This window comes from Pseudomonas sp. 51_B (assembly GCF_017491595.1).
In the GTDB taxonomy this organism is placed as follows: Bacteria; Pseudomonadota; Gammaproteobacteria; order Pseudomonadales; family Pseudomonadaceae; genus Aquipseudomonas; species Aquipseudomonas promysalinigenes.
The window spans coordinates 510,641-620,130 of record NZ_JAFGYW010000001.1; the positions used below are offsets into that span (position 1 = coordinate 510,641).

The following is a 109,490-nucleotide window of genomic DNA, read 5'->3' on the forward strand; positions in this document are numbered from 1 at the left end:
ATGTGCTGCTCGATGGCCGCATAAATCTGACTGAGAGGGATGGGTTCATCATCCATGGCCTGACCTCCGAAGATACTTCTGCAATTCAAAGTTCAACTCTTGCTCCATTACTGCAACCAAGCGCTCATGAGCGCGGCCGGTCCAGCTGTCGAAGTGTGGCCGTACTTCCTCCAAGGAGATTTTTGCCTTTGCCAGCGGGAAGCGACTGTCGTTCTCGGAGATCCAACCAGAACGACTACCACCGCCCCCTGATATCTCGCTTTCTGGATAGTCGTCTAAGTCGAAATGCTTGCTTGCGGTACGAATCCAGATATCCGGCTTACCGCCGTACACCGTCTTGAAGAACGCGCCCTGATACTTGCGCCCGGCCACTGACACGCCTGTTCGAGTCTGCCGTGGCCGGCCAGCTCGACTGGCTTCGATGGGGTTGATGCCGAACCAAAGCCTGCCCTGGCCGTTGCCAGATACTGGGAATGCCCTGAGCCGCTGCCTCACCGCCGCGATAGCAATGCGCTCCTGCCTGCCTACATCGCGGGCGATGTGCATTCGAAGCCAGCGCAGCGTCTTGTTGATAGCCCGCCGCTGGGCCGCTTGGGCGGCTTTGGGGAACAGCCTGGTAAACTCCTCGAAGCCGTTGACACCCTCTGGATCCAGTCGCAGCGAGATCATTCCATTGCTGGCAGACTGCTTGTGATAGGAACTGACACTCATACCGTCTTCCTCAAGATCAGCGCTACAAGCCCATCGCCCCCAGGCTCTATGCCGGCGATGGTGTAAGTGCCGCCGCCATCCTCTGGCGGGAGCTCGATCACGACCCGCTGCCTCACCTCGACACCAGCGTTATCGCCAACCCGGATGACCAGATGTGGCTCCCGCAGCGCGGTTCTGATCTGGCCGAGCTTGGGCTGCAACCAGGGTGCCGAGAACATCCCGAGAACGGGGCGGCCGTCGATCTGCGCCGAATCGCCCAGGACGTCGAAGACAACTTCATCCACTTGGCCGAGCAGGTCTCGGAACGCCATGATCAGAGCGTCAGGCGGATGACAGCACGTGGACGGGTGCAGATGTGCAGCGGGTTGGACTGCGCCTCGCCGTCGACACCTTTACCGAATCGCATTTCCTCGATCTTGCTGTAGTACGGAAGCCCCTCGGTATTGACGGTCTCGATGTAGTCCGCCGGGGCATAGATGGAGAGGAAGAGGTCCGACACGCCCTCGGGAACCAGGCGCGCCTCGTCGTCGGGGACATATGCCTTGCCGCCCACCTTGCCGCGATATCGCTCCCAGCTGATGCCGCCGAATTCGAACGACTCACGCCCATCACCCCGCAGCGCGGCAGCCTGCTGGCTGCCTTTGTAGGTTTCGACAACCGACGAGTGGGCGATCAGCTTCTTCCAGAACGTCTTGCCGCAGAAGGCACGCGAGCCGGTAGTGGTGACGTTGCCGAGCGCCTCCTCTTGAAGATCCAGCGCATCCACGCACTGAACCTGGATGTTGGCGTTCTGATCGTTGAGGCTCATCGACTGCTTCTGCTGGACAACACCAAAGGTCTTGTAGATGTCCAGCAGCACCGTAGTGCCATTCGAGTCGAGCACCTGGCCGTTGATCGCACCCATGCGGTGGAACTCATGGGTAGCATCCAGTTGGCTCCGGGCTTTAGCCAGCCGCTTGTTGACCACACTCTGCACTGCTTGCAGCTCGGTCACACTGCCGAAGGCGCGGATACCCTGGATCTCGTCCGCCTTGATCGAGAAACGCTGCGGCAGGTGGATGGTGTTGAATGGGATCAGGCTACGCTTGCTGCCGCCAACCACCAGGCCGGAGGTGCCACGCTCACCTGCAGGCACGAGGGCAAGCGTATCGCCGTCCTTCTCGAGCTGCACGGTCAGAGTTTGAACGCCCTCCTCACGGAACAGCCCGAGGGCGGCCAGTCGGCCTGGCACGTATTCCTGCTCGTTGATAGCAGCGGTCAGCGCAGCAACACTGAACGCATCGTCTTGGAAAATGGCAATCTCAGCCATGGGGTACTCCAGAAAGTAAGAACCCCGCTCGGGGGCGGGGTTGAGAGAAGAAAAAGTGTCAGGTCAACGCAGGATGATGAAATTCGCCGCCAGAGACTTTTCCGCATCGCCGTCGAGGCCAGTCAGGAGCGCCTCGGCGACTTCAGCCAGCCGCACCACAGCGCGACCACGTCGCAAGACATCCGACTCTCCAAGTGGGGCGAAGAGGATGCAGACGGCATTCTCGCTGCCGTCTTCAGCAGCAGGATTGTAGGGAGCGAACTCACCACTCGCAGTGACTAGGCCAAGCAACTGGCCAGCAACTAAGGCCGGACCAGCAACAATGTTGATGGCTTCACGGGAGATCTTCCCCGCACCTTCAGAAAGCAGGAACTCACCGGCGTGGACCGGTTCTTGTTGGATGGTACTCATGGTCGTGCTCCTTTAGTGGCGGCCTGCCGGCGGGCAGCCCAAACGCTGGATGGGTTGGGTAGCTGAGCCTTGATCGCTTCCTGCTCGTCGTCGGCAGGCGGCAGGGCGTTGTTGATCTCAAAGCCACTGCCGGAGCTGACCAGCTTGTCGAATAGCCGAGCTCTCACCGCATCAGGGTCAAGGCCAGCCGTGACATATTCCTTTGTAAGCTCGGGCAATCGCGCCGCGACACATAGATCGTGTACGTCCTTGGCTGTCGTAAGTGCCGCCTGCACCGTTACTGCGTCAGTCAGCTTGGTCGAAGCGATCAGCGTTTCAGCCAAGTTACCGATGCCGGCCTTGGCGCAGCTCTGTGTGATCATCAGTGCAAGCGCCGTGGAGTCGGCGACATCAGGCTTGGGCGGCGCAGGCGGCTTTGCCGGGTCATCTGCCGGTGGTTTGCTGGCCAACTGGTCGAGCAACGCCTGCGGGGTTTTCTGGTAACGGGCCATGGCCGCGCCATTGCCCAGACAGGCGCGCACCTGCACGCCACTGCCGATTTCATCTACCAACCCGAGCGCAAGGGCCTCTTGGGCCGTCAGCCAACTTTCATCGTTGACCAAGCGGCGCAGCTCGGCTTCATCAATGTCAGGCGACTTGGCCTTGTAAGCAGCGATGATCACCTCGAAAGCCTGGTCGAGCACATCGGCCACCCGGCGAAGCTCCTCGGCATCACCTTCGATCCAGGTGTATGGGTTGTGAATCATCAGGATCGCATTCGACGCCATCACCACCCGGTGAGCACCGCATACCGCAACGCTACCTGCGCTCGCCGCCAAGGCATCGATCCGAGCGGTGCAGCGCTCGCCCAAGCGGCTCAGCGCGTTATGGATGGCCACACCCTCGAACAGGTCGCCGCCGTTGGTGTTGAAGGCCACTTCCACTGGCGAGACACCGTCATCGATCGCTTTTAGGTCGCGGATGAACTGGTTGGCGGTGATGCCCCAGCCACCAATCTCGCCGTAGATGTAGATCTCGATCGGGGCGGATTCGGCGTCAGCAGCACCTTCGGCCTGGGTCGCTGCAGTGATGCGATACCAGTGCTGTTGGTTCTCTGGCTGGGGCACAGGGGCCTTGTTGAAGATACGGATGGGTTGCAGGGGTTTCATGCTTTCTCCTTCTCGTCGGGATCGTCATCGACCGCCGACAAAGTGCTGTACTTGATACCCAGGGCCTGCGCCCGGGCGAGATCGGCGGCGTTCTCTTCGTCCACCACCTCCGCATCGGTCCCGTTGCGCAAGCAAGTCTCGCTACGCGTGGTGAAACCGGCAGCGATTTCCATCTGCCGGGACTGGACGTCTTGAACGGGGTGGATGTAGGCCCAGCCTTGCGGCACCCAGCGAGTGCGCTGGTATTCGCGGCGTCGCTGCGAGTAGTCCGGTAGGTCAAGCCCCCCAGCCAATACGGCCATGTCCAACCAGGCTTGGCGCACAGGGCGGCACAACTGGTGGACATAGACCTGGAACTGGAGCTGCTCCAGCCGGCGCCGGAACTCGGTCAGCACCACACGGATCGCGCGGTCGTTCACGCCCTGCATGTCGCCGGTCATCAACTCGTAAGGCAAGCCGGTGCCGGCTGCTGCAGCCATCAGCTGCTGCCGCATGAAGTCGCGGTAGTTGTTGCCCGCGTCCGGTGGATCCGAGAACTCGATCTCTTCGCCTGCCCCCAGCTCCTGCACGGTGCCGGGCTCTAGCCCCACCATTGGGGTAAACCCATCCCGGTCAAGGTCGAGGGGCGCCCCGGTGAGCGGATCGAGCTGTGGCCGGCCCTCCGGCGCTGGCTTGCGAACGAAACCTGCGAACAGGTTGGCCACCTCTTGCCGGAACAGCACCGCATCGTCGAAGTTGTCCAGGCTGCGCAAGCGCTTCAGGACCGGCGCCAGGCGCGGCACACCGCGCAATTGCCCCGGCTCCAACGGCTCGAAGATGTGCAGCATCTGCTCGGCTGGAACTCGCACCAATTGGTTGTACCCAACATTCAGCGAGGACTTGTCGCTGGGGTGGACGCGATAGCACCAGTACGCCACCCGCCGGCCCATGCCGTTGAACTCGATCCCGGCGCGGATGACGTTGCCGAAGCGGGTCACCTCGAACTTGTCGTGTGGAACGAACTCCGGTGCCAGGCACTGCAGTTGGAGCGGCACCGCCAAGCCATCCTCCAGCCGACGCGGGCGCAGGCGGATGAAACATTCGCCTGACTGCTCCACCGTGCGCGCCACCAGGGCCTGCAGGCCGTAGAAGTCGGTGAGCTGATCAGCGTCAGCCTCATCGACCCAGTCTTCCCACAGAACCTGCATTGCCTTGCGCACCTCTTTGTCCGCGAGCTGCGGATGCGGTGTGATACCGGTGCCGATCAGGTTGCTGACCCGCTTGTCGATGACGTTGGCGGCGTACGGGTCATTGCGAACCGCGCTGCGGGAGCGGGAGCGCAGGTTGCGCAAGGCCGGCATGATCAGGCTGTTCACGCCGGTGTCCGGCGCATCCCACCCCGATGAGCGCCTTCCCTCGGCGGCGCCCTCGTAGCTGGCCTTGATTCGCTCGGGCACCAAGATGCCCGAACGGCCGAGGGACATGTAACGTCCGCTCACAGTCCTTTGCCCCCATGGTAGAGGCGGGTCACGCGCGAGCGCGGCCCGGCGGCCTTCACCAGTTCGGACTGGATCAGCTCGCGCGCCTTGATCAACTCGTCGACCGTTCGATATTCGACGGTGCGATCCGAGTATCGAACGATCTTTTCACCACGCGCGATCGCGCGCTCGACGGTGGCGAGGTCTGCTTTTGTGTAAGCCATGTCAGCGTCTCTTTAGGTAGCCGCTGCTGGAGCTGCGGCGTTGCACGGATTGGGGCGCGGCACGCGGGAGCGCCTGTGGCAGGGGCGGATCGGAGCGCCTGACCGGCACCGGAGCAGCGGGTGGCGGCGAATCGTCTTCATCCTGGGCATCAGGCACCGGCGCGTTGGCCTGGGGCCGGGCTGGCTGCTGATCGCCCTGGTCGAACAGGCTGGCCTGCGCGAGCGCCTGCCTCAGCTTGTCCCAGTCGTGTTCGCCGTAACGGTGCAGGCCAAGAAAATTGGCCATGGCCAGGTTGTAAACCATGAGGTCCAGCGCCTCGTTACGCGAGGCCTTGCTCTTGACCCATTCGATCCGCTTGTAGCCCTTCACATAGCGGGCGATCTTGCGTTCAGCCACGCACTGCTGGAAGAACTCGTCCGGCAGGTCCTTGGCGAAGTGCAGCGCACCGGGGCCAATCTCGAAGCTGTAGCGGTTGTAGATCCAGTCCTTGGCCGTATCGGTACCGACAATCCACAGCTCGGCGCCGTTGCGCTCGGTCTGACCTTTCCAGGTTACGTCCACCTGCGATGGGCGCTGGGCGATCACAGGCCGTCCTGGCTTACTCGCCCCCTTGAGCGCGAACACGTTGCGCCAACGGCGCACGCGGGTGAACTGGTAGACCTCGTGGGTGTGATGGCCGCCGGAGTCGATGCCAGTAGCCAGAATCGCCAGGCTCACGCCGCAAGGGTGGCGATAGCGAATCTTGAGGCGGTCATCGAGCAGCGCCCAAGTACGCTCGTCGGCCGGGTCGCCGGGAATCACCTGGTGATCGACCACCCAGCACTCCATGCCGGCGCCCCAGGCCATGACCATCAGCTCCAGGCGGTTGGCCTGGACGTCGACGGAGGCAGTCAGCGCAAGCGCCCCCGCCGGTAATGTGCCGAGCACGTAATCTTCTTGTAGCGCACGGGCCTGCAGCGCTTCGGCCTTGGTCTGCTCAATCGCACTGTCCCACACCTCGGCCAGGCGGGTGTTGTAGAACACCTGCATGGGCTCCAAGTCGCCACGGTCCTGGGCGCGCTTGGCTTCCTCAAACTCGCGGGCCAGCATTGTCCACGAGTGCCAGCCCAACGGGGCATACAGCGCGTTGAGGTGGAAGCTCACGGTCTCGCCGTCCCCTTTCGCATGCGCGCGCCACTCGCCCTTGGCCAGCATCTCGCTCTTGTGGTGCTCCTCGATCAGCACATCACAATCCGACCCAGCGCACTGGTAGTGCACAGTGCTGAAGTCCGCCGAGTACAGCAGGCGGTCCCAGTTCAGCACCTGCATGTGTCCACACGTCGGGCACGGCACGTAAAAGTGGCGCTGATCGCCCATCATGAAGAGGTCGTCGATTCGCGACGCCCCCTTGATCAGCGGTGAGCTGGAGAAATAGAACTTGGCATTGCGACCGAAGGTACTGCCCCTGGCCTCGGCCAGCTTAATGGGGTCGCCCTCCTGGTCGACGTCGACCTCCCAGCGATCAACCTCATCCCCGTAGATGTACCGCGCCGACAGCTCGGACAGGTTGGCTGCCGAGCCTGCCGTGGTGGCGAACAACGTGCCGCCCTCGAACTCCTTGGTGTCCATGGTGTTGCGGGCATCCCTGGAGCGGTTGGCCGCCACACGCGCCTTGAGTTCGGGCGTGGCTTCGATCGTCTTGCCGATCCGCGACGACACCCGCTTGGCCAAGGCAAGACTGGGCAGCAGCGTCAGGATGTTGGACGGCGCCATGTGGATAAGCGCGCCGATCCAGTTCAGAGCAATCTGCGTTTTCATCAGCTGCGAGGCGACCTTGGTCACCACCCGCTTGCACGGGTGGGCAGGCGACAGGCAGCGCATAGGTTCGCGGGCGTACGGTGTGCGCGCGGTGCGGTATTTGCCAGGCTCTGCGGCACCGGTATCACGCGGAATGCGCATGTACTCGTCCGACCACTCGTCTACCCACAGATCGGGGTCAGGCTTCAGCCCTCTGCAATACGCTTCGCGGTACACCTCGGCACCGTCTGCGTATCCGGTGGGCATAGGCTCAGCTCTGTGAAATGGCTTTCGAAAGGTCGGCGCTGTTCATCTTGCCGACCTCAGTGAAGACGCGGCGGAAGGCGTCCACTAGATGCTTCTCGATGTCCCAGGGATCGGTCATTGCGACCAGCTCAGCTGCCAGCTGCGGCGCAAGGCCGAAGAACTGGTCGCGAAGCATCCGCCCCGCAGAGTACGCGGCATCTTCAACAGCCTGCCGCTCGACCAGATTGCCCTGGACTTTGTTGAACTCAGCTTCGGCCAGCTGGGCGAGGTAGTACTCGCGGTGCGCCTTCGCCTTCTGGAAGTTGTGAGCTCCGCCGGGTGCCGGATCAGGCTGAAGCACCGCTGCAGGGCCGAGGCCGGGCTGGAGCTGGCTTCGGACATCGCGCTCGACTCGGTTTTCCTCATGCCGGGCAGCGACAGCCGCCTTGCTCGGATCGGCGGACTGCGCCAACAGCAGCTCAGTGGCTTCGACGTCGACCTTACCGTCGTCGGCCAGCACCAAGCGGTCCTGTTTCGCCAGTTTGGAAACGTAGGATTTCGACCATCCATGACGGGCAGCGAACTCCGATTTCGTCAGGTACGCCATGTGGAAACGTCCAGTTCACCCAATGAATTCAGGGGGTTAACCAGTTCACCGCAGTTCACTAAGCTGGTGAACCTCCCGCTAACAAAGAACCGCGGGTTCCCGGTCCCGTACTCCGTCGGTTTCACCAGGGTCCCCTGCCCCGCCGGGGCTACCGGTCGGGTCACTGCCCCGGCTCCTCGGCCTGCGACGGCGGCTGCTCGAGGCCCAGCCGCTTGGCGGCCCAGCGCTCGTACAGGTTGATCGCCACATCGGCACCGGCCATGGCGGTCAGGCATCCGACCGCTGCCGCCGCCCACACCGAAACGCCGAGGGCATAAAGCAGCATGTTGGTCGAAAGCCCGCAGGTGACGCAGGCACCAGACCGCAATGCCAACCGGCGAATAAGCCCCCAACCGCGAGCCCCCGCCTTGTCAGCCCGCCACATCTCTCCTGAAACACCTCCGACTAGCGAAAGCACAATCACCATCCAAAGTGGCATTTCCACTAATGCTTGTTGCTCATTGGTCATACGAGACTCCACTATCCTGCTTAACGATTATTGTGAGGGTGAGGTGATGGATATCTTTATGACTGTGCTGAGCGCCCTGGGCACTATCGGTGGGCTGTTTGCAGTCTTGGTCAGCTGCGTAGCGCTTAAGCCTGAACAACGTGCTGAACTGAGGAAGATCCTGAAGCAGATTTGGCAGCACTCTACGAAAATAACCCCGGTGTTGATGGCGGCGTTTGTCACGGCCGTGAACTGTTGGGAAATCTACCGTTTCAGTGTTCCTGAAACCGCACCGACTCGGGGCGAATTGCTGATCCTCTTAATGAATATATGGAACGCTGCTTCGTACTTCTTCTTTGGGATGGTGCTCTTTATATTCTGGCTAAAGGACATCATCAAGAAAGACTTTCCAATGCACGCCCAAACTTGATTCACCAGAAAAGCAAAGCCCCAACCAGAGTCGGGGCTTTGAAGAGTGCCTAAGCGCACTTTTGATATCGTGGGGACTTTTTACAGGTCGCCGGAAAAACCGAAAAGGGGCTGTTTTCGTTTCGTCGCCATGTGGTGGCTATGTAGCATCGATGTTGCACACAAGTCGCATAGTGACCCGACGAACGGTCTGCTGCCGAACGCGGCCGGCGCGGGCGGCCAGCTGGGCAAATACTCGCAGGTGCAGGGCCTTGATCCAGTTTCGGTAGGTCCGATCCGCACCTTCAGCAAGCCCGACCAAGCGTATCTGCTCCCTGATCGTGATCTGATGGAAGTAACGAAGCTCGGCAAGCTTGGCTAGCGTTGCTGCCCGCTCATCCCCACGACCCAGCTCAGCAACTGCAGCATCGACCTCGGCAGCAGCGTGATCCAGGCCGGCGCCCGCCATCAGAATCCGTGCACCTGAAGAGCCTGTGCGGGGGGCAGCCCCTTTCCACTCCATAATCGTTCCCATCTGGCTGCCGAGGCTGGCTTCCAAACCCAACTGGCGGCGCTGCTCGCCCCAATGCTGCATCAGCTCGCCTACCAGGCGCAGGCGTTCGGTTACATTGATCGATGTCGCCACGTCCTTCTGATGCTGAGCCAGCTGCACCAGACGCTGAAGGCGTATTTCCACATCCATAGTCATCGCCAGTCCTCCGAAATCAGCACCCAACACACTTTTGGCCAACCCAACACAAACCCAACACACTCGAAACCCAGTAAATTCAATAGATTGGAAGCATCTGTGTTTAGTGTGTTGGGTGTGTTGAGTTTTTCAGAGTTCGCATAGAGATTTATCCACCCTTCGATTCCATCAGTTGGAGTAGATCGCATGCGCGCGCGCGTGCGCGGACCCAACACACCCAACACACATTGCCGCCAAATCACGGATTCCGGGGCCTGAATCTGTGTTGGCTTGCGAAAATTAACCCAACACCAACCCAACACACTCAACACACTTACCGGCGTAGTCATGCTGCAACCCTCTTGACGTGGTCCCAGGCTTCCACCGTCCAACCCGCGAGCTTCGCTCGCTCGCGCCACTCGCGAACGTTCTTGCCCAGCTCGGCCGCATTCATGGATGGGGGCAGGGAAGGATCGCCGTCGCTGGGCATGAAGAACGCTGCGAAGCGCCGGGTACCGTGCCCCGTCGATAGATCGGACCAGGGAATGGCCCTCGTCTTCTCCACCTTCGCGCTGAGCATTAGGGAAAATTTGGTCTGGCTCATGGCGTGCTCTTTGTTATGAGCACACCACTCAATGAACATGGCATATACATCCGAGGTCAGGCAGCAGCCCCATAGCCCGTACCCGAGTTCTCCATTGCGCCAAAGGCAGAAGAAGGTCTGCCAGGCCGTGCGACTCAGCTCAACCAGCCGCTGTCGTGCCTCAGTCTTCGGTGGACGCGTTCGCTGGTTGAAGTCCTCGAGGTCAACGTCCAACAACCACCCGTACAAGGCAGCTACCCCACCGCTCGCCAGCTCTCTTGCAATCGCCTTCTGCCGCTCCGGGGGCAGCGTCTCCAGAGGCCACATCACCAGCATGCGCCGGTCGTCTTCGCTGAGAGGCCACGGCATGATCTCGTTGCTCAGGAACGCCGAGTTCATGTGGTTGGCCTCCTCCCAACCGTTGATGAACTTGGACTCCATCCGCACGGTTTTGCCGGTAATCATGTGCTTGATCTTGCCGACCTGGTTGTAGCGCTGGTCGCGACTTACAACTTCTTCGAACACTGCCCACAATTTGCCGCTTTGCCAGGCGTTGAAGTTGCCTTCCAACTGGGCCTGACCAACGGTCGCACCATAGCGACCGTACAGCTCACCCATGATGTCTGCGAACAGCAAGCTCTTGCCCGAACCCTCCATGGTCGAGTGAAACAGGATCGCGGTGTCCATCTTCGCGCCCATATGCTGGAGCGGGAAAGCAAGCCACTTGACTAGCCAATTCAGCGCCTCAGCGTCATTGTTGCAAAGAAACGCAATCAGCCAGCGTAGATTCTCGCACGCGGCATCGTCGCGAACCGGCATAAGCGGCAAGCCCTCGAAAGTGTTGATGTATATCGCCGGATCTTTGGTCATGGTCGGGTCGAAGACGATATGGTCGACGTCTACCACCCGCCGATCCGGGCTGTTCAGCCAGAGTTGATAGGCATCGCCCAAGGCCATCTTTACGCTGCCCTCAGGTAGACGCCGCTTTTTCTCGCGATCCCAGGCCTCTTTCGTCCCATCGATATAGATATACCGGTCGAGCGGCTCGAGTTTCAGCGCTCCACCCTTCTTACTGGACATCTTTCGGGCCTGTTCAAGCTCTGTCACTTGCTCGGAGGCAATCAGCTTCTTGTCGGTTCGCTCCACCCATTCCTTGGCCAGCGGCTTCCCAACCAGGGCCTCGAATCCGGCACGCTTCATCGCCCGCCCCTTATCCAAGTCCCACACGCTGGTGGTCCCTTCGACCAAGGCAAATCGGCGTATCGCACCGTCGATATCTAGGGTGCTACCCCCTGCCCCCCATTGGGCCGAGGAGCCAGCCGGGCTTGGCGCTTCATCATCCGATGGTGCGCGGGGAAGGTGATCGACCTCGCTGACAACGAGCGCAGCCGGATCGGCCCGCCCGACAACAGATGGGGTGCAGGGAAGTTCGCCCAGTGGTGGCGGCACCGGCGGACGGGACTTCGCATCTATGCCGAGGATCTGCGCCGCAGCCTTCGTCGCAGCCCTTTGATCGCCGTCATGCATCAGGATGCAGAACACGTCGAACGCGTCGTTCTTGTGTCCGTTCGCCAGCGGGTCCGAGGTGTGATGCGAGAAGAGCTTGCCATCAGTAATGGTTACGCCAGGTGCACCGGAGCTGCTGTGCGGGCTTAACCACTTGCCATCAATTCGCTTGTAACCGTGCGCCTCGATCATCGTGGCAATGTCGTGAATGCGATTGAACTCAGGAATAACCTCGGGGAGCCGTTCACCGGTTCGTGCTGCAGATGATGAAGGCTTGGCAGGTGGACGAACTGCCGGAGCAGGCATTGCCGCCTTCGGCTTCCACGGGCAAACGGCCTCGCCCTTTGGCTTAAACGCATCCCAGTCCTGCCAGATGGCTAACAAGTCGGCGGGCAACTCGGGCAAGCCTTCTGCCGCTGGGGGAGTTCGCCATGTGTAGGGTTTTTGAGTGCCAGGGTGAATGGATGGTGGCAAGACGTCCTGTACCAGGCCGCCCCGCAGTTCGAAGACCGTCACCTTTTTGAAGGGATCAGCCGCCATACGGAAGGCCGCCTCGCGTTGAGTATCTCCAGCGGACTTGGCAGCGATCACTTGCGCCATGATCCCTTTGTAGATGGCACCATCAGGGTCGTTTTTATTGGGCCACACCAGAGCGCGGCGACTCAGCTCCACGCCGTCGGGAACGCGGAACATCACGCGGAATCGCTCAGGATTGCCAATAGAGGTCGGATACGCATCAGCGAGTGCATCGACGTCAATTCCAAGGGTTTGCTGGAGAACCAGCCGAGTCAGCTCAACATCGTCAACGTCAAGCGAGCAGACACGACTTGGCCCGAGCACAACACCGAGATTGTGACTCGGGTTCTCAGTCCAGAACGCTTCGGCTTTCGAAGCATCAGTGAAGTAGCCTCCAGGCCTGTTCCAAGCGGCGCCCTTCGGACCCTTCTCACCGGGCTCAATCGGAACAAGGGCGAGATCGAAGGTTTCAATGTAACGCCGCGCCCAATCAGCTGTTGCACGAGTTGGGCGCTCGCTCATCTGCGTCGCTCCCGCAGGCCTTGGCAATCGACGCAGGTTTCACATCCCGCGACAGACTGCTGACGGGCCAGCGGGATGGCCTCATCGCAGTCTTCACAGAACTGGGCACTGGGCTTTTCAGGGAGCCGGGCAAGGCGTTGCAGCGACAACTGCAGGAAATACTCCGCGTGGTCATTGGCGAAATCAACGGCGTCAGCCATGGGCTTCGTCCTCCATGGCCTGGCGAGCACCCGCCATTATCGCCAGTACCTGGCGGATTACATCCATCCCGCGGTGCTCAAGATCCAGCACCTCGTCCTCTGTCCAGATATTGTCAGCAGCGCCATCGTGCAGACTGCCAACGAACTCACTGGATTCTTCAAGCAGCTTTGCCACGGCCTGTAGAGCTTCATTGGTCGCCGGAACAGGCTCCGGGCAATACCAAACGACACCGGCCGGGCGGACGAGAGCATCAAGCAGCCGCGTATCTTTGGTCCAGCGCACGATCTCCTCGATCTCGTCGGGCGTTGGCCAGCGGCGCTCTTCTGTGGGGTGGAGTTTCTTCTGCAGGGTATCCACGTCCATGACCATGTCAAAGGCCAACTTCGTAATACCACCGTGATAATCGCGACCGGCGCGGTAGAGCGCCTGCCGCAAGGCGAGAACCGGACCTGCGTCCGGCAGTAGATCAATGCGACTCATAACCGTAAATCCTCGATTTACGGTGTAGCCACGGGATAAGGTAAGACCTATCCTACAGCCACGACCGTACTGTGCTGTGCGTCGTCGTAGCTGGACCAGGGAGGTGAGAGTCCCTGGGCCAGCACCTATGCCTTCACTTGCCTCAAATAAGCCCAATCGATGTCCGGACGCAGTGCTTCGCAACGAATCACCCCAACCGTTTCTCGATCTAGGCAAACAGCCAATCCCGCACTAGCGCGACGATTGCCATAGGCCACTTGCTTCAACTGGCCAGCAGACGTCCCGCATCGTCGTGCGAAAGCTTCGAGCCCTTCCTTGTCCATCGTCTTTAAGTACTCGCTAAGCGTCATAGACACCTCCATTGCAGGCGAGATTAGCAATTGCTAATTAGCAAGGCAATAGCAAGTCGTAATTTACTGTTTGCTAACGGAAAGCAATCATCACGCTATGGATATCAACGAAAGGCGTATCGCCTCCCTCCGTACGATCATGGGTGCACTGAGCCAGAAGGAATTTGCTGAAGCTCACGACCTAGATGCCTCGTACCTGTCCCAACTACTCAACGGCCATCGCAAGCTGGGGGAAAAGGCTGCGCTTAATCTGGAGCTCAAGATTGGGCTTCCTGCAGGGACGCTGACATCTCCTTTCTCAAAGGAGCCATCCACTGAAGCCCCAGCCAACGTGGTTCGCCTGCCCACTAGAGCGGCAAAAGACAAGAACTTCGTGCTGATCCCGCATCTCGATATCGCGGCATCGATGGGACATGGCAAGGCAGCCCCGGAAATGCACATTGAAGTCATCCGCGACATGACGGTACACCTCGACTGGCTCAGGATGCAGGGCCTCACCTTCTCGAATGTCGACAATCTGGCCATCATCACTGGAGATGGTGACAGCATGTCTGGAACGTTCGCGGACGGAGATGCTCTACTTGTTGATCGCGGGATCACCGAGGTGAGAACAGACGCCATCTACGTCTTCACCCTCGACGGCGACCTCTACATCAAGCGCCTGCAACGCTTGACCGGTGGCCAACTGCGGATGATCTCCGACAACCCAGTCTACCCCCCCATAACTATCGACGAGTCGATGATCGAGCGCATGCATATCCAAGCCCGCGTCCTGCTGGCCTGGAACGCCAAGAAGCTCTAACAAGCCCGGGTTGCTTCCTACCGGCCATCTGCCGGGAAGCAACCACGCCTAGATAGTTTAGCATTTGCTATTGCTCAATTAATTAGCCTTTGCTAATTTCAGTCCTGTGCCCACTCTCACATCAAGGACACGGAAGAATGAAATCAGCACAGCACAACGGATCGGTAGCGGTCCTCATTCACCCAACCGCCTGCAGCAGCCTTGCGAAAATACAGGCATTCCAGCGCAGCACTGGCTTGCGACTAGTGGTTAGCCTGGATGGCAAAGCCCACGCCGTACCTGCCACCGGGGGTGCAGCATGAGTGAGTTCCAGATCTCCCTCCGCCAGATCATGTTGCTCCAGCGCACCTTGGATAACGGCGGCACAGCGACCTGCAAGCTGCAGCGCCCCGAGGTCACGGTCGACGCACAGATAGAGATCGAAAACGACAACACCCACCACTGCATCAAGGTGACCGTTGGGCCGCTCTGCAGCAGCCTGAGCCTTCCACGCGCCCTCTCCACTAAGTGTCAGTCCTTGAGGGACTTTGTACAGGATCTGGCCAATGGCCGAGCTGACACCGGTGCCCAGTCAGAAGAAGCGCTGGCACTCATGGAGGCGCAGGTCAGCATTGAAGAGGTGCTGCAGACCGGTCAAACCGCCTACGTCATCGCCACCGTAAACCGGCAACTACCCCTCGGCGCCGTGGTGACTGATGACCAGGGCGATGTCTGCGTCGCTGTAACCGGTGCCAGCAAAGAGCACCTCGCTGCCGCGGTGCGCGCAAAGCTCCAGCCCGGCCCCGACGATCTTGGGAAGTGAGCATGAGCACCCTGGAACAATTGCGCAGCGAGTTTTCCACCCCCTGCCCGACGTTGTCCGCTGTGAGGGAGCGCTACTTCTCTCACATTGGCTCGGATCGGCGGTTCAAAGAACTGATTGTTAAGGGGCGGATTGATCTTCGCGTGAGCAAGCTCGACTGCTCCAAGAAAGCCTCATACGTGGTGTATCTGCACAACTTGGCTGATTACCTCGACCGGCAGGCAGAACGCTCTACCCGATCCGCTTGAACCAGGCGGCCCCGGCCAGCAGGGGCACCCAGCCTGCCACCGACTCTCACCTTGCCCGGTGGTGGGCCATCTCGGAGCACAGCACATGCAACCGCATCAACAAGTACTTGCCATGGCCATCGTGTGGCTGATCAGCCTCATCGCCCTGACCATCATCATCCCAAGAATGCGCCACCGCACCTTCACCCGTGGCGTGGACACAGGCAGACAGCAACAGCGGGCGGACCTCAAGCTGCAGATCAAAGGCCTGCAGGATGATCTGGACGAGGCCAGGATCCAGTCCGAGGCTGGCCAGCGTAAGCACCACTTGGCTGTCGCCAACCTCAAATCCAGTATCGCCGTGCTGGAAGCCCGCATCATGTCGTACACCGGCTTGCCAGTGACCAAGGCGGACTACGAGAGGCTGGTCAGCGCCTCGTCGACGATGCGCCTTGCCCAACGCACTTTCAAAGCCCTAAAAACCGAAGCGGAGGCAGCCCGAGCAGGCGCCCTGGCAGACTTTATTGACGAGCTGGCCAAGCGGATCCACGCCCAACTGCGCAGCACCCCTGGCAGCGCCGCTATCGCAGGAGCTGCAGCATGACAACCCACGCCCATCGCAGCTGCGTAGTCCACGGCCCATCCGGCTGCGGCAAAACCACCAAGGCCCATGTCATTGCTAGGGCCCTCGGCCTGGACTTGAGCGTGGCTCAACGGGAGGCAGTATGAGCCAGCACGAGCATTCAACACCTGACGCCAAGCTCAATGCAGCCGCGTGGCTCGGCCAGGCCGGGCTGTACCGTACACGGTTGGAAGCCGTGCAGAACGGCGAGCAACTCGTGGGACCAGTGTCAGCCGACGAGCTGTTCGAACTCGCGCGCAAGCACGTACTTGAGGCCTGCATCCATGCGTAACCCAACACACACTTGGCAACTGATCAGCCTTGCGCTCGCAGAGGCGCTAATCGCCGCCCTGGTCAAGCTGTATCGCAGCAGCGCCGCTCAGCCCACTGCTACAGGCCCGTTATCGACTGTAAACAGTGCCACGAACCTTGAGCTCCTAGCGCTGAGCCCGAACGCTCGCAAAGTCCATAAGAGGTATTCGCTGTGATCGACACATCGACCTACACGCCTTCCACTCGCACGCCCAAGGGTATGCAGCCAATGCTTCGGCCAGCCATGTCGTACATTTGCGACATCTGCGGTACGGCTCGCGTGAAGGGCAATCACGGCCACTGCTCCAAAACTCGTCAAGCAGCTGGCTTCATCATCATGCGAGGGCGCAAGCCGTGAACACGGCATTCATACTGATGGCACAATACAACGGGCTAGCCATCATTCCAATCGATCAGGTGTGCGCCGACTACTTCACCCACCTCACTCCAGACATGTTTCAGCGGAAGGTTCTTGCGGGACAGATCAAGCTTCCTATCACTAGGCTCGAGACAAGCCAGAAGAGCGCACGAGGCATTCATATTGCCGATCTGGCGCAATACTTGGATCAACAGCGGGAGGCTGCCCTTAAGGAATGTGCGCAATTGAACAGGACGCTTCGGGCCGGCTAATCGGGAGATTGCACCTCGCCTGGCAAGGTCCCGTTGACGTCGACAATCAACCCGGACCTGCCTTTGGCGAGGGCAGCTAACGACCCTTAGCGGCCCTTTACCTACATTCTAAATTCTGCCTGCTAGTGTCGGACGCAGATTCTATCTAGTGCGCCATTCTTCGTTGCCGGAATAGAGCACCTGTAGCTCAAATCGAAGGTTATTTTGACTTGGCTTGAGTCTCGGCATCCTCATCCTCAGTACCTAGGTCATTACGAGGTGGTATCGTCAGCTTCTCAAGCTCCATCAATCTCATTTCAGATCCGATATCCTTCGCTAGGTGCGATTTCAGAAGTTCGATCTTTAGCCGTGTTCGCAGGTAGAATTTCTCTTTAGGATCAATGCCCAAGTCTTCTGCTGTAGAGAACACGGTGTTTTTCGCCAATACGAGCAATTTGGCTAAAGTCAGGCGTTCTTCTTGGATGCTAAAAATCTTTCTCAGGAAAGCCGAGCCGATGAGCCAAGAGTAATAGATCGCCGCCCCTAATGCGAGTGCAAGCGGAATTCGAAGCATTAATGCTGCAATCATGTCTTCTCGCGCAGCATAATGAGCAAATACTAGGTTGCTTGCGCCATTATGAATTAGGTATGCACATAGGCCAATGGTAAGGCAAGGTAAGATCATGAGTGCGAGATAGATTCTTGCTTGAGCCTTGCCTTCCTTCACGTAATCAGTGAATTCATCCGAAATCACGTTCCTGTCATTCACTAGGCTTGATAGTTCTTGTTTTAGCAAAGCAATTTCGTCGTTAAGAATTTTGCGCTCCCGATCTAATTGTTGCGCATTGCTATGCTTTGCCTCAATTTCAGCGTTGAGCTTGGTCAGATCGGTTTCGGAGTCTTTGAGAGATGCTTTGATCTGACCGAGTGTAGCCATTTCCGTATTGACATTGGCTGAAAGTTCAGCCGACTCAGCGGTCAGGGTTTCGATAGACTCAGCTAAAGAGGTAGAGTCGGATATGAGTCCATCATGGCTGGCCTGAAGGTTGCTCACCTCCAGTCGAGCCTGCTTGATGAACTCTTCAACATTGTTGTTTGCGTTGATATAATTCTGAATGCCAGTTTTTGTCTTCTGAACATTAATAAAATCAAAGCCCCAAATGCTAATTTTTCTGAGCGCTGGCTTTGAAAACTTACTGCTAGTCTTGATTGAAAACTTTACACAGAACTCGTTGATGACTGCTACAGATCCGCCTTTGGTTTCTGACGGCACTGAGACAGTCCGAGTGGTGCCCTCTGAGGTGTAGATAACCAATTCAATCCCTTTTAGATTGACGCCCGTAAAATGGATGCGGCGCAAAAATACGGGGTTGGTAGTGGTGAAAAAGCGCTCCCGTTTATCTAGAGAAACGTCGCTTACTACAGTGGCATCTTCTTTTAATAACTGTTCATAGAGGGTGGTTGTGGTAAAGCGTTTGTTGATATTTGCGACATTGAATGACAGGCTACTAAGGTTGCCAGCTAGCTCATCAAAATTTACCAGATTTACTGTCACTGTTCGCCTCTCCCCTTCGCGAGCCATCAGTCTGATATTATCTGTCGACTCTACGATTTTCCATACATAAATTTTGGTTGAGGTCGGGGGCGTGTGGTTTGTGTCGTTGTAGCGGATGGTGGCGTGAATCGACATAGGTTTCGTAAAGGGTTGAATGGCTATAAAAGGCCGAAAGCAGCCCTTCGCGACTGACCGCAATCGACCCACAGCCGATGCCTACCACCAGTAAACGCTTATAGAGGTAGCTTCGCTACCCACCAGCCTACTCAGCCCGGGCGCCGAGTTTAACCGGTGCCTGAATGATCTGATCCAGCCACTTCCAGCTTTTATACCCATCCCCTCGGCCACGCAAATGGGTATAACGGCGCAGCGAGTTCCAATCCCGGTGACCAGATACGCTTGAGACCCTCGGTATGTCCCAGTCCATTTCAAACAACCGACTCACCCCTTCGTGACGCAAGTCATGGAAGTGAAGATCTTCTATTCCTTTCATCTTGCACGCCTTCGACCAGGCTGTGCCGATTGAGTCCGTGTTGTACGGGAATATCTCGCGACACTCTCGGGGCATGCTCTGCACGATGATCCACGCCTCATCCGGCAAGTAACACCAAACATCGTTGCCAATCTTCTGGCCGGGGTTTTTCATGTCCCGCACCTTCACTGCCTGACGGTGCTCATCCAAATCTTCCCATCGTATGCGTGTAATCTCGTCCATCCGGCGGGTCGAAAAAACCGCGAACGCTACTACCTTGGGCATGTGGATGGCGCTCGGACGCCGCTGCAGTATCTCGAAGAAGTGCACCATCACCTTATCGATCTCATCGAGCGTAGGACGCCGATCGCGCTCTCGACTCCTCAGGTTGTAGCCGAACTTCTTCAGCACGAGCCGCGCATCTGGCATTGCTTGCGCGTCAATCTCATACCCCCACGCCGCCCTGGCCAGGGACAGCACTGACCCCAGGTGCGCCAGGTCATTGCCGGCCGTCTGCGGTTTAATACCTCCACCTTCAGGGCTCATGCGCCAGAGCGCGTAATCCACCAGCACCTGCTGGGTGAGGTCGGAATCTACCTTCTCGCCGAAATAACTGTTCTTGATGGCATTCAGCGTCCGCCGCTTCGTCTCACCCAGCGGCCGGGCTTTTTCGGCTTCGACTAAGTAGCGCTCGATCATCTCCTTGACCGTGTGCCCTACCCGGCTGGCCCGCTCGATTGCACCAGGTTCAGCCAACTCGGTTTCCCGTCGCTTAGCCCAGGCGACCGCCGCCTGTTTGCGGGCGAACGTCTGGCTCTCTTGGTAGACTGTCACCTTATCGCGGTTGATGCGGATCTGGGCTGTATAGCTAATGGAGCCGTCGGCCTTCTTACGGGGTCTGATCGTTGCCATGAGAATTGGTACACGTCCTGATTCGATTGGTACATTGTACCAAGCGCTTGGTAAAAAAGCCCCAAAACCCCCGAAAATCGGTACGAAACACGTTGAACGAAATCACTGCAAAATCAAGCGCCAAGCCAGGAACGACGCGCTCTGAGCCGTCACGCCGCTTCAGCGTTGCCCCCATGATGGATCGGGTCGATTAATCGGGAAGGCCCCGTGTTTACGGGGCCAATATGACGCTTGAAGATTTGCTAAAGCAAAAATTCAGCAAGTTGGGCAGGATGACCTGTTGAGTGGTCATTGTTTAGGCAGGAAATTAGTGACACTCGGGTTTGGCATTGCCGGTGTTTCTCAAAGGCGACGATCATGATCCCGGATGCTGTGCGTCACAACACCCCACACCTCGAAGTGATCCCCCGCCATGATGTACCGGGACGGGTACTTGGGATTTTCAGGTGCCAGGATCACCATTCCATCCCGGACCACCATTCGCTTGCAGCAGGCCTCACCGTTCACAGCGGCGATGACGATGTGCCCATGTCTTGCATCGATCCCTTTGTCCACGATTAGCAGGTCGCCGGAGAAGATGCCGGCTCCCTGCATGCTGTCGCCCTCAACCCTGACCAGGTAAACGCTAGGCGTGCGTAGCTGGAGCAGATCGTCGATCGACCCATGAATACTGTCATTTTGGGCTGGGATGGTGAGTGGCATGTCGGTGGGCCTTATACTGTATATGTATACAGTATAGTATATGCATGGACAATGGACAGCAAAGAGCAGCCGACGACAGAGGGGCTGTGAAGCATTGGCAGAGAAACCGCGGTTGACCTAACTGCAGCCTTTAGTAGTATGTTCAGTTGCTTTGCTCTGATCGCGATGAATCGAGTACGGATTCCTGCGCCCAAAACGTCTTGACATTTCTCACGGAATCCTTAAAGGAAATGCTTGAACTAAACGAAAACGAGAATCCTCCGAAGTCATACAATATCGGGACAATGACAGCGTCTCGAATACACATTAATACTTCAAGCGAAGTAATCACGATCACGCAAGACAAGCTGCGCATTGCCTTAATGGAAAACTCTGATATTTTCAGATCGAGAGATTCATGGATTGCTCCGCTAGGCATTGCTCTGACGCTGCTAATTACGCTCCTGACCACAGACTTCAAGGATTTCTTATTAGAAAAGTCTGTATGGAAAGCAGTATTTTATATAGCTCTCTTCGTGAGCCTTGGATGGCTTCTGAAAGAGTACAAATACCGGCCAGCAGCAAATTCTGTAGACAGCCTTATAAACAAACTTAAGGATGTGGATATCAAATGATTTTTACCAAAAAAACGTTCACCAACGAAAGTATTGATTTAGATTTTAATAAATTTCGCGAATGCAAATTCATAGACTGCAAAGTAACCTATCGAGGATTTGGCACTTTTGAGCTTAGCAACTGTGAATTCGACAGAGTCTCATGGAACTTTGAAGATGCTGCAGCTCACACTCTTAGCTTCCTAAAAAGCATGTATCACGGGTCCGGCGAAGGTGGAAAGAAGCTCGTGGAAGATACTTTCACAAACATCCGGGCGAACGTGTACTAACTTACCAATCATTTTTTGAACAATCCGTTGTACTCAGACACGCATTGCCTGCCTGCTATTCGGGCTCGGTCATAAGCTTTCGCCAGTTCTCCCGCTCGAGCATCAGCCCGTGCGAGCAGGTCGGAGAGCACCATGGCGGCGCGGGTGGCTGCCTGGCCTCGGGCGATAGCGGCGGAATCCGTGCCGGGGCAACCGACGGTGGCGGCGAGCTTTCCAGCTTCGTCGCGCAGCCGCTGGCCAGCAGCATCGGCCCCAGCAGCACCAGCATCAGCAGTCGTTCGTTCTTCTTGGGCATGAGCTCTCGCCTCCTCTTGCGCCTGGGCGCGTCGCTGTTCTTCCTGTCGGGCCCCGCGCTCTCCGATGATCTCGGCCAGCCGGTCACCGCTGTCGCGTTTTGCCGTTGCTGTTGCAGCCTCTGCTCGCTCTACTGATCGGCCGTGCTGGTAGACGCCCCAGTACGAAACCAGCAGCGCCAGCAGAACTGCCACCCTGATGGCCCAAGACGTCATGCCAGCGCCCTCCGCACCCCTTCATCGATGATCGCCGGAGCATATGGGTTACCGCCGTTCTCGTGGATGATGATGCCGAGCACCATGCCGCGCAGGGTGGCTGGGTCCTTGATGTTGATCGGGTCAGTGGTGCGCACGCCCAGGCGCTTGGCCACAGCCGAGGCGTAGGCCTGGGTATCGTTCTCGTTGCTGGGCGCCCAGCGGTTGATGGTCTCCAGCACCGTGTCGATGCCCTTCCCGCCCACGCCGAGCATGCCGTCCTTCCCCCGGTAGTTGATCAGCAGCTTGCCCAGAGCGCGGATGCCGTTCTCAGGCGTGTCGAATATGGCGAAGCGGCCGCCTGGCTCCTTGCCGATCTGGCCTTGCCAGTCGTTGCGTGGGTTGAAATCGATGTTGCCGGGGTTCCGGTTGCGGATGCCTCGGGGTGTGGTCATGGTTTTTCTCCAGGCAAAAAAATGCCCGCTACTGGGCGGGCTTTGGGGAGGATCTGCAGCAGCTGCTGCTCTGTAATTGGCATTGCTGGTTTTCTCCGAAAAAAGATCTCAACGAGAGATGATAAAGGCTCAACATTCCTCAAGAGGGGGGGTCGGCCTGACGGCCGCAAGCGTGTAGAATTTTCGCAACGAGTCAACTCAGAAAGGACAGGTACGTCTGTGATAGAAACAATTGATGGCATTGAAGCAGCACTTAGCTCTAAGTTTAGAGTCAACATGAAATCTCTATTCCCTGAAATGGGACCACTAAATTCGAGGCATCCATTTCATGCGGATGACTCGTCAGACCCGCGAATAGTGCAGTGGCATAAGGCTCACCCCGAGAAATTTCCAATTGCATGCTTTTATTCTGGAGACATAATAGTTTCCGGAATGGGGAGTCTGTGGAGAGATAACAAGCTTATTATCGAGCCAATGCTTATGCCGGCTTATTGGAGGAGCAGGATTTACGAAAATTCGCTCTCAAACCCAGTTGAAGAATCTACGCTTCCTGTCCGAGAAATAGAAGACCCATGCATTTGTGCAATAGGTTGGGGATTTGAGATTTACGGACACTTTTTAATAGAGATGCTACCAAGACTTCTTGCCGCTATAAACCTTCTCAAGCAGGAAGGAGTAACGCCTAAGGTTCTTCTGCGATCAGACTCACCGAAATGGATGAGAAATATAATAGAAAGCTATCTTCTCGGCGAAGGCTCAACAATATCCTTTGATCCAAGGAAAGAGAGAATAAGGCTCAAGAACGGAGCATATCCAACTTATCCATACTATGCCCATGGATTCCACCCAGAGGTCAAAGGACTTATTGAATCCATTGATGGGCTGCCAAATCACGAAGCTGTGAAGACTGGAAATTACTTTGTATCAAGAGCATCCATGCCATTTTCCAAAACTCGGAGAACGTGCAACAACGAGGAATACCTTGTAGAAATCGCAAAAAGCGAGTTTGGATTTTCGATAATAACTCCAGAATCTATGACCTGGGCGGAACAAGTGAAGATTTTCAGGTCTGGGAAAAGCGTTGTTGGGCTATCTGGGTCAGCTCTTCATACCTCATTGTTTTCCAATGAAGACATACTTATAGGTGTGGTTGGGCTGGTTAACCCAGTACAAACACACATAGCAGCTTTAAGGCAGCACCGAATGGCCTACCAAATAACTGGTTTCAATATCGCTCACCATTATGAAGTTCCTGTTGATCCATTCAGGAAAATGCTTGAGAAAGTCGCGAATCGGTAGAGCTGAATGTCAGGGCATGGGAAGCATACTAAATCCCATGCCCTGATATGATCAGCACTGAATCCATAGCGAGTTATATTTCACAAAACGAACTATCTGAAATGCTCCTGACAACACCAAATTACTACCTGATAGAGTGCGTATGTTATTGGTAGCATCGCTACCATTCACGATAGTGATCGTATTACCATCAACGCATCTAAACATGAGCTCATCACCTTCAAAGCCTCCAGTGATTGAAGTCATGCTGTCGACAGAAGATCCAGCCTCCGCCCATACAACAATGAGACTTGATCTTACAGCATCCTGCTCTAGGTTTAAGTTATCCGAAACAAGACGCACTGTAACTGCTCTACCACGCCCTGTTTTGTTAGACCTTCCATTACTGCCGGTAAGATAGTAGTTGGTAGCCTCGCCAGCGTATAGAGACCCAGCAATACCCTTTGCGGTATTCCCAGTACCCTCAAGGATAGTGTTGTTTGGTTTCTGTACCAAGTTTGTAACTTTACCATCCGAAGATGAGCAATGGTTATCAGAGAACAAAATGTAGTCGTTAGCCAAACCCGCAACATCCCCTCCAAACGCATATTTGCGAGTAGTTGTTTTTTGGCATGGATTGAAGGCCTTATTACCGGTCATAGTTGTATCCCTGGTAGACACCAACCTAATAGCCGGACCCCCGGAACGGAATATTTTGTTATTTGTCAAGACCGAGTTAGGTCCGCTGTCTTGGATGGCTCCGAAGTTTCGATGATCCTCCCCAGACGGAGTTATCCCCTGATTGGTGTCCATACAAGTGTTGCTATCTACAACGGCATCCGAGACCACGCCATTGTCATAAACGATCAAAATTGCGGCTCCGATGCACTTAGAAATCATATTTCCAAGCGCCATTGTTCCCTTGGCCCGAATATTTATAGCGCTGGATCTGCATCCATGTATCGAGTTATACGACAGTATTGTGTAAATACCTGATGGGTGGGTTGTGAAACTTCCAGAGAATGTGTCAATTGCTGCGTTGCCAGTTACGAGCGCATTGACTGACACACCATGTGGATAAATTGAGTTGAATCCAAAGCCGGTGGTGTACGCGGAACGAACTCTCGTGTAATGACCGCCGCGCACAATGAGACCTATGTTTGCAGCCCGCTCATGCACGCCGTACCCAAACCCTCCAGTTACATCATCGTTTGCCGAAGCGAGGTCTTCAGCTCGGCACGTGTCGACCAGCCCATTCACGCATCCAGTCAGTCGAACAGCAGCCTGCTTTCCTTCTCGAACGCTTACGCGAATTTTCTGGGGATTTAGGCAGAACATGAAATCCACAGCGTCTGCTTGGTCGCTGTACAGGTCTGCGTTTGCTGCTGGGTTCATTCGGATCTGGAATCTCTCCAGAACCGGGCTATCCATCCAGTTTACTTTCCTCAGTCTTGCCCCTTGTCCTGTGGTATAGGTGAAAATTACGGGGGCGTGAAGTAGGATCGTAGTTCCGGACTGGGACTGAACCCTGACGATTTCGCCAGCCCTTCCGCCTGTTTCGCCTGGATAAACAGGATCCATAGACTCGATTATCGCCCACTCACCTGGAGAGAAAGTTGTCACTGACGATTGCAGAGTAATAACGTTGTCCCCGACTACCGGGGCAGCGGAAAGAAGAACTGTCTCGCCAAGAGATCCGTAGGCCTGAATCATTGGGCCTTCGCCGATCTTTCTTAGCACCGCATCAGCCCCGGGTCCGTGCAGCTTCCCTCCCTTAAACTGAAGGCTGGTCACCCAAAACTCACCCTCTGGGATGTAAACGCTCCGGAATAGATCCAGGCATTTCTGGATGGCTGCAGTATCATCGGATCCGTCACCTTTTGCGCCAGCCCAGCGAATATTCACTGATCCGCAGTACTTGCGCTTCCAGCGTCGGCCAAGTGGATCAACAACAACGGTTATTGCGTTTGCTACTGACGTTGTGTCAAGCGGGTCAACTGCGAACTGCCCAAACTGGTTGGAGTCTCGAATCCAGCACGACGTGGCTGGACCACTGTACAAAGCCAATGCAGCAACATTGGAAATGCTTTTCAGGTGAATTAAGGCTTCGGCTACCGTACCGTTATCCCATCCAACCTGGCTCGCGCCTGCAGAAGGGTCGGCAATCTCATCCTTGTAATCATTGAGCGCCTGAAGACTATCGTTGTCTGACCACCCTGCTTCGGTATAGATGTACTCGGCTTCCTCAACAGAGTTGAAGTACCGATCACCAGCCTGGAGCGGGCTGCCGTCATCTCGCAGATTTGGCGCTTCCGGCGATGGGAGCAGAAAACTGGAAGTGCGAGACCTGGCTTCTGCTGCATCATCAGCGGCCCCGGCCGCAGTATTGGCGACGGCCTGTAGCGCATCGGTCCGTGCGATGTCATCCGGCACCCAGTCGCCATCTATCTTTCCCTGAGCGTCGGCCAGTGGGATCAATCCGGGGCCAGGTGTGACGGATGCCGTACCACCGGTTACCACGGCCTCGGCATTCTGTGCGCTGGCTGCTGCGCTGGCTGCGCTGGCCGCCGCGGAAGCACGGTCAGCTGCAACTTGTTCTGCGGCCGCGGTTGCCTCAGCCGCGCTCTCAGCCGAAACCTGCTCGGAAAGGCCTGCCGCCAACTGACTTTGGGCGGCTGCCTGTTCGCTGACGCTCGCAGCACCCTGGCTTTCAAGGGCAGAAGCCGCCGAAGCCGCCGCTGCGTCTTTAGCCTCCTGGGCAATCGCGGTGGCCCCCTCCACCTCGGAGCGGGCCTGCTCTACTGCCACTGCGCTTGAGGATACCTGCGAAGCTTTGGCTGTAACGGTTTCGGTTTGGGCCGACACTTGGCCAGCGTCGATCTTCACCTGAGCGGCAAGGTCCTTGACCTCGATCAGGTCTTGGCTGGTTGAATCTCGTGCTTCCTGAATCTGCCCCAGCAGCTGTACGGCCGCATCGATTTCTGGCCCGGTGTGGGCGCTGTTGTAAGCCATTGGATTTTTCTCCGGGCACAAAAAAACCGGCTCTCGCCGGTCTTTAGGAATTTGTATGGATCAGGAAATCGTCAGTATCAGGTTTCGCTCAGCGCCCGATAGCGCATCTACCGCAACCCCTTCAACCTGATGCGGGAAGTCGATGTTGGCGGAATAGGCCTGCATGGCAGGAGCGAGGGTGCGCTCAACCCGCGCGGCTGGATCGGCTCCCACCATGGACACCGACCAGCCTCGCGTCGTTTTGGGTGTTACGCCGATCGCCAAGAGCAGCACGTTCTGCAGTTGGGTGGTGACGTCGATCGGGCTCGCAGGCGAAACATGCGCCTCCAGCTTCACGGTCGACCAACCCTGCGCCCTGAACGCCAACACAGAAACGTAAACCGAGTTCGAGCCGGCCCGCGCGTATGCCGGGGGAGCAAGTCCCTCCACATAGCGCGCAGTGCAGACATAGTCCTGGGTCGCCTGGGCCCAGTGTTGCCAGCCAGCGGCCGACATCGTCGTCCGGATGGTTTCGTTAAGCGGGGACATGATGGTGACGACCAAGTCGCCTGGCTGTACAGCGGCTGGAAACTTTGCCTCGACCGTAGCGGCACCGCTTGCAAGAAGACTGGTCGAGCCGACGAACTCCCAGGCAGACCAGGGCCCGGGTAGTGACCCGCCCATCAATGCGGCCTCGATCATGCGCGAGCTCCCACAGAGCCGACCCAGCCATCGCCAACCCAAATGAGGATCACCGTGGTCCAGGCATTGCCAAGGACGGGAACCTGGTTGTTGTTCCACAGGATGCCCGGCGGCCAGGTGATATTCGATTTGCCGGTGATGTGGAGCACCACCGATATCGCCCTGCTTGCGGCAGGCGGGTTCGCAAATGTGAGGTTCCGCTGCTGGCTTGCGTTGACTTTGAACACCTGGCTGAGGCTCAGATCGAGAACTGCGGTTGTCGTAGCGACGTCAAGGTCGTAGCGCCTCAGACTGCCGGAGTACTCGACACCTGTGCCGTCGGGTTTGGCTACCAGCGGTAAGCCACCCTTGCCAGAAAGAGCAGGAAGCCCGGCGGCTCCCTGCGCTGCAGATGCCGCGGCCTGTGCTGTGTCGCGGTAGCCCTTAGCAGCGTCAGCCTGGGTCTTCGCGGCTGATGCCTGCTGGGTCGCAGCTTGGGCGCTTTGCGCTGCCGAGGTGGCGCGCTGTGCCGCGAGCTCAACTTGGGCCGCGCCGTTGCTGCTGGCCCGCTCGGCACTAGCTGCAGCCGACTCAGCCTGATCACCAATGTAGTCGATCGCCTGGTTCATCTGGTCCGCAAACTGCGGCAGCGCGGACATGAAATTGTCGGCAAGCGTGGCAAAGGTACCAGCCGAGTTTTGCCGGCTGGGCGCCTCCGGTAGAGGGGTGATAGTTGGTGTCGCCATCAGATGAGTCCTTCGATAGAAATGGAGCAATCCGACGCTGTCGGGCCGCTAATAACCAGGTTGAATTCCTTGTAGTAGCCGTAGAGCACTGTCGACTGGTAGCTGGCTTCGCCGATCCAAACCAGTGGCCTTGCCCTGTGCTTGCTGAGCAGTCTCTGCACTTGCGAAACCATGCTGGTCGGGACCATCACGTCGAAGTCGGCACGCTTGGAGTAGTCGCGCTCGACGATGACGGTGTTTCCAAAGTCGTCCCTTTCCTTTCGGCTGTAGTCAGTTATTCCCACTGACGTACCGTAAAGCGACTCACCAAGAACCGCCGCCTTGCCCAAGATGAGCGCCCCGATTCGGGCGATACCAGCAGGCTTGGCCACGTTGATCTCGATTGATCCGTAACTGCCGACCGGCACATCCAACAGCACGAAATCTTCATTCACCTCAACCGGTGCAAAGAAGTACTCATACCAGTCGTTGATCCCGTCCGTGGAGACTGGAGAAACGTTCGATTCGTAGACAATGCCCTGGTATGGGTCGACAACCCGAACGAATATCGAAGCGGCGTCCAGCCCGAAAAAGGCCAGTGAATCGACAGCCCGGCCCGGGGCAATGGTCAACGAGATACTTTCAGGGTTGGTAGTCACCGTCCCGATCTTGTCGTCGAACATCCGCCATCGATTGGTCGGCCCAAGATCCAACCAGCTAGGTGGATCGGTCGCGCTGCCGGTAGGGTTCTTGTTGCTATTCGCCACCAGAGCCTCGTAGTTTCGATGCTCAAGCATCACGACGTCCCCGACCACGTAAGACTTGGTGGACACCCATAGGGGGTTGTCGGCCTCAGGCACGTTGGTCAGCATCGACGCCACCTGGAAAGCCTGCCCAACCTGAACCACCAGCGGCTCAGCATTGGGCTCCACCAAAAACGCCTCCATCACCGCCATGTTCGGGGTGATTTCGACAGGTTCAATGATCCTCACGGGTACAGCTCCTGTTCCAGTTTTTGCGGTAGAAGATCAGTGTTTTTGGCGACTTTCAGGGTGTGCTTGGCAATAGCGAACAGGGCCGACTTTAGTTCGGCACGCAGCTCCCTGACTTCTGCCGCGGCAACCTCACTTTGGCCGCCGGTGAGCATCGCTGCGGTTTGATTGGCGTTGTAGATTCGGCTCGGCCCGGTTACTTCCAACTCAGGGCCACGCTCACCGACCAGCCTCAGCCCGCCGCTGAACATGCCCCCGCTTGCAAAGCCCGGTACCTGAACGTTTTCGCCGTTGATCCTGCCTTGCCGAGCAATGCTAGCCATCAGCTCGTCATAGGTGACCAGCCCGCCAGTCAACGCCCCGGCCCAATCGGCCAACCCCTTGTCTTCTGCATCCCTACCAAGCACGGTCCGATACACAGCGCGCACGATCGCCGCGTTGTTGTCGTAGGTGTTATGCCTTGCAGCGCCATCATCAGCGATCGCCAAGGCTGCAGTGACAGCCTGGCTAAGACCATTCACCGCTGCAGCGACCGAGATCACAGAGTTATCCACGCCGTTAAGCGCGTCGACCTGCGCTTGAGCCAGGCTTAGCTCGGCGTCGTACTGGGCAATCTGCAGGTCATAGGCTTTCTTGGCCTGCTCTACGCGGGTCTGCAAGCTATTGACCGTCTTCTCTGCGGCGCTCAACTGCTTACCGTTGACCGCTTCTAGTTGGCTGACAATGTTGGCCGTCCGACCCTGATCACGGTTGTAGGCCTCCAAAGACGAGTAGGCGTCCGTGCTGTTCTGACTCACGACATCCAGCGCATCGTCCAACCCTGACAGTCCACTCAGGGACTTGCCGGCCTTCACCGTCGCCAAGGCACTGCTCAACGTAGCCAGCGCCTGCGCCCGGAGAGTCTTCACTGCATCGTCAGAATCACCGCGCAGCGCCTTCAATGCCCTGCTCAGACTGGTTCCCACGGCAGCCAAATCGCTGACGCTTTTCTGAGCCGTCTGCGACATGTCATTGAGTGATGCAATCTGAGCGTTATAGGCGTCCGCCAACGCTGTTTTCTGGGCATTGACAGCCCGCTGCACAGCGCCAAGCGCACTATTGACGCTACCCTGAAGGTTGCTGGCCAGCTCGGCGGCAGCCTGCTGCGCGGCCTGACTGGCCTGCAGGGCTTTCGCTTCGAGGATGTCGTACGCCTGCGCTGCAGCCCCCGACGCTCCAATCAACGTCAGATACATCTGCTGACCCGCTTCTGTGGTCAGATCCAGCGCCTCGATGACCTTCCGATATCCCTCGCGAGTTTCGGGCAGCACCACGTTCATATCCTTGAACTGCTGCTGAACTGAAGCCAGCGTTTTATCCGCCCGCTCCGACTCACTGAAGAAAGCGTTGAAGTAGGTGTTCAGGTTATTGGTGTAGGTCTCTAGGCCGCCGGCTGCTGCGACCATGGCATTGGCCAGCTCCATTGAATGGGGAGACAGGCTCAGCATGGCCACATCAATCAAGCCCAGTGACTTGTTGAAGCTCTCAAAGACAGCGACTCGCTCAGCCAGCTCGGCAAATTTGTACCCGCCGACTCCCTGGTCGATGTAGCTGACCATCTGATCAGCGAAACCACCAAACATCTCAGTGATGGCCGCCTGGATCTCTTCCTCCGTCTTGCCTTTGGTTGAGATCTGCTGCTTGGCGATATTGAGGCCGGCAAAGGCGCCATCACCGACCGACACACCGATACGATCAAACAGGTCTACGACTGCACCTTCCGTGGCGTCGTACGTCTCCTGCATCGCAGCCTGTACTTCCGGGTCAAGCGCGGAGTATCTGGTGCGCTTCTTGTTCTTGCCGAACAACCCGCCCTTTTTCTTCTGATACTCGTACTGCTGACCGTCGAACTCACCGCCCGTGACGCCCAGCGAGAGCCCAACGTCCTTGGTCTGCCAGCTTCCCCCAAACAGTGAGCCACCCACAAAGCTCCCCAGAGCGGACCCGATCACACCGCCAATCACGGTACCGAGAGGGCCAGCGAGCGACCCGATGGCGGCGCCGGCATAGTAGCCCCCTACACCGCCAGCCGCTCCGGTTGCAGCACCCTTGACCCCTGATTGGCCATAGCCGTAAAGAGCACCGCCGATACCCGCCAGCGCCCCACCCAAGGCGGTAGCGCCACCTGCGCCGGTGGCATAGCCCGCGCTTGAGCCGGCTGCCGCACCGCCCGACCCTACGCCGCCTGACACCAGCGACTGACCTAGGCCAAAACCAACGTTACTGGCGCCGCTAGCGGCCACGCTACCGCCGAACAAACTGCTCACAGCGTTACTGATGTACCCGTAACCACCACTGATCGCACCTTGCATACCGCCAAGGAAACCTTGACCAGCGCTCCAACCAGCAGCTATGGCACCGCCAAAACCTGAAGTGATCGCGCTGTAGGCGCTGCTCCCCATGTTCCAGAGGCTTGAAAGACTCAAGCCGCCGCCAGCGGCAGACCCACCAAACAACCCACCGTTTTGCGCAGACAACCCACCCACGCCAAGCGCGGCGCCAATCTGCATAACGATGGGCCGCGTGATCGCCATGTGCGCCAGTTCGGCCAGCAGTTGCTTGAATCCTTCCTTCAGGCTGGATGCGAACCCCTCAAAACCATCGCCGATGCTTTTCCAGGCATCTGCAAAGGCACCATCCACGCGATCCACAGCTCCTTCGGTGAACTTTCCCCAGGCCGTGGCTGCATTCTTGTTCTGCTCGTACTCAAGCCCCAAGAGACGTAGAGCCTCCTGATATTCGGACGTCTTGTCCGGGGCCAACTCCATGGCTTTGTTCAGGGCCTCCTGACCCTCCGTGTACTCGCGCAGCAGCTTCTTCTCAGGGTACAAGCGATCCATGATGCTGCCAGCATCGGCCGCCTGCTTGGCCACCTTTACCGCAGCCTGCTGAGCCTTGATGGCAGCAAGGAGCTGGTCATACTCTTGGCTACCTGCAGCGATATTCTTTCCAGTCAACGCAACCTGCATTGCCTTCTGGACGTTGAAGGCCTCAAGTGCTGCAGTGCCCTGCAGCGTGGCGCGAGCTTGAGCGAGAAGCAGCTCGGTCTCTTCTGCGAGATCAAACGCAGACTTGGCCACCGCGAGCCGATCCTCAGCATCAGCTTGGCTGCGAATTGCTGCCTCAACCTCTTTGCGGGCACCGGCACCGGATTTAAGTAGAGCCTCCTCGACTTTCTGCTGCAGGGTGAACTCGCGGGAGCGGTCCGCCCCCGCCAGGTAGGCATTAGCCAGACCCCCGGCCGACTTGATGACGATGTCGTACTGAGCTTTCAGGTCAGTGAGCGCCTTGGCTTGACTTTCAGTCAGCGTGACAGCCTTCTGTGACTCGCTATTGGCGTCGCTCTTGGCCTTCTTGGCAGCCTCGTCAGCGGCCTTCTGGGTATCAATTGCCTTGGCGGTGGCAAGGATCGCTTGCCCTTCTTTGCTCTGAGCGTCGATCTTGTTTTCGGTCAGATAGCGGTCAGCAGCCTCAAAGGCCGTCTTGTCTTTCAGTGTGCCGAGCTGTTTTTCCAGTGTCTTCTGGTACTCGCTCGCAGCCTGGGCCGCCTCGGTGCTGATGCCGGCGGCGGCCTGGGTGGTGACTGCTGTTTTATTGATTTCAGAATTCAGCAGGGCGACGCGATCACCAGCCAGCTTGGTCTGCTGATCCAGGGTGGACACGGCTGCCGCGCCTTGAGTCAGGCTGCGAAGTCCCTGCTCCGGAATCTTGAAGCGCTTGCCCCAGTCATCAAGCGTGTAGCTCAGATCCTGTCCAGCCTTGCGAGCCTCCTCGGCCTCTTTTGCGATCCGGGCGCCTACAGTACTGCCGAGCACCTTGCGTGTGGTTTTCAGGAAATCAGCGAACGCCTCATCGGCACTGCTGGCGGCCGCCTCCTGAGTTTCAATGGCCGAAACGATCCTGCTGCGCTGCTGGGCGCGAGTAAGACCTTCGAACTCTTTGCGCACATCTTCGGCAGACCGCTTCAAGTCCGCCAGATCAGCACCGGCACTCTTGGCGTTACTGCCCATGGTCATAAAGGCGACGCCTACGCCAATGGCCAGGGCCGCGATTCCGGCAGGCCCGCCGAGCAGCCCGACGAGGCCGCCGGCGGCACGCGCCAACAGCCCTTTTGCAGCTGCGGCTTCTGCCTGCGCCACGGCATTTGCCTGGGTAGCGGCAGTATCGCGAGCCATTGCTGCTGCTGCAGCTGTCGACGCCGCCGCTTCAGCAGTCGCAGCACTCGTTGCGGCCTTGCGTGCCGCAGCCAGCTCAAGCTCAGTAGCAGCCAGGGAGGCCTTTAGTTGAGTCTCCTCAGCCGTCCCGGCGGCCAGCGCGGCTTGATAGCCAAGCGTCTCCCGCACTGTGGTCAGTCCAGCGACCCGTGCCGCAGCCTCAGCAGCCAGGGCCTTGGTGGAGTTGGCCGCGGCGACGGCCTCACGCAGCTTGCCTGCACTGTTCGCTGCGGAGGCGGCGGTTTCTTCCGCTTTGGCAATGGCCGAGGCTTTGGTCGCTGCCGTGTTTTCAACAAACGCGACGGTGGCTGCGCCGGCAGATGCAACAGCATCGATTGCATACTTAGCGAACGCTGCCGCCAGCTTACCGCCCAGGGCAGCAGCCAGAACATCCACGTTCTCTGCAAGGAAGCCGATGGTCTCACCCAGCTTCTGAGCGCCACCGTTATCACGCAGGTTGGCAAGGCTTGCGGTGACGCTCTCGATACCCGGAAGCAGACCGACAGCAATCTGCTGGCCAACGCCGGTGAAGGTGGATTGCAGTTCACGAACAGCCTGACCAGCATCCACCAACCGCTCAATGTTGAACTTCGAGATCACCAGCCCAAGCTTCTCAGCCTGGTCACCGGCATCTTTGAACCCCTTGCCGCCATCGCGCAGCAGAGGAATCAGGGCAGTGGCCTCATCAGCCATCTGCTCCATGTAGGTGGTCATCTGCTGCTGGTTCAGACCAGCCTTTTGCAAGGAGTCGTAGTACAGCTGCAGAGCTTGCGGGCCGGAGAGGTTCTTGAACTGATCAGCGGTGATCCCAACCTGCGGCGCGATTTCCTTGAAGAAATCGGCCATCTCGCCGCCGCCGCGTTGGATGAACTCACCCACCCGGTCGTTCACATCCTTGAGGATGTCGCCCAGTTTGTCCTGCTCGACACCCACGGACTTGGCGCCGAAGGCCATCCGCTGGAACTCTTCGACCGAAGCGTTGGCCACCGACGAGAGATTTTTGACTTCCTGGGCGTGGGTGATGGTGCTCTGGGTCAAGGCAACCAGGCCAGCCACCGAACCGGCCGCAGCGATATTGAAGCCCCCGAACGTCGAGACGACCGAGGCAATGACACCCTGCATGCCACGCGCACTGGTACCAGCCCGATCAAAGGCCTCGTCCACTCGAGCCAGGCTGTTATCCATATTCTTCGAGGTGGCAGCAACGGCGGTTTCGCCGCGAGCCATCTCTTGGCGAAGTTGTGCTGTGGTGGCCTCGATGCGGACCAGCATGCCCTGAACGTCAGTATCTGCCATGTTTCCCCCAGGCGATAAAAACCCGCCTGGGCGGGTCAATGGTTAATCGCCGGCCGAGACGCGGCAGCCCCCCGAAGGCCACGCCGAAGGTCCTTGGCCACGGCCGCCTTGGAGGGCTGCGTCTCCGGCTGGCCGAACGGATTGGTCTTTTTCAGGAAGTCAGCTTTTGCTTCCCAAGCCAGGATGATCTCGACTACCGGGGTTTCCCAGGCGTCACGCGGCGACCAGCCCAGCCAGCCAGTGGCTATTCCAAAGAGCTCGTCGACGTAGCTGCCGTTGCCGGATCGCTCGACTCGTTTCCCTGCGACTCTTCGAGCTCTTCGTCAGTCTTGCCGCCTGGGTTCAGCAGCGCCCTCACAAACGGCAGCACCTGGCTGCCGACCTTGTTCACGCCGCCTTCGAATACGGTTTCCTCAACGGCTTCGAGCTCTTTGCGCTTGTTGGTGTCGATACCGGCGCCCGCGGCGATGATGAATGCGGTCGCGGAAATGTTGGCGGCGCCCAGAGCCTGCATAGCCGGAAGAATGCCGCCGAAGCGGTTCTCCAGTGCGCGGACGGCTCGCAGGGTGGCCTTGAGGGTGAAGCTGTCGCTGCCGGCATCGACGATGACGGTGCCGTGATTGGTCTTGGACATTGCGGGATCCTTAGATTAGGTGCTGTGCATATGAGGCGCGGCCAGGCGGCGGCGCCTCAGGCTGCAATCACGGAGTCGGTTCGACTTCGATGATCTCGGAGTTGATGCCGAAGCTGACGGCGCGCTTCAGAACGTCTTCTGCGCCACCGACCTGCTTGCGGGACGACATCACCTTGGCAGCGAAGTAGTCCACGTAGCCGCTTTCGTACTCGACCTTGAATGGGTAGTCGAAGCGGCTGCGGTCCTTCTGGGCCGCCTGCAGCGCGACCTGGCCGGCATCGTCGTCGAGAAGGCCGATCGAAAGGTCGACCGAGCCGGCATCGGCCAGGCCTTTCAGGTGACGGGTACGCGAGTCACCCAGAGCGGCGAATGTGACATCACCGACCTCGTCGCCGTAGTCACCAATGTTTTCGACTTCACCGATTTCGGTATAGGTCAGGCCCACCAGCAGGGTTTTGGCCGCGGCCGAGTCCTTGGGTAGGTCGGCGGACAGGCGCGGGCCGATGTAGATTCGGGTGCCGGCTGCGGTAGTAACAGGCATGGGTAGTCCTCCTAGGACAGGTGAATGCCGCAACGCGGCGGGTTCAGGGGTAGATCAGTGTTGGGTGATAATGCGCAGCGTCACGGCGCCCTGGTAGGTGACGCCGTCAGGCTCGCGAATTGTCTGCTTGCGCTTCACCTGCATGGACACGACGTGCCCGGTGGTCAGCGGCAGTGGCTGGTTGTGCAGCAAGGCGTCGATAGTCGACATGATCTCGTGCACCTCTCTTTGGCCTTGGTACTGGCTCCATACCGATAAGTAGAGGAAGCGCTCTTCTTTTCGACTTGCCAGGAAGTCGGCCTCGTCAGCGATCGCGCTGTCGATAGTGACGTATGGGAACGGCGTGTTATCTGGCACACCGTCGTGCACAGGGCACGACAACCCTGAGGAAAGTCTGTCGAACAAAGCAATCTGCAGGGCAAAGGATGGATCCGACATGTCAACCTACCTTGGCTGCCTTCTGCAGCGTTCTACCGACGGCGGCCCGGATGTCTGCCAAGACAAACTCACGGTTTACATCCATGGCGGGCCTGAGCCAGGGATGCGCCGGCATTGCCGGAATGTCCGGGTGCTTTCCGTACCAGTTGCGGCCATCGGTCTTGTTGGCCTCCCGCTTATTTCGATTACCTGAACGCTTGCCATCGAAGTAGCCCTTAGTGCCGTATTCGAGGAATCGAAGATAGAAGAACCTGCGGTTGGCCTTCTTGCCACGCAAGCCGATCTGGGCATCCAGGCCGCTCTTGGCCACATAGGCGGTCAATGCGCTCGCACCGTCACCGGTGTCCTTTGGGATGAATTCGCGCATGCTGTCCAGGATCTTGTCGGCGCCATCCTGCATAGCCGCCCGTACTTCGTTGTCGACAGTCTGGTGGATGGTGCGGAGCACCTTGCGCAGCTTGAAGTCACCGGAGATCCGAGAGCGGCGTGCCACGTCAGGCCTGCTCGTCGGCGCCGGTGCGTTTGCCGGTACCCGCAGGCTTGTCAGAGGCCAACACCTCTTCTGCCTGACGATTATCGATCAGCACACGACCTTCTTCGGCTTTTACGTCGAAGGTGTCGCCAATGGTCTTGCGACCCATAGGGCCAGAGATGTTTGCCAACGCTCGTACTTTCATGGGTGTCTCCTCATGGGTTGATGACGCTAGAGCACAGCAGGCGGAGCATGTCTCGCTCATTACTGGGGAGCACGGCCTCGATCAGGTAGGTCTCGCCCGTTGCCTTGTGTGCCAGGCGCATGCCGGCTTTAAAGTCCCGAGCAAACCGGGCACGGATCTCTGCGGAGATGACAGCCTGAATCTGATTTGCGACTGGATCAACGCGACCAGTTGGAAGCTGAATTTCCGTCCATACATCCCGAATGGGCATCCAGGACTTGGCCTTCCCGCCGCCCTGGTCACACACGAGAGTCTCGTGTTGGAGCGCGCATCGATGCCGCAGTGGTCCTGCTCTCATCAGAATCGCTTCCTGTACCAGAGCAACCTTTCGACGGCGAGCGGCATGGCCGTGGCGATCGTGCCCACAGCAACGGCCTCGCGGTTGGCGTACCAGTGACCGACCAGCAGCAGGACGGCCTGCTCGACATCGCCGGTCAACCCCATTTCCTCGGGTTCAACCGGGTCGGTCTCTACCAGCTTGCGGTCGCAGTGCTGCTCGACATGGGCCTTTGCCGCAGCGACGTAGCCGCCGATCAAGGCGTCTTCCTCGTCGCCGTCGACCCGCAGGTGCATTTTCACGGTGGCCAGGTCGAGCATTTACTTGGCCTCGGCTGCGGCTTTTTCTGCGGCGGCCTTTTCAGCAGCCGCTTTCTCGGCCGCTTCCTTTTCGGCGGCTTCCTTTTCAGCAGCCGCTTTTTCAGCTGCGGCTTTCTCAGCAGCCGCTTTCTCGGCAGCAGCCTTATCGTCCTTGGGCGCAGCCGGCTTAGTTTCCTTCGGCTTGGCCACCCGGGGTTTGCCGCTGGCATCAACCTCCACAGCCAGGCCCTTGCCGATCAAGGTGTAGGCGTACTCGTCATCTGCCTCATCGAAGGTTTCGCCAGCTTTGATCTTGTTCGAGGTGGCGCCCAACAGAGCGCCATTGCCCACGAACCCCCAAAGAATTTTGATTTTCATGCTGCCTCCAGAAACGACGAGGCCGGCGATGTGCCGGCCTTCAGTGGGGTTGCGTCACGCTGCGACGGGGAATCGCCCCTTGACCAGGGCCTCCTTGCGGCGCACACCCAGGCCCAGGCGCTCTTCGACCAGCAACGCACGTTCGTTTTTGATGAACTGGTCATTGATCAAGCCCATCTTGAACAGAAACGACATGCGGTCGAACAGCGTGGTAGAGCGGGCAAAGTTGGCGGTCAAGAACTCGCCACCGGTGTCTGCGTCGCCTTCGTCCATGCTGTCGGAGGTGATTACGGGGCGCCCCCAAAGGATCGGGGTGACCAGACCCTGCAGGTTGGCAAAGAGATAGCGGTTCTCGCCATCCTTCTGCAGCTCGATGTTCATCCAGTCCAGCTCAGTCATGACGACGCCATCGGCGGACATTTGCGACTGCTTACGCACCTGATAGATGGAGCGTCGGACCAGGTCAATGGCGGTGTCACCAGCCTTGCTCAGCCCGGTGTTGTAATTGGTGGCCTGGGTCATCAGGCCGTTCAGGTTCTCGCCGGTACCGTCGCCCTTGAGGATTTGCGCCTCCTCCTCCAGCTTCAGGTCGTAGCGGAGCAGCTGCTGCAGGTAGGCGAACAGCTGCGGAACGTCGTCCAGCGCTTCGTCGGTCACCGGCATCCAGACCGCGATCTTCTTTACGCGGTCGGTTTCAGTGGTGAAGGTGACATTGCTGGTCGGCTTCAGGCCGCCCTCAGCAACTGGCGCCGCACCGCGGGTGTGCAGGTTCTCGCGGAAGTAGGTGTAGTTCTGGCCGGACACCGGCACAGCAGTCAGAAGGTCACGGATACGCAGCTCTTGACGGATACCTGGCTGGATCACTGGATCGTACTGCGGAGCGACGATGCCAGCGCTGGTGACCTTCATTTCCTTCATGCTAGCCATGTCGGACTTGGTCACATCGAGTTCAGCCAGGCCGCCGCCGCGCTTCAACGATTTGTAGCTTTCGTCGCCCTTGATCAGATCAATGAAGCTTTTACCCTCGCCGGGTTGGCCGCGCAGTTTGACCCCCTTCTGCTCCAGGTCCACGACCTGGTCGATGACCTTTTGCAGCTCGCCTTTCTGGTCCTCGATCTGCTTTTTCAGATCGCCGGTGATCTGGTTACCTTTCTCCACCTCAGCCATGGCTGCGTCGTATTTTTTCTGCAGGTCGCCGAAACCGGTCTTCAGCTGCAGCTCGATGGATTCTTTGATGTCTTTAACTTCGCTCATGGCGATACTCCGAAATGGTGGGTGAACAGGGTGGAAAGTTCTTTCAGCTCATCCACGATCGCCGTGGCCTCACTCCCGCCATCACGGCGTAGTGCGGTGTAGCCGAGCGAAGCGACAGCCGCCGCTTCCTTTTGCGAGAGACCCACACGTTCGCGCAGGGCCTTCTCGAAAAGCCTGATGTCCGACTTGACGCTGAGGACTTGCGCCTCGGGGTTCATGCCGAACGGTACGAATGAGGCCTCCCAGAGCTCGGCCTCCTTAATGACTCGGACCCGGCGTCCGTCACGCTCACCGGAGTCCGCCTGAATGGTGTTGAACCCAATCGACATGCTGTCGAGGATGTCCGCCTTCATCAGCTCATAGGCGTCTCGGGCATAGCTGACGTTGAGGTTGACCTGGCCCTTCAGGTACAAACCATGGTCGTCCTGGCGGTAATCGGCGGCGCCTACCAGGCGGGTCAGGTCGTGATACAAGGCCAGCTTCAGCTTTCCGCCACGCGTTGCTTTCACTCGGGTGAAAGCGCCAGGCAGGATCACGTCGTCGCCCAGGTCTACGTTGTTGAATACCGCCGCATAGCCTTCGAAATTCCCGGCTTCGTCAACGGCCTTGAGTTCGAACGGGCATTCAAGGTTGGCCATTCTTTTCCATCTCCCACCGGGTGACCCGGTTGTATTCGTCGCCTTCCAGGGGGGGCAGGTTTTCCTTCACGCGGACTTCGTTGATGGTCATCCAGCCAGAACCACCAGAGCCGCCGAGTGCACTGCCGTAATAGGTGGCACGGCCGGCACTATCCGCGCGCAGCAGCCCCTCGACGGCGAACTCGCAGAAGCGCGAAGCCGCTCGGTAGATCTTGTCGTTGAATTCGTCCTCGACCGCATCAATGAAGGGCTTGAGGCCGAAAGTGATGTAACCGGTGAGCTGCTGCTCGAGGTTTGAACCCATGATCGAGGTCTTGCCGGCTCGGTTGGCCAACCAGAGCGGCACACCGTAAATACCCGCCAGGGCTTCTTCCTGAAACTGCTGCGACTCGATGAACTGAGCATCCTTCTGACTGATGCCAGCCGGGACGATCTTGGGGTTGCCCTGCAGAATGGCCATCTTGCCGATGTCGTCAGCGTCGGCCTTGCGCACGTCGGGAAACTTCTCCATCACCTGGGCCTGCTGGGCCTTGGTGAGGAACTGCTCGTAAATCACATAGCCGCCGGTGAAACCGCCCTTGCGCATGAAGCGGGCCGACCATTGTTGGCCAGCTTTCGCAAGGCCCATGGTTTCCGCTTGGTGCTCAATCGGCGAGAGCCCGACGACCCCGTCGAGACTGAACAGCTTGAAATGCAGCATGTTCTCCGGCGATACCAGGTAAGGATCACCCTCACTGGGCGTGACGACATAAATCAGGTCGTCTTCGGTATCGATCTTGACCGTCCGCCAATCCAGAGGCACCAGGCCAATAGGATCGCCGTGAATGTTGCGCTCGATCAGGGCGAACGCGTTGCCCCGCAGTGCCATGTTCACAACTACGAACTTCAGGAAGTTCAGCATGGTCATGTAGGGGTTCGGCTTTCGCAGAAGCTTGAGCATGCGGTCGTTTCCAGTCACCAGCGACCGGCCACCGGCCTTATCCTCGTAGAGCTTTAGCGGGAGGCCGCTCAACGACTCGGAAAGAATCTTGACGCAAGACCAGACCATGCTGATTGACAAGGCGGTCTTTGCGGACACCCTTACGCCCGCCTTGGTGCGCTTGCCTCCGACCTCAAGGTCAACCTCGACATAGTCGCCCGTGGCTGGATCGGTGTAGCCGAAGAAACCCCAGGTTGAGGGGTTGTACCATTTGAATGCCATGGTCAGCCTACTAAGCCAAAGAACCCGTTTTCCAGGTAGTCACCCATGCCGCCCTGAGCCTCTGGATTCAGGGCGATGAGCGTCACGGCATTGAACAGGGCCATCAGCGGGTCGATTTTTGCCGAGCCGCTGGCCTGCTTGGTAATGAGGATTGCGTTGCCACGGGGCTCGACCCGAGCGTTGCCACAGCACCAGGCCATCATGGGCTGGCCGCCATGCCACAGGCCGCCTTCTGCCAGCTTTCGCTCAGCTGTCTTGATGGCGCCTCCCAGCGTGTAACCCTGCTTGACGCCGCCGATCTTCTCCCGGGGGATGCCTCGTGCTTCCAGGGCATCGAGGATGGCGCCTATGCCAACCGGGTCGAGGCCGACCTGATCAAGAAGGCCGGCCTCCTCCACATGAGCAACCAGCTCAGCAATCTGGTCGACGTCATCACCGATGCGCTCCACCAGGGTCAGGTGACCGTCGTTGGCAAAGTCGCGGATGCGCGGCGCCTCGGCCTTGCGCCGCTCCAGCACCGATGGGTGAGCCCAAGCATGCGTCCAGGTCAGCCACCGGCGGCTGTCACGCTCGCGGCCCACCGCGGCAAAGCCGAGCAGGTCATCAAGCCCGCCACCGTCGATCCCGATGTCGATTACTTCGCACCGCTCGATCAAGTCCTCCAGGTTCCGGCAATCATCCGAGGCCTGGCGCTCCCAGTAGTCAGCGCCTGCCCACCGATCCGACAATAGAGCCAGGCCAATCTCGACGTTTAGGTGCTTGGCCAAGAAGCCGCGGAATGACTCTTCCCCGTCCATCTGGGCTTGGGCATAGCCCCGCTCAATGAACGGCTCATCTACAGACAACCCCAAGTTGGGGTTGGTGATGTATGCATTGGAGAAGTCCCGATGCGCCCCGGCGTCGAGCATCGCTTTCGGGAACTCGTACAGCACCGGCAGGAACGACTTGTCGACGATCTCGCCGTCGCGCACCTTGCGGGCATACAACAGCTTTTGCCGGAACACGCCGGCAGGCGGCGCATCGGACTGGGTCGTTGCCCAGATGATGAATCCCTCAGGCCGAGAGGCTAGGCCACCGGTTGCTTCCCGAAGCATCGCCTCCGCGTTGGCGCGCTTGCCGAAGACCCACAGCTCATCGACGAACACGCCGATGGCCTTCTTGCCTGACACCGTCTCGCTGTCAGCGGCCACCACCTTGAGCGTGGCGTTCGTCTGCCGGTGGGTCACAGTGCGCAGGTGATCCTGCACCTTAAGCAAGGCGTCTAGCTCCTCATCCGCCCGCACCATGTCGCGGATCGGGATGTAGGAGTTGTCAGCGATCTCCTTGGTCGGAGCCAGGATGATGAACTCACCCGAAGGCCGCCAGTTCAAAATCAACGCGGTCAGCATGATGCCGGCGGCGATCGTGGACTTGCCGTTCTTCTTGCTGATCAGCAGCATGAACTCGCTGACCAGGCGCCGGCCCTCATCTGGATCATAGGCTCCAAAGATGGCGGCCACGAACTGGTTGACCCAATCGCGCACTGTCTCCGACATCAGCGGGCTACCGGTGGCATCCACCATGCGGAGCGCACCAAACACATCGAGGGCTTCCTCAGCCTCGGTCGGAAACAGCGGCTTGAAGGGAATCAGACTTTTGCGCGCAACGATGCGCTGCTCCCAGTCGGGGCATGCAGTTGTCCATTCCTTCATTTCACCGACCTCAGCGGCCCGCGCCGGGCGCCAAACTTGCCAGTCGATGCCTGTTCAGCTTTTGCCTGGGCCTGATCCTTCTTACCGCTCTCCCCTTTGCGAGGATGCACGAACGGCATCAGTGCCTTGGCTGCATCAACACGCAGCTTCGGCTCCGACCCCAGGTCGTTCATCACCGAAAGCAGGAAGTCCTTCGGGTCGCGGTGCAGCAACGCCTGCATGAGGTCGAAGCCGGCAGGCTCCGGCTCGGTGTGCTCGTCCGTCGCGGCGGCGGGTTCGGTCGCCGACTCAGCCTGCGTCGATGGCTCCGGCGCAGGCTTGGCTTTAACATGCGCTTTAACATCTGCTTTAACATCTGCCGGCATCAGGCCCAGGGCGCGGAGCTTGGCCAACTCGGCCGCCACGTCTTTGTCCTTCACCAGCCGAGACCCCGCCGCAGACGCGGTCTTCTCGGAATAACCCGCAGCTACAGCTGCGTCTCGATTGGACGCACCTTCCCTCAGCGCTGCGATGAAAGCGCGCTTGCGGGATGTTAAAGCCATTTAACAAAAATCCTGTGGGGGAAAAAAATCTGTACGTGGGATCGGATGCGGTCTAGCTAGATGGGAATCGCTATATTTTGACCTCCCCCCACCTTAGAGGCACGTCACTGGCGTGCCTCGAAGGTGCCGCAGCTGTCTCGTGCCATTTCGATGAAGGTCAGCTCACAGGCCAGCAGCCTCCTCGGCCTGCTTGACCGAGTCGTGACAGGGCTTGCAGAGCGGCTGCCAGTTGGCCTGATTCCAGAAGAGATCCTTGTCGCCTCGGTGCGCCACGATGTGGTCGACGACGCTGGCCGCTGCCGTTCGCCCTAGCCGGGCGCAGTAGGCGCACAGCGGGTTGTCACGCAGGTATTGCTCTCGCGCCTTCTGCCATCGGTAGTCGTAACCGCGTTGTGAGCTGGTCATGCCGCTCCGCCAGCTGCCAGGTGTGACCACCTTGACCCGCGACCCTGCGCTTTCCTTTATGCGAGAGCCGAGCGTCTTGAGCCTGGCCATCACTGCGTCACTCGGTTAAGTGCCTCGTCAGCCTTGTCCGCCGCCTGGGTCGCGGTGGTTGCTGCCTTCGACGCCTTGGTCGCGGCGCTCTCGGTCTTGCTGGTCAGCTCGTCCAATCGCTTATCACGTTCGGCCATGGCGGCGTCGTAGGCTTGGCGGATCTCATCCACCTGGTGGGCCTGAGTGCTGGCCATCGCCCAATAGGCAGACTGCCAACCCAACACCGCGCCGCCTGCAATCAGCAGCATGGCGATGACCCAGACCTCAGCGCGACGCCACCAGCGACGAGCAATGAATTCAATTGCGCATTTGTCCATTAGGCTGTGCCTCCAAGCTGGGAACGAAGCCGGGAGATCTCGGCGCTTTGGGTGGTCACCTTCTCTGTGAGCTGGCCCACCTGACTGGTGAGGGCTTCGATCTTTCCCTCCATCCGCCCTACTGCTGCTGCAAGTTCGTTGCGCTCCTTGGCGAACTGATCAGCGCGAGCCTCGGCCAGCTTGCGGGCCTCGCGCTCGGAGTCGAGCAGCTCATTCAGCCGGCGCACGGTGCCGATGTCTGCGTTGTCCATGGCGCGATCAGCAGCGTCCTTGGACAGAAAGCGGCGCACCCAGAGCAGCGCGCCAGTCACGACGATGCCGCTACCGCCCAGCCAGGTGGCTGTGCCTGGGCCGAGGTCGGTCGGGTCCATCCATTTCTCCAGAAACGAAAAAGCCCCGGCAAATGCCGAGGCTCTAAGGTGGCTGCTGGTGATGGCGAGTTTGCTCTCGCGCACCTACCGCAAAGTAACATGAAAGATACGGGTGAGGACCGGGGATGTCAAGCGGCCTCACGCCGAACATCCAAAGCCCCGTCAACCCAGGCAACTCCCGCCTTCCACAACTGCCGCGTCTTCTCCTCGCCGAAGCCAAGCTTTTTGCCCACGTCCCTGAGCGCAGTGTCGCGGGAGGAGTAGTACTTGATGATGACCTGACCACACTCGGGGTAGCGCTTGTTCAATCGTCCCACCAAGCGATCAATGAACAACGCATCATCGTCCGTGATCATCGGGTCGAGGATGGTGTTCTCTCGCGATGCACAGCATGAAACCCCTGACCCCAGCACCACCCAACGGCCCCAGTGCTCCAGCAGGTACTCAGCCGTCTTCTCGAAATTGCTCATGTCCTTCCCCCTCAATCACCGGTGTAGTTGGTGCCGCCGGCGCCGCGCCGGTTGCTTCCCTGATATGTCGCCTCAGGCCCGGATGCCTGAGGGTTCTTCAACTGCTCGATCTGCCGGAGCGCTGCCCGAAGCCTCATGCCGAGCTGGGTCACCAGTTCATCCAGGGCCAGGGCCTCGCCTGTTGCTGCCACTACCCAGCCCGAGGCGTTGCAGTGGTCGCATGGCAGTTCGTGAAACACGCCCTGAGTGACCGCTCTCCCACGGCACAAAGGGCACTTGTCCAGCTCAATCACGGCCTTCTTAAAGGCTGGGCCGTGCTTCTTCATCAGCCGACCACCTTGAAGCCTTGGGCACGCAACGACTTTTCGGCCACCTCGTGCGCCCACTGCCCATCAGGGTCACCGATGATCAGCTCGAAAGGGTTTTTGACACACAGCGACTTGCGAGAGGCTTCCCAACCCTTCTGGAACGACTCCCAATCAGCCTGGGCCATTGTGTCGATGTAGTTATTGCCCTTTGGCGGCTCGCGGCGATGATCTCGGGCGTTGGTGCGCTCGAATTCGGCGCGGATTGTGTCGATATTCGTCATTTCGAATCCTCGCTAATTACAAATTCGGCAAGGTGGCTGGAAGCCTTGTGTTCCGATGGCTCGCCCGAATTCTGTGAAATTTCGGATAAGGTCTTGGTAAGGCCGTGAATGACACCGAAGCCGATGCCGTCTAACCAGGCGTGCCACTTCTCCAGGGCTGCCCGGCGCTGCTGCATGGCCTGGGTGTGAATGTAGGTGCTGGCGATCTTGCCCAGCGTGTGGTTCAGCAACATCTCGCCGATGTGGCCGTCGATGCCAAGGTCGGTCCAGGTGGTGCGGGATACCTTGCGCAGGTCGTGACTGGTCCACTCGCCCTGCCCCAGCCGGGTAAACACCATGCTCGCCTGGGTTTCACTCAGCGGCAGCCCGCGCCGGTTCGGGAACAGGTAGACGCCCTCATAGCCATGGGCCTGCTGAACCGCTCGGTAGCGGACCAGCAGCGCCTTCACTTGGTCGGTCAGCGGCAGGCGGTGCTCGGTGCGGGTCTTGGTGTTGGCGGCCGGGATGAACCACTCGGCGGCGGCCAGGCTGATCTCGCTCCAGCGCGCCATCCGGGTCTCACCGATCCGGGTACCGTGGGCCAGCATCATCAGGGCCAGCATGGCGTCGCCCGGCTCGTCGTCGAAGGCCTTGGCCAGCTGCTGCATCAGCTCCGGCAACTGCACATCGCGCAGGCGGGCTGCCTTGGGCAGGATCCTGGCCTTGGTGAAGTCGTTGAAGCGCATCCCGGCCATTGGGTTGCGTTCGATCAGGCCCAACTGCAGCGCCTGGCGGAAAGCGGTCAGCAGCAGCGCGAACATCTGCCGCAGATAGGACAGAGACACTTCGGCCTGGCATGGCCACATCAGGTACTTGTCCAGCGCATCAGGATTCACGCAAGCCACGGCCAAGTCATCCAGGCGGGGCTTCAGGTGCTGGGCAATCGCGGATCGGGCGCCGGCCTTGCGCTTCGCCGACAGCGAGCGGTCACGCGCCATCCGGTCGCCGTACCAATCCAGCAGCTGCCCGACGGTGACCATGCCGGACACCACCGGCGCTGTGGCCGGGTCGCGCAGCAGGCGCTGACGCAGCGCTGGCAGCTCAGCAATCACCGCCGCCACGCTCAGCTCTGGCCATCGGGCGACCGGCACCCATTTCTTGCCGCGCACCAGGTGCCACGTGCCGCGCTCGCGGTTACTCCAGAAGCGCAGGTACAGGCCTGGGTGACGCGGGTCGCGTAGGTCGCGCACCGACTTGTCGGCGGCCTGCCGGCGCACTTCGGCCTCGCTCAGCTTCACTTCTCGGGTCGCGCTCATGCTGCCACCGTGGCAGGCAACAGCAGATAGGCGCGGATGGCCTCAACGGCATCAATGCTGCCCCGGCAGACAATAGCCAAGTAGTTCTGCGCCGTGAGCATCTGCAAGTACGCATCCTGGCTGGGCGATACCTCGGCATCGAATGGTGGCTTGGCCTTGAACTCGATGTACAAGCCGAAGTACCCACCACGCGCCATGGGCAGCACCAAGTCCGGCACTCCAGCCTTGACGCCCTGCGCCTTGAGTTTTCCGGCCACGGCCTTGACCCGGTGCCCACCGTTCGGGACGTGGTAGATCAGTTTGTAGGCCTGCGGGTAGCGCAGCTGCAGTTCTTTCATCAGCGCGGCCTGCTCCTGCCCTTCCCGGTCGACGGGCTTGGCGCGGGCCGACTTGGCCTTGAACGGGCGAAGGGCGGGAGCATTCATGCGACGAGCACCCCCTCGTTGATCAGCAGCGCCTGAGTGCGCATCACTCCCTCTGCGTGGTAATGGCGGGCGGTGTCGCGGTCCACAACCCGGCTGCGCCCGTCACAAGCGTCGTGGCAGGCGCTGCAGGACCAGGCGCCTTGCATGTCGTGCGGCTTCTTGCCCACGCCGCAGGTGCCGGCCAAGCGGTAGTGCGCAAGGACGGTGGTCTCGGGGTTTCCGTTGCACACGCCCGGAATGCGCACCTGGCACTCCCGGCCGCGCGCCGCCTTGGTCAGCTTGGTTTGACGCATGGTCAGAAGTCCTCCTTGCCGCGGTGAGATTCCCACTCGAAGGGCACCACCACCCCGCCGCCCTCGCGCAGGCGGTCGTAACACCGCTCGCCCATGGCATGGCGCAGCTGGTCTCGGTCGAGGTTGGAAATCACTACCGTGGGGCGCATCTGCTCATAGCGCCCATTGATGATCGAAAACAGGGTGGTCAGCTCGAATTCACTCGGCTGCTCTTTGCTGACGCCAACCTCGTCGAGCACCAGTAGCGACGGCTCGATCAGGCTGGACAGGATGTCGGCCTCGGACTGTTCGCTGTGGCGGTCGTAAGTGGCTCGGATGGACTGCAGGATCGCGCCCACCGTGCGATACACGGCCGTCGCCGACGTGTTGCGCATCAGCTCGTTGGCCATGCCGGCGCCCAGGTGGGTCTTACCGGTACCGACCTTCCCCAGCAACATCAGGCAACGCCCGGTGCGCTCGATTTCCTCGAATGCGGCCACGTAGCGAGTGCAGTAGGCCAAGGCCTTGCGCTGGCCCTCGTGCTCGACCCGGTAGTTGGCCAGCGTGCGGTCGGCGAAGCGCTTCGGGATCAGCGCCGAGCCCAGCTTGCGGGTCATGGCCTCACGCTTTAGGCGGGTCTCCTCCGCCAGCTGCTTGGCCTCGCGCTCAGCAATGGCGCTCTTCTCGCACTCAGGACATCGCCCAACGATCTCGCGGCCCATGAGCATGGTCACCCGCTGCTCGAAGGCGCCGTGGTGCTCGCAATCCGCTGGCTGGATACGGAAGCCAGCGGCGTTTTTCACCTCGGACATGGTGATCACCGATTCAGATCGCATAGGTGCCGTCCTCACGCTCGGCCAGGCCGGCGGTGTAGTCGCGCTCGTTGAAGCCGTGGTGACGGCTGTTAGGTTTTGCCTGGGCCGGCAGATGGGCGCTAATGCGCTTGGTGACCCACTCCACTTCGAAGCCGCGCCAACCGTTCTCGACGGCTACTTCCAGTGCCTGGGCGGGCTGGATGCCGAAAGCCTTGCACTGCTCCAGCTTGACGTTCAGGCCGGCCCAGATTCGGGCGGTCACGGGGGCCTTGGCGGCCTTGCGAACCGTCAAGTAGTCAGCGATCAGCGACTCGTCCAGGCCGTGAGGGTTGTCGGCCAGCATGGCGGCCTTCCCGAACGGTGCTTTGCGGTCAGCTTTGGCCGCACCTGGCTGCTCGTCGCTGGGGGGGCATGTATTTTCTTCCGAAGGAAGAAATACATAGGGGGTTAGATTCTTAGAATAAAGAAGGGACTCGGCGGTTTTGGTCTGTTTCGCCTCTTCGCCGATTCGGATCACTTCAGCCGAGTCGGCTGTTTTGGTCTGTTTCGGATCAACGTAGATCCAGTCCTTCGGGTCATTCACGCCGATGTCACCCCGCGCACCGCCCTCACGGAACAGCACGCGACGACGCAGCAGGCTGGAGACCGCCTTGGAGACCGTGTCGGGATGAGCGTTGATGGCTTTGGCGATGTCGGTCGCAGGGATGCGTTGAGCACCTGCCCCGAAGTTGATGGTGGCCTTGGCCACATACAGCACAATCTTCATCTCCCTGGCCGGGAGATCGATAGCCAGCAGGCCATCCATGAGCTGGTTGTCCATCCGGGTAAACCCCCTGGACTTGTCAAGTGGGACGATGTTTGTCATGCTCTGGTCTCGTTTGAAGCTGTAGAGAAAGCCGCCCTGCCAGGCGGTTTTTTTTCGCCTGCGATTCCGGTACTGGATGGATTCGCAGGTGTTTCGGCCATCTACTGGCGAAACGCCACAAGACGGATAATCCTCATCACGAAGCGGCCTTATCCTCAGAGGGATATAGGTCTGGTCTCAGCTGATGGCGTGTTACTTGCCCCCCAACAGCCTTCTCGAAGGGAATGACCAGATCGGCTGGAACCTTCTGGTTGCGGTGAACGCATTGCCAGATGCGCGGCTGGCTCGTATTGCAACGCCTGGCTAGCTCTGCCTGGCCCCCGGCCAAGCGCACCACCTCGTCAATTGGTCTTTCTGTGTTCGGCATGTCTGTGTGCCTCAATGGATCGTGCACCCGATGATAACTCAAGTTATAGATAAGGCAAACACATGTTATTTGATGGCTAATAACGTGTGTTTTACCCTTGCAGGCATGAACAAACCTTCCGAAATGCTTAAAGACCGCATCCTCGAGCGCCGCACGGCGCTAGGACTCAGTCAGGCTCAGTTGGCCGAGAAATCTGGGGTAAGCCAAGTCACGATTCAGCACCTCGAGAGCGGGCGGAATTCGACTTCCAAGAAGCTGCTCGACATTGCGCGGGCGCTTGGGGTTACAGCCGAATGGCTGGCGTCCGGTGAAGGGCCTCGCCGCGAGGCCAGCAATGTTCAGCCGGTTAGCCAACAGCCCGAGTCGTTCCGCTATCCGGTGATCAGCTGGGTGGCTGCAGGGGCATGGGCGGAGGCAGTAGAGCCATTCCCGCCTGGATACTCCGATCGATATGAGATGTCAGATTACGACTCCAAGGGGGTCGCATTCTGGCTGGAAGTGAAGGGTGACTCGATGACCTCTCCAGTTGGGACGAGCATTCCCGAGGGAATGCTAATCCTTGTGGATACAGAAGCCGAAGCGATCCCCGGCAAACTGGTAGTGGCCAAACTAGCCGACAGCAATGAGGCGACTTTCAAGAAACTGGTTGAGGATGGAGGACGACGCTTCCTGAAGCCACTCAACCCAGCCTACCCCACGGAGATGTGCCTAGAAGGCTGCCGAATTGTGGGCGTAGTGGTGAGAGCCACGATCAAGCTATAACGCCCCCGCTCGCCAGGCCCGGTGCATGCCGGGCTTTTTTTCGCCTGCTGAAAAGAGCCGGCGGTAAAGAATCTTCTCCAGGGTATTGAAAAATCCTACCGCGCACGATAACTGTATGCATATACAGTACAAGGAGTTTCATACCATGTTTCAGCTTGCCTTCTCGCACTCCCTTTCCCTGTCCTATGAGCGGCTTGGCCACCGCATTCAACAAGCGATTTCATCTCCACACGTTCAGAAAAGGCAGTGCGTCGAGGTTCGACCAAACCATGACGAATCCCCTGCCGACTGGCGCCGGCTGATCGCCGACTTGGAGGAGACCTCAGGCATCAAAGTAGAGGCTCTGGAATCAGGTCTGATCAGGATTGGATGGCGAGAATTCACCGAATCATGAACACCTGCCCGCTGATCGCGGGCTTTTTTTTGGTCGGATTTATAACTTGGGTTATTGACACTACGAAAACCTGAGTTATGATTTGATCCATAACACAGGTTATAGGCAGCCACGGCAGCCACCGCTCTTTACACAACTCGACACCCGTCACCCTCAGCGGCACATGAGGGCAGCAGCTGCCTCATGCAGTGAGCTGGGTTCAGGTAACCAAGTGGCGCGCATGCCAATGCGGGGAAGCGCGTAGCCCAGAGAGCGATGGGCGCCTGGATCACTTCGATTTCACTGGCTGGCCTTGGCGACAGGGCCAGACGGGAAATCAACCGCCCTGGAGGGCAACACGATGAGCTGCACCTGCATCAGCGACGCCGTGAAGCTGGTTACGGACCAGCTTGCTGAGGAGGCGCCAGGGTCCGGGCCTTTCTACATGCGCGCAGAAGGTCACAACCTTTCACTGAACATCGAGACAGGAAATGCCGAGCGGCGATTCTGCGTCGAAGTGACCGGCCATTACATGGCGCCTAAGAAAACCAGCGGCATGAAGCGCGTGAACAAGACAGTGTCTGTGGTCGCGAACTACTGCCCGCTCTGTGGCAAGAAGTGCGCGACAGACGAAGAAGAGACAACCAGCGCCACGTCAGCCTGACGTTAACTGCCCGATCCACCTGGCTCCCCATCACCAGGCTGCATTGGCGTGTGATCTAAAAGCGCAGGTCTGCGCACAACTGGAAGTGGTCAGCCCGTCTGGCGTATGCCGGGGTAGCACCAGCGGCGGCCAGGTAAAGCTGAGCCGAAAGAATGACCCCGGCGCCGAGCCGGACAGATCACACACCAATGCAGCCCACCGAGGACATTTCATGGAAACGATCACTTGTGGCTCATGGACAGGCCAGCTCGGCAAGGCGCTGGCTCCCCGCGAGCTTGAAGCACTGCTGTGGGTGGCCCAAGGCCTCACCACCAAAGAAATCGCCCGCCAGATGGCGGTCAGCCCTGGCACCGTGGCCAATCGCATCGAGGCCGCGCTGTTCAAGCTGGAAGCCGGCCGCCGCATCGAGGCCGTCACGAAGGCCATGCGCCAACAGATCATCAGCCCCCTCTGCATCCTGCTCGCCAGCCTCATCGCCATGCATGCGGTGATCGACGACAGCGACCCCATGCGCCGCGATCGCCGCGCACCGGAGCGCCGCACCGCCCAAGTTCGAATCATTCGCAAGGCCGAGGCCTTCGAATACCACGCCTGACCCACCCGAGGATCACCCCATGCAGACAGCAATGCACCCTGCTTTCGAGCAGAAGCTTGCCGTGCTCGCGGCCCTGCTCGAGCGCAGCAAGTCAGCCAGGACTGAGGCGCAGGCCAAGGTCGGACAGCCCGCACCGCGCTATCAAGCCTCGGGCAAGGGCAACACCTGGGATGTGGTGGAGATCGCCACAGGCGCCGTCCAGGGCTTCGCCTTCAGCTACCGGGCCGCGCTGCGGTTTGTGGATGCGATGGAAGCCGGGGCGGCAAGCAAGACAGGCACTCGGCAATGAGCAAGCGTAAGCCCCACAACATGCGGGCACGCCTGGAGCGGACGTGCCGGGCCTTGGTCTCAGCCAACCACGCCGCCGTGGTGAACATCGACCCGAGCGGCCAGCAGGTGCTGATCAACTGGAAGAACCTCAGGCAGATCCGCGTGCGTCAGGTCGTCGACGCGGTTTGCGATATCCCGCACCGGTGGACCATCTATCTCAGCGTGCTTTGTCGAACTGAGTTCGGCGAGCGGTACAACAAGTCGATCGAGGTTGCGCCGCAAGGCAACTATCGCGCCGAGCACCTGACCGACGTCATCGAAGTGACTTACACCGACCTGCGGGCTACGGCCAATCCTAATCACCTAGTGGCGGCCGGCTGGATCGCCATCCCTACCGACACAACGCTCGACGAGGCAGAGGCCGCCAAGATCTTTGCCGCTGTCGGCGCCTGGAATCAGCAGAAAGCAGCATGAAACGCATCACCGCACGCGTCCGGCACGGCCGGCGCCAGGAGCACATCAACCTGCCGCCCAGCGGCTTGGGAGGTAACAGCGATGGCCGAGGAAAAGACCGGTGTCGCGAAGCACTCTGCGGACTACCGGGCGCGGCAGAAGGCCCAGGCGAAGAAGCTGGGGATAGAGAAGGTTTTCTTCAAGATGCCGGAAGGGATCAAGGCCGCCATGGTTGCCGAGATCAAGCACCACGGTTACGACCAGGTGCAGGAGCTCTGGCAGGACTTGGCCTTATCGTGGATAGCGCAGGCACCCGAGGAGCGGGCACGTCGACTTAAGCGACCTGACGCGCCAGCTTTTTACATCTCGCCGAAACTAGCGCGTCAGTTTGAAGAAGCCAGCAGAGCCGAGCTTAGGCGCGACCCTGGTGATGAAATAGCCGCGCCTTAATTCACGCTATCGGCTCGTTGGCTTAGGCGGTGGTGCAGATGGCGCAGTCGGACGACCAGAGCCAGCTCTAGGTGATGGCGGAGGCGGATTCTTTCCGTCGTGAGCGATCCCGCGGCGACCGATCGGCATCGGCTGAGGTGCTTTGGCACTCATATTTACCCCTCAAGTTGTTGATCGAACTCAACCCATTGTACCTTGGAAGCATCGATTACTACGAACTCCGCTCCGTTTGGCTTTGCCTCGCCTGTATCGTTGAGCCATGCAGGGTTCTGAATAACAAATTGACCTTGAGTAGGCTCAGACGGCCATTCGGCTGGCCAGCCGTAAAGGCGACGCTCATCATTGAGATGCAGCACAACAAACCGTTGGCGCCTAGCGAAGGTACTGTACCACTCGTTAGGGTATGAGGTCTTAACCGTGATGCCCATCTTTCGCAGCCATTCGTGCAGCTTGTCGCTTGTCGAAAGCCAACAGGAAAGGAGACCCAAGGCGACAGAGACAGCAAAGGACCAAACTGCTTCGGACTTTGCATCCCATTTACCAATGACAAAACCTTTAGACCCGATCCAAACGCACAAGGAGCCAAAGGTGAGTACAAAACCATGGATGACAAAAGTAAAAATCAACGCCTGGACGATTTGCCCGAACGTATCTGGCCTTTTAAATGCCGTAAGGCAATAAAAAATCCAAGCTGCCAGAAAGCCGGGGATCAAGTACTGCAATAACGGAATGACTTCCTTAACTAAATCGTCCATTTAACTCTGCGCCTTTTTGACATTCCATCGTAATACCCCATCCAGCCCCAAATTGCCACCATCCCGCATCCGGCCAAGGAGAGCGGCGCATGCATGGAGTACCGCAATGCAAGTCGAAACCTCGACCGTCACCAAGCTGCTGATCACCGGCGCCGAAGGCCTGGACCCGATCAGCGTCTACCTCGAAGACTTCGAGCCCTGCAAAGGCAAGATCACCGTCAGCTGCTACGACAAGACTTGGCACGCCTACTGGGGCGGCATGTGGGATGGCCTGACCATCGGCCAGTTCTTCTGCAAGCTGCACGACGCCTACATCATCGGCCACTTCGACCGGTCGCTGAGCTCTCGCCGGTTCAGCGCTGAAGCGCTGGCCGACAAAGCGCGAAAGGTGATCGTGCAAATGCGGCGTGATCGGGATTTGGACGCAGAAGACGCCCGGAGCCTGCTCGACGAGGCTGAGGATGTTCGCCACAGCAGCTCGCTCGATGAGTGCGGAGGCGCCCACCGCGAGTTCATGCACAGAGTGTTCGGTGACGACTGGTGGAACCTTCCTGCCGATGCCATGGAGCCGAACCCGGATTGGGTCTACCTCTGCCGCATCATCGAGACGGTGCAGCAGGCCCTGACCAAGCAGTACCCGATCGCAGCCTGACCCTCCGGCGCTTCCCGCCAGCGCCTTAACACTTTCCGCCGAGGGCGGGTGGCAAGGCTGTGAAGAACCAGTAGATCCCAGTTCCTAAGACCAAGGTCCACCGGCTTTCGGGGTTGAGAAACATCCCGACCACGCCAAGTGCGATCAGTGCAACGCCAGCCCACCGTCTGCGCTTCGGGTTAAACCATAGCTGGAACGCTCGAAGCCTTTCGCGCAACCCCATTACCACTCTCCTTGTTTAGTAAGCGGCGAAGCATATCACTCCGCGCTGCCCGCCAGCGCCTTCCCCTATTCAACGATAACGCCTCCCCGGCGAGGGCGGCGCCTGCACGCATGGAGCCACAATGGCCGAACACAACATCGTCAGCATGAGCGGCGGGAAGGACAGCACAGCCACGCTGCTGGTGGCCCGCGAGCTGGAAGTGCCTAACCTCAGCGCCGTGTTCGCAGACACCGGCCACGAGCACCCGGCCACCTATGACTACGTGCACTACCTGGCAGAAGCCACCGGCGTGCCGATCCGTTGGGTCAGGGCGGACTTTTCCAGGCAGATCGCTGGCAAGCGCAAGTTCATCGAAACGAAGTGGCGCGAGAAAGGAGTGCCGGAAGCAGTTGTAGTCGGCGCGCTGGAGGTACTGCACCCGACTGGCAACCCATTCCTGGACATGTGTCTATGGAAGGGCCGGTTCCCCAGCACGAAGGCTCGCTTCTGCACTGATGAGCTCAAGCGAAACCCAATCATCGAGCAGGTCTTCATGCCACTCATGGATGGCAACAACATGATCTTGTCTTGGCAAGGCGTGCGTGCCGAAGAATCCCTGGACCGCCGCTACCTGCCGGAATGCGACGAGGTTGGCGGCGGCCTGTTCAACTACCGTCCAATCCTTAAATGGCCGGTTGCTGCTGTCTTCGAAGCCCACCGCGCCACGGACATCAAGCCAAACCCGCTGTACCTCCAAGGCTGCAACCGCGTCGGCTGCATGCCCTGCATTATGTGCGCGAAGGACGAACTGCGTGAGATCGCAGCAAGATGGCCCGAGGAAGTCGACAGGGTCCGCGAGTGGGAACGACTGGTAAGCCACGCCAGCAAGCGCGGTGCCACAACCTTTTTCCCTGCGGTCAACGATCCGACGGTGAGTTCAGACGACCAAATTAGCGCCACCACCCACGGTATCGACCGCATGGTCGACTGGGCCAATACAGCACGCGGCGGTCGCCAGTTCGACATGGTCGACCTGATAGCCCGCAACGATAGCAAACAGAAATGCTCTTCGGCCTACGGGCTATGCGAATAAAGTCCGCTAGTCGAGCAGGTCATCTAGCAAAGAGTCTATATCCGAGGCTTTTTCGCGGGCAGCTTCAAAAAGCTGACGAAGCATGGGTGAATACTGAGAGTAATCACTCACAATAACGTCCCCTACAAGCACTCCAAAATGTAGAGTAGTGGTCCAGTTAAAAATGTCTTCATCAGTCCAGTACTTCTCGCGCTGTTCATAGACCACCAATGTCTTGCCCTTGTATCGCGCTTCGAGATAGATAGGAACAAAGTTTTCGGTGGCTTTAGTCAGAGACGCTGGGGGCTGCTCGGCACGCCAACCGACCTCCCCTTTATATGTTGCTTTCAGAACCTGCTCGACGAGCCTTAGCATCTTATCTTCTGTGTTCACCGCTGCCTCCAACTCGAATCTTTGTGTGCACCTTCAATCTGCACGATCATTCCATTTAGCTCTCGAGCGATTGCCCAGGCATCAGCCACACTGATATCTGAAACGTCTCCCGAAAAGAAGTAAAATTTCTTACGCTCCACTTTTGCCAACACGTTGAGCAGAGACTTTTTTTCGTCCGACTGAAGCTTTCCTTTGAGGTTTACAAGGCGCCCCTTAATTTTAGATATCGCCAAATGAACCCTTTTTTCATCAGTCGTGGATGCCTCCCACTCTCTGATCGACTTCAGCAACTCTTCTGAGTCTTTCGAAAGCTCAGGAATAATTTCCCCGATTCTCACTCGATTGAAGAAGTACTCTTTGATTTTCCGAGCCTGCCACCCTACCCAACCAGTTACAAAGAAGCCAAACACCGAAAGCATATCGGCCACCCCAGCGAACCAGTTTGGCAAAGTCCAATCACCCATCGCCAGCTCCCTATAAATGTGCCTTCGCCGAATCGTCCCGGTCAGTTCCGATTATGCCACTCCCAGATTCATGAGGAATCCCCATGCCCACAGAAAACCGATCCAGCAACACCGAGATGGTCAGCGTGCCGCCATACATTGGCCTGGAGCCGCTGGTTGGACTTTACTACCCCGCCCAATGCCGTAGCTGCGGCTGGGTTGGCAGCTCAGAAGAGTTGACCGAAGACGATGCGCAGTGCACCCGCGACATTGGCGATCGCCTTTGCCTCGGCGACTGCGACGAGCTCGGACGGGATGATCTGCTTAGTATCATTCAGGCTATGGCCCAGCCAGCCCCGCAGCCCCACCCCGACCCTATAGCCTGGATGGTTGGTACTGCCTTCTGGTGGACCAAAGAAGAGGCAGAGAGGGATGCGGAAGAGACTGGGCTACCGATAGTTGGCCTTGGGCCGATGTCGGAGTCGATCAAGCCGGCGATTCCGGAGGACTACTGCCTGATGCCAAAGCGGCTCACTGCCGAGAACGGCGCCAAAGCACTGCTGCTCGGCGAGTTTAAGCTGGAGGTCACCCAGGAATGCCCGGAATGCCGCGAACTGGATGAGCCGGTAGAAGGTTGCCAGATATGCGACGGCGAGGGTGAATACGGCCAGCCCCACATCATCCCGTGGGACCAGATCAAGTACATCTACAGCGAAGCTGTCAGGGGTCTCGCGATTCAGCCCAACACCATCCGCGAAACCGCCTGACGCCTGGAGCACATTTGTACTCCGCTCAGCAGCAACCCCTTCTCTATTTCGAGCAGGCGAAATGATCGTGTTGGGGAACAGCATCGGCGGCAACGCGCCGAGCACGGCCAACGCCCCATGCCAACGCCCTAGTCATCGACTCGCCCGGGCGCGAATCGAATGCCTCCTCATGAACGGGCATTCCTGCCGGGGCATACACCCCGATGAACATTTGCGTATTACCTGTCCGCGACAGTCGCACTTGGACATCGATGTACGTGCCATCGTCCAGCGTCTCCTCGTGACCCCTGTGGTGAAGCGTAGGGTCAGACCAGTGCCAGAAAACATCACCGCGAATTCGCATACCGACCGCCTTCGACTTTCGTCTTATCCGATTTGTGTCCTCCCACCTTAGACCTGGTTGCCGTAACCCCGAACAAATAGCTCCGAAATGAGCACTTAATCGGACCACCGGGCCAAATAGCTATACCGAACCCTTTTTCTTGTACAACTTTTGCCGCGATATGGCGGCCAAGGATTTCCTGTGTCCGAAAAAATTGAGTTGGATCTCGACGCCATCGAAGCAGCAGCCAGGGCCGCAACGCCGCAAGACTTCGTCAGCGCCCAAGTCGGCGGGGCCGAGGAAGGCTGGATGGAATGCCCTGGGTGTGGCGGTGAAGGCTCCGTCGAGCTGACCGCCGACTACCTGAACTACGACGGAGTAGCCTTGGGCGTGCAGTTCTACGGGATCGGTGAACCGCACGTTCACGCTGAGGCCTACTACCGCGCCGCGCGGCCTGCAGTCATGTTGGCCCTCATTGCAGAAGTTCGCGCCCTCCGGGCTGACGCAGAGCGATACCGCTGGTTGCGCGACCCGGACGGACAGGAGGACTTGGGCAGCGAGTACAACATGCCTCCCATCATCTGCGGTTACGCCGAGCATGAGGACATCCTTGTCAAAGGCTCGCTAGACCGCGCGATCGACCAGGGCATGGAGGCGCTCAAGCAATGACCCGCCTCGCCCTCTGCCTCCTGCTGCTGGCCACCGGCGCCAGCGCAACCGAGAACGTCATCGACGTGCAGCACGACAGCCAGCGCGGCGTGACCTGCTACCTGCTGAATGGGGTCGGCATCAGCTGCATCCCCGACAGCCAGCTGCAGGCCGGCAACCAGCGCCAGCTCTCCCCGCACGAAACCCAACCCGAACCTACACCCGCTATGGCGCCTGGGCGCTGGATTGATGAGAGGTATGAGCTGTGAAGGCACTTTCAATCAGACAACCATGGGCCTGGCTGATCATCAGCGGTGGCAAAGACATCGAGAATCGAACCTGGCATACCAAGTTCCGAGGCCGCTTCTTAGTACACGCCGCCAGCGGCATGACTCGCCGTGAATTTCTCTCGGCCTTTGATTTCATGGCCCGTAGGGGGATCAAGCCGCCCTTCCCGGTGCCGCCTGACAACTTGCTGCGAGGCGGGATCATTGGCTCAGTTGAGCTTGTGGACAGCGTCGACCATAGCGAATCGCCCTGGTACATGGGCGAGAAAGGGTTCGTGCTACGCGATCCAAAGCCGCTCCCCTTTGTCCCGATGAAGGGTCGCCTAGGATTCTTTGATGTGCCAGGCGAGGTGCTGCCGTGACCGACCTGATCGAAGTGAGAGTATCCAACCTAGTCGGCGCGGCGTTGGACTGGGCGGTGGCCAAGGCTGAGGGCTACACCCAAGACAGCGAAGATCACACCTGCATCATCAGCCCACAGGGCGAGCCTGCTAGCTGTACCGTTCGCGGTGCCGCTTTGGGATATGGCTACCGGCCCTCTACTAGTTGGGCCCAGGGCGGGCCGCTTATCGACAAGCATCACGCTAGCGCCCACTACCAGGCTCATCTAGCAGATGCTCAGTGTCGTTACAGTGCGGGCCCAGCAGATAGCGGCTTTTGGTGCTACGGCCCAACCGCCCTGGTCGCCTTCTGTCGCAGTCTCGTCAAGGCAAAGCTTGGCGATATCGTTCAGGTGCCGAAGGAGCTGATGTCATGACCGAACAAAGCAAAAAGGAATTCTACTCTGTCGATCAGGCCTCTCAGCATGCTGCTGAATGGTGCAGACGCAATCCTGCATGGCGCAGGATCTGTGATATCCCCGATATCTCCGTATTTGAAAAAACCTACGATGAGATCCCAAAGCGCGAGCGCTCCTACTGGGAAAAGAACGGCGGCGAAGAATGCTGGCGTGAATTCGGCGTCGGAGGAACCAAAGTGCCTACTGGATTCATCTCTGGAAAGGGTGAGTTCTTCGACCATGTCCTGAAAGTGCCACTCCATCACAACATGATGATGGTGTACCGCGTGGGCAAGGCGTGGAAGCCATGATCTCCCTCGCCTATATGGCCTACCTGATATACAGGGGGCCGCGATGACGGAAATGAGCAAGATCTACCCGCACATGACGGAGAAGGAAGAGCAGGAGCACTTCAGGAAGCTGCTCGCCGAGGAGGAGCGCCAGCGCATCGAGCAATTTGCATTGCTCAAAGCCGAAGACCATCACACCCATTGCCGCGATTGCGGCCGGTTCGTCGACAAAAGCCGCTGGCTACTCAAGACCTCGGCTTGGGCGCAGCGCGGCCAGCGCCCTCTATGCGCACCCTGCTTCTCCGAATACGACTTCGAATACTAACCCCTCCCAAACTACTCAAGCCCGCCGACATGCGCGGGCGAGGATTTCCTATGTCCGCAACCAACCGATTCCACCAGGTAGCCAACGATGCGCTGGTGATGATCAGCGAAAACCTTAACCCAGACGCGAAACTGGCCCTGGTGATCTACACACCCGGCGAGCCAGAGCTGGACATCGTTTTAAAGGACGGCGGGCTAAACGTAGATGAAGTCGTGAACACGCTGCGCCGGCGCGGTGGCCTCAGCCTAGATGGCGACAACGTCTACAAGCGCTCGGTCTGTGACGTCATCATCGGCGCCCTTGCCACAGGCAAACAGAACAACAACCCACCGCCTGCCGATCACTGGGGCCTTGAGTTTTGGGATATCGGTCGCGCCGAGGGCGCACTGCAGGAGGAGTTGGTGCAGGCGCTGCGCCTGGTGCGCAAAGAGCTGGACGCCTGCCAGCGAGTGATCCACTACGCCGGAGGCTTCACGCCTGCCTACGTCGATGATGCCCAAGTCGCTATCAAGGTGGCTGACTCGGTGCTCGCGAAAATACCTGCCTGACCACCAACCTGCCGCCACCGGCGGCGCGGAGATCATCCATGAACACCCATTTCCTGCTGATGGCCCAGTACGGCGGCCAGGCAATCATCCCGCTCGAGCGCGTGTGCCTCGACTATTTCAGCCACCTGACCCCGGAGAAGATGAAGGGCAAGGTGGCCAGGGGCGAGATAAACCTGCCGCTCGTCTGCATGGAGAGCAGCCAAAAGTCCGCCCGTGGCGTTCACCTGAACGACCTGGCCGCCTACCTTGACGCGCAACACCAGAAGGCCAAGACCGAGCACGACAAGCTCATGGGGCGCGGCCTTCGACGCGTCTCGTGATCCTCTTCTGGGCCTCGATCACGGGGCCCGTTATCACCCTCTCGATCCATTCCCATCCTTTATATGGATCGCCATTCCCCCGCAGGTGCGTATAGCGCCGCATCGAGTTCCAATCCCGGTGACCGGAAACAGAGGCCACCTTCGGGATATCCCACCCCATTTCGAAAAGTCGGCTGACGCCATCATGGCGGAGGTCGTGAAAGTGCAGGTCATCCACCTCCAGGAAGTTGCAAGCCCTGGTGAATGAGGCGGAGACCGACTTCGAGTTGTACGGAAACACCTCGTCAGCTACCCGCGGCATCGACTGAAGGATTCGCCATGCCTCGTCAGGGATGTGGCACCAAACGTCGTTGCCGTACTTCTGACCTGGGTTCTTCATGTCGGTGATCAGGGCCGACTGGTCCTTCTCGTTCAGTGCGTCCCAGCGGATGCGCGTGATCTCCTCCTGCCGACGAGTGGAGAACAGCGCGAACAGCACCACCCGCAGCATATCGATCTCCTGCTTGCGGCGGTCTCGCATCTCCTCGAAGTACTTAAGGAGCTTTTCCAGCTCATCCAGTGTCGGCCGCCTGTTGCGCTCACGACTTTTGCTGACTGCGCCCATCTTGCGCAGCACCTTTCGGGCGTCAGGCATGGCGTGGGGGTCGACCTCATAACCCCAGGCGGGCCTGGCCACGGACAGGACGGCGCCGAGGTGGGCCAGGTCGTTGCCAACGGTCTGGGCTTGGATGCCGTCCTTCTCCATACGCCACATCGCGTACTCGACCAGCTTCTGGCTCGTCAGATCAGTGTCGGTGACGTCGCCCAGCCAGGTTTCCTTTATCGCATTGAGGGTGGCGCGTTTGGTCTTGCCCAACGGCCGCAGCTTCTCGTATTGGTCGAGGTATCGCTCAACCATGTGCTTTACCGTGACGCCGCTCCGATTCGCCTTCTCGATCGCGCCCGGCTCGTGCAGTTCGGCCTCGCGCTTTCGAATCCAGGCCTGGGCCGTAGTCTTCCGATCGAAGGTCTGGCTTTCCTGATAGACTTTCACGCCCTTGCGCATGATCCTGATCTGGGCGTCGTAGGTGGTAGACCCGTCTTTCCTTTTGCGGGTAGTGATAGTGCCCATTTTGCTAAATCCTCCGGTGCCTTTGCTGAAATTCAGCAACGGGGTTTGGAGAATAAGCAAAAAAGGTAGTAAACGATAGAGAATGAGAGAAACCCGAATGCACCCCGAAACACCAGAAAACGCGGCCCGCCCAATGGATACGGTAGTAAGGCGGTTTTCTGTTGCTCCGATGATGGACTGGACCGACCGCCACTGTCGTTTCTTTCTGCGCCTACTTTCCAAGCACACCCTGCTGTACACCGAAATGGTCACCACCGGCGCCCTGTTGCACAACGACGCCGAGCGCTTTCTGCGTCACGACGCTTCCGAACACCCCTTGGCGCTACAACTAGGTGGGAGCGTGCCGGCCGACCTGGCCGCCTGCGCCAAACTGGCAGAGCAAGCTGGCTATGACGAGGTCAACCTCAACGTCGGCTGCCCAAGCGACCGGGTGCAGAACAACATGATCGGCGCCTGCCTGATGGCACACCCGGCGCTGGTGGCCGACTGCGTGAAGGCCATGCGGGACGCTGTTACCACGCCCGTGACAGTCAAACATCGTATCGGTATCAACGGCCGTGACAGCTACGCCGAGTTGTGCGACTTCGTTGGCCAGGTACGTGAGGCGGGTTGCAGAAGCTTTACCGTGCATGCGCGAATCGCGATTCTGGAGGGGCTGTCGCCGAAGGAAAACCGCGAGATTCCACCCCTGCGCTATGACGTGGCGGCGCAGTTGAAAACAGACTTCCCCGACCTTGAGATCGTGCTCAATGGCGGTATCAAGACCCTGGCAGAGTGCCAAGCGCACCTTGAGACCTTCGATGGCGTGATGCTGGGGCGTGAGGCGTACCACAACCCATACCTGTTGGCCGACGTCGACCAGCAACTGTTTGGTAGCCAGGCGGCGGTAGTGACGCGCAGTGAGGCCCTCGAGCAGCTGCGGCCTTACATCGTGGCGCACATGGAAAGCGGCGGCGCGATGCATCACATTACCCGGCATATTCTGGGGCTCGGCCAGGGGTTCCCAGGAGCCCGGCGGTTCCGGCAGTTGTTGTCGGCGGACATTCACAAGGCGGCGCAGCCGCTGGAGGTGTACGATCAAGCAGCGCAGTTGATGCAAGGGCGGTAAGAGGCAAGGTTAGCGTCGGCGGATTAGGGGCCTCGGCCCGCGGTCTTCAGCGTAGTTGCTATCGAACGTCGCCGGCGCGGCACATCGCGAGCCGCGCTCGCCTACGCGTTAATTTAGGGCCGCCAGCCCTGGGGTTTTGGAGCACAGCCTGTGCAAGATCAAGCCCCAGGGAACCTCACGCCAGCGCCCGACTCGAATCATCACCGTCGCCAATCACGCCCTACCCCGCTGGCCCCTTGAGCGCCCGTCGGGGCTCGGGTAATGTCGAGTAAATGCACAGGACAGAGCACGCCAATGACCTCCAAGCTGGAACAACTCAAGCAGTTCACCACCGTGGTTGCCGATACCGGGGACCTGGATGCCATCAGCCGCCTCAAGCCGGTCGACGCCACCACCAACCCGTCGCTGTTGCTCAAAGCCGCTGCCATCCCAGGCTATGCCGAGCTGCTCAAGCAGGTGAAAGCCGATGCCAAGGGCAATGTCGACCTGGCCTGCGATAAATTCGCCGTGGCGGTGGGCTCTGGCATTCTCAAGGTCATCCCGGGCCGTATTTCCACCGAGGTGGACGCACGTCTATCGTTCGATGAGCCTGCCTTGCTGAACAAAGCGCGGCAACTGATCGACCTATACCAGGCTGCTGGCGTTTCGAAAGACCGCGTGCTGATCAAGCTGGCCTCCACCTGGGAAGGCATCCGCGCCGCCGAAAAGCTGGAAAAGGAAGGCATCCAGACCAATCTGACTCTGCTGTTCTCCTTCGCCCAGGCCCAGGCCTGCGCCGATGCCGGCGTGTTTCTGATTTCACCGTTCGTAGGTCGCATCTACGACTGGTACAAGAAAAGCACCGGCGAGGAGTACGTTGGTGCCGATGACCCTGGCGTGCAGTCGGTCACTCGCATCTACAACTACTACAAGGCCAATGGTTATAACACCGTGGTCATGGGCGCCAGCTTCCGCAATATCGGCCAGATCGAACAGCTGGCTGGCTGCGACCGCCTGACCATCAGCCCGGAGCTGCTGGACAAGCTCAGCAGCGATGAGGGTGAGCTGCCGCAAATGCTCAAGCCGGGCAATGCCGGCGAGCCCAAGCAGGTGCTGACGGAAAGCCAATTCCGCTGGGCGATGAACGAAGACGCCATGGCCACCGAGAAGCTGGCCGAAGGCATCCGCCAGTTTGCGCGGGATCAGGAAAAACTCGAGAAGTTGATGGCCGAATAAGCCTCAAACTTCTCTAGCTTTCTGGCCGGGCGGGAAATGCTGAGCATTCCCGCCCGTTTTATTTGCGCCCTAGGGCTGGGGACTTGTGCAGGCCTCGACGGCGTTATCGCGGGTAGACCCACTGTTGGTGGCTGGTAGTGGCCCGTGGTAGCGGTTCGCACAGATGCCTTGTGGCAGCGGCGTAGCCGCGAACAGGACCTGGCAGGCCCTATCTCAAGTGCGCTCGAGGGCGTTCACCAAATCATGAAAAGCTTCGCGATTGGAGTCGTTGAGCCCCATCAGAATCTTGTGCGCCTCAAGGACTTTGGAACGCACCACGTCTTCGTTCTGATCCTGTGATGGCAGATCGGTCAGGCACTCAGGGCGGGGCATGGGGCGGTCGACGATATTGAACACTTGATCGAAGCCCATAGACTGCAGCAGACGTGAAATATCCGGGTTGGTGGTAACCACCGTCGGCAACAGGCCAACCTTCTGCCGCGACAGGATCGACAGCTTGGCCAGCAGGCCCAAGGTGGTGCTGTCGATACTTTCGGTTTCAGTCAGGTCGATGACAATGGTCGAGAAATTCAGTGCAGTGAAAATCTTCTCGATCGTTGCATCCAGCGCCGAACACAGGGTCAGGCGCACTTCTCCGACGAATTTCAGTACAAAGGTACCGCTCTGCTCGGCGAACTGGATTCTACCGGTACTCATTGAAGGTTCCTGCTCAACACCAATAGGGCGATATCATCCGGCATCTCCCCAAGCGTAGCCAATCCAAATCGTTGTCGCAGCCCATCCAGGCTACCACCCGCTGCCTTGACGATCTCCGGCAAGGCCGCCTCTTTATCTTTGAGCGTATGCCCTGGCAAAAGGTCCAGGATGCCATCGGACGTAAGGCTCAGGCTGAACTGCGACGGCAGTTCGATCACCTGGTCCTGGTAGCTCGCTTCATCGAATAACCCCACCGGCAACCCGCGGCCTTCCAGATAGCGCGCTTGGCCTGGGGTATACAACACCGGCAACGGCAGGTGGCCTCCCACGGCGTAGGTCAGTAGGCCGGTTTCTTCATCGATCACGCCACCGACCATGGTTACATGCTTGCCCAGCTTGCTGTTGATCAGGCCACGGTTGATGTGGCTAAGCACCTCGGACGGCTTGAACTCACGCAGCTTGCTGCTGCGCTTGAATTCGAACAACAGCCGAGTGGTCATGAACTTCAGCAGCACCGTCACGAACGCCGACGATGCTCCGTGCCCGGATACATCGGCCAAGTAGAAGACGATCCGCCGCTCGTCCACCCGAAAATAGTCGACGAAGTCACCAGACAGGTACAACGATGGGATGATCTGGTGCTCGAAGGTGAACTCACCGAGCTTCCAGGGGCTCTCCGGGAGCATGTTCATCTGCACCTGGCGACCAGCGGTCTGGTCTTCCTGCAGCAGGTGCAGGCTGGCCTCCAGCTCGCGATTGGCCGCCTCGAGCTTGTCACGGTAACGCTGGTTCTCCAGCACCAACCGCGAACGGTCAAGTGCACGGCGTACCGAGTGCTCGAGCACTGCCAGGTCTTCAAGCGGTTTGATCAGGTAATCGGCAGCGCCAAGGCGCAAGGCCTCGACCGCGTCACTCATCACGCCGGCACCGGACACCACGATCACCGGCAATTGTGGAGCGCGCTCGCTGATCTGGCGGATCAGTTCGAGCCCGCCCATCTGCGGCATGCGCAGATCGCAGATCACGAGGTCGGGCTGGTGTTCTTCGAAGACCTGGAGCCCCTGCTGGCCATTCCCGGCCTGGAGGACGCTGAAGCCGCTGTCTTCCAGATAGGCGGCGAGGCTTGCACGGACCACGTCGTCATCATCGATGATCAGCAGCGTTGCACTGATTTTCTGCATGTGGGCGAACGGCGCCGATTGGGGTTGGTGCAGCGGTGTCGGCAAAGCGGACACCCAACTGCTGGAATACTCTGTGGTAACGCTCTACTTGAGTTGTAGGCCAATAACCGGGCCCAGGCAACCAATCGAGATACCGTGTCAGGCGCAGACGGTACTCCCATCCGTCAGGCGTTTCAAGCGTACGTCGGTCGAGTTGGCCGCTCTTTACAGGGCAAATCACCGAGAGTTATAAGAAAGCTCATTCGTACAACCTGTTGGGAAGGATGCAGCATGCCCCAGACGCCCTCCAGCCATAGCGAGAAACGCGATTTCATCCGCATGCGGATCGATACCGAGGTGAGCCTTCTGCACGAAGGACAGGTCATTGCCGCACTGTGCCTGGACCTTTCCAGCAGCGGCATGCAGGTGCAGGCGGCGCAGCACTTCAGGGTTGGCGACCAACTGGAGGTGCGTATCGACTCCGAGCACGCGGCACTCAAGGGCCTGCACGCCAGCACCGAAGTGGTCTGGATCGCCGATCAGGCCGATGGTCAGCAAAAACTGGGCCTGCGCATCCTGGCGATGCATTGAACTGTTACAAAAACGGCGACCCGCAGGCCGCCGTTTATCATCGCTCACCAATCAGAAGTCATCTTCGACTTCACCGTCCTTGACCTTGAACTCGCGGTTCTGCAGGTAGGCATTGCGAATGAAGATGTACTTGTCACCCTGCATCAGCTTCTCGGCCGACAGCAGGCTGGCGCGGGTGTCGACCACATTGAGGGCGAAGACCGAATTGCGCACCGGCACATCGTTGATGTAACGGTAGGGCTCGGTATAGCTGTCTGGGTACTTGGCCAGCCCGTCACGCACGGTGCTCGGCCCCAGTAACGGGATCACCACGTACGGGCCGCTGGGCACACCCCAGCGCCCCAGGGTCTGGCCGAAGTCTTCGTCGTTGCGCTGCAGGCCCATCTTGGTGCCCACATCGAAGAAGCCGCCAATGCCAAATACGGTATTGACGATCAACCGCGCCGTGTCCACGCCCGCTGCATGGGGCTTGAACTGCAGCACATCGTTGGCCAGGTTGCTGACGTCGCCTACGTTGTTGAACATATTGTGGATGCCATCCTGCAGAAACTGCGGGGTGACCCACTGATAACCCTTGGCCAATGGCTTGAGGCCATAGGTGTCGATGGTATCGTTGAAACGGAAGATGGGGCGGTTTACCGCTTCCCAAGGGTCTTCCTCGGTAGCAGCGTGAGTGGCTGCAACGGGCGCCAGCAGCAAGCTGGCGCAGACACAGGCCTGGGTGACACGCTCGATCACACCGGCACCGATCCTACGCATAGATGTTCTCCATCGATTTTCTCGGCCGCATACGCAACGGGTGCGCTGCTGTAAGGCGGCAGTATAGAGCCTTGCTCGCTGATAAACAGCTTTACACATTTTTGCTCAATATTTTGTGAACATCTGTTGCCGTCACGGCCCGGTAACAATAGCGCAATAACCTGCAGGTTATTTCAGGAGCGTTACCATGCTCGCTGCACCTGCCATCACCGCTGTACTATTCGGCCTGCGCGGCTGCCTGGTTCAGGCCAGCGCCAGCGGCCCCCTGCCCGCCCCTGGCGCCCTGCAGATGCTGGCTGGCCTGCGTGATGCGCAGGTGCCATGCATCTGGCTAGACGACCTGAGCAGCCTGCAGAGCGAGCGGTTGGCCAGTGTGTTACCGCGTTGGCTGACGGGCCACGCTGCCAACGCGGCGCCATGGCCTGCACCGAACGCTTGCTGGCAGGCACTGATGAGCATCAACAGCGAACGCCTCGAAGGCTGCGTGCTGGTCAGCGGTGAGCCAAAACTGCTGCAGTCAGGCCTGAACGCAGGCCTGTGGACAGTGGGGCTGGCGGGCTGCAGCCCTGCGTGCAGCGTTGGCGCTGTGCAGTGGCAAGCTATGACCCAGCACGAGCAGGATCTGGCGCGTGGCAGAGCCACCTTGGCGCTGTATAGCCTGGGGGTGCACTCAGTGATCGATCACCTGGAAGAACTGGACACCTGCCTTGCGGACATCGCCATGCGCTGCAGCAAAGGCGAAAAACCCTGATACAGCACCCTTGATGCGGATCATGCAAAGCGTCAGCGAGTGGATTACGCTAGGAAACAGGCGAGAACCTTTGCCGCTTCGCCGAGGTCCATGCCTTGCCAAGCCATTGATGGAGAAAAGCCAATGCCTGCCCGCGAATTGCAAGAGCGCCTGAACAGCCTGCGCGAGCAACTGGATCGCAACATACCGCTTTCTGAAGAAGAACTGGCTGCCCTGCACGAAGAAGCCAGGCAGATAGAAGCGCAGCTGAAACTCGAAGAGGCTACACCGGACAACAACGTGGTCGATGGGGTGAACCTGGCCATCGAACGCTTCGAGGCCGAGCACCCTGACCTGACCGCCACGCTGCGCAGCATCGCCAACTCGTTGCACAGCATGGGCATCTGAAATGATCGGGGGCTGCCTGGCAGCCCCCTCTGTGTCACTGCCTTACCAACCGTACATTCGCCGGGCTGATCGGGCGTGTGCTGCGGTAGGGGTTGATGTCCAGCCCGCCCCTGCGCACATAACGCGCGTAAACGGTCAGATGCTCGGGCTGCAGCAGGTTTTTAAGGTCAAGGTAGATGCGCTCTACGCATTGTTCATGAAAATCGGCATGCTGGCGGAAGCTGATGAGGTAGGTCAGCAGGCTGGCATGGTCCAGTGCGCTGCCCTTGTACTCCACCACCACGCTCCCCCAATCCGGCTGGCCGGTCACCGGGCAGTTTGATTTGAGCAGATGGCTGTGCACCGTCTGCTCGACGATGCGCTGTGGGTCACAACGCAGCAGCTGTGGTTGTGGATGCTCGTAATTGTCGATCGTCACATCCAGCTCATCAATGCACTGCCCAGGCAGTGCGACCACACCCTGAGCCTGCACCTCATCCAAGGTCCGCACCTGCACCGCCACCGGCTTGCCAGCTGCGCCCGACAGGTCTTTTACCAGGCACGCCTGCAGCTCGGCCAGCGAAGCGAACACGGTCTGGTTCAAGGAGTTGAGGTAAAGCTTGAACGATTTGGACTCGATGATATTCGGCGAATCGGCAGGAATGGCAAACTCACCGATAGCCACTACAGGCTTGCCAGAAGGCAGCAGCCAAGACAACTCGAAGCAGTTCCAATAGTCCACGCCGTGCCACGGCAGGGTCTGGGCGGTAACACCCAGCTCTGCCCACTTGGCTGTGCGCGGGATCGGGAACAGCAACGAAGGCGTGTAGGTGGCGATGTATTCGCTGGATTTACCCAGCGGAGAATGTTCGGCAGCGGGATGCATGGAAACTGACCTGAAGGTTCGAAATTGCCCTAGTCTACCGGTTTTACCCGCTACCTTGCAGGCCGGCTTACTCGATGTTCAGCACACCGACCATCCCCGCCTGATAATGCCCCGGCACGTTGCAGGCGAACTCGATGGGTGCAGCCTTGCGGAAGGTCCAAGTCAGTTCTGCACGCTGCCCTGGCGCTACCAGCACGGTGTTGCCGCCTGCGTGACCATGGGCGCCGTGGTCCATAGCCGTGCCAGCGCCGTGCGCCATCTGCGAATGGTCCCTACCCTGCTGCACGCCGCCATTGAACAGCTGGCCCTGCATCGCGAGCATTTCTTTCTGGTGCGCGGCGTGCATTGCCTTATCTCCCAGATTGAACTCGTGGGGCAGCCTGCCTTCGTTGATCAGTACAAAACGCACGGTTTCGCCCGCCTTCACATCCAGGCTTTTTGGCTCGAAGGCGATGTCCTTGAGCACCACTTCGACGGTGCGCGTTGCACTGGCAGCTGGTGCCGGCTCGCCGAAGGCGAACGTAGTGGTCACCCCCGCAAGGCTCGGCAGGCTGACCGAAGCCAGGGCAGCGGCGATGAACAGCTGTTTCATGATGACTCCAATGATCACGACAAGATGCGGCCACTCTAGAGTGGTGCAACTGGCGCTCGGCTGACGGGAAGATTACAACTTTGTCAGCTTGGGCGAAGCTCGAGTGAGTAACGTATCATTCCACCCACCCCATCATCGTGCGCAGGTTTATCCGCTTACGCTGTCGTAAGCGCACCGAAGCATCCGCGGGTAAGCCGCTCCAAAGGGGCTCGGCGTCAACCTTCTGATTGTGGATTGAGCATGAAACTGCTGATCGTCGAAGACCAGGCCCGCACCGGCCAGTATCTGAGCCAGGGCCTGAACGAAGCCGGCTTTGCCACCGAGCTTGCCACCGACGGTGAAACTGGCCAATACCTGGCGCTGACCGGCGACCACGACCTGCTGATTCTGGACGTGATGCTGCCTGGGCGTAATGGCTGGCAGATTCTACAAGCCGTGCGCACAGCCGGGCTGGCTACCCCGGTACTGTTCCTGACCGCCCGCGACGCAGTCGAGGACCGGGTGCACGGCCTTGAACTAGGGGCCGATGATTACTTGGTCAAGCCATTCGCCTTCTCCGAGTTGCTGGCTCGGGTGCGCAGCCTGCTGCGCCGTGGCAACAGCCCAAGCCTGGACACCACCCTAGCCCTGGCCGACCTGCGACTGGACCTCATCCGCCGCCGCGCCGACCGAGCCGGCATGCGCATCGACCTGACCGCCAAGGAGTTCGCCCTACTTGAACTGCTGCTGCGCCGCCAAGGCGAGGTGCTCCCCAAATCACTGATTGCTTCGCAGGTATGGGACATGAACTTCGACAGCGATACCAACGTCATCGAAGTGGCAATGCGTCGCCTGCGCTTGAAGATCGACGACCCGCATCAGAACAAGTTGATCCACACCGTAAGGGGCATGGGCTACGTGCTCGAAGAGCGTGCTGAATAATGCGTAGGCTTGCCCTGAGCACGCGCACGGCACTGTTATTTGCCGCCTGCACCGCTTGCGTTTCACTGGGGGCGGGCCTGCTGTTCAGCCATGCCAGTGCGCAGCATTTCGTTGAGCTGGATAAACAACTGCTCGAGTCGCGTTTGTCTTTATTCCGTAGCCAGCTCACCGGGGTCAGCAGCGCTGCACAACTGCAAAACCGTTTGCCCGCCCTGCGCAACGAACTCAGCCATCAGGCTGATCTGGCACTACGCATCGACGGCGCCGATGGTAGCAACTGGTTCAGCAGCCGCAGCGGCTTACCAGCCACGACGGCCGTGCCCGCACTTTCGACCCTGCATGCTGACGGCGTGTATTACCGACGCCTGGCCGTGCCGGCCGACCAGCAAGTGCCAGCGCAGCTGACCCTGTTTCTTGATATCACCCACCACCAGCACTTCCTGCAAGGTATGCAACGCCTGATCTGGCTCACCGTTGGGCTGTCCGCGCTGCTCACGGCGCTGCTCGGCGCCTGGGCTGCGCGCAGCGGCCTGCGCCCCTTGCGCCAGATGGGCCAGGTGGCTGCCGGTGTATCAGCGCGCTCGCTCACCACGCGCCTGCCGGTGGCGCAGATGCCTGAGGAACTGGCAGAACTGGCCACGACGGTGAACGCCATGCTGCAACGCCTGGACGACGCGTTCCAGCGCCTGTCGGCGTTCTCTGCCGACATCGCCCATGAGCTGCGCACGCCGCTGTCCAATCTGCTGACCCACACCCAGGTCACACTCACCCGTCCGCGCACCCTTGAGCAATACCGCGAGGCGCTGCATGGCAACCTGGAGGAACTGCAGTGGATGGCGCAGATGATCAACGACATGTTGTTTCTTGCCAAAGCCGATCACGGCCTGCTGATGCCTGGGCGGATGGCGCTGGCCTTGCATCAGGAGGTGGATGCTTTGCTGGAGTACTACGCACCGCTGGCTGAAGACCACGCCGTGCAACTACTTAGGGAGGGCGAAGCGATGTTGCAGGGCGACCGCTACATGCTGCGGCGCGCCCTGTCCAACTTGCTGGACAATGCGTTGCGCTTCACCCCACCGGGTGGCCAGATACGGGTGACCTTGGCAGCGGGGGTGCAAATATGCGTGGCCAATACCGGTGGCGCCATTGCCCCTGCCGAACTACCGCGCCTTTTTGATCGATTCTACAGGGCAGACCCGGCGCGACGCGAAGGCAACAGCGAACATGCAGGGCTAGGCTTGGCAATTACTCGGTCCATCGTGCAGGCACACGGAGGCAGCATTCGTGCGCACTGCGAGGATGGCTGGACGCGCTTTGATATCGAACTGCCCGAAGCCTTTTGAATCAGGGGCTGCAGCACAGCCCCTGGGCGAGCATCAAACCGCCAGGCCAATCGCCGGCTGAACCTGCGACGCCCGATACGCCGGGTAGATTGTCGCCAGGAAGCTCATCACCAGCCCCGCAGCGCAGATCATCAGAACATCGCCACCTTGCAGTTCGGACGGCAGGCTACTGATGAAATACACATCCGAGGTGAAAATGTGCTGCCCACTCACCCGTTCCAGCCAGCCAACGATCTGGCTGACATTAAGCGCGGCGATCACACCTAGCACGCCACCGATCAAGGTGCCGACGATCCCGATCAGGCTGCCCTGGACCATGAACGTGCCCATGATCTGCGCCGGTGTGGCGCCAAGGGTACGCAGGATAGCGATATCCGGCCCCTTGTCGTTCACCACCATTACCAAAGTGGCGATGATGTTGAACGCGGCCACCGCGATGATCATCAGCAGCAACAGACCAATCATGGTTTTTTCCATCTTCATGGCGCTGAACAGGCTGCCTTGAGTATGCGACCAGTCGTCGGCGCGGTAGCCATCGCCCAAACCGGCAGCGATGGCCTTGGACACTTGGGGCGCGGCGTACAGGTCATGCAGTTTCAGGCGCACACCCTGAACCTGGCCAGGCGCCCAGCGCTGCATTTGGCCAGCATCGGCCACGTGCATGTAGGCCTGTGAGCCGTCCAGCTCGGCACCGACCTTGAAGATCCCTACCACCGTCAGGCGCTGCATACGCGGCGTGATACCACCCGGTTCATTGCTGATTTCCGGAACGATCAAGGTGAGCTTGTCACCCGTGTTCAGGCGAAAGCGCCGGGCGGTCAGTTCGCCGATCACCACGCCGTATTCACCCGGCTGCAGATCCTGCAGGCGGCCCTGAACGATGTGCTGGCCGACGATGGAGACCTTGCCCTCCTCGGCCGGGTCGATGCCGCTGACCTGGATCGGCTGCATCGCACCTTTGTACGAGAGCATGCCCTCCATCTCGGTGATTGGCGCTGCGGCCATCACTGCAGGGTTACGCAACGCAGCGTCGGCCACCGTGCGCCAGTCATCCAGCGGCTTGACGCCAAGGATCGCCGCGTGGGGCACAAGGCCGAGAATGCGCGAGCTCATTTCACGCTGGAAGCCGTTCATCACCGACAGCACCACGATCATGGCCAGCACGCCCAGCGACAGGCCGATCATCGAGGTCATGGAAATGAACGAGATGAAATGATTGCGGCGCTTGGCCCGTGTGTAGCGCGCGCCGATGAAGATGGGCAAGGGTCTGAACATGTAGGAAACACCCAATCAAAACGGGGAAACGGGGCAGCCAAGCCACCCCGAGCACTGCATCAGATCGCCACCAGGTGGCCGTCGGCCAGTTTCAATACGCGATCCATCTGGCGCGCCAGATTGAGGTCGTGGGTAACCACCAGGAACGCGGTACGCGACGCACTGGACAACTCCTGCATCAACTCCTGAATACCCTGGGCCGTGTGATGGTCGAGGTTGCCGGTCGGCTCGTCGAGCATCACCAGGCCCGGACGATTGACGAGCGCCCGAGCAATCGCAACGCGCTGGCGCTCGCCACCGGACAGCTCGGCCGGCTTGTGATGAAGGCGATGGCCCAAACCGACTCGTTTGAGCAGCGCCTCGGCACGTTCGCGTGCCTCTGGGATAGCGGTACGGCCAATCAGCAGCGGCATGCACACGTTCTCCATGGCGGTGAACTCCGGCAGCAGGTGATGGAACTGGTAAACGAAGCCCAGTTCGCGGTTACGCAGCAGACCGCGGGCACGTTCGCCGAGCGCCGACAACTCCTCACCCGCCAACCAGACACTGCCATGGGTCGGCCGGTCAAGGCCGCCGAGCAGGTTGAGCAAGGTACTCTTGCCGGAGCCAGAACTACCGACGATGGCCACGCGCTCACCGGCATGCAGCTCAAGATTGAGCCCAGCCAGCACCTGCACCGACTCCGGCCCCTCGTCGTAAGACTTGCCCAGGTTGCGGCAACTCAGAACGGCTTTATCACTCATGCGCGACTCACTCATAACGTAGCGCCTCTGCAGGCTGGGTGCGGGCCGCACGCCAGGCCGGGTACAGGGTGGCGAAGAAACTCAGGACCAGCGCCGCACCACAGACCATGTACACGTCCTGGGCCTGGATCTGCGACGGCAGGTAATCGATGAAATACACATCGGCGTTGAGGAACTTGTGCCCGATCAGCTTCTCGATGCCAGCGATCGCCGCACTCACGTTCAACGCCGCGACAATCCCGACCACCGCGCCGATCAGCGTACCGATCACCCCGATCACCGTGCCCTGGACCATGAAGATCAGCATGATCTGCCCAGGCGTGGCGCCCAGCGTACGGAGGATGGCGATATCACCGCGCTTATCGTTGACCACCATCACCAGGGTGGAAATGATGTTGAACGCAGCCACCGCGACGATCAGCAGCAACAGCAGGCCGATCATGGCCTTTTCCATGCGGATGGCCTGATACAGATTGCCGTGGGTACGCGTCCAGTCGCGGCTGTAGTATTGCTCTTCGCCCAACTGCTGGGCGATGCTCCAGGCCACACGCGGCGCCTGGAACAGGTCGTCGAACTTCAGGCGCAGGCCCTGCACCTGGTCAGGCTTCCAGCGGTGCAGCCGTGACAGGTCGGTGATGTTGGTCAGGCCCAGATAACCGTCGATTTCGCCGGCACCCACATGAAAGGTACCCACCACGGTAAACCGCTTCATGCGGGGGAACATGCCGGCTGGGGTCACGCTGACCTCGGGGGCGACGAAGGTGAGCTTGTCACCGATGGCCACGCCCAGTTTGGCCGCGGCCTTGTCACCGATCATGATGCCCCATTCCCCCGGTGCCAGCTTGTCGAGGCCACCTTGCAGAACGAAGTTGTCGATGATCGACACCTGGCGCTCGCGCGCCGGGTCGATGCCGTTGAGTAATACCTTCTGGACCTTGCCGGCATGGGTCAGCAGGCCCTGCATCTGCGTATACGGCGCAACCGCCAGCACCTGCGGATTCTGCTTTACTTGTTGAGCAAGAGCGGGCCAGTCGTTGATCGGCTGGCCACTCTCTAGCGTCGCATGGGGAATCATGCCCAGCACGCGGGTACGCATCTCGTGATCGAAGCCATTCATGACCGAGAGCACCACGATCATCACCACCACGCCCAGGGCGAGGCCGATCATCGAGGTCAGGGATATGAACGAGACGAAATGGTTACGGCGCTTGGCACGGGTATAACGCGTACCGATGAATGCGAAAAGAGGTCTGAACATGTCGGGGCTTGTTCGGATGAAAGGGAACGTCCTTGTGGCGAGGCGCCTACGGCGGCTTTACACTCGGACCACCGCCGCAACCATGGGTTCGCCATGACGACATTAGACGAAGAAGATCGCCGCGAATACTACCGCATCGAAGATCGGATCGCACTGGAAATCAGCCCCCTGAGCGCGGCCGAAGCCCTTGAGGCAGAACTGTTGCAGGATGATTCGCCACTGTTCAACCTGCTCAGCGAATTGCACCTGTCCGACTTCGAGTCCCAGCACCTGTTGCGCCAGCTGAGCGACAAGGACCGCACCCTGGCTGCTTTCCTGCGGGCTCAGAACAAGCGCTTGGACCTGCTGAGCGCAGTAGTAGCGCAAACCCTGCTCGGCGAAATCGGCCAGCCACAGAAAGTGATTATTTCCGAGGGCGGCATCGAGTTCGCGCAAGCTAGGCAGATCGCCCCCGGCACCCGCGTGAAGGTGAAGATGGTACTGATGCCGCGCGCCCACGGCTTGCTGCTGCGCGGCAAAGTCACCCACTGCGACCTGCGCCCTGACGGCAATTTTGAAGTCGGCACCGAATTCATCGACATGACCGATGCCCAACGGCAACTGCTGGCACGCTACATCCTGCAGCGCCAACAGCAGCAACGGCGCCAGCAACTGGAACAAGATGGCCCCGCCTCCTGAGCCCTATTTACCCCTGATTTGAAGGAACGAACGTGACCCTGATCTACGGCCATCGCGGCGCCAAGGGCGAAGCCCCTGAAAATACCCTCAAAAGCTTTCAGCAGTGCCTGTCCCACGGCGTGAACCGCTGCGAACTGGATTTGCACCTGTCGGCCGACAACGAGCTGATGGTCATCCACGACCCTACCCTGAAACGTACCACGGGGCGGCGCGGCAAAGTGGTCGAGCACCCGGCCGCCGAACTGATCAAGATAGATGCGCGCAAGGGCGGGCCCGGGCACGTTCAGCCCTGCCCTATCCCGACACTCGAAGAGCTGTTCCACAAGTGCCCATTCGAGCACTGGCAACTGGAGGTCAAGAGTGCCTCGCGTACTCGCGCCGCCACCACCGTGCTGGCGATTCGCGAGCTGGCGGTCAAGCATGGTCTGCTGGACAAAGTGACCATCACTTCGAGTTCGAGGGAAGTGCTGGGCGCGGCCCAGGAACTGGTACCGGATGTGAAGCGCGGGCTGGTAGCCGAATATGCCTGGCTAGACCCGCTGAAGGTTGCGCAGAACTACGGCTGTGAGCTGCTGGCGCTGAACTGGACGCTGTGCACCCCTGAGCGGCTGCTCAAGGCCCAGAACCAGGGCTTGCATGTATCGGTGTGGACGGTCAACGAACCGGCACTGATGCGCCGGCTCGCTGATTTTGGCGTGGACAGCCTGATTACAGACTTTCCCGGTTTGGCCAAGACCACCCTCGGGTAGGGCTGAAATCGGTCTCCCCGACCGGCTCAGGCCACCGGCCGGAGCCGCTCAAAAAAGCCGGTTCAGGCCGTCGTAGGCAGCTACCCGATAGGCTTCGGCCATGGTCGGGTAGTTGAACGTGGTGTTGACGAAGTACTTCAGGTTGTTCTGCTCGCCCGGCTGGCTCATGACCGCCTGGCCGATGTGAACGATTTCCGAAGCCTGGTAACCGAAGCAGTGCACGCCGAGGATCTCCAGGGTTTCGCGGTGGAACAGGATCTTCAGCATGCCCTGTGGCTCACCGGCAATCTGCGCGCGCGCCATGCTCTTGAAGAAGGCCTTGCCCACTTCGTACGGCACCTTGGCCTGGGTCAGCTCCTGCTCGTTCTTGCCGATCGAGCTGATCTCCGGGATGGTGTAGATCCCGGTTGGCACGTCATTGACGAAGCGCCAGCTGCCGTTGTCGACGATACTGCCGGCAGCCGAGCGGCCCTGGTCATGGGCGGCACTGGCCAGGCTCGGCCAGCCGATCACGTCACCGGCGCCGTAAACGTTCGGCACGCTGGTGCGGTAAGCCTCGTCAACCTCGATCTGGCCACGACTGTTGACCTTGATACCGATGTTTTCCAGGCCCAGCTTGTCGGTGTTGCCGGTGCGGCCGTTGCACCACAGCAAGGCGTCGGCCTTGATCTTCTTGCCCGACTTCAGGTGCAGGATCACACCGTTATCCAAGCCTTCGACCCGCTCGTAGTCCTCGTTGTGGCGCACCGTGATGTTGTTGTTGCTGAAGTGGTAACTCAGCGCCTGGGAGATTTCCGAGTCCAGGAAGCTCAGCAACTGCCCACGGTTGTCGACAAGCTCCACCAGCACGCCCAGGCCACTGAAGATCGAGGCATATTCGCACCCGATCACACCGGCGCCGTATACGATCAGCTTGCGCGGGGTGTGGCTGAGGCTGAGGATGGTGTCGCTGTCATAGACGCGCGGGTGGTGGAAGTCGATGTCGGCCGGGCGATAGGGCCGCGAGCCAGTAGCGATGATGATGTGCTTGGCGTTGAGCTTCTCGACCACGCCATTGGGGCAGACCACTTCCACGGTCTGCTCGTCAGCGAAGCTGCCGGTGCCTACGAACACATCGACGCGGTTACGGGCGTAATAGCCGGTGCGCGAGGCGACCTGCTTGGCGATGACCTTTTCGGCACTTTTAAGCACGTCAGGGAAGGAGAACCAGCGCGGCTCGCCGATGGCACGGAACATCGGGTTGGTGTTGAACTGCATGATCTGCCGCACCGAGTGACGCAGTGCTTTGGACGGGATGGTGCCCAGGTGGGTGCAGTTGCCGCCGACCTGACGGCGGCTATCGACCATTGCCACCTTGCGCCCCGCTTTGGCGGCGTTCATTGCCGCGCCTTCACCGGCCGGGCCGGAACCCAGCACCACTACGTCGTAGTTGTAGACAGCCATGCGTACTCCTTCAGAACTGGCCCGGGGCTATGGTTACCCGCGGGACTCGATCATGCCGCCGGGGCGTCATGAGAAAATTCGGGTGCAGTCTAATCAAGCGTGAACGCCGCGCACATTAACCCTTGGTCGCGTCGTAGGCCAATTTTGCCTGCACTACATGTCATTCACCGATCCGTGGCGCCGATCATCCCTGCCAACGCTTTCAATCGCCTTTCACCGCCCGCTCGAATGCAGGCGTCGCACGGGAGACGAAACCACCCTCGGCCCGAGTCACCAAAACCGCAGCCAGATCCTGGGCCAAGGCAAAACGCCAACCACGCTCGGGCCCCAGGACCAACAGCAAGGTCGAATAACCATCGGCCACGAGCGCCGAGGCAGCGAGCACCGTGACCGACGCAAGGTCATGCTCGACCGGGCGCCCCAGCCTGGCGTCGAAGGTATGCGAATAGCGCCGGCCATTCTGCTGGAAATAGTGGCGATAGTCACCCGAGGTCGAAACTCCCAGGCCATCGACCGAGATGATCTGGCGGTCTTCGCCGGGCGGTTCCAGTACGACGCGCCAGCGCTTACCGTCGGGCTTGCGACCTACCGCTTTCAGCTCGCCGGTGACCTGGGCGACGAAACTGTTTATCCCCATTGCCCCCAGGCGTTCGGCGATCAGATCAACCGCTAGGCCTGCGGCAATAGCGTTGAAGTCCAGCTGCACAGGGGCGTCCTTGCACAATGCCGGGCCTTCTTCGCGCAGGTGGCGGTAGCCAATGCGCTGCTGGACCTGGGCGCTGGCTTGTGGGTCAGGCACCTGCTCATGGTGAGCGCGAGGGCCGAACCCCCATAGCTCGAGCAGTGGCGCGACAGTGAGGTCGAACGCTCCGTCACTGATTTTGGCCAAGTGCTGGCCGAAGCCGACCAGTTCGAGCATGTCGGCCGGCAAGGCCATGCATTGGCGGCCAGGCAACTGGTTGAAACGGCTGACCGTGGAGTCGCTGCGATAGGTCGAATAGTGCTGATCGACCTGCTCAAGAAGGGTTTCGACGGCACTCTGAACCTGGATCGGCGCCGGGCCACCAGGCTCACGCACGTACTGGATGCTATAGCTACTGCCCATGGTCGGGCCGCTCAGGCGCTCCACGGTCGGCCCCTGATTGCAGGCGGTCAGAAGCATCAAGATCAACAGTGAAAAGGTGCGCAACATTCGGGCTCTCTAATGCCTGTACTGGCCTAACCGTGGGCAATCCTGCTTGCACACACATCACTGACAGCCCTGGCTTGATGGAGATCCTGGGGAACCGGCCGGAACAGGGAATAAAATGCCGAGCAAAAAAAACGGGAACCCGAAGGTTCCCGTTTTTTCACGCCCTTACAAGCGGATCAGCGTGGAAACGCTGGCGGGTTCACACCCGACATGTCTTCCATCACACGCACGACCTGGCAGCTGTAACCGAACTCGTTGTCGTACCACACGTACAGAACAACGCGATTGTCATTGGCAATGGTCGCCTCGGCATCGACGACGCCCGCGTGGCGGGAACCGACGAAGTCGGTCGAAACCACTTCCTGGGAGCTGACGTAGTCGATCTGCTTGTGCAGCTCAGAGTGCATGGCGGTCTGGCGCAGGTACTCGTTGATCTCGTCGCGGGTGGTCGGCTTCTCAAGGTTCAGGTTGAGAATGGCCATCGAAACGTTCGGCGTCGGCACACGAATGGCGTTGCCGGTCAGCTTGCCCTTGAGCACAGGCAGCGCCTTGGCGGCGGCAGTGGCGGCGCCGGTTTCGGTGATGACCATGTTCAGCGGCGCGGCGCGGCCACGACGGCTACCTTTGTGGAAGTTGTCGATCAGGTTCTGGTCGTTGGTGAACGAGTGAACGGTTTCGACATGGCCGTTGACGATGCCGTACTGATCGTTGATGGCCTTGAGCACCGGAACGATGGCGTTCGTGGTGCAGGACGCAGCCGAGATGATCTTGTCATCGGCCGTGATATCGCCATGGTTGATGCCGTGCACGATGTTCTTCAGCGCGCCCTTGCCAGGTGCGGTGAGGATCACGCGGGCAGCACCCGGGCAGGCCAGGTGTTGGCCGAGGCCGTCTGCATCACGCCACACGCCGGTGTTGTCGACGATCAGCGCGTTTTCGATGCCGTACTGGGTGTAGTCGACTTCGCTCGGGCTCTTTGCGTAGATGATCTGGATCAGGTTGCCGTTGGCGGTGATGGTGTTGTTGGCTTCGTCGATGGTGATGGTGCCATCGAACGGGCCATGTACCGAGTCACGGCGCAGCAGGCTGGCCCGCTTGACCAGGTCGTTCTCGGCGCCTTTGCGCACCACGATTGCGCGCAGACGCAGACCGTCGCCACCACCGGTCTTCTCGATCAGGATGCGCGCCAGCAGGCGGCCGATGCGGCCAAAACCGTACAGCACGACGTCGGTACCTTTGCGGGCCGAAGCGTTCTGCTGGCCCACCACCTCGGCCAGTTCTTCACGGACGAACTGCTCGGCAGTGCGGCCGTTGCCTTCCTGCTTGAACTTGTTGGCCAGCTTGCCCAGGTCGACCGAAGCGGCGCCCAGTTTCAGCTCGCTCATGGCCTTGAGCAGGGGGAATGTCTCGTGTACGGACAGTTCGGTCTCGTCGGTTTGACGGTGACGCGCAAAGCGGTGGGCTTTGAGGATCGAGATAACCGAACGGTTGATCAGGCTGCGGCCATAGATCGAGCTCACCACGTTGTTGTTGCGGTAGAGCTGACCGATAAGCGGGATCATCGCTTCAGCGAGCGCTTCACGATCGATCCACTCACCAAGACACTGGTCGGGCTTCTGAGTCACGGGAACCTTCCACATGTAGGGACAGAAAAAAGGGGCTACATTATGACGCCCCAGCGCGTAACCGGCAATGAGCGCCTGTCGCCGATGGCAAAGCCTGCTGTTGATGGCCTACGGAGCCTGACAGCCGCCACCGCCACCGGTACAATCGACCTCTTTGCCGCAACGCTTGGAGTGCGATCTCCCGTGTCAGTTCTGCGCCTACCGCAAATGTCGGCCACGGCCGGCAAACAAACCTGGGGCAACCTGCCCGGGGCCGCCCTTAGCCTGGCCATCGCCGAAGCCGCCAGCAGCGCTGGCCGTTTCACCCTGCTACTGACCGCCGACAGCCAGGCGGCCGACAGGCTGGAGCAGGAGCTACGCTTCTTCGCCCCGGACCTGCCGGTTTTGCCGTTCCCCGACTGGGAAACCCTGCCTTACGACCTTTTCTCGCCGCACCAGGACATCATTTCCCAGCGCATCGCCAGCCTGTACCGGCTGCCGGAACTGAGCCACGGCATCCTGGTAGTGCCGATCACCACTGCCCTGCACCGCTTGGCGCCGACCCGCTTCCTGCTGGGCAGCAGCCTGGTGCTGGATGTTGGCCAGACCATCGACGTCGAGCAGATGCGCACGCGGCTGGAGGCCACAGGCTACCGCTGCGTGGATACGGTCTACGAGCACGGTGAGTTCGCCGTGCGCGGGGCGCTGATCGATCTGTTCCCGATGGGCAGCAAGCTGCCTTATCGCATCGACCTGTTCGATGACGAGATCGAAACCCTGCGCACCTTCGATCCGGAGACTCAACGTTCGATCGACAAGGTCGACTCGATCCGCCTGCTGCCGGCGCGCGAGTTCCCGATGCAGAAAGAAGAGGTCACCCGTTTCAAGGCGCGTTTTCGCGAGCGCTTCGATGTGGACTTTCGCCGCAGCGCGATTTTCCAGGACCTTGCCAGCGGCATCATCCCGGCCGGCATCGAGTACTACCTTCCGCTGTTCTTCGAAGAAACCTCGACCCTGTTCGACTATCTGCCCACCGACACTCAAGTGTTCTCGCTGCCGGGTGTGGAACAGGCCGCCGAGCACTTCTGGAACGATGTGCGCGGGCGCTATGAAGAGCGTCGAGGCGACCTGACTCGCCCATTGCTGCCACCGGCCGAGCTGTTCCTGCCCGTGGAAGACTGTTTCGCCCAACTCAAGCAGTGGCCGCGGGTGGTGGTCAGTGGCGACGACATCGAACCGGGTGCCGGGCGCGAACGCTTCCCGGCGCGGGCCTTGCCCAACCTGGCCATCGAGGCCAAGGCCAACCAGCCGCTGGCGGCGCTGGCAGCGTTTCTCGACCAGTTCAGCGGCCGCGTGCTGTTTACCGCTGAGTCGGCAGGCCGGCGCGAAGTGCTGCTGGAACTGCTTGAACGCCTCAAGGTGCGCCCGCAGTCGGTCGACAGCTGGACCGACTTCATCACCGGCAGCGAGCGCCTGGCGATCACCATTGCGCCACTGGACGATGGGCTGGTGCTGGACGACCCAGCCATTGCCCTGGTAGCCGAAAGCCCACTGTTCGGCCAACGCGTCATGCAGCGCCGGCGCCGTGAAAAACGCGGCGAGGCGGCCAACGACGCGGTCATCAAGAACCTCACAGAACTGCGTGAAGGCGCGCCGGTGGTGCACATCGACCACGGTGTGGGCCGCTACCTGGGCCTGGCTACGCTGGAAATCGACGGCCAGGCCGCCGAGTTCCTCACTCTGGAGTATGCCGAGGGCGCCAAGCTGTATGTGCCAGTGGCCAACTTGCATCTTATCGCCCGCTACACCGGCAGCGATGATGCCCTGGCGCCGCTGCACCGATTGGGTTCCGAGGCCTGGCAGAAAGCCAAGCGCAAGGCCGCCGAACAGGTGCGCGACGTGGCCGCCGAGTTGCTCGACATCTACGCCCGCCGCGCCGCGCGCAAGGGTTACGCCTTTGCCGACCCAGCCGCCGACTACGCCACCTTCAGCGCAGGTTTCCCGTTTGAGGAGACCCCCGACCAGCAAGCGGCCATCGAGGCGGTGCGGGCCGATATGCTGGCGCCCAAGCCGATGGATCGGCTGGTGTGCGGCGACGTCGGTTTCGGCAAGACCGAAGTGGCCATGCGCGCTGCTTTCATCGCAGTACACAGTGGTCGCCAAGTGGCGGTACTGGTGCCAACCACCCTGCTCGCCCAACAGCACTACAACAGCTTCCGTGACCGCTTCGCCGAATGGCCGGTTAAGGTCGAAGTGATGAGCCGCTTCAAGTCGGCCAAAGAAGTGGCTGCAGCCGCCGCGGACCTTGCCGAAGGCAAGATCGACATCCTGATCGGCACCCACAAGCTGCTGCAGGATGATGTGCGCTTCAAGGACCTGGGCCTTGCGATCATCGATGAGGAACACCGCTTTGGCGTGCGCCAGAAAGAACAGCTCAAGGCCCTGCGCAGCGAAGTGGACATTCTTACCCTGACCGCCACGCCCATTCCGCGCACGCTGAACATGGCAGTGGCGGGCATGCGCGACCTGTCGATCATCGCCACGCCACCAGCACGGCGCCTGTCGGTGCGCACCTTCGTCATGGAACAGAACAAGAGCACGGTCAAGGAAGCCCTGCTGCGTGAGTTGCTGCGCGGTGGCCAGGTGTATTACCTGCACAACGATGTGAAAACCATCGAAAAATGCGCCGCCGACCTGGCCGAATTGGTGCCAGAGGCGCGAATCGGCGTCGGCCACGGGCAGATGCGCGAGCGCGAACTGGAACAGGTGATGAGCGATTTCTACCACAAGCGCTTCAACGTGCTGATCGCCTCGACCATCATCGAAACCGGCATCGACGTGCCCAGCGCCAACACGATCGTCATCGAGCGCGCCGACAAGTTCGGCCTGGCCCAGTTGCACCAGTTGCGCGGCCGGGTCGGTCGCAGCCACCACCAGGCCTACGCCTACCTGCTCACCCCACAGCGGCAGAAGATCAGCGCCGACGCCGAAAAGCGCCTGGAGGCCATCGCCAACACCCAGGACCTGGGCGCAGGCTTCGTGCTGGCGACCAACGACCTGGAGATTCGTGGTGCTGGCGAGCTGCTCGGCGAAGGTCAGAGTGGGCAGATCCAGGCCGTCGGTTTCACCCTCTACATGGAAATGCTCGAGCGCGCGGTCAAGGCCATCCGCAAGGGCACCCAGCCCAACCTCGAACAACCCCTGGGCGGTGGGCCGGAGATCAATCTGCGCCTGCCGGCGCTGATTCCCGAAGACTACCTGCCTGATGTGCACGCGCGGCTGATCCTCTACAAGCGCATCGCTTCGGCGGCCGACGAAGAAGGCCTGAAGGATCTGCAGGTAGAAATGATCGACCGCTTCGGCCTGCTGCCTGAGCCGACCAAGAACCTGATGCGCCTGACTCAGCTGAAGCTGCAGGCAGAAGCGCTGGGCATCAAGAAGGTCGACGCAGGCCCCAACGGCGGCAAGATCGAGTTCGAGGCCGAGACCCCGGTCGACCCACTGACCCTGATCAAGCTGATCCAGAGCCAGCCCAAACGTTACAAATTCGAAGGCGCCACGCAGTTCCGCTTCCTGGTCCCGATGGAACGCCCAGACGAACGCTTCAACACCCTGGAGGCGCTGTTCGAGCGCCTGACTCCACAGCCTGCATAAGGAAGATCCATGCGTGCCATCCGTTGCCTGACCCTGCTGCTGGCGCTGTTCGCGCCAGGGGCCTTCGCCGAAGGGATGTATCAGGTAGAAATGATGCTGGTGCGGCAGAACAACGTGCCTGCCTTCACCAGCCCCTTCGCCCCGGAGGATTGGAGCGCAGGCGCCCCACGCCTGGCCAAGGACGCCGAACGCCCACCTGCGCTCAAGGACGAAGCCACTCGCCTGCAAGCCACTGCCGACTATACCGTGCTGCTGCACAAGGCTTGGCAGCAAGCAGTGGGCAGCGAACCAAGCCGCGTTGCCCTGGGCGACGGTGCAGAGCAGTTCGGGCACTTCCCCATCGAAGGCAACCTGACCATCACCCAAGGGCGCTTCATTGCCGTGGCTGCTAACCTCTGGGTCAACCAGCTCGACAGTAACGGCAATGTGCTGCAGAGCGAGCAATTCAAGCAGAGCAACAGCACCATCAAAGGCGGTCAGCTGACCTTCCTTGATGGCGGCCACCTGGCGCTGCTGCTGAAAATCACGCCGCCGGGTACGCCGAAAATGCCCGCGATGGATCCGGAGATGATGGAGCAGTGACCTCATGAGCCGCGCCGCTCTGCAATTGCTGCACGAGTATCCGAATTGGGTCCAGTCGTTCTCCGAAGCGGTACTGCAACGCGGCGCGCGCTACGCCCAAGAGGGCCGCGTCAAAATCGAACAATGTAGTGGCCCGCTCATCGAGGCCAGTTGCAGCGGCAGCGGGAATAGCCGTTACCGCCAGAAAATCACCCTCACCGCTATTGCTGGGCGTTGTCATGTACGTGGCCAATGCAGCTGCCCGGTGGGGCAAAACTGCAAGCATTGCGCGGCGGCCCTGTTGGTTCTAGGCGAGTCTGACGCCATAGCCCGGCATGACGATAACGCACTGCCTGCCAATTTGCAGCACTGGCTCAACAGCCTCGAGCCCCCAAACCAGGCGTCTGGCGATGCACCCGACAAGCGCGGGCGCATGGTCTGCTACCAGATTGTCTTGAGCGATGAGCCGGGTTGCGCCGTGCGGGTGCGTAAAGGCATACGCGAAGAACAAGGCCTGCGCTTTAGCCGTGTGCAGTCACTTTACGAATTGCTTTACAACCCTCCAAGTTTCGTGAAGGGAGAAGACCTGCGCATTCTGCGCTTGCTTTCGGCGCTCAACCAGAATGGCAACCAAGAGCGGGGTTACTCGCTCAAGGGCCAGGAAGGCGGCGAGCTGTTCCAGCGCATGCTGGATACCGAACGGCTGCTCTGCCTCGATAACATGCCACTGCTGCGCGAAGGCACCACGCTGACGGCGGAATTTCGCTGGGTGCGCTTGGAAAATGGCTACTATCGAGGGGTCTGGTATCACGGCCAAACCCCGCTCAACTGCGTGATTGCGCTTGTGCCGCTGTACTACCTGGACATCATCAACGGCGAAGTTGGCAGGCTCGAACACAATCTCGATCCGCACATCGCTCTGCAACTGACCATCGCTCCCGATATCCCGGAACACCTCGTCGTGCCACTCAGCCACAAGCTCAATGCCTTGAACCACCAACTGCCCACCCCGACCACACTGAGCGAACAATGGGTCGACGACCTGCAACCCCGGCCCCACCTGACGCTGGGCAGCCTGGAATTCAGCGCCTACATGCCCAAGACCGGCCGCATGCAACGGCAGATGCAACACCGCGCCGCACTGGCATTCGACTACGATGGGTTGCGCGCCACGGGCAACGATGACAAGCCACTGACTCGACTGGTCGCGGCCACCAGCCAGCGCATCCGCCGCCAGCCCCAGGCCGAGCAGGCCATACGCAAGGTGCTGCGTGACCTGGGCTTCAAACCTGCCACCCGCCAGAGCAAGGCCTTACCCGACAGCGCGGGTGAAATGTTGCAACTGCCCGACGACGAAGCCTGGCTGCGCTTCGCCCGCGATGGTTTGCCACGCCTACGCGAGGCGGGCTGGGAGATCGATATACACCGCGACTTCGCCTTCAACCTGCAGGAGGTGGACGACTGGTACGCCAGTATCGACGAAGCGCCTGGCCACGAATGGTTCGACCTGGAGCTGGGGATCGTGGTCGAAGGCCAGCGCCACAGCCTATTGCCGATCGTGCTGCAGTTGCTGCGAAACAATCCTGAGCTGTTGCGCCCTAGCGAGCTGGCGCGGCGCAGCGACGACGAACACCTGCTGATCGACCTCAATCGCGGGCGCCTGGACAGCCCAGCGTTACGCGTCGCGCTGCCCTACGGCCGCATCAAGGCTGTCATGGGCACCTTGGGTGAGCTTTATCTACATGAGGACGCGGTCGGCCCAACCCTACGCCTGGATCGCGCCGATGCCGCACGCCTGAACGACATCGATCACCTGCCCCTGCACTGGGAGGGCGGCGCCCACGTACGCGATCTCGGTCGGCGCCTTCGTGATGCCCGCGACCTGCAGGTCGAAGTGCCGAGCGGGCTCAAGGCCAGCCTGCGCCCTTACCAGCAGCAAGGTCTGAACTGGCTTCAGGCGCTACGTGAAATGGGCACCGGCGGCATCCTTGGCGATGACATGGGGCTGGGCAAGACCCTGCAGACTCTGGCCCACCTGCTGCTGGAAAAACAGTCAGGGCGCTTGAACGCCCCGGCACTGGCGGTGATGCCTACCAGCCTGGTGCCTAACTGGCTGGACGAAGCCAAGCGCTTTGCTCCAAACCTTCGCGTGCTAGCCCTGCACGGCCCCGGCCGCAGTAAGCATTTCGCCGAGCTGCAGGAGTACGACCTGATATTGACGACCTACGCCTTGGTTCCTCGGGACCTTGAGCAACTGCGCGCGCAAGCCTGGCATGTGCTGGTGCTGGACGAGGCGCAGAACATCAAGAGCAGTACCAGCAAGGCCGCCCAGGCCGTGTGTGAACTGCTGGCCAACCAACGCTTGTGCCTGACCGGCACACCAATGGAAAACAACCTGGGCGAACTGTGGTCGATCTTCAACTTCCTGATGCCTGGCTGGCTGGGCGACGTGAAGCGCTTCAACCAGGATTACCGTAACCCAATCGAACGCCACGCCGACACCGAACGCCTGGCGCACTTGGCCAACCGAGTGCGACCTTTCCTGCTGCGCCGTACCAAGGAGCAAGTGGCCACCGAGCTGCCAGCCAAGACCGAGATGGTGCACTGGGTCGATCTCAGTGATGCCCAGCGCGACACTTACGAAGCGGTGCGCGTTGCCATGGACAAAAAAGTCCGCGACGAAATCGCGCGCAATGGCGCATCGCGCAGCCAGATCGTGATCCTCGATGCTCTGCTCAAACTGCGCCAGGTATGCTGCGACCTGCGGCTGGTCAAAGGTGTCGAGACAAAGGGCAACCAAGCCGACAAAGGTAAACTTGGTGCGTTACTGGAGATGCTTGATGAGCTTCTGAGTGAGGGCCGTCGGGTGCTGCTGTTCTCACAGTTCACCTCCATGCTGGCGCTTATCGAGCAAGAACTCGATAAGCGCAAAATCCGCTATAGCTTGCTTACCGGCGAAACCCGCGACCGGCGTACTCCAGTGCAGCAATTCCAGCAAGGTGAAAGCGAGGTGTTCCTGATCAGCCTCAAGGCCGGTGGAGTGGGGCTGAACCTTACCAGGGCCGACACCGTGATCCACTTCGACCCGTGGTGGAACCCAGCCAGCGAGAACCAGGCGACTGACCGCGCCTACCGTATCGGTCAGGACAAGCCGGTGTTCGTCTTCAAGCTGATTACCCGAGGCACGGTGGAAGAAAAGATCCAGGCGCTGCAGCAAGAAAAGGCCTCACTCGCGGCGAGCCTGCTCGATGGTGGCCAGGCGGGGCATTGGCGTCTGGGCGATGAAGAAATCGAGGCACTGTTTGCCCCGCTGCCCGGCAAGCGGGGCCGCTAGGCCCGCTACAACGCCTGCCGACCTAGGCAGATGACCCCGCTAGGGCAGGCCCGCTTTGAGCATCGATCAATCAACCAGCTGCGCATCTCTCAAGACACCCAACGCCTCAAGCCAACGCGGCTGCTGGCGATAATCGGTGCGGGCAAAACCACGCCCGCGCATCTGCGCGATGCGCGGCGACGGCTTGACCTTCAAACGCTGCGCCGCGGTCAGTGCCAACTCGGCCGCCGCCCGATCATTGCACACCAGGCCCATGTCGCAACCGGCGCTCAGAGCCGCCTCGATACGGCTGGCAGCATCACCCACCACGTGCGCGCCAGCCATGGACAGATCGTCACTGAAAATGACCCCCTCAAAGCCCAGCTCGCCGCGCAGGATGCCCTGCAGCCAGCGCCGCGAGAACCCTGCCGGCTGGTTGTCTACCTGCGGATAGATGACATGCGCAGGCATCACAGCAGCCAACTGCCCGCTTAGCCGAGAGAATGGCACCAGATCGGCTTGGCGCAACTGATCCAGGCTGCGCTCGTCGACCGGGATCGCCACGTGCGAATCGGCCTCAGCCCAACCATGCCCAGGGAAATGCTTGCCACAGGCTGCCATGCCCGCAGCGTTCATGCCGCGGATGAATGCGCCAGCCAACTGCATAGCACGCAGCGGATCGCCCTCGAATGCACGGCTGCCAACCACCGCGCTGCGCTGGTGGTCCAGGTCCAGCACTGGGGCGAAGCTTAAATCCAGACCAACAGCCAACACCTCGGTCGCCATCAACCAACCGCACTGCTCGGCCAAATACTCGGCATTGGCATTATCAGCAATGGCGCGCATCGCAGGCAGGCGCACGAAGCCCTGGCGCAGACGCTGTACACGCCCGCCCTCCTGATCGACCGCAAGTATCAGGTCAGGGCGGATGGCGCGGATCGAAGCGCAAAGCTCGCGCACTTGGCGAGGGCTGTCGATGTTGCGGGCGAAGATGATCAGGCCGGCCACTTGCGGCTGGCGCAGGAGCATGCGGTCCTCGGCAGTCAGCCACTTACCGGCGATATCTACCATTAGAGAGCCTTGCAGGCTGGCAGTCATGGGCAATCCTTAATTACGAGAACAAAGACACTGGACGCGCCTTGCAAAGGATGCAAGGCCGAACCAGTCAGGCGCACGCATACAGCCCTTGGGCAAAGCCGCAAAAGCACTGTCAGACGATGGGGTACGTGCAGCGAAGGGGTCAGGCATGGGCGCTAGCTTAGCTCAAGCGCCCTGCCTCGCGCACCCTTAGGCCTTGACCGTCGAGCTACCGGTTTTGCTACGGGGGCGCAGTTGAGCGCTGGCCATGGCGCTATCGGTGACTCCGCTGTCGGCGCGCATGCCAGCAGCCAGGAACGGCACCATGAGGCGCATGACCTGCTCTATGGAGGTGTTGATACCAAAATCGGTCTCGGCAATGGCGCGCAGTGCCTTGATCCCGGACATGCTGAAAGCCGCGGCGCCCAGCATGAAGTGCACACGCCAGAACAACTCGAGCGGAGGAATGCGCGGCGCGGCTTCGTTGACCAACAGCATGTAGCGGCGGAACACCTTGCCGTACATATCTTCAAGATAGCGGCGCAAGTGGCCTTGGCTCTGACTGAAAGCCAGGCCCAGCAAACGCATGAAAATCGACAGATCGTTGTTGCTGCGAGGCTGCACGACCAGCGCCTGCTCCACGAGCATTTCAAGTAGTTCTTCAAGGCTGGGCTTTTGTTCAGGCTTTGCCTGACGGCGTTCCAGTTCACGCTCCAGGCTTGCGCAGAACGGCCCGAGAAAACGCGAGAAGACCGCCTGGATCAGCGCCTTCTTCGAGCCGAAGTGGTAGTTCACCGCTGCCAGATTGACCCCCGCCTTGCTGGTGATCAGCCGCAGTGAGGTTTCCGCAAAGCCTCTTTCCGCGAACAACTGCTCGGCAGCATCGAGAATGCGTTCCACGGTTTCAGATTGGGCCATCACAACTCCGCCAGACAGAGACAAACAGGTGTTTGAAACATACGTTTCAGACCTGCTCCTGTCAAGGCTCGGTGACTGGGCGGTCGCCATTTAAAAGCGCTTGACCAAGAGCTGCAAGCGCATTGCTGCACCATTTAGGGTTCATTGTGCTTGCAGCGCATCCAGTACTGTATATAATCCCAGTCACTGTATAAAAAGACAGAGCGCCCGCCATGTTGAAACTGACGCCACGCCAAGCCGAGATCCTGGCCTTCATCAAACGCTGCCTCGAAGAAAACGGCTTTCCCCCCACCCGCGCGGAAATCGCTCAGGAGCTGGGTTTCAAATCGCCCAATGCCGCCGAGGAGCATCTTAAAGCTCTCGCCCGTAAAGGCGCTATCGAGATGACCCCAGGGGCTTCCCGCGGCATCCGGATCCCGGGCGTCGAGGCTAAAGCCGAAGAGAACGGCTTGCCGATCATTGGCCGGGTGGCTGCCGGCGCACCGATCCTTGCCGAGCAGCATATCGAGCAATCCTGCAACATCAACCCGGCCTTCTTCCACCCTCGAGCCGACTATTTATTGCGTGTGCATGGCATGAGCATGAAGGACGTCGGCATTTTTGACGGCGACCTGCTGGCAGTACACACATGTCGCGAGGCCCGCAACGGCCAGATCGTCGTTGCTCGTATCGGCGATGAGGTGACCGTCAAGCGCTTCAAGCGTGAAGGCAGCAAGGTCTGGCTGATCGCTGAAAACCCCGAGTTCGCCCCCATCGAAGTCGACCTGAAAGAACAGGAACTGGTGATCGAGGGTTTGAGTGTCGGTGTCATTCGTCGCTGATCCAGGAGGCGTCATGCAGCAGTCCATTCAAGCACATCAGCAAGTCCAGCTTCCGCTGTTCGAAGCGTTCCTGGCCCAGCCAGTCCTGCCAGGGCTAAAGGCCAGTCAGCAGGTACGCAAGCACAGCCATCCTGAGCTTTTCAGTGAACTGACACTGCGTGGCGCCCCAGAACATTGCCATAACCTGCTGGCACCGGTGTTACGCGAACTGAGCGAAGAGGCCGAAGCCCGCTGGTTGACGCTGATCGCTCCTCCCGCCAGTCTCACCCAGGCCTGGCTACGGGATGCCGGGTTGAACCGCGAACGCATTCTGCTGCTGCAACCGAACGGCAATCAAAGCGCGCTTCAATTGGCCTGCCAAGCCCTGCGCCTGGGCCATAGCCACACGGTGGTCAGCTGGCTTGGCTGCGTCAATGCGACTGCTCGCCAACAACTGCTGCGTGCCGCCAGCACTGGAAACGCAAAAAGCCTGAACGTCCGCCTCGGCTGACATTCAGGCTTTTGTCTATAGCGCTATACGAGTAGAGGCGTCAGTGCAGTACACGCGGCCCTTCGTCGCGTTCCAGCTCGCCATCCACTAGCCGACCTGCCATCTGTACCCCAACGCTCAACATGGCTTTAGCGACTTCGACGTGTTGGCCCTGCAAAAACGCCTTGGCGTCTTCCGAAAAATCCAGGGTTACCAGGGAGCCTTCATCCTCGGCGCGACGCAGCTCGATACGGCCATCAGGCAACTCGACAATTTCCAGAAACGACGTAGACATATAGGGCAGTTCTCCACGAAAGGCTGCTAGTGTAACAGCCACTGCGGTGATCAGCACTCACTCAACGCGTCGCGAAAACGCCTCACCAAGCCTTTAAGATCGTTGCGCCAGCTTTCCAGCACCTCCCTGGAAAGCACCGCAGGCTCAGCCTTGTCGAGATTCACGGCCTGTATCAGCGGCTGGGTGACATCGGTTTTCGGTGCTTTGATGGCGACCGGTGGTCGGAACAAATCACTATAAGCACTCAACAATTGCGCCAACCAGGTTTCTCGCTGGCGAACCAGCTCCAGCATCTCGGCCACTTCCGGGATGGCGATAGAGTTCAATGCGTCGTCATCCAGCGCCTGCTCGACCGACGCCACCACCGGCAGGCGATAGAACCCACCGATTTCATGACACAGACCCAGCAGTGCGCCATAAAGATGGAACAAAGCTGACTCTCGTTCGGCCTGAACCATGCCTTGAGCGTTCATGGCCTGGCTTTGCTCAGCCTTGGCCATTGATTCAAGGGCCAGCCCTGCGAAGAACAGTTTCTGATTGGTACGGGTGTAGAGTTCCTGGGCCATTTCGAATGACCTCCCTAAGGCTAAAAGGCCGGTCAATGCATCATAAATGATCAGGGCCGCAAAGCGGCCCTGATTCACGCACTGAAATTTCAGCGCTTGTCTTCAACCTTCCAAGCTCCGCCGTCGTAGAACGCTTTCCAGCCTGTCGGCTTGCCATCGACTTCGGATTGCACGTATTGCTCTTTCGTCTTGCGGCTGTAGCGAATCACCGCAGGACGGCCATCTGGGTCCTTCTGTGGCGCGTCGCACAGGAAGTGGTACTTAGGATCGATCTCGTGCTTGTGCGGCACGATCTCCATCACCAGGGGCGCACGGGTTTCACGGTTTTTCGGAAACTGGCTAGCGGCCAGGAACAGCCCTGAAGCACCATCACGCAGCACGTAGGTATCGTCGACCTTCTCGCACTTGAGCTCTGGCATGTCCACCTTGTCCATCTTCGGCGGCGCAGCCTCACCGTTCTTCAGAAGTTTGCGGGTGTTCTTGCAGGCAGGGTTGGTGCACCCGAAGAACTTGCCAAAGCGGCCAGTTTTCAATTGCATTTCGCTGCCGCACTTGTCGCATTCCAGGCTCGGCCCCTCGTAGCCCTTGATGCGGTAGCTGCCCTCTTCGATCTCGTAGCCTGGGCAATCTGGGTTATTACCGCAGATGTGCAGCTTGTGCTTCTCATCCAGCAGGTAGGCATCCATGGCCGTGGAGCAGATCGGGCAACGGTGCTTGCCCAATAGCACGCGCGATTCCGACTCGCCCTCATCGTCCGCAGCAATTTCATCACCGGGCACCAGGTTGACGGTGGCTTTGCAGCGCTCCTTGGGCGGCAGGCTATAACCAGAACAGCCAAGGAAAACGCCGGTAGAGGCGGTGCGTATCATCATCGGCCGACCGCATTCCTTGCACGGAATGTTGGTCATGGTCGGCTGATTGGCACGCATACCATGCTCAGCAGACTCGGCATTGAGCAGCTTCTTACTGAAGTCACCGTAGAACTCATCCAGTACGTTCTTCCAGTCGCGCTCGCCCTGGGCCACATCGTCGAGGTTCTCTTCCATGTCGGCCGTGAAGCCGTAGTCCATCAGGTTGGAGAAGCTTTCCGACAGGCGCTCGGTCACGATGTCGCCCATCTTCTCGGAATAGAAGCGCCGATTGTGCAGAGTGACGTAACCACGGTCCTGAATAGTGGAGATGATCGCGGCATAGGTAGACGGGCGGCCAATCCCACGTTTTTCCATTTCCTTGACCAGGCTAGCTTCGGTGAAGCGCGCTGGCGGCTTGGTGAAGTGCTGGCTCGGATCGAGTTGCAACAGTTTGAGCACTTCGCCCTGGGCCATCTCTGGGAGCACATCGTCCTCGCCAGGCTTGCTTTGCTGTGGCAGCACACGGGTATAACCGTCGAACTTGAGGATACGGCCTTTGGCGCGCAGCTCGAAGTCGCCTGCAGCCACTGTGACGCTGGTGGACAGGTACTGCGCAGGCGGCATCTGGCAGGCAAGGAACTGGCGCCAGATCAACTCATACAGACGCTCGGCGTCCCGCTCCATGCCGCTGAGCTTGGACGGATGAGTATTCACGTCGGAAGGGCGAATCGCCTCGTGCGCTTCCTGGGCGCCTTCTTTGCTGCCATACACCAGGGGTGCGTCTGGCAGATACTGCTTGCCGAACTCGCGCTCGATGTAACTGCGCGCCATGTCCAAGGCATCGGAGGACAGGTTTGTCGAGTCGGTACGCATGTAAGTGATGTAGCCCGCTTCGTAAAGACGCTGGGCCATCATCATGGTCTTCTTCACCCCAAAGCCCAGGCGGTTGCTCGCGGCCTGCTGCAAGGTGGAGGTGATGAACGGAGCCGACGGCTTACTGCTGGTGGGGCGGTCTTCACGCTTGACCACGCTGTAGCTGGAAGCCTTGAGTTTTTCCAGCGCGGCCATCGCTTGCGCTTCGTTCAGCGGCTTGAAGGCCTCGCCATTCTCACGGGCCACTTCGAAACGCACCTTGGCGCTCTTGGCGGTACCCAGATCAGCATGCACTTCCCAGTACTCTTCGGGGACGAACGCGCGAATCTCGCGCTCACGCTCCACCACCAGTTTCACCGCCACCGATTGCACACGGCCGGCTGACAGGCCGCGGGCAATCTTCGCCCACAGCAGGGGCGAAACCATGTAGCCCACCACGCGGTCGAGGAAGCGCCGCGCCTGCTGGGCGTTGACACGATCGATGTCCAGCTCGCCAGGCTGCGAGAACGCATCCTGAATCGCCTTCTTGGTAATTTCGTTGAACACCACGCGCTTGTAACGGGTGTCGTCACCACCGATGGCTTCGCGCAGGTGCCAGGCAATGGCTTCCCCTTCGCGGTCCAAGTCGGTTGCGAGATAGATGGTGTCGGCATCCTTGGCCAAGCGGCGGAGCTCTTCGATCACCTTCTCCTTGCCGGGAAGGATCTCGTATTTGGCCTTCCAGCCGTGATCAGGGTCGACACCCATGCGCGCTACCAACTGGCGACGCGCCTTTTCTTTCGGCGACAGCGCCGGAGCCTCACCCGCAGCAGCCTTGCCACGCTTGGCGGCCGGCTCTTTGCTTGCGCTGGCCGAACCGCTGGTGGGGAGGTCTCGGATATGGCCGATACTCGACTTCACCACGTACTGGTTGCCCAAGTACTTGTTGATGGTCTTGGCCTTGGCCGGGGATTCCACAATGACCAGCGATTTGCCCATGGATCGGAGTATTCCTGAATCTGAAGATGAAAAACGCGTCAGGTGCCGGACGCGGCACCGCTATATATAGTGGCAACAGGGAGAGGTCAAGCGCGGTCGTTCACGCTTGCGACTTGCCAGACAGCTCTGGCAGCCCGACTTCGGCCTTGACCAAAGCAAAGCGCGGCACCTGCTCGCCGTCAACCTCGACGGACTCCTGAAACATCGCAAGCGGCCTTACCCAGAAGCTGTAATCACCATACAGGCATTGGTAGAAGACCATCCACTCTTCGTTTTCGGAGTGCCGTGCAACACTGAAGACACGGTACTCAGGCCCTTTGTAATGCCGGTATACGCCTGGCTGGATCTGCATGCCGCCCTTCCTCTTGAAACCAATTCTGTGAAAAACAAAAAACCGGGGCACAAGGCCCCGGCTGCTGTCCAGCTACGCGATCAGACGCGTTCGAAGACAGTGGTGATACCTTGGCCAAGGCCTACGCACATGGTGGCGACCCCCAGTGTGCCGCCGTTCTGCTTCATCACATTGAGCAGGGTGCCGGAAATACGTGCACCGGAGCAACCGAACGGGTGGCCCAAAGCGATGGCGCCGCCGTGCAGGTTAACCTTCTCATCCATCTTGTCGAGCACTTTCAAGTCTTTGAGTACTGGCAAGGCCTGTGCTGCAAAGGCTTCGTTGAGCTCGATGAAGTCGATATCGGCCATGGTCAGGCCAGCGCGCTTGAGCGCTTTTTGGGTTGAAGGAACCGGGCCGTAGCCCATGATTGCCGGGTCAACGCCGGCGACCGCCATCGAGCGGATCACCGCCAATGGCTGAATCCCCAGATCCATGGCGCGCTGGCCAGACATGACGATCATGCACGAAGCGCCGTCGGTAATCTGCGACGAAGTACCGGCAGTCACGGTGCCGCCTTTGGGGTTGAACGCCGGTTTCAACGACGCCAAGCCTTCTAGAGTGGTTTCCGGGCGAATGGTTTCATCGTAATCGAAAACCTTCAGGAAGCCGTTCTCATCGTAGCCCTGCATCGGGATGATTTCGTCCTTGAACTTGCCCTCGACCGTGGCCTTGTGGGCCAGTTGGTGCGAACGCAAGCCGAACAGGTCCTGCTGCTCACGGCTGATGCCGTGCATCTTGCCCAGCATCTCGGCGGTCAGGCCCATCATCCCGGAGGCCTTGGCAGCATACAGGGACAGGTGTGGATTAGGGTCAACGCCATGCATCATGCTGACGTGCCCCATGTGCTCGACGCCGCCGACGACGAAAACGTCGCCATTGCCGGTCATGATCGCCTGGGCAGCGGTGTGCAGCGCACTCATCGACGAGCCGCACAGGCGGCTGACGGTCTGGGCGGCGGAGGTGTGGGGAATCTGGGTCATCAGCGACGCCATGCGGGCGATGTTCCAGCCCTGCTCCAGGGTCTGGTTGACACAGCCCCAGATCACATCTTCGACCTCTTTCGGGTCGACCTTGTCGTTGCGTTCCAGCACCTTGCTGATCAGATGCGCAGACATGTCTTCGGCGCGGGTGTTGCGGTGCATGCCACCCTTGGAGCGGCCCATAGGGGTGCGACCGAAGTCGACAATCACCACGTCTCTTGGATTCAGGCTCATTTCAAATCTCTCGCTCTAGCTCGTTGACCACTCAGTTGAAGAAGCGCTGGCCGTTCTTGGCCATTTCACGCAGCTTCGCGGTCGGGTGGTACAGCGGCCCCAGGTCGGCGTACTGGTCGGCCAGGGCAACGAATTCAGCCACACCGATCGAGTCGATGTAGCGCAGCGCACCACCCCGGAACGGAGGGAAGCCAATCCCGTAGACCAAGCCCATGTCGGCTTCGGCTGCGGTTTCGACAATACCGTCTTCCAGGCAGCGCACGGTTTCCAGGCACAGCGGCACCATCATCCAGTTGATGATGTCTTCGTCGCTCACTTCACGCTGTTCGAAGACGATTGGTGCGAGTACCTCCTGCACGCTGGCATCGACGACTTTTTTAGGCTTGCCACGCTTGTCAGTTTCGTAGGCGTAGAAGCCTTTGCCGTTCTTCTGGCCAAGACGGTTGGCTTCGTAGAGGGCATCGACAGCCGAGCGGCGCTCGTCCTTCATGCGGTCTGGGAAACCTTCGGCCATGACGTCACGGCCGTGGTGGCCGGTGTCGATACCGACTACGTCCATCAGATAGGCCGGGCCCATCGGCCAGCCGAACTTTTCCATGACCTTATCGATGCGCACGAAGTCGACGCCCGCGCTGACCAGTTTGGCGAAGCCGCCGAAGTACGGGAACAGCACTCGGTTGACCAAAAAGCCCGGGCAGTCGTTGACCACGATCGGGTTCTTGCCCATCTTCTTGGCATAGGCCACGGTGGTGGCAACCGCCACTTCACTGGACTTCTCGCCACGAATCACTTCGACCAGCGGCATCATGTGCACGGGGTTGAAGAAGTGCATGCCAACGAAGTTTTCTGGACGTTTGAGCGCCTTGGCCAGCAGGTTGATGGAAATGGTCGAAGTATTGGAGGCGAGGATCGCATCTTCCTTGACCTGGCCTTCCACTTCGGCCAGCACGGCCTGTTTGACTTTAGGGTTCTCGACCACGGCCTCGACGACGATGTCGACGTTGGCGAAATCACCGTACGACAGGGTCGGGCGAATGGCATTGAGCGCCTCGGCCATCTTGGCCGGCGTCAGGCGGCCTTTCTCGACGCGATTGCCGAGCAGCTTGGATGCCTCGTTAAGGCCCAGCTGGATGGCCTCCTCGCGGATGTCCTTCATCAAGATCGGCGTGCATTTGACCGCCGACTGGTAGGCGATGCCACCGCCCATGATGCCAGCGCCCAGTACCGCCGCCTGCTTCACATCACGGGCGATTTCGTCGTGGGCTTTAGCCTTGCGCTTGAGCTCTTGATCGTTGAGGAACAGACCGATGAGGCTTTCGGCGACCGAAGTCTTGGCCAGCTTGGCGAAGCCCGCGGCTTCGACTTCCAGCGCCTTGTCGCGGCCGTAGTTGGCAGCTTTTTGAATGCTCTTGATCGCCTCGACCGGTGCCGGGTAGTTCGGGCCTGCCTGGCCGGCGACGAAGCCCTTGGCGGTTTCGAAGGCCATCATCTGCTCGATGGCGTTGAGCTTGAGTTTTTCCAGCTTGGGTTGGCGCTTGGCTTTGTAGTCCAGCTCGCCACTGATGGCGCGCTTGATCAGGTCCAGGGCGCCGGCCTGCAACAGTTCAGGTGCGACGACTGCATCTACCGCGCCAACTTTCAGGGCGTCTTCGGCACGGTTTTCCTTACCAGCGGCGATCCACTCGATGGCATTGTCGGAACCGATCAGGCGCGGCAGGCGCACGGTGCCGCCAAAGCCTGGGTAAATGCCCAACTTGACTTCAGGCAGGCCAATCTTGGCAGTGGTGGACATCACTCGGTAGTCGGCCGCCAGGCACATCTCCAGGCCGCCGCCCAGGGCGATACCGTTGATGGCCGCCACAGTGGGCACCTCGAGGTCTTCGAAGGCGTTGAAGATGCGATTGGCTTCCAGGTTGCCGGCAACCAGTTCGGCCTCGGGCAGCTTGAAGTTGTCGACGAATTCGGTGATATCGGCGCCGACGATGAACACGTCCTTACCGCTGCTGACGATCACACCTGTCACCGAGGCGTCGGCCTTGATGGCATCGACAGCCTGGCGCAATTCGTCCAGGGTCAGGCGATTGAACTTGTTGACGGACTCACCCTTGAGGTCGAATTTCAATTCGACGATGCCGCTTTCAAGAGCCTTAACCGTGATGGCTTTACCTTCGTAAATCATCAACTGATCTCCACGATATGGAAGCTGAACTGTACACACCGATCGCTGAGAGAAGCCGGCGTTGCCGCCCTCGCCCAGGCACACACCCGTCGGCGCGATAGTCGGGATTCGTATGAGCGGCGTGACATACAAACGCTCATTTCATACGCCCGTTTGATTTGGGTGCGCCTACATTCTCCGAAATGTCGAGCGTTGTCAAATGCTCACGAAAAGCCGATCAACCCGACTTTCCAGCCATTGTGCAGCGCCAGGGCATAAGCATGATGACAGTGATCGCAGACCATTCATGGCGACGATTGACCCAAACGCGGTGCCGAGTGCTGCAACTTTCCCGTGCACGCCGGCAGAAAATGACTACACTGCCTATGCATCGTTGAAATTCCCGGCCTGCCTGGCCTTTTCTGCACTGCAGAAACGACAAAGCGGCAACCTGGTAGCTACCGGGTTGCCGCTTTGTCGTTATGGGTGTCAGGCCAGGGCGTCGAAGGCGTGGGCAATATCCTGCAATACAGATTCATCACCACGCTCGCTCCAGTACAGGGCGATCATGCGTTTATCGGCCTCCACTTTGTAGACCGTTGCCGGCAAGCGCGCGAAAACCGCGGCCAGCCGTGGGTCTTCACAGACTTCTTTCCATTGATTCCACCAGATACCGGGGCTGACCTGCCAGTAACTCCAGCAGTCTTCGTGCCCCCTACGGCGGGCACGGTGGTACTGCGGACAAGGGCTGGGGGGCTCTTTCTCAAGCCAATGGGGCCACTGTGTCGGTGCCAGCTGCATGGCCAGGCCCATGCGCCGCGCGGCCAGGCGCAGGGTCATCTGCTGCCCTTGTTTGCGCGACAACCGCAACCAGGAAAGCGGACTCAGAATCAGCGCAAGGATTGACACCACCAGCCATACCGTCATATCAGTAGTTTCCATAAAGCGTTGCAAATGAGCGGGTTACTCAGTTTCACGGATGACCTGCAGGAAAGCGACCATACTTCCTACTATCGCGATTGTCAGGAGTGCAGCTCATGTCCTACGAACATCTTCTGGTCGCCGTCGACCTTACCGAAGAGTGCGACCCGGTGATCAAACGTGCCATGGCGTTGGCGGCACCCTCCAATGCCAAGGTCTCGCTGGTACATATCGTCGAACCGATGGCCATGGCTTTTGGTGGTGATGTGCCCATGGACCTGTCGCAACTGCAGCAGCAGCAATTCGACCAGGCCAAGGAGCGTATGGACCGCTTGTTCAACAAATACCCCGATATCCACCGCGGCGACTCTCACTTGACGTATGGCCAGCCGCGCCAAGAGATCCATCAATTGGCCAAGGAGCAGAATTGCGACCTGATCGTGGTGGGCAGCCATGGGCGGCATGGTTTGGCACTGCTGCTGGGCTCCACAGCCAATGACGTGCTCCACGGCGCACCGTGCGATGTGCTGGCGGTGCGTTTGCTGAAAAAAGAATGATGTAGCGCGCATCGACCTCTTCGCGGGTAAACCCGCCCCTACAGTAGCTGCACCAGTCCCAGGACCTGCGCAGCTACTGTAGAAGCGGATCTACCTACCAACGGCTATACCAGTCTCAGCCTTCCAGCTCGGCCCACCGCTCCACCAGCGTATCCAGCTCAGCTTGCAGCCCCTCGATCTTGGCCAGCACCGCCGATGTCTCGGCAATCGGTCGCTGATAGAAGCCTGGGGCATTCACTTCTGCCTGGGCCTGGGCCATGCGCTGCTCGACTTCATCGATCTGCCCCGGCAGCATTTCCAGCTCCCGTTGCAGCTTGTAGCTGAGCTTTTTCTTCGAGGAATCCGCCACTGGCGCTGCAGGTGCAGGCGTCGCGGCTGCCGCGGGCTTCTCCACCACCGCACTGTTGAGCTCTGACTTGCCACCCTTGCTCTCGGTCACGCCGAGTAGCTTCGCCGAGCCACCCTGACGGATCCAGTCCTCATAGCCACCGACGTACTCGCGTACCTTGCCCTCACCTTCGAATACCAAAGTGCTGGTGACCACGTTATCGAGGAAGGCCCGGTCGTGGCTGACCATCAGCACAGTGCCCTTGTAATTGCACAGCACCTCTTCGAGCAACTCGAGGGTTTCCACATCAAGGTCGTTGGTCGGTTCGTCGAGCACCAGCAGGTTGGCCGGTTTGCTGAACAGCTTTGCCAGCAGCAACCGCGCACGTTCGCCGCCAGACAGCGCCTTGACCGGCGTGCGCGCACGCTGCGGGCTGAACAGGAAATCGCCCAGGTAGCTCAGCACATGGCGGTTCTGACCATCGATCTCGATGAAGTCGCGGCCTTCGGCGAGGTTGTCGATCACGGTCTTTTCCAGATCGAGCTGGTGACGCATCTGATCGAAGTACGCGACCTCAAGCTTGGTACCACGCTCGACTTTGCCCGCCGTTGGCTCCAGGTCGCCGAGCATCATCTTCAGCAACGTGGTCTTGCCCGTACCGTTGGCGCCCAGCAAGCCGATGCGGTCCTGACGCTGCAAGACCATGGAGAAGTCCTTGACCAGCAGCGGTCCCTCGGGGTGATGGAAGCTGACATTCTCCAGCACCATGACCTGCTTGCCGGATTTGTCCGCCGCCTCTATCTGGATATTCGCCCGGCCTTGACGCTCGCGGCGCTCACTACGCTCCACGCGCAGTGCCTTGAGTGCACGCACACGGCCCTCGTTACGGGTGCGGCGGGCCTTGATGCCCTGGCGAATCCATACCTCTTCCTGGGCCAGGCGCTTGTCGAACAGCGCGTTGGCAGTCTCCTCGGCGGCCAGGGCAGCTTCCTTGTGCACCAGGAAGCTGGCGTAGTCGCCGTTCCAGTCGATCAGCCCGCCACGGTCCAGTTCGAGGATGCGAGTGGCCAGGTTCTGCAGGAAGGAGCGGTCGTGAGTGATGAACAGCACAGCTCCGTTGAAGCCGCGCAAAGCCTCTTCAAGCCAAGCAATGGCACCGATGTCCAGGTGGTTGGTGGGCTCGTCGAGCAGCAGCAGGTCAGGTTCGGAGACCAAAGCCTGGGCCAGCAGCACACGGCGACGCCAGCCACCTGAGAGTTCGGCCAAAGTCTTGTCGGCAGGCAGCTGAAGACGGCTGAGGGTGCTTTCCACCACTTGCTGAAGGCGCCAGCCATCGCGGGCCTCGAGCTCGTGCTGGACGTGCATGAGCTTTTCCAGATCCTCATCGCCCTGGATGTTCTGGCTCAGATGATGGAACTGCGCGAGCAACTCGCCAACGCCATCCAGGCCAGCGGCGACCACGTCGAACACCGTGCGCTCATCGGCCACCGGCAGTTCCTGGGGAAGCTCACCAATCTTCAAGCCAGGGGCACGCCAGATTTCGCCGTCGTCGCCCTTCTGCTCGCCCTTGACCAGGCGCAGCATGCTCGACTTGCCAGTACCGTTACGGCCGATGATGCACACCCGCTCGCCACGGGCGATCTGCCAGGACACTTTGTCCAGCAGCGGCATCGCGCCGAATGCGAGGGACACATCGCTGAATTTGAGCAGGGTCATGTTTGTCTCCAGAAAGCGGGCGCGCATTCTACCTGAATTGCCCCCTTCAAGCATAAAGTTGACCGGTGCAGCGGCCTGGGCGACGCCCGGTCGGCGTTAATGCCCGGTTACAAGCACAGCGCTATCACCCGGCGCCGGCAAACGGCTAAGCTAAGGCAATTGACTTCATCAGTGCTGGCATCGCCGTCACTTCCCCATGGTTCAACTGCCCGGACGTATCATGCGCAGCCGCCTGTTTCAGATTGCTTCCTGCCTGCTACTCACCGCCGCCACTGCCAGCGCGGCACAGGCCACCGACCTTTCCCTGCAACGTCAGTACTACGACGAAGCCAAGCGTGCGCTGGCCAAGGGCGACAAGGGCCCTTACCTGCGCTACAGCCAGGCATTGAGCGACTATCCACTGACGCCTTACCTTGCCTATGACGAACTGACCGCACGCCTGAAGACCGCCAGCAACGAGGAAATCGAGGGTTTCCTGGCCCAGCACGGTGACCTGCCCCAGGCAAACTGGATGAAACTGCGCTGGTTGCGGTGGCTCGCCGAACGTGGCGAGTGGAATACCTTTGCCAAGTATTATGACCCCAAGCTCAACTTCACCGAACTCGACTGCCTCAACGGGCAATATCAGTTGAGCCACGGGCAGCGTGCCGAGGGTTTTGCCAGCGCCGAAAAACTGTGGAATGTGGGCAAGTCGCAACCAGCGGCCTGCGATACTTTGTTCGGCATGTGGGCAGCAGAAGGTCAGCTCACCGAAGCCAAACGCTGGAACCGCGCGAAGCTTGCAGCACAGGCACGTAACTATGCGCTGGCCAACAGCCTGGTACAGGGCCTGACCACACTGGCAGCGCAAGGCCGTTTGCTGATCGATGTGGCGCAAAAACCTGAACTGCTGAACCAACCCTCGCGTTTCACCCCGGCCAACGAAGCCATGGCGGATGTGGTCAGCCTTGGCCTGCGTCGCTTGGCCCGGCAAGACCCGGATCGTGCCATGAGCATGCTCGACGACTATGCCCAGCGCATGCATTTCTCCCGTGACGAGAAGGTCGCCATCGCCCGCGAAATAGGCCTGACCCTTGCCCGCCGTTACGACCCTCGCGCTTTGGACCTGATGACCCGCTACGACCCCGAGCTGCGCGACAACACGGTCAGTGAATGGCGTTTACGCCTGCTGCTGCGCCTGGGCCGCTGGGAAGACGCCTACGAACTCACCAAGCGTCTGCCGCAGGACCTGGCCGCCAGCAGCCGCTGGAAGTACTGGCAAGCTCGCAGTTTGGAGCTAGCCCAGCCGAGCAACCCACAGATCCCACTGCTGTACAAGAACGTTGCCCGTGAGCGCGACTTCTACGGGTTCCTGGCGGCGGATCGGGCAAAAACTCCGTATCAGTTGAACAACCGGCCCTTGGTGCTGAGCCCGCAGCTTATGAACAAAGTGCGCAATGCGCCAGGCATACGCCGTGCCATGGAGTTTCACGCCCGTGGCCAGATCGTCGAAGGCCGCCGCGAGTGGTACCATGCCAGCCGCCATTTCAGCCGCGATGAAATGGTCGCTCAGGCACGCCTGGCCTACGACATGCGCTGGTACTTCCCCGCCATTCGTACCATCAGCCAGGCGCAGTATTGGGACGATCTGGATATTCGCTTCCCGATGGCCTATCGCGACACCTTGGTCCGCGAAGCCAAGGTACGTGGCCTGCACTCCAGCTGGGTGTTCGCCATCACCCGCCAGGAGAGCGCGTTCATGGAGGACGCCCGCTCAAGCGTCGGTGCCAGCGGCTTGATGCAGGTAATGCCGGCCACCGCCAAAGAAACGGCACGCAAGTTCAGCATCCCGCTGGCTTCACCGCAGCAGATGCTCAACCCGGAGAAGAACATTCAGGTCGGCGCTGCCTACCTGAGCCAAGTGCACGGGCAGTTCAATGGCAACCGAGTGCTGGCCTCCGCCGCCTACAACGCCGGCCCCGGCCGTGTCAGGCAGTGGCTCAAAGGCGCCAAGCATCTGAGCTTCGACGTATGGGTCGAGTCGATCCCGTTCGACGAAACACGCCAGTACGTACAAAACGTGCTGTCCTATTCGGTGATCTATGGGCAGAAGCTGAATGTGCCCCAGCCCCTGGTGGACTGGCATGAGCGCTACTTCGATGACATGTGACAGGCGCTGAACCAGCGCCGAAGGCTTCGCAGGTAAGCTCGCTGTTACAGCAACCACGGGCCATACGGCCCGTGTGGCACCTGTGGCATAGCCGCGAAGAGGCCTGCCTGGATTACTCCAGCACTTCGACCTGCATCCCCACCTCAAGCCAACCTGCGCCATCGGCGGCCAGGTTTTGCCCGAACAGAATATCCCCATCGCGCTCGCGGAATGTCTTGAGGGTGGTCAATGGCTCGCGGTCCAGGCTGCGCTCGCCGGTGGCGGGGTCCAGGGTGGTGAAGATGCAGCGCACACTTGGCTTGAGTACACGAAACACCAAAGTGCCGATGCGAATCCGCTTCCAGCCGTCTTCGGCGAACGGCTGCGCCCCCTTCACCACCAGATTCGGCCGAAAGCGCAGCATCTCCATGGGGCGACCGATTCGGTGGTTCAGCTCATCCAGCGAACTCTGGCCGATCAGCAGCAAGGGGAAGCCATCAGGGAACGCCGCGCGGTCGCTATTCAGGCCATAGCCGCTGGGCAGGTAGCGTGCTCGCTGCTCAGGGCAATGAACCAGGCGCACCGCTTTACCAAGCCATTGCGACAACCAGCCGGCCACCTCATCGCCAGCGTCGGGAACGCGCAGGGTGTCACGCCATACGGTCACACCGCGTAACGCCTCATCCGCGTCAGGCACCGCCACCCGTATAGAACCCTGCCCCGGCAATTCCAGCAGCAACTCGCCGTTATCGCTTTCGCGAGCTTTCAATTGCCCCAACTGCGGCCAGGCGCGCTGGGTGAGAAAGCGTCCATTCTCCTGCTCGACCACCATCCAGCGTCGATCGCCTTGCAACCCGAGCAGCCCTACCGGCGAGCCCTGCAAGCATTGCGCCTGCCCAGACTTCACCGGGTACCTGTACAACTCACTGAGAAACATCCTTGCCGGCCTCATTCCAGGTCAAACACCAAGCTTATACCTGGCAGGCCGCAGGATCACCCGTTGCTGGCATCGAGCAGCAGACGCTGCTTCACCACATCCACAAGACGATCGGGCTGGAATTTGGAGAGGAAGTTGTCGCAACCCACCTTCTTCACCATCGACTCGTTGAAGCTGCCCGACAACGAGGTATGCAGCACCACATAAAGCCCACGCAAGCGTGCATCGTTACGGATTTCCGTGGTCAACCGGTAACCATCCATCTCGGGCATTTCCGCATCGGTGAAGACCATCAGCAGCTTCTCACAGATGTTTTCCCCCGCATCGGCCCAACCTTTGAGCATGCGCAAGGCTTTCAATCCGTCACTGGCCACATGCAGCTTCATCCCCAGTTGTGACAAGGTATCGCGCAACTGCGCCAAGGCCACGCTGGAGTCATCCACCAGCAGCACTTCACGGCCCCGCGCGCGGGCCAATATCGGATCGGCGAGTTTGTCGCCCGAAACCCTGGCATTGTACGGCACGATTTCCGCCAGCACCTTCTCAACGTCGATGACTTCCACCAGCCTGTCGTCCACTTTGGTAATGGCGGTCAAATAGTGCTGGCGACCAGCGCTGGAAGGTGGAGGCATGATGGCTTCCCAGTTCATGTTGACGATCCGATCGACTCCGCCCACCAGAAACGCCTGTACCGAGCGGTTGTACTCGGTGACGATGATGGTGCTATCCGGCCCCGGTTCTATCGGGCGCATACCGATGGCCTGGGACAGGTCGATCACCGGCAGGGTCTGCCCACGCAAGTTGACTACGCCGCAGACGAACGCATGGCGCTGCGGCATCAGAGTCAATTTGGGCAGTTGCAGCACTTCCTGAACCTTGAAGACGTTGATTGCGAACAACTGGCGGCCGGCCAGGCGGAACATCAGGATTTCCAGCCGGTTCTCACCCACCAGTTGTGTGCGTTGATCGACCGTGTCGAGAATACCAGCCATCGGAAAACCCCCAGGGTTGTAGCGGAAAAATATGAAATGATCCGCTTTATATCGGCACACTACCGGGCTTCTTTACCCCTTCGAAAAAGCCCACTGGACTCATTGATATCAAATTAACATCATGCTTTACTGCGATACACCTTCTTAGTTCGCACCCTATGGATCCTCAGGGAAACCCCTAGGGACAATCAGGTGCAACCTGATGTTCGCGATATCCTTTAGCCATTAATGTGACGCCATTCTCACTGCATGAATGGAGTCAGGCTATTGCCCGCGTTCGACAAGGTGTCGCCATCCCCTGCTCCAGCCCAACGCGCCGGAGTACCATGATGGACAGCAGCTCTCATATCGACACCCTGCAGGACTTCCTGCTGGATGCTCAAGTCTTGCTGACCCAGTCACAGGAATGCCTGCAGCATCTGGAACTGATCGCCAATGATCCAGATGCCTGCCTGTGCCTGAACCGTGCCCTCCAGACCCTGGCCCGACGCGCCGGCACCTTGGGCTTACTCGAAGTCGCCCACTACGCAAGCGCTCTCCATCAATTACTGGCGCCGGCCTGTGAACAACAGTGCCTGAGCCCCCTCGCCTTGCCCACACTCAATGCCTGCCTGACCTTGCTGGCCTGGCAACTGGAATTGATCGACCTGCAAACCGGGAGCCTGTCTTTGGACACCTGCGAACAGGTGGCGCTGCTGAACAAACTGGCGGTAGTACTTGACCAGCCATACTCGCAAACGTGTGCGCCTGGCACCGAAAAGGGTACCAACTGCGTGCATAAACACGGCACGGTGCCAGCCGGGCCAACAGGCAAAAAAGCCGGTAACCGCCACTGAGCGGCGCGGCAGAGCAACTAGGTATCGATCCGAAGTGTTAAGATGCGCGCAAACAATTAACGGCCATCCAATCACCGTTTCGAGCCGCGTTCGCGAGTTTTAGCAAGCTCAATGCCAACGTTCGTGCAACGACCTGTGCTCGGTTCCCATCCGCAAGACTAAGTGGCTTCTCGACTCTATGTTCCCACGCTTGAAGATGTTGTTGCGCCGACGCTCACCGGCCACTTTGCTGCACTGGGCGACGGCCTCTCTGTGCGTGGTGTCTCTGCTTGCAAATCTGGCAATCTTCGCGGCAGGGCAAGGCCTGCCGCCCAGCCTATTGCTACTGCAACTGCTGGCCACGCTTGGCGTATGCTGGCACTTGGGCCATGGGGCGAAATCGATCAGCCTGCGCCCGGCGGAGCTGGCAGAGCGCATGCTCAAGGTGCAGGAAGACGAGCGCCAGCACCTGAGCCGCGAACTGCACGACGACATCGGCCAACTGCTTACGGCCGCCAAGATGCAACTGCAATGGCTGCAACGTCGCGTTCCGAGCGACTTGCAAGTCCACTGCATCAGCCTGCATGCCACCCTTAAGGACACCCTGGGCAAAGTGCGCGACGTATCCGCGCTGCTCAACCCACGTCAATTGGCCAGCCTTGGCCTGGAAGCCTGCCTGCGGGCTCACTTGCTTCGCACGCTGGAAAGCACCGATTTGAAATGGAGCCTTGAGTGCCACCAACGCTTGGGTGGCATTGCAGAAGACGTTGCCATGGCAGCGTTTCGCATTACCCAGGAGGCGGTCACCAACGTGCTGCGTCATGCTCGGGCGCGTAACCTGATCATCCGCCTGCAACGAAGCCCCCTAGGGCTTGCACTGACGATTCAGGATGACGGCAAGGGCTTTTTGCCGGCTGACGACCCTGCCCAAGCCGGCCAACGTGGCATGGCTGGCATGCAGGAACGGGCAACCGCACTCAACGGAAGCCTGGCGATCACCAGCCAGCTAGGCCAGGGGACGACTATCGACGTGCTGTTCCCATGGCCCCCCCGTAGCCATGAACGCGCCAGGAATAACCTTGCATCATGACCTGTAGACTGCTGCTGGTGGATGACCATGCGCTGATCCGTGCCGGGGTCCGTGCCCTGGTTTCCGATATTCCCGGTTACACGGTGGTCGGCGAGGCCGATGACGGTAGCCAGCTGCTCGAAATGGTACGCCAGCATGCCCCCGATGTTGTGCTGCTGGACATTTCCATGCGCTCGACCAGTGGCCTTGATGCCCTCACCCAACTGCGCGCAGCAGGCAACACCTGTACCGTGCTGATCCTGTCGATGCATACCGATCCTGACTTGATCATGCGAGCACTGCAAAGCGGCGCCCATGGCTATCTACTCAAAGATGCGACGGCAACCGAGCTCGAACAGGCGCTGACGGCCCTGAGCAGTGGCGAGCGCTATCTAAGCCCAGCCATTGCCCATACCGTGATCGATCAAGCGCTGATGCGTGCCCAGCACGGTAAGCCGGCAGCGGTGGATCGCCATAACCTCACAGCGCGGCAGCTG

At 59.7% G+C, this 109,490-nt stretch carries 126 protein-coding genes (2 of these 126 running past the window's edge); 47 read left to right on the forward strand and 79 right to left on the reverse strand.

The genetic code is table 11. The annotated features are described in order from the left end of the window. The 11 genes from J5M56_RS02330 to J5M56_RS02380 form a co-directional block, all read right to left on the reverse strand. Positions 1-56: the 5' end (the start) of a hypothetical protein gene (locus tag J5M56_RS02330; RefSeq protein WP_207869442.1), read on the reverse strand. Its footprint begins 475 nt before the window's first position; the window shows 56 of its 531 coding nt (coding positions 1-56); its start codon is at positions 54-56; the stop codon falls past the left edge of the window. Next, positions 49-711: a hypothetical protein gene (locus J5M56_RS02335; RefSeq protein WP_207869444.1), complete on the reverse strand. Its 663-nt coding sequence runs from the start codon at positions 709-711 to the stop codon at positions 49-51. The genes J5M56_RS02330 and J5M56_RS02335 overlap by 8 nt, the downstream gene beginning before the upstream one ends. Continuing rightward, positions 708-1,022, reverse strand: a complete 315-nt coding sequence (locus tag J5M56_RS02340) for a hypothetical protein (protein WP_207869446.1) — start codon at positions 1,020-1,022, stop codon at positions 708-710. Before J5M56_RS02340 ends, J5M56_RS02335 begins: the two co-directional genes overlap by 4 nt. Before the next feature lie 2 nt (positions 1,023-1,024). Then, complete coding sequence (locus tag J5M56_RS02345) at positions 1,025-2,020, reverse strand: major capsid protein (protein WP_207869448.1); 996 nt, start codon at positions 2,018-2,020, stop codon at positions 1,025-1,027. A 63-nt stretch (positions 2,021-2,083) separates the two neighbouring features. Further along, positions 2,084-2,431, reverse strand: a complete 348-nt coding sequence (locus J5M56_RS02350) for a head decoration protein (protein WP_207869450.1) — start codon at positions 2,429-2,431, stop codon at positions 2,084-2,086. After that, on the reverse strand, positions 2,428-3,579 hold the full coding sequence (locus tag J5M56_RS02355; protein WP_207869452.1) for a head maturation protease, ClpP-related: 1,152 nt from the start codon (positions 3,577-3,579) through the stop codon (positions 2,428-2,430). Before J5M56_RS02355 ends, J5M56_RS02350 begins: the two co-directional genes overlap by 4 nt. Beyond that, positions 3,576-5,057 carry a phage portal protein gene (locus J5M56_RS02360; protein ID WP_207869454.1) on the reverse strand — a complete coding sequence of 494 codons (1,482 nt, stop codon included), beginning with the start codon at positions 5,055-5,057 and terminating at the stop codon, positions 3,576-3,578. Before J5M56_RS02360 ends, J5M56_RS02355 begins: the two co-directional genes overlap by 4 nt. After that, positions 5,054-5,260 (reverse strand): hypothetical protein, encoded by a 207-nt coding sequence (locus tag J5M56_RS02365; protein ID WP_207869456.1) that lies wholly within the window; start codon positions 5,258-5,260, stop codon positions 5,054-5,056. Before J5M56_RS02365 ends, J5M56_RS02360 begins: the two co-directional genes overlap by 4 nt. Before the next feature lies 1 nt (position 5,261). Next, on the reverse strand, positions 5,262-7,304 hold the full coding sequence (locus tag J5M56_RS02370) for a phage terminase large subunit family protein (RefSeq protein WP_207869457.1): 2,043 nt from the start codon (positions 7,302-7,304) through the stop codon (positions 5,262-5,264). A 4-nt stretch (positions 7,305-7,308) separates the two neighbouring features. Next, a complete protein-coding gene (locus J5M56_RS02375; protein WP_207869458.1) occupies positions 7,309-7,890 on the reverse strand; it encodes a terminase small subunit in 582 nt (193 codons plus the stop codon). 160 nt (positions 7,891-8,050) lie between these two features. Continuing rightward, complete coding sequence (locus J5M56_RS02380; RefSeq protein WP_207869459.1) at positions 8,051-8,398, reverse strand: phage holin family protein; 348 nt, start codon at positions 8,396-8,398, stop codon at positions 8,051-8,053. A 58-nt stretch (positions 8,399-8,456) separates the two neighbouring features. Between J5M56_RS02380 and J5M56_RS02385 the strand changes: the two genes are divergently transcribed. Then, positions 8,457-8,807, forward strand: a complete 351-nt coding sequence (locus J5M56_RS02385; RefSeq protein WP_207869461.1) for a hypothetical protein — start codon at positions 8,457-8,459, stop codon at positions 8,805-8,807. Between the two features lie 138 nt (positions 8,808-8,945). Here the strand turns inward: J5M56_RS02385 and J5M56_RS02390 are convergent, their stop codons facing one another. The 5 genes from J5M56_RS02390 to J5M56_RS02410 all read right to left on the reverse strand — a co-directional run bounded on the left by J5M56_RS02390 (position 8,946) and on the right by J5M56_RS02410 (position 13,631). Continuing rightward, positions 8,946-9,494 (reverse strand): hypothetical protein, encoded by a 549-nt coding sequence (locus tag J5M56_RS02390; protein ID WP_207869463.1) that lies wholly within the window; start codon positions 9,492-9,494, stop codon positions 8,946-8,948. 325 nt (positions 9,495-9,819) lie between these two features. Beyond that, on the reverse strand, positions 9,820-12,600 hold the full coding sequence (locus J5M56_RS02395) for a bifunctional DNA primase/polymerase (protein WP_207869465.1): 2,781 nt from the start codon (positions 12,598-12,600) through the stop codon (positions 9,820-9,822). Then, a complete protein-coding gene (locus J5M56_RS02400; protein ID WP_182408538.1) occupies positions 12,597-12,800 on the reverse strand; it encodes a TraR/DksA C4-type zinc finger protein in 204 nt (67 codons plus the stop codon). The genes J5M56_RS02395 and J5M56_RS02400 overlap by 4 nt, the downstream gene beginning before the upstream one ends. Continuing rightward, positions 12,793-13,281 (reverse strand): phage regulatory CII family protein, encoded by a 489-nt coding sequence (locus J5M56_RS02405; RefSeq protein WP_207869467.1) that lies wholly within the window; start codon positions 13,279-13,281, stop codon positions 12,793-12,795. The genes J5M56_RS02400 and J5M56_RS02405 overlap by 8 nt, the downstream gene beginning before the upstream one ends. 125 nt (positions 13,282-13,406) lie before the next feature. Then, positions 13,407-13,631, reverse strand: a complete 225-nt coding sequence (locus J5M56_RS02410; protein ID WP_207869469.1) for a YdaS family helix-turn-helix protein — start codon at positions 13,629-13,631, stop codon at positions 13,407-13,409. 97 nt (positions 13,632-13,728) lie between these two features. On the opposite strand from J5M56_RS02410, the gene J5M56_RS02415 reads away from it, so the two are divergent. The 7 genes from J5M56_RS02415 (at position 13,729) to J5M56_RS02445 (ending at position 17,026) form a co-directional block, all read left to right on the forward strand. Beyond that, positions 13,729-14,433 carry a LexA family transcriptional regulator gene (locus tag J5M56_RS02415; RefSeq protein ID WP_207869471.1) on the forward strand — a complete coding sequence of 235 codons (705 nt, stop codon included), beginning with the start codon at positions 13,729-13,731 and terminating at the stop codon, positions 14,431-14,433. A gap of 298 nt (positions 14,434-14,731) precedes the next feature. Continuing rightward, positions 14,732-15,235, forward strand: a complete 504-nt coding sequence (locus J5M56_RS02420; RefSeq protein ID WP_207869473.1) for a hypothetical protein — start codon at positions 14,732-14,734, stop codon at positions 15,233-15,235. Between the two features lie 2 nt (positions 15,236-15,237). Continuing rightward, positions 15,238-15,483, forward strand: a complete 246-nt coding sequence (locus tag J5M56_RS02425) for a pyocin activator PrtN family protein (protein WP_207869475.1) — start codon at positions 15,238-15,240, stop codon at positions 15,481-15,483. An 85-nt stretch (positions 15,484-15,568) separates the two neighbouring features. Further along, the gene (locus J5M56_RS02430) at positions 15,569-16,066 is read left to right on the forward strand and encodes a hypothetical protein (RefSeq protein WP_207869477.1); all 498 of its coding nucleotides are present in this window, start codon (positions 15,569-15,571) and stop codon (positions 16,064-16,066) included. Next, entirely contained in the window at positions 16,063-16,191 is a 129-nt protein-coding gene (locus J5M56_RS02435) for an AAA family ATPase (RefSeq protein WP_207869479.1), read from the forward strand. Before J5M56_RS02430 ends, J5M56_RS02435 begins: the two co-directional genes overlap by 4 nt. Continuing rightward, positions 16,188-16,376, forward strand: a complete 189-nt coding sequence (locus J5M56_RS02440) for a hypothetical protein (RefSeq protein ID WP_207869481.1) — start codon at positions 16,188-16,190, stop codon at positions 16,374-16,376. The genes J5M56_RS02435 and J5M56_RS02440 overlap by 4 nt, the downstream gene beginning before the upstream one ends. Positions 16,377-16,750: 374 nt before the next feature. Continuing rightward, entirely contained in the window at positions 16,751-17,026 is a 276-nt protein-coding gene (locus J5M56_RS02445) for a pyocin activator PrtN family protein (protein ID WP_112898808.1), read from the forward strand. A 199-nt stretch (positions 17,027-17,225) separates the two neighbouring features. On the opposite strand, the gene J5M56_RS02450 is transcribed toward J5M56_RS02445, so the two are convergent. From J5M56_RS02450 to J5M56_RS02460, 3 genes are all read right to left on the reverse strand, one after another. Then, positions 17,226-18,695 carry a hypothetical protein gene (locus J5M56_RS02450; RefSeq protein ID WP_243430417.1) on the reverse strand — a complete coding sequence of 490 codons (1,470 nt, stop codon included), beginning with the start codon at positions 18,693-18,695 and terminating at the stop codon, positions 17,226-17,228. Between the two features lie 127 nt (positions 18,696-18,822). Continuing rightward, positions 18,823-19,944: a site-specific integrase gene (locus J5M56_RS02455; protein ID WP_207869483.1), complete on the reverse strand. Its 1,122-nt coding sequence runs from the start codon at positions 19,942-19,944 to the stop codon at positions 18,823-18,825. 342 nt (positions 19,945-20,286) lie between these two features. After that, positions 20,287-20,646, reverse strand: a complete 360-nt coding sequence (locus J5M56_RS02460) for a S24 family peptidase (RefSeq protein WP_207869485.1) — start codon at positions 20,644-20,646, stop codon at positions 20,287-20,289. Positions 20,647-20,876: 230 nt separating this feature from the next. Here J5M56_RS02460 and J5M56_RS02465 point away from each other — a divergent pair, with 230 nt between their 5' ends. Then, a complete protein-coding gene (locus tag J5M56_RS02465) occupies positions 20,877-21,260 on the forward strand; it encodes a hypothetical protein (protein WP_207869487.1) in 384 nt (127 codons plus the stop codon). Between the two features lie 277 nt (positions 21,261-21,537). Here J5M56_RS02465 and J5M56_RS02470 read toward each other — a convergent pair whose 3' ends face one another. Together J5M56_RS02470 and J5M56_RS02475 are read right to left on the reverse strand one after the other, a co-directional pair. Beyond that, positions 21,538-22,038, reverse strand: a complete 501-nt coding sequence (locus tag J5M56_RS02470) for a DUF2514 domain-containing protein (RefSeq protein WP_207869489.1) — start codon at positions 22,036-22,038, stop codon at positions 21,538-21,540. Beyond that, positions 22,035-22,472, reverse strand: coding sequence for a structural protein P5 (locus J5M56_RS02475; RefSeq protein WP_207869491.1), 438 nt, complete (start codon positions 22,470-22,472; stop codon positions 22,035-22,037). Before J5M56_RS02475 ends, J5M56_RS02470 begins: the two co-directional genes overlap by 4 nt. 276 nt (positions 22,473-22,748) lie before the next feature. Here J5M56_RS02475 and J5M56_RS02480 point away from each other — a divergent pair, with 276 nt between their 5' ends. Further along, positions 22,749-23,771 carry a glycosyltransferase family 61 protein gene (locus J5M56_RS02480; RefSeq protein ID WP_207869493.1) on the forward strand — a complete coding sequence of 341 codons (1,023 nt, stop codon included), beginning with the start codon at positions 22,749-22,751 and terminating at the stop codon, positions 23,769-23,771. Positions 23,772-23,822: 51 nt separating this feature from the next. Here the strand turns inward: J5M56_RS02480 and J5M56_RS02485 are convergent, their stop codons facing one another. From J5M56_RS02485 to J5M56_RS02630, 30 genes are all read right to left on the reverse strand, one after another. Beyond that, entirely contained in the window at positions 23,823-26,762 is a 2,940-nt protein-coding gene (locus J5M56_RS02485; protein ID WP_207869495.1) for a right-handed parallel beta-helix repeat-containing protein, read from the reverse strand. Between the two features lie 60 nt (positions 26,763-26,822). Continuing rightward, positions 26,823-27,443, reverse strand: a complete 621-nt coding sequence (locus tag J5M56_RS02490) for a hypothetical protein (protein ID WP_207869497.1) — start codon at positions 27,441-27,443, stop codon at positions 26,823-26,825. Further along, positions 27,440-28,168 (reverse strand): hypothetical protein, encoded by a 729-nt coding sequence (locus J5M56_RS02495; RefSeq protein ID WP_207869499.1) that lies wholly within the window; start codon positions 28,166-28,168, stop codon positions 27,440-27,442. Before J5M56_RS02495 ends, J5M56_RS02490 begins: the two co-directional genes overlap by 4 nt. Beyond that, positions 28,168-29,139: a hypothetical protein gene (locus tag J5M56_RS02500; protein ID WP_207869501.1), complete on the reverse strand. Its 972-nt coding sequence runs from the start codon at positions 29,137-29,139 to the stop codon at positions 28,168-28,170. Before J5M56_RS02500 ends, J5M56_RS02495 begins: the two co-directional genes overlap by 1 nt. Continuing rightward, the gene (locus J5M56_RS02505) at positions 29,136-34,664 is read right to left on the reverse strand and encodes a hypothetical protein (RefSeq protein WP_207869503.1); all 5,529 of its coding nucleotides are present in this window, start codon (positions 34,662-34,664) and stop codon (positions 29,136-29,138) included. Before J5M56_RS02505 ends, J5M56_RS02500 begins: the two co-directional genes overlap by 4 nt. Before the next feature lie 268 nt (positions 34,665-34,932). Next, positions 34,933-35,322, reverse strand: coding sequence for a hypothetical protein (locus J5M56_RS02510; RefSeq protein WP_207869504.1), 390 nt, complete (start codon positions 35,320-35,322; stop codon positions 34,933-34,935). 67 nt (positions 35,323-35,389) lie between these two features. Beyond that, the gene (locus J5M56_RS02515; protein ID WP_207869505.1) at positions 35,390-35,863 is read right to left on the reverse strand and encodes a phage tail tube protein; all 474 of its coding nucleotides are present in this window, start codon (positions 35,861-35,863) and stop codon (positions 35,390-35,392) included. A gap of 54 nt (positions 35,864-35,917) precedes the next feature. After that, positions 35,918-36,301: a DUF3168 domain-containing protein gene (locus tag J5M56_RS02520; RefSeq protein WP_207869506.1), complete on the reverse strand. Its 384-nt coding sequence runs from the start codon at positions 36,299-36,301 to the stop codon at positions 35,918-35,920. 1 nt (position 36,302) lies between these two features. Continuing rightward, positions 36,303-36,794 (reverse strand): HK97-gp10 family putative phage morphogenesis protein, encoded by a 492-nt coding sequence (locus tag J5M56_RS02525; protein WP_207869508.1) that lies wholly within the window; start codon positions 36,792-36,794, stop codon positions 36,303-36,305. A gap of 1 nt (position 36,795) precedes the next feature. Then, positions 36,796-36,978 carry a hypothetical protein gene (locus tag J5M56_RS02530; RefSeq protein ID WP_207869510.1) on the reverse strand — a complete coding sequence of 61 codons (183 nt, stop codon included), beginning with the start codon at positions 36,976-36,978 and terminating at the stop codon, positions 36,796-36,798. 10 nt (positions 36,979-36,988) lie between these two features. After that, the gene (locus tag J5M56_RS02535) at positions 36,989-37,315 is read right to left on the reverse strand and encodes a phage head closure protein (RefSeq protein WP_207869512.1); all 327 of its coding nucleotides are present in this window, start codon (positions 37,313-37,315) and stop codon (positions 36,989-36,991) included. Next, entirely contained in the window at positions 37,315-37,614 is a 300-nt protein-coding gene (locus J5M56_RS02540; protein WP_016715875.1) for a head-tail connector protein, read from the reverse strand. Before J5M56_RS02540 ends, J5M56_RS02535 begins: the two co-directional genes overlap by 1 nt. Beyond that, complete coding sequence (locus J5M56_RS02545) at positions 37,615-37,971, reverse strand: hypothetical protein (RefSeq protein ID WP_207869514.1); 357 nt, start codon at positions 37,969-37,971, stop codon at positions 37,615-37,617. A 54-nt stretch (positions 37,972-38,025) separates the two neighbouring features. After that, positions 38,026-39,225 (reverse strand): phage major capsid protein, encoded by a 1,200-nt coding sequence (locus J5M56_RS02550; RefSeq protein ID WP_207869516.1) that lies wholly within the window; start codon positions 39,223-39,225, stop codon positions 38,026-38,028. Next, positions 39,222-39,863 (reverse strand): HK97 family phage prohead protease, encoded by a 642-nt coding sequence (locus J5M56_RS02555; protein WP_207869518.1) that lies wholly within the window; start codon positions 39,861-39,863, stop codon positions 39,222-39,224. Before J5M56_RS02555 ends, J5M56_RS02550 begins: the two co-directional genes overlap by 4 nt. Next, complete coding sequence (locus tag J5M56_RS02560; protein ID WP_207869520.1) at positions 39,850-41,064, reverse strand: phage portal protein; 1,215 nt, start codon at positions 41,062-41,064, stop codon at positions 39,850-39,852. Before J5M56_RS02560 ends, J5M56_RS02555 begins: the two co-directional genes overlap by 14 nt. A gap of 2 nt (positions 41,065-41,066) precedes the next feature. Continuing rightward, complete coding sequence (locus tag J5M56_RS02565; protein WP_207869522.1) at positions 41,067-42,755, reverse strand: terminase large subunit; 1,689 nt, start codon at positions 42,753-42,755, stop codon at positions 41,067-41,069. Further along, positions 42,752-43,297 carry a terminase small subunit gene (locus J5M56_RS02570; protein WP_207869524.1) on the reverse strand — a complete coding sequence of 182 codons (546 nt, stop codon included), beginning with the start codon at positions 43,295-43,297 and terminating at the stop codon, positions 42,752-42,754. The genes J5M56_RS02565 and J5M56_RS02570 overlap by 4 nt, the downstream gene beginning before the upstream one ends. A 162-nt stretch (positions 43,298-43,459) precedes the next feature. Then, complete coding sequence (locus tag J5M56_RS02575; RefSeq protein ID WP_207869527.1) at positions 43,460-43,792, reverse strand: HNH endonuclease; 333 nt, start codon at positions 43,790-43,792, stop codon at positions 43,460-43,462. Beyond that, positions 43,792-44,109 (reverse strand): hypothetical protein, encoded by a 318-nt coding sequence (locus J5M56_RS02580; RefSeq protein WP_207869529.1) that lies wholly within the window; start codon positions 44,107-44,109, stop codon positions 43,792-43,794. Before J5M56_RS02580 ends, J5M56_RS02575 begins: the two co-directional genes overlap by 1 nt. After that, positions 44,109-44,480 carry a chemotaxis protein gene (locus tag J5M56_RS02585; protein WP_145182416.1) on the reverse strand — a complete coding sequence of 124 codons (372 nt, stop codon included), beginning with the start codon at positions 44,478-44,480 and terminating at the stop codon, positions 44,109-44,111. The genes J5M56_RS02580 and J5M56_RS02585 overlap by 1 nt, the downstream gene beginning before the upstream one ends. A 128-nt stretch (positions 44,481-44,608) precedes the next feature. Then, the gene (locus J5M56_RS02590) at positions 44,609-44,950 is read right to left on the reverse strand and encodes an antiterminator Q family protein (RefSeq protein WP_207869531.1); all 342 of its coding nucleotides are present in this window, start codon (positions 44,948-44,950) and stop codon (positions 44,609-44,611) included. A gap of 11 nt (positions 44,951-44,961) precedes the next feature. Further along, complete coding sequence (locus J5M56_RS02595; RefSeq protein WP_207869533.1) at positions 44,962-45,276, reverse strand: hypothetical protein; 315 nt, start codon at positions 45,274-45,276, stop codon at positions 44,962-44,964. After that, on the reverse strand, positions 45,276-45,539 hold the full coding sequence (locus tag J5M56_RS02600) for a hypothetical protein (RefSeq protein WP_207869535.1): 264 nt from the start codon (positions 45,537-45,539) through the stop codon (positions 45,276-45,278). The genes J5M56_RS02595 and J5M56_RS02600 overlap by 1 nt, the downstream gene beginning before the upstream one ends. Beyond that, a complete protein-coding gene (locus J5M56_RS02605; protein ID WP_207869537.1) occupies positions 45,536-46,834 on the reverse strand; it encodes a site-specific integrase in 1,299 nt (432 codons plus the stop codon). The genes J5M56_RS02600 and J5M56_RS02605 overlap by 4 nt, the downstream gene beginning before the upstream one ends. Beyond that, complete coding sequence (locus J5M56_RS02610) at positions 46,831-47,259, reverse strand: VRR-NUC domain-containing protein (RefSeq protein ID WP_207869539.1); 429 nt, start codon at positions 47,257-47,259, stop codon at positions 46,831-46,833. Before J5M56_RS02610 ends, J5M56_RS02605 begins: the two co-directional genes overlap by 4 nt. Continuing rightward, positions 47,256-47,552 (reverse strand): DUF1364 domain-containing protein, encoded by a 297-nt coding sequence (locus J5M56_RS02615; RefSeq protein WP_207869541.1) that lies wholly within the window; start codon positions 47,550-47,552, stop codon positions 47,256-47,258. Before J5M56_RS02615 ends, J5M56_RS02610 begins: the two co-directional genes overlap by 4 nt. Positions 47,553-47,554: 2 nt before the next feature. Then, a complete protein-coding gene (locus J5M56_RS02620) occupies positions 47,555-48,367 on the reverse strand; it encodes an ATP-binding protein (RefSeq protein WP_207869543.1) in 813 nt (270 codons plus the stop codon). After that, a complete protein-coding gene (locus J5M56_RS02625) occupies positions 48,357-49,211 on the reverse strand; it encodes a replication protein (RefSeq protein ID WP_207869545.1) in 855 nt (284 codons plus the stop codon). Before J5M56_RS02625 ends, J5M56_RS02620 begins: the two co-directional genes overlap by 11 nt. Before the next feature lie 136 nt (positions 49,212-49,347). After that, positions 49,348-49,578: a YdaS family helix-turn-helix protein gene (locus J5M56_RS02630; RefSeq protein ID WP_081941230.1), complete on the reverse strand. Its 231-nt coding sequence runs from the start codon at positions 49,576-49,578 to the stop codon at positions 49,348-49,350. A 105-nt stretch (positions 49,579-49,683) separates the two neighbouring features. On the opposite strand from J5M56_RS02630, the gene J5M56_RS02635 reads away from it, so the two are divergent. The 7 genes from J5M56_RS02635 to J5M56_RS02665 all read left to right on the forward strand — a co-directional run bounded on the left by J5M56_RS02635 (position 49,684) and on the right by J5M56_RS02665 (position 53,145). Then, positions 49,684-50,340 (forward strand): S24 family peptidase, encoded by a 657-nt coding sequence (locus tag J5M56_RS02635; protein WP_243430476.1) that lies wholly within the window; start codon positions 49,684-49,686, stop codon positions 50,338-50,340. A 145-nt stretch (positions 50,341-50,485) separates the two neighbouring features. After that, positions 50,486-50,734, forward strand: a complete 249-nt coding sequence (locus tag J5M56_RS02640; RefSeq protein WP_207869549.1) for a DUF1654 domain-containing protein — start codon at positions 50,486-50,488, stop codon at positions 50,732-50,734. A 340-nt stretch (positions 50,735-51,074) separates the two neighbouring features. Next, on the forward strand, positions 51,075-51,377 hold the full coding sequence (locus J5M56_RS02645) for a hypothetical protein (RefSeq protein WP_207869551.1): 303 nt from the start codon (positions 51,075-51,077) through the stop codon (positions 51,375-51,377). Between the two features lie 211 nt (positions 51,378-51,588). Then, positions 51,589-51,972, forward strand: a complete 384-nt coding sequence (locus J5M56_RS02650) for a helix-turn-helix transcriptional regulator (protein WP_207869553.1) — start codon at positions 51,589-51,591, stop codon at positions 51,970-51,972. Between the two features lie 19 nt (positions 51,973-51,991). Continuing rightward, positions 51,992-52,261 carry a hypothetical protein gene (locus J5M56_RS02655; protein WP_207869555.1) on the forward strand — a complete coding sequence of 90 codons (270 nt, stop codon included), beginning with the start codon at positions 51,992-51,994 and terminating at the stop codon, positions 52,259-52,261. Further along, positions 52,258-52,716 (forward strand): hypothetical protein, encoded by a 459-nt coding sequence (locus J5M56_RS02660; protein ID WP_207869557.1) that lies wholly within the window; start codon positions 52,258-52,260, stop codon positions 52,714-52,716. Before J5M56_RS02655 ends, J5M56_RS02660 begins: the two co-directional genes overlap by 4 nt. An 81-nt stretch (positions 52,717-52,797) precedes the next feature. Then, entirely contained in the window at positions 52,798-53,145 is a 348-nt protein-coding gene (locus tag J5M56_RS02665; protein ID WP_207869559.1) for a hypothetical protein, read from the forward strand. A gap of 155 nt (positions 53,146-53,300) precedes the next feature. Here J5M56_RS02665 and J5M56_RS02670 read toward each other — a convergent pair whose 3' ends face one another. Then, positions 53,301-53,900, reverse strand: a complete 600-nt coding sequence (locus J5M56_RS02670; protein WP_207869561.1) for a DUF6338 family protein — start codon at positions 53,898-53,900, stop codon at positions 53,301-53,303. Positions 53,901-54,006: 106 nt separating this feature from the next. Between J5M56_RS02670 and J5M56_RS02675 the strand changes: the two genes are divergently transcribed. Further along, entirely contained in the window at positions 54,007-54,552 is a 546-nt protein-coding gene (locus tag J5M56_RS02675; protein WP_207869563.1) for a hypothetical protein, read from the forward strand. Positions 54,553-54,896: 344 nt separating this feature from the next. Continuing rightward, entirely contained in the window at positions 54,897-55,847 is a 951-nt protein-coding gene (locus tag J5M56_RS02680) for a phosphoadenosine phosphosulfate reductase family protein (protein WP_207869565.1), read from the forward strand. Positions 55,848-55,853: 6 nt separating this feature from the next. On the opposite strand, the gene J5M56_RS02685 is transcribed toward J5M56_RS02680, so the two are convergent. Next, positions 55,854-56,219 carry a hypothetical protein gene (locus tag J5M56_RS02685; protein ID WP_207869567.1) on the reverse strand — a complete coding sequence of 122 codons (366 nt, stop codon included), beginning with the start codon at positions 56,217-56,219 and terminating at the stop codon, positions 55,854-55,856. Further along, positions 56,216-56,683 (reverse strand): hypothetical protein, encoded by a 468-nt coding sequence (locus J5M56_RS02690; protein ID WP_207869569.1) that lies wholly within the window; start codon positions 56,681-56,683, stop codon positions 56,216-56,218. The genes J5M56_RS02685 and J5M56_RS02690 overlap by 4 nt, the downstream gene beginning before the upstream one ends. 83 nt (positions 56,684-56,766) lie before the next feature. Here J5M56_RS02690 and J5M56_RS02695 point away from each other — a divergent pair, with 83 nt between their 5' ends. Beyond that, positions 56,767-57,429, forward strand: coding sequence for a hypothetical protein (locus tag J5M56_RS02695; protein ID WP_207869655.1), 663 nt, complete (start codon positions 56,767-56,769; stop codon positions 57,427-57,429). Between the two features lie 43 nt (positions 57,430-57,472). Here the strand turns inward: J5M56_RS02695 and J5M56_RS26675 are convergent, their stop codons facing one another. Next, on the reverse strand, positions 57,473-57,772 hold the full coding sequence (locus J5M56_RS26675) for a hypothetical protein (RefSeq protein WP_243430419.1): 300 nt from the start codon (positions 57,770-57,772) through the stop codon (positions 57,473-57,475). Positions 57,773-57,952: 180 nt separating this feature from the next. Here J5M56_RS26675 and J5M56_RS02700 point away from each other — a divergent pair, with 180 nt between their 5' ends. From J5M56_RS02700 to J5M56_RS02735, 8 genes are read left to right on the forward strand one after another with little or no spacing between them, the layout of a single operon-like run. Further along, positions 57,953-58,420 carry a hypothetical protein gene (locus J5M56_RS02700; protein ID WP_207869571.1) on the forward strand — a complete coding sequence of 156 codons (468 nt, stop codon included), beginning with the start codon at positions 57,953-57,955 and terminating at the stop codon, positions 58,418-58,420. Then, a complete protein-coding gene (locus tag J5M56_RS02705; RefSeq protein WP_207869573.1) occupies positions 58,417-58,668 on the forward strand; it encodes a hypothetical protein in 252 nt (83 codons plus the stop codon). The genes J5M56_RS02700 and J5M56_RS02705 overlap by 4 nt, the downstream gene beginning before the upstream one ends. After that, positions 58,665-59,048 (forward strand): ASCH domain-containing protein, encoded by a 384-nt coding sequence (locus J5M56_RS02710; RefSeq protein ID WP_207869575.1) that lies wholly within the window; start codon positions 58,665-58,667, stop codon positions 59,046-59,048. Before J5M56_RS02705 ends, J5M56_RS02710 begins: the two co-directional genes overlap by 4 nt. Next, positions 59,045-59,443, forward strand: coding sequence for a phage protein NinX family protein (locus tag J5M56_RS02715; RefSeq protein ID WP_207869577.1), 399 nt, complete (start codon positions 59,045-59,047; stop codon positions 59,441-59,443). Before J5M56_RS02710 ends, J5M56_RS02715 begins: the two co-directional genes overlap by 4 nt. Beyond that, the gene (locus J5M56_RS02720) at positions 59,440-59,775 is read left to right on the forward strand and encodes a hypothetical protein (RefSeq protein WP_207869579.1); all 336 of its coding nucleotides are present in this window, start codon (positions 59,440-59,442) and stop codon (positions 59,773-59,775) included. The genes J5M56_RS02715 and J5M56_RS02720 overlap by 4 nt, the downstream gene beginning before the upstream one ends. Positions 59,776-59,818: 43 nt before the next feature. Then, on the forward strand, positions 59,819-60,079 hold the full coding sequence (locus J5M56_RS02725; RefSeq protein WP_207869581.1) for a hypothetical protein: 261 nt from the start codon (positions 59,819-59,821) through the stop codon (positions 60,077-60,079). Positions 60,080-60,129: 50 nt separating this feature from the next. After that, complete coding sequence (locus J5M56_RS02730) at positions 60,130-60,627, forward strand: hypothetical protein (RefSeq protein ID WP_207869583.1); 498 nt, start codon at positions 60,130-60,132, stop codon at positions 60,625-60,627. Between the two features lie 38 nt (positions 60,628-60,665). Further along, positions 60,666-60,947 (forward strand): pyocin activator PrtN family protein, encoded by a 282-nt coding sequence (locus J5M56_RS02735; protein ID WP_060476680.1) that lies wholly within the window; start codon positions 60,666-60,668, stop codon positions 60,945-60,947. Here J5M56_RS02735 and J5M56_RS02740 read toward each other — a convergent pair. Beyond that, positions 60,916-62,058: a site-specific integrase gene (locus J5M56_RS02740; protein ID WP_207869585.1), complete on the reverse strand. Its 1,143-nt coding sequence runs from the start codon at positions 62,056-62,058 to the stop codon at positions 60,916-60,918. The genes J5M56_RS02735 and J5M56_RS02740 overlap by 32 nt on opposite strands. 133 nt (positions 62,059-62,191) lie before the next feature. On the opposite strand from J5M56_RS02740, the gene dusA reads away from it, so the two are divergent. After that, positions 62,192-63,166 carry a tRNA dihydrouridine(20/20a) synthase DusA gene (dusA, locus tag J5M56_RS02745; protein ID WP_207869587.1) on the forward strand — a complete coding sequence of 325 codons (975 nt, stop codon included), beginning with the start codon at positions 62,192-62,194 and terminating at the stop codon, positions 63,164-63,166. Positions 63,167-63,460: 294 nt separating this feature from the next. Then, on the forward strand, positions 63,461-64,381 hold the full coding sequence (gene tal, locus J5M56_RS02750) for a transaldolase (RefSeq protein ID WP_060476678.1): 921 nt from the start codon (positions 63,461-63,463) through the stop codon (positions 64,379-64,381). Positions 64,382-64,594: 213 nt separating this feature from the next. Here the strand turns inward: tal and rssC are convergent, their stop codons facing one another. Together rssC and rssB are read right to left on the reverse strand one after the other, a co-directional pair. Continuing rightward, positions 64,595-65,077: an anti-sigma factor antagonist RssC gene (gene rssC / locus J5M56_RS02755; protein ID WP_060476677.1), complete on the reverse strand. Its 483-nt coding sequence runs from the start codon at positions 65,075-65,077 to the stop codon at positions 64,595-64,597. Continuing rightward, entirely contained in the window at positions 65,074-66,258 is a 1,185-nt protein-coding gene (rssB, locus tag J5M56_RS02760; RefSeq protein ID WP_186476903.1) for a two-component system response regulator RssB, read from the reverse strand. The genes rssC and rssB overlap by 4 nt, the downstream gene beginning before the upstream one ends. 270 nt (positions 66,259-66,528) lie before the next feature. Here rssB and J5M56_RS02765 point away from each other — a divergent pair, with 270 nt between their 5' ends. Continuing rightward, positions 66,529-66,828 carry a PilZ domain-containing protein gene (locus J5M56_RS02765; RefSeq protein WP_060476676.1) on the forward strand — a complete coding sequence of 100 codons (300 nt, stop codon included), beginning with the start codon at positions 66,529-66,531 and terminating at the stop codon, positions 66,826-66,828. Between the two features lie 51 nt (positions 66,829-66,879). Here the strand turns inward: J5M56_RS02765 and J5M56_RS02770 are convergent, their stop codons facing one another. After that, a complete protein-coding gene (locus tag J5M56_RS02770; RefSeq protein WP_060476675.1) occupies positions 66,880-67,587 on the reverse strand; it encodes a VacJ family lipoprotein in 708 nt (235 codons plus the stop codon). A 187-nt stretch (positions 67,588-67,774) separates the two neighbouring features. On the opposite strand from J5M56_RS02770, the gene J5M56_RS02775 reads away from it, so the two are divergent. Together J5M56_RS02775 and J5M56_RS02780 are read left to right on the forward strand one after the other, a co-directional pair. Then, positions 67,775-68,338 carry a hypothetical protein gene (locus J5M56_RS02775; RefSeq protein WP_060476674.1) on the forward strand — a complete coding sequence of 188 codons (564 nt, stop codon included), beginning with the start codon at positions 67,775-67,777 and terminating at the stop codon, positions 68,336-68,338. 123 nt (positions 68,339-68,461) lie between these two features. Further along, positions 68,462-68,725, forward strand: a complete 264-nt coding sequence (locus J5M56_RS02780; protein WP_186476747.1) for a DUF4404 family protein — start codon at positions 68,462-68,464, stop codon at positions 68,723-68,725. Between the two features lie 34 nt (positions 68,726-68,759). Here the strand turns inward: J5M56_RS02780 and queF are convergent, their stop codons facing one another. Then, entirely contained in the window at positions 68,760-69,590 is an 831-nt protein-coding gene (queF, locus tag J5M56_RS02785; RefSeq protein WP_207869589.1) for an NADPH-dependent 7-cyano-7-deazaguanine reductase QueF, read from the reverse strand. Between the two features lie 67 nt (positions 69,591-69,657). Then, the gene (locus J5M56_RS02790; protein WP_207869591.1) at positions 69,658-70,182 is read right to left on the reverse strand and encodes a cupredoxin family protein; all 525 of its coding nucleotides are present in this window, start codon (positions 70,180-70,182) and stop codon (positions 69,658-69,660) included. 240 nt (positions 70,183-70,422) lie between these two features. On the opposite strand from J5M56_RS02790, the gene J5M56_RS02795 reads away from it, so the two are divergent. Next, positions 70,423-71,103 (forward strand): heavy metal response regulator transcription factor, encoded by a 681-nt coding sequence (locus tag J5M56_RS02795; protein ID WP_207869593.1) that lies wholly within the window; start codon positions 70,423-70,425, stop codon positions 71,101-71,103. Continuing rightward, the gene (locus J5M56_RS02800) at positions 71,100-72,446 is read left to right on the forward strand and encodes a heavy metal sensor histidine kinase (RefSeq protein WP_207869647.1); all 1,347 of its coding nucleotides are present in this window, start codon (positions 71,100-71,102) and stop codon (positions 72,444-72,446) included. The genes J5M56_RS02795 and J5M56_RS02800 overlap by 4 nt, the downstream gene beginning before the upstream one ends. Positions 72,447-72,479: 33 nt before the next feature. On the opposite strand, the gene J5M56_RS02805 is transcribed toward J5M56_RS02800, so the two are convergent. From J5M56_RS02805 to J5M56_RS02815, 3 genes are read right to left on the reverse strand one after another with little or no spacing between them, the layout of a single operon-like run. Next, positions 72,480-73,721 (reverse strand): lipoprotein-releasing ABC transporter permease subunit, encoded by a 1,242-nt coding sequence (locus J5M56_RS02805; protein ID WP_186476742.1) that lies wholly within the window; start codon positions 73,719-73,721, stop codon positions 72,480-72,482. A gap of 59 nt (positions 73,722-73,780) precedes the next feature. Then, on the reverse strand, positions 73,781-74,464 hold the full coding sequence (lolD, locus tag J5M56_RS02810; protein ID WP_207869595.1) for a lipoprotein-releasing ABC transporter ATP-binding protein LolD: 684 nt from the start codon (positions 74,462-74,464) through the stop codon (positions 73,781-73,783). A gap of 7 nt (positions 74,465-74,471) precedes the next feature. Beyond that, complete coding sequence (locus tag J5M56_RS02815) at positions 74,472-75,722, reverse strand: lipoprotein-releasing ABC transporter permease subunit (RefSeq protein WP_186476740.1); 1,251 nt, start codon at positions 75,720-75,722, stop codon at positions 74,472-74,474. A 93-nt stretch (positions 75,723-75,815) separates the two neighbouring features. Between J5M56_RS02815 and J5M56_RS02820 the strand changes: the two genes are divergently transcribed. Further along, positions 75,816-76,400 carry a PilZ domain-containing protein gene (locus J5M56_RS02820; RefSeq protein ID WP_060476665.1) on the forward strand — a complete coding sequence of 195 codons (585 nt, stop codon included), beginning with the start codon at positions 75,816-75,818 and terminating at the stop codon, positions 76,398-76,400. A 32-nt stretch (positions 76,401-76,432) separates the two neighbouring features. Further along, complete coding sequence (locus J5M56_RS02825; protein ID WP_060476664.1) at positions 76,433-77,149, forward strand: glycerophosphodiester phosphodiesterase family protein; 717 nt, start codon at positions 76,433-76,435, stop codon at positions 77,147-77,149. A 48-nt stretch (positions 77,150-77,197) separates the two neighbouring features. On the opposite strand, the gene sthA is transcribed toward J5M56_RS02825, so the two are convergent. From sthA to J5M56_RS02840, 3 genes are all read right to left on the reverse strand, one after another. Beyond that, positions 77,198-78,592, reverse strand: a complete 1,395-nt coding sequence (gene sthA, locus J5M56_RS02830) for a Si-specific NAD(P)(+) transhydrogenase (RefSeq protein ID WP_060476663.1) — start codon at positions 78,590-78,592, stop codon at positions 77,198-77,200. Positions 78,593-78,794: 202 nt separating this feature from the next. Next, entirely contained in the window at positions 78,795-79,781 is a 987-nt protein-coding gene (locus tag J5M56_RS02835) for an FAD:protein FMN transferase (protein ID WP_207869649.1), read from the reverse strand. 179 nt (positions 79,782-79,960) lie between these two features. Further along, positions 79,961-81,424, reverse strand: coding sequence for a glyceraldehyde-3-phosphate dehydrogenase (locus tag J5M56_RS02840; RefSeq protein WP_060476662.1), 1,464 nt, complete (start codon positions 81,422-81,424; stop codon positions 79,961-79,963). Between the two features lie 168 nt (positions 81,425-81,592). Here J5M56_RS02840 and mfd point away from each other — a divergent pair, with 168 nt between their 5' ends. Genes mfd through J5M56_RS02855 form a run of 3 tightly spaced genes read left to right on the forward strand, consistent with a single transcriptional unit; the run spans position 81,593 to position 88,937 of the window. Further along, the gene (gene mfd, locus J5M56_RS02845) at positions 81,593-85,042 is read left to right on the forward strand and encodes a transcription-repair coupling factor (protein ID WP_207869597.1); all 3,450 of its coding nucleotides are present in this window, start codon (positions 81,593-81,595) and stop codon (positions 85,040-85,042) included. A gap of 9 nt (positions 85,043-85,051) precedes the next feature. After that, a complete protein-coding gene (locus tag J5M56_RS02850) occupies positions 85,052-85,624 on the forward strand; it encodes a CsiV family protein (protein ID WP_060476661.1) in 573 nt (190 codons plus the stop codon). A gap of 4 nt (positions 85,625-85,628) precedes the next feature. Continuing rightward, positions 85,629-88,937, forward strand: coding sequence for a DEAD/DEAH box helicase (locus J5M56_RS02855; protein WP_207869599.1), 3,309 nt, complete (start codon positions 85,629-85,631; stop codon positions 88,935-88,937). A gap of 66 nt (positions 88,938-89,003) precedes the next feature. On the opposite strand, the gene nagZ is transcribed toward J5M56_RS02855, so the two are convergent. Together nagZ and J5M56_RS02865 are read right to left on the reverse strand one after the other, a co-directional pair. Then, a complete protein-coding gene (nagZ, locus tag J5M56_RS02860) occupies positions 89,004-90,002 on the reverse strand; it encodes a beta-N-acetylhexosaminidase (RefSeq protein WP_207869651.1) in 999 nt (332 codons plus the stop codon). A 201-nt stretch (positions 90,003-90,203) separates the two neighbouring features. Beyond that, positions 90,204-90,911: a TetR/AcrR family transcriptional regulator gene (locus J5M56_RS02865; protein WP_060476659.1), complete on the reverse strand. Its 708-nt coding sequence runs from the start codon at positions 90,909-90,911 to the stop codon at positions 90,204-90,206. Positions 90,912-91,123: 212 nt separating this feature from the next. Here J5M56_RS02865 and lexA point away from each other — a divergent pair, with 212 nt between their 5' ends. Next, positions 91,124-91,732, forward strand: a complete 609-nt coding sequence (lexA, locus tag J5M56_RS02870; RefSeq protein ID WP_060476658.1) for a transcriptional repressor LexA — start codon at positions 91,124-91,126, stop codon at positions 91,730-91,732. Positions 91,733-91,745: 13 nt separating this feature from the next. Beyond that, on the forward strand, positions 91,746-92,222 hold the full coding sequence (sulA, locus tag J5M56_RS02875; protein WP_207869601.1) for an SOS-induced cell division inhibitor SulA: 477 nt from the start codon (positions 91,746-91,748) through the stop codon (positions 92,220-92,222). 40 nt (positions 92,223-92,262) lie between these two features. Here the strand turns inward: sulA and J5M56_RS02880 are convergent, their stop codons facing one another. From J5M56_RS02880 to J5M56_RS02910, 7 genes are all read right to left on the reverse strand, one after another. Continuing rightward, complete coding sequence (locus J5M56_RS02880) at positions 92,263-92,496, reverse strand: hypothetical protein (protein ID WP_027919557.1); 234 nt, start codon at positions 92,494-92,496, stop codon at positions 92,263-92,265. A 50-nt stretch (positions 92,497-92,546) separates the two neighbouring features. After that, a complete protein-coding gene (locus J5M56_RS02885) occupies positions 92,547-93,062 on the reverse strand; it encodes a DUF6586 family protein (protein WP_207869603.1) in 516 nt (171 codons plus the stop codon). Between the two features lie 89 nt (positions 93,063-93,151). Then, positions 93,152-95,764, reverse strand: a complete 2,613-nt coding sequence (topA, locus tag J5M56_RS02890) for a type I DNA topoisomerase (RefSeq protein WP_060476655.1) — start codon at positions 95,762-95,764, stop codon at positions 93,152-93,154. A gap of 100 nt (positions 95,765-95,864) precedes the next feature. Next, a complete protein-coding gene (locus tag J5M56_RS02895; protein WP_186476735.1) occupies positions 95,865-96,116 on the reverse strand; it encodes a DUF1653 domain-containing protein in 252 nt (83 codons plus the stop codon). An 80-nt stretch (positions 96,117-96,196) separates the two neighbouring features. Next, on the reverse strand, positions 96,197-97,372 hold the full coding sequence (fadA, locus tag J5M56_RS02900; RefSeq protein WP_207869605.1) for an acetyl-CoA C-acyltransferase FadA: 1,176 nt from the start codon (positions 97,370-97,372) through the stop codon (positions 96,197-96,199). A 31-nt stretch (positions 97,373-97,403) separates the two neighbouring features. Further along, on the reverse strand, positions 97,404-99,551 hold the full coding sequence (gene fadB / locus J5M56_RS02905) for a fatty acid oxidation complex subunit alpha FadB (RefSeq protein ID WP_207869607.1): 2,148 nt from the start codon (positions 99,549-99,551) through the stop codon (positions 97,404-97,406). 468 nt (positions 99,552-100,019) lie between these two features. Beyond that, a complete protein-coding gene (locus J5M56_RS02910; RefSeq protein ID WP_186476733.1) occupies positions 100,020-100,457 on the reverse strand; it encodes a hypothetical protein in 438 nt (145 codons plus the stop codon). 110 nt (positions 100,458-100,567) lie between these two features. On the opposite strand from J5M56_RS02910, the gene J5M56_RS02915 reads away from it, so the two are divergent. Next, positions 100,568-101,008 (forward strand): universal stress protein, encoded by a 441-nt coding sequence (locus J5M56_RS02915; RefSeq protein ID WP_060476650.1) that lies wholly within the window; start codon positions 100,568-100,570, stop codon positions 101,006-101,008. A gap of 115 nt (positions 101,009-101,123) precedes the next feature. Here the strand turns inward: J5M56_RS02915 and J5M56_RS02920 are convergent, their stop codons facing one another. Next, entirely contained in the window at positions 101,124-103,052 is a 1,929-nt protein-coding gene (locus J5M56_RS02920; RefSeq protein ID WP_207869609.1) for an ATP-binding cassette domain-containing protein, read from the reverse strand. Between the two features lie 220 nt (positions 103,053-103,272). Here J5M56_RS02920 and J5M56_RS02925 point away from each other — a divergent pair, with 220 nt between their 5' ends. Then, positions 103,273-105,201, forward strand: coding sequence for a transglycosylase SLT domain-containing protein (locus J5M56_RS02925; protein WP_207869611.1), 1,929 nt, complete (start codon positions 103,273-103,275; stop codon positions 105,199-105,201). A gap of 112 nt (positions 105,202-105,313) precedes the next feature. Here the strand turns inward: J5M56_RS02925 and J5M56_RS02930 are convergent, their stop codons facing one another. Both J5M56_RS02930 and J5M56_RS02935 read right to left on the reverse strand, forming a co-directional pair. Continuing rightward, positions 105,314-106,117 (reverse strand): MOSC domain-containing protein, encoded by an 804-nt coding sequence (locus tag J5M56_RS02930; protein ID WP_207869613.1) that lies wholly within the window; start codon positions 106,115-106,117, stop codon positions 105,314-105,316. 56 nt (positions 106,118-106,173) lie between these two features. After that, entirely contained in the window at positions 106,174-107,109 is a 936-nt protein-coding gene (locus tag J5M56_RS02935) for a chemotaxis protein CheV (protein ID WP_207869615.1), read from the reverse strand. A gap of 329 nt (positions 107,110-107,438) precedes the next feature. Between J5M56_RS02935 and J5M56_RS02940 the strand changes: the two genes are divergently transcribed. The 3 genes from J5M56_RS02940 to J5M56_RS02950 form a co-directional block, all read left to right on the forward strand. Beyond that, positions 107,439-107,945, forward strand: a complete 507-nt coding sequence (locus J5M56_RS02940; RefSeq protein ID WP_207869653.1) for a histidine kinase — start codon at positions 107,439-107,441, stop codon at positions 107,943-107,945. A 178-nt stretch (positions 107,946-108,123) separates the two neighbouring features. Further along, on the forward strand, positions 108,124-109,014 hold the full coding sequence (locus J5M56_RS02945; RefSeq protein WP_207869617.1) for a histidine kinase: 891 nt from the start codon (positions 108,124-108,126) through the stop codon (positions 109,012-109,014). Continuing rightward, positions 109,011-109,490, forward strand: the 5' portion of a protein-coding gene (locus J5M56_RS02950) for a response regulator transcription factor (protein ID WP_186476727.1). It continues 180 nt past the right edge of the window; the window shows 480 of its 660 coding nt (coding positions 1-480); the start codon lies at positions 109,011-109,013; its stop codon lies off the right edge, out of view. The genes J5M56_RS02945 and J5M56_RS02950 overlap by 4 nt, the downstream gene beginning before the upstream one ends.

Coding starts and splice junctions, on each gene's coding strand:
- J5M56_RS02335 (WP_207869444.1), bottom strand. CDS start 711: ATGAGTGTCAGTTCCTATCACAAGCAGTCTGCCAGCAATGGAATGATC.
- J5M56_RS02340 (WP_207869446.1), bottom strand. CDS start 1,022: ATGGCGTTCCGAGACCTGCTCGGCCAAGTGGATGAAGTTGTCTTCGAC.
- J5M56_RS02345 (WP_207869448.1), bottom strand. CDS start 2,020: ATGGCTGAGATTGCCATTTTCCAAGACGATGCGTTCAGTGTTGCTGCG.
- J5M56_RS02350 (WP_207869450.1), bottom strand. CDS start 2,431: ATGAGTACCATCCAACAAGAACCGGTCCACGCCGGTGAGTTCCTGCTT.
- J5M56_RS02355 (WP_207869452.1), bottom strand. CDS start 3,579: ATGAAACCCCTGCAACCCATCCGTATCTTCAACAAGGCCCCTGTGCCC.
- J5M56_RS02365 (WP_207869456.1), bottom strand. CDS start 5,260: ATGGCTTACACAAAAGCAGACCTCGCCACCGTCGAGCGCGCGATCGCG.
- J5M56_RS02370 (WP_207869457.1), bottom strand. CDS start 7,304: ATGCCCACCGGATACGCAGACGGTGCCGAGGTGTACCGCGAAGCGTAT.
- J5M56_RS02375 (WP_207869458.1), bottom strand. CDS start 7,890: ATGGCGTACCTGACGAAATCGGAGTTCGCTGCCCGTCATGGATGGTCG.
- J5M56_RS02380 (WP_207869459.1), bottom strand. CDS start 8,398: ATGACCAATGAGCAACAAGCATTAGTGGAAATGCCACTTTGGATGGTG.
- J5M56_RS02385 (WP_207869461.1), top strand. CDS start 8,457: ATGACTGTGCTGAGCGCCCTGGGCACTATCGGTGGGCTGTTTGCAGTC.
- J5M56_RS02390 (WP_207869463.1), bottom strand. CDS start 9,494: ATGACTATGGATGTGGAAATACGCCTTCAGCGTCTGGTGCAGCTGGCT.
- J5M56_RS02395 (WP_207869465.1), bottom strand. CDS start 12,600: ATGAGCGAGCGCCCAACTCGTGCAACAGCTGATTGGGCGCGGCGTTAC.
- J5M56_RS02400 (WP_182408538.1), bottom strand. CDS start 12,800: ATGGCTGACGCCGTTGATTTCGCCAATGACCACGCGGAGTATTTCCTG.
- J5M56_RS02405 (WP_207869467.1), bottom strand. CDS start 13,281: ATGAGTCGCATTGATCTACTGCCGGACGCAGGTCCGGTTCTCGCCTTG.
- J5M56_RS02410 (WP_207869469.1), bottom strand. CDS start 13,631: ATGACGCTTAGCGAGTACTTAAAGACGATGGACAAGGAAGGGCTCGAA.
- J5M56_RS02415 (WP_207869471.1), top strand. CDS start 13,729: ATGGATATCAACGAAAGGCGTATCGCCTCCCTCCGTACGATCATGGGT.
- J5M56_RS02420 (WP_207869473.1), top strand. CDS start 14,732: ATGAGTGAGTTCCAGATCTCCCTCCGCCAGATCATGTTGCTCCAGCGC.
- J5M56_RS02425 (WP_207869475.1), top strand. CDS start 15,238: ATGAGCACCCTGGAACAATTGCGCAGCGAGTTTTCCACCCCCTGCCCG.
- J5M56_RS02430 (WP_207869477.1), top strand. CDS start 15,569: ATGCAACCGCATCAACAAGTACTTGCCATGGCCATCGTGTGGCTGATC.
- J5M56_RS02435 (WP_207869479.1), top strand. CDS start 16,063: ATGACAACCCACGCCCATCGCAGCTGCGTAGTCCACGGCCCATCCGGC.
- J5M56_RS02440 (WP_207869481.1), top strand. CDS start 16,188: ATGAGCCAGCACGAGCATTCAACACCTGACGCCAAGCTCAATGCAGCC.
- J5M56_RS02450 (WP_243430417.1), bottom strand. CDS start 18,695: ATGTCGATTCACGCCACCATCCGCTACAACGACACAAACCACACGCCC.
- J5M56_RS02455 (WP_207869483.1), bottom strand. CDS start 19,944: ATGGCAACGATCAGACCCCGTAAGAAGGCCGACGGCTCCATTAGCTAT.
- J5M56_RS02460 (WP_207869485.1), bottom strand. CDS start 20,646: ATGCCACTCACCATCCCAGCCCAAAATGACAGTATTCATGGGTCGATC.
- J5M56_RS02465 (WP_207869487.1), top strand. CDS start 20,877: ATGCTTGAACTAAACGAAAACGAGAATCCTCCGAAGTCATACAATATC.
- J5M56_RS02470 (WP_207869489.1), bottom strand. CDS start 22,038: ATGACGTCTTGGGCCATCAGGGTGGCAGTTCTGCTGGCGCTGCTGGTT.
- J5M56_RS02475 (WP_207869491.1), bottom strand. CDS start 22,472: ATGACCACACCCCGAGGCATCCGCAACCGGAACCCCGGCAACATCGAT.
- J5M56_RS02480 (WP_207869493.1), top strand. CDS start 22,749: ATGAAATCTCTATTCCCTGAAATGGGACCACTAAATTCGAGGCATCCA.
- J5M56_RS02485 (WP_207869495.1), bottom strand. CDS start 26,762: ATGGCTTACAACAGCGCCCACACCGGGCCAGAAATCGATGCGGCCGTA.
- J5M56_RS02490 (WP_207869497.1), bottom strand. CDS start 27,443: ATGATCGAGGCCGCATTGATGGGCGGGTCACTACCCGGGCCCTGGTCT.
- J5M56_RS02495 (WP_207869499.1), bottom strand. CDS start 28,168: ATGGCGACACCAACTATCACCCCTCTACCGGAGGCGCCCAGCCGGCAA.
- J5M56_RS02505 (WP_207869503.1), bottom strand. CDS start 34,664: ATGCTGGTCCGCATCGAGGCCACCACAGCACAACTTCGCCAAGAGATG.
- J5M56_RS02510 (WP_207869504.1), bottom strand. CDS start 35,322: ATGTCCAAGACCAATCACGGCACCGTCATCGTCGATGCCGGCAGCGAC.
- J5M56_RS02515 (WP_207869505.1), bottom strand. CDS start 35,863: ATGCCTGTTACTACCGCAGCCGGCACCCGAATCTACATCGGCCCGCGC.
- J5M56_RS02520 (WP_207869506.1), bottom strand. CDS start 36,301: ATGTCGGATCCATCCTTTGCCCTGCAGATTGCTTTGTTCGACAGACTT.
- J5M56_RS02530 (WP_207869510.1), bottom strand. CDS start 36,978: ATGAAAGTACGAGCGTTGGCAAACATCTCTGGCCCTATGGGTCGCAAG.
- J5M56_RS02535 (WP_207869512.1), bottom strand. CDS start 37,315: ATGAGAGCAGGACCACTGCGGCATCGATGCGCGCTCCAACACGAGACT.
- J5M56_RS02540 (WP_016715875.1), bottom strand. CDS start 37,614: ATGCTCGACCTGGCCACCGTGAAAATGCACCTGCGGGTCGACGGCGAC.
- J5M56_RS02545 (WP_207869514.1), bottom strand. CDS start 37,971: ATGAAAATCAAAATTCTTTGGGGGTTCGTGGGCAATGGCGCTCTGTTG.
- J5M56_RS02550 (WP_207869516.1), bottom strand. CDS start 39,225: ATGAGCGAAGTTAAAGACATCAAAGAATCCATCGAGCTGCAGCTGAAG.
- J5M56_RS02555 (WP_207869518.1), bottom strand. CDS start 39,863: ATGGCCAACCTTGAATGCCCGTTCGAACTCAAGGCCGTTGACGAAGCC.
- J5M56_RS02560 (WP_207869520.1), bottom strand. CDS start 41,064: ATGGCATTCAAATGGTACAACCCCTCAACCTGGGGTTTCTTCGGCTAC.
- J5M56_RS02565 (WP_207869522.1), bottom strand. CDS start 42,755: ATGAAGGAATGGACAACTGCATGCCCCGACTGGGAGCAGCGCATCGTT.
- J5M56_RS02570 (WP_207869524.1), bottom strand. CDS start 43,297: ATGGCTTTAACATCCCGCAAGCGCGCTTTCATCGCAGCGCTGAGGGAA.
- J5M56_RS02575 (WP_207869527.1), bottom strand. CDS start 43,792: ATGGCCAGGCTCAAGACGCTCGGCTCTCGCATAAAGGAAAGCGCAGGG.
- J5M56_RS02580 (WP_207869529.1), bottom strand. CDS start 44,109: ATGGACAAATGCGCAATTGAATTCATTGCTCGTCGCTGGTGGCGTCGC.
- J5M56_RS02585 (WP_145182416.1), bottom strand. CDS start 44,480: ATGGACCCGACCGACCTCGGCCCAGGCACAGCCACCTGGCTGGGCGGT.
- J5M56_RS02590 (WP_207869531.1), bottom strand. CDS start 44,950: ATGAGCAATTTCGAGAAGACGGCTGAGTACCTGCTGGAGCACTGGGGC.
- J5M56_RS02595 (WP_207869533.1), bottom strand. CDS start 45,276: ATGAAGAAGCACGGCCCAGCCTTTAAGAAGGCCGTGATTGAGCTGGAC.
- J5M56_RS02600 (WP_207869535.1), bottom strand. CDS start 45,539: ATGACGAATATCGACACAATCCGCGCCGAATTCGAGCGCACCAACGCC.
- J5M56_RS02605 (WP_207869537.1), bottom strand. CDS start 46,834: ATGAGCGCGACCCGAGAAGTGAAGCTGAGCGAGGCCGAAGTGCGCCGG.
- J5M56_RS02610 (WP_207869539.1), bottom strand. CDS start 47,259: ATGAATGCTCCCGCCCTTCGCCCGTTCAAGGCCAAGTCGGCCCGCGCC.
- J5M56_RS02615 (WP_207869541.1), bottom strand. CDS start 47,552: ATGCGTCAAACCAAGCTGACCAAGGCGGCGCGCGGCCGGGAGTGCCAG.
- J5M56_RS02620 (WP_207869543.1), bottom strand. CDS start 48,367: ATGCGATCTGAATCGGTGATCACCATGTCCGAGGTGAAAAACGCCGCT.
- J5M56_RS02625 (WP_207869545.1), bottom strand. CDS start 49,211: ATGACAAACATCGTCCCACTTGACAAGTCCAGGGGGTTTACCCGGATG.
- J5M56_RS02630 (WP_081941230.1), bottom strand. CDS start 49,578: ATGCCGAACACAGAAAGACCAATTGACGAGGTGGTGCGCTTGGCCGGG.
- J5M56_RS02635 (WP_243430476.1), top strand. CDS start 49,684: ATGAACAAACCTTCCGAAATGCTTAAAGACCGCATCCTCGAGCGCCGC.
- J5M56_RS02640 (WP_207869549.1), top strand. CDS start 50,486: ATGTTTCAGCTTGCCTTCTCGCACTCCCTTTCCCTGTCCTATGAGCGG.
- J5M56_RS02645 (WP_207869551.1), top strand. CDS start 51,075: ATGAGCTGCACCTGCATCAGCGACGCCGTGAAGCTGGTTACGGACCAG.
- J5M56_RS02650 (WP_207869553.1), top strand. CDS start 51,589: ATGGAAACGATCACTTGTGGCTCATGGACAGGCCAGCTCGGCAAGGCG.
- J5M56_RS02655 (WP_207869555.1), top strand. CDS start 51,992: ATGCAGACAGCAATGCACCCTGCTTTCGAGCAGAAGCTTGCCGTGCTC.
- J5M56_RS02660 (WP_207869557.1), top strand. CDS start 52,258: ATGAGCAAGCGTAAGCCCCACAACATGCGGGCACGCCTGGAGCGGACG.
- J5M56_RS02665 (WP_207869559.1), top strand. CDS start 52,798: ATGGCCGAGGAAAAGACCGGTGTCGCGAAGCACTCTGCGGACTACCGG.
- J5M56_RS02670 (WP_207869561.1), bottom strand. CDS start 53,900: ATGGACGATTTAGTTAAGGAAGTCATTCCGTTATTGCAGTACTTGATC.
- J5M56_RS02675 (WP_207869563.1), top strand. CDS start 54,007: ATGCAAGTCGAAACCTCGACCGTCACCAAGCTGCTGATCACCGGCGCC.
- J5M56_RS02680 (WP_207869565.1), top strand. CDS start 54,897: ATGGCCGAACACAACATCGTCAGCATGAGCGGCGGGAAGGACAGCACA.
- J5M56_RS02690 (WP_207869569.1), bottom strand. CDS start 56,683: ATGGGTGATTGGACTTTGCCAAACTGGTTCGCTGGGGTGGCCGATATG.
- J5M56_RS02695 (WP_207869655.1), top strand. CDS start 56,767: ATGCCCACAGAAAACCGATCCAGCAACACCGAGATGGTCAGCGTGCCG.
- J5M56_RS26675 (WP_243430419.1), bottom strand. CDS start 57,772: ATGCGAATTCGCGGTGATGTTTTCTGGCACTGGTCTGACCCTACGCTT.
- J5M56_RS02705 (WP_207869573.1), top strand. CDS start 58,417: ATGACCCGCCTCGCCCTCTGCCTCCTGCTGCTGGCCACCGGCGCCAGC.
- J5M56_RS02720 (WP_207869579.1), top strand. CDS start 59,440: ATGACCGAACAAAGCAAAAAGGAATTCTACTCTGTCGATCAGGCCTCT.
- J5M56_RS02725 (WP_207869581.1), top strand. CDS start 59,819: ATGACGGAAATGAGCAAGATCTACCCGCACATGACGGAGAAGGAAGAG.
- J5M56_RS02730 (WP_207869583.1), top strand. CDS start 60,130: ATGTCCGCAACCAACCGATTCCACCAGGTAGCCAACGATGCGCTGGTG.
- J5M56_RS02735 (WP_060476680.1), top strand. CDS start 60,666: ATGAACACCCATTTCCTGCTGATGGCCCAGTACGGCGGCCAGGCAATC.
- J5M56_RS02740 (WP_207869585.1), bottom strand. CDS start 62,058: ATGGGCACTATCACTACCCGCAAAAGGAAAGACGGGTCTACCACCTAC.
- dusA (WP_207869587.1), top strand. CDS start 62,192: ATGGATACGGTAGTAAGGCGGTTTTCTGTTGCTCCGATGATGGACTGG.
- tal (WP_060476678.1), top strand. CDS start 63,461: ATGACCTCCAAGCTGGAACAACTCAAGCAGTTCACCACCGTGGTTGCC.
- rssC (WP_060476677.1), bottom strand. CDS start 65,077: ATGAGTACCGGTAGAATCCAGTTCGCCGAGCAGAGCGGTACCTTTGTA.
- rssB (WP_186476903.1), bottom strand. CDS start 66,258: ATGCAGAAAATCAGTGCAACGCTGCTGATCATCGATGATGACGACGTG.
- J5M56_RS02765 (WP_060476676.1), top strand. CDS start 66,529: ATGCCCCAGACGCCCTCCAGCCATAGCGAGAAACGCGATTTCATCCGC.
- J5M56_RS02770 (WP_060476675.1), bottom strand. CDS start 67,587: ATGCGTAGGATCGGTGCCGGTGTGATCGAGCGTGTCACCCAGGCCTGT.
- J5M56_RS02775 (WP_060476674.1), top strand. CDS start 67,775: ATGCTCGCTGCACCTGCCATCACCGCTGTACTATTCGGCCTGCGCGGC.
- J5M56_RS02780 (WP_186476747.1), top strand. CDS start 68,462: ATGCCTGCCCGCGAATTGCAAGAGCGCCTGAACAGCCTGCGCGAGCAA.
- queF (WP_207869589.1), bottom strand. CDS start 69,590: ATGCATCCCGCTGCCGAACATTCTCCGCTGGGTAAATCCAGCGAATAC.
- J5M56_RS02790 (WP_207869591.1), bottom strand. CDS start 70,182: ATGAAACAGCTGTTCATCGCCGCTGCCCTGGCTTCGGTCAGCCTGCCG.
- J5M56_RS02795 (WP_207869593.1), top strand. CDS start 70,423: ATGAAACTGCTGATCGTCGAAGACCAGGCCCGCACCGGCCAGTATCTG.
- J5M56_RS02805 (WP_186476742.1), bottom strand. CDS start 73,721: ATGTTCAGACCCTTGCCCATCTTCATCGGCGCGCGCTACACACGGGCC.
- lolD (WP_207869595.1), bottom strand. CDS start 74,464: ATGAGTGATAAAGCCGTTCTGAGTTGCCGCAACCTGGGCAAGTCTTAC.
- J5M56_RS02815 (WP_186476740.1), bottom strand. CDS start 75,722: ATGTTCAGACCTCTTTTCGCATTCATCGGTACGCGTTATACCCGTGCC.
- J5M56_RS02820 (WP_060476665.1), top strand. CDS start 75,816: ATGACGACATTAGACGAAGAAGATCGCCGCGAATACTACCGCATCGAA.
- sthA (WP_060476663.1), bottom strand. CDS start 78,592: ATGGCTGTCTACAACTACGACGTAGTGGTGCTGGGTTCCGGCCCGGCC.
- J5M56_RS02840 (WP_060476662.1), bottom strand. CDS start 81,424: ATGTGGAAGGTTCCCGTGACTCAGAAGCCCGACCAGTGTCTTGGTGAG.
- J5M56_RS02850 (WP_060476661.1), top strand. CDS start 85,052: ATGCGTGCCATCCGTTGCCTGACCCTGCTGCTGGCGCTGTTCGCGCCA.
- J5M56_RS02855 (WP_207869599.1), top strand. CDS start 85,629: ATGAGCCGCGCCGCTCTGCAATTGCTGCACGAGTATCCGAATTGGGTC.
- J5M56_RS02865 (WP_060476659.1), bottom strand. CDS start 90,911: ATGGCCCAATCTGAAACCGTGGAACGCATTCTCGATGCTGCCGAGCAG.
- lexA (WP_060476658.1), top strand. CDS start 91,124: ATGTTGAAACTGACGCCACGCCAAGCCGAGATCCTGGCCTTCATCAAA.
- sulA (WP_207869601.1), top strand. CDS start 91,746: ATGCAGCAGTCCATTCAAGCACATCAGCAAGTCCAGCTTCCGCTGTTC.
- J5M56_RS02880 (WP_027919557.1), bottom strand. CDS start 92,496: ATGTCTACGTCGTTTCTGGAAATTGTCGAGTTGCCTGATGGCCGTATC.
- J5M56_RS02885 (WP_207869603.1), bottom strand. CDS start 93,062: ATGGCCCAGGAACTCTACACCCGTACCAATCAGAAACTGTTCTTCGCA.
- topA (WP_060476655.1), bottom strand. CDS start 95,764: ATGGGCAAATCGCTGGTCATTGTGGAATCCCCGGCCAAGGCCAAGACC.
- J5M56_RS02895 (WP_186476735.1), bottom strand. CDS start 96,116: ATGCAGATCCAGCCAGGCGTATACCGGCATTACAAAGGGCCTGAGTAC.
- fadA (WP_207869605.1), bottom strand. CDS start 97,372: ATGAGCCTGAATCCAAGAGACGTGGTGATTGTCGACTTCGGTCGCACC.
- fadB (WP_207869607.1), bottom strand. CDS start 99,551: ATGATTTACGAAGGTAAAGCCATCACGGTTAAGGCTCTTGAAAGCGGC.
- J5M56_RS02910 (WP_186476733.1), bottom strand. CDS start 100,457: ATGACGGTATGGCTGGTGGTGTCAATCCTTGCGCTGATTCTGAGTCCG.
- J5M56_RS02915 (WP_060476650.1), top strand. CDS start 100,568: ATGTCCTACGAACATCTTCTGGTCGCCGTCGACCTTACCGAAGAGTGC.
- J5M56_RS02920 (WP_207869609.1), bottom strand. CDS start 103,052: ATGACCCTGCTCAAATTCAGCGATGTGTCCCTCGCATTCGGCGCGATG.
- J5M56_RS02925 (WP_207869611.1), top strand. CDS start 103,273: ATGCGCAGCCGCCTGTTTCAGATTGCTTCCTGCCTGCTACTCACCGCC.
- J5M56_RS02930 (WP_207869613.1), bottom strand. CDS start 106,117: ATGTTTCTCAGTGAGTTGTACAGGTACCCGGTGAAGTCTGGGCAGGCG.
- J5M56_RS02935 (WP_207869615.1), bottom strand. CDS start 107,109: ATGGCTGGTATTCTCGACACGGTCGATCAACGCACACAACTGGTGGGT.
- J5M56_RS02940 (WP_207869653.1), top strand. CDS start 107,439: ATGGACAGCAGCTCTCATATCGACACCCTGCAGGACTTCCTGCTGGAT.
- J5M56_RS02945 (WP_207869617.1), top strand. CDS start 108,124: ATGTTCCCACGCTTGAAGATGTTGTTGCGCCGACGCTCACCGGCCACT.